General features: G+C 57.1%; 115 protein-coding genes and 2 pseudogenes (2 of these 117 running past the window's edge). 55 read left to right on the top strand and 62 right to left on the bottom strand.

Annotated features, from left to right (window positions below):
- Positions 1-360: the end of a SpoIIE family protein phosphatase gene (locus AC2FJF_RS07010; RefSeq protein ID WP_496724165.1), read on the top strand. It extends 1,107 nt beyond the left edge of the window; the window shows 360 of its 1,467 coding nt (coding positions 1,108-1,467); the start codon falls outside the window, past its left edge; its stop codon occupies positions 358-360.
- 637 nt (positions 361-997) lie between these two features.
- A pseudogene (locus tag AC2FJF_RS07005) lies at positions 998-1,110 on the top strand (IS5/IS1182 family transposase); the annotation flags it as partial.
- Between the two features lie 27 nt (positions 1,111-1,137).
- On the opposite strand, the gene AC2FJF_RS07000 reads toward AC2FJF_RS07005, so the two are convergent.
- The 11 genes from AC2FJF_RS07000 to AC2FJF_RS06950 form a co-directional block, all read right to left on the bottom strand.
- Positions 1,138-1,623 carry a prepilin peptidase gene (locus tag AC2FJF_RS07000; protein ID WP_496724163.1) on the bottom strand — a complete coding sequence of 162 codons (486 nt, stop codon included), beginning with the start codon at positions 1,621-1,623 and terminating at the stop codon, positions 1,138-1,140.
- A complete protein-coding gene (locus AC2FJF_RS06995; protein ID WP_496724161.1) occupies positions 1,613-2,425 on the bottom strand; it encodes a helix-turn-helix transcriptional regulator in 813 nt (270 codons plus the stop codon). Before AC2FJF_RS06995 ends, AC2FJF_RS07000 begins: the two co-directional genes overlap by 11 nt.
- A gap of 267 nt (positions 2,426-2,692) precedes the next feature.
- Complete coding sequence (locus tag AC2FJF_RS06990; protein WP_496724159.1) at positions 2,693-3,694, bottom strand: type II secretion system F family protein; 1,002 nt, start codon at positions 3,692-3,694, stop codon at positions 2,693-2,695.
- A gap of 10 nt (positions 3,695-3,704) precedes the next feature.
- Positions 3,705-4,676 (bottom strand): type II secretion system F family protein, encoded by a 972-nt coding sequence (locus AC2FJF_RS06985; RefSeq protein ID WP_496724157.1) that lies wholly within the window; start codon positions 4,674-4,676, stop codon positions 3,705-3,707.
- Between the two features lie 3 nt (positions 4,677-4,679).
- Positions 4,680-6,068, bottom strand: coding sequence for a TadA family conjugal transfer-associated ATPase (locus AC2FJF_RS06980; RefSeq protein ID WP_496724155.1), 1,389 nt, complete (start codon positions 6,066-6,068; stop codon positions 4,680-4,682).
- 14 nt (positions 6,069-6,082) lie between these two features.
- Positions 6,083-7,291, bottom strand: coding sequence for a CpaE/TadZ family protein (locus tag AC2FJF_RS06975; protein ID WP_496724153.1), 1,209 nt, complete (start codon positions 7,289-7,291; stop codon positions 6,083-6,085).
- 24 nt (positions 7,292-7,315) lie between these two features.
- Positions 7,316-8,011 carry a TadE/TadG family type IV pilus assembly protein gene (locus tag AC2FJF_RS06970; protein WP_496724152.1) on the bottom strand — a complete coding sequence of 232 codons (696 nt, stop codon included), beginning with the start codon at positions 8,009-8,011 and terminating at the stop codon, positions 7,316-7,318.
- A complete protein-coding gene (locus AC2FJF_RS06965) occupies positions 8,008-8,514 on the bottom strand; it encodes a TadE/TadG family type IV pilus assembly protein (protein WP_496724150.1) in 507 nt (168 codons plus the stop codon). Before AC2FJF_RS06965 ends, AC2FJF_RS06970 begins: the two co-directional genes overlap by 4 nt.
- Before the next feature lie 5 nt (positions 8,515-8,519).
- On the bottom strand, positions 8,520-10,103 hold the full coding sequence (locus AC2FJF_RS06960) for a pilus assembly protein TadG-related protein (RefSeq protein WP_496724148.1): 1,584 nt from the start codon (positions 10,101-10,103) through the stop codon (positions 8,520-8,522).
- An 8-nt stretch (positions 10,104-10,111) separates the two neighbouring features.
- Complete coding sequence (gene cpaB, locus AC2FJF_RS06955; RefSeq protein ID WP_496724146.1) at positions 10,112-10,927, bottom strand: Flp pilus assembly protein CpaB; 816 nt, start codon at positions 10,925-10,927, stop codon at positions 10,112-10,114.
- A gap of 142 nt (positions 10,928-11,069) precedes the next feature.
- The gene (locus AC2FJF_RS06950; RefSeq protein ID WP_170558866.1) at positions 11,070-11,240 is read right to left on the bottom strand and encodes a Flp family type IVb pilin; all 171 of its coding nucleotides are present in this window, start codon (positions 11,238-11,240) and stop codon (positions 11,070-11,072) included.
- A 345-nt stretch (positions 11,241-11,585) separates the two neighbouring features.
- On the opposite strand from AC2FJF_RS06950, the pseudogene AC2FJF_RS06945 reads away from it, so the two are divergent.
- Positions 11,586-12,507, top strand: a pseudogene (locus AC2FJF_RS06945) (IS5 family transposase); the annotation flags it as partial.
- Between the two features lie 378 nt (positions 12,508-12,885).
- Here the strand turns inward: AC2FJF_RS06945 and AC2FJF_RS06940 are convergent.
- The 8 genes from AC2FJF_RS06940 to AC2FJF_RS06905 all read right to left on the bottom strand — a co-directional run bounded on the left by AC2FJF_RS06940 (position 12,886) and on the right by AC2FJF_RS06905 (position 19,756).
- Positions 12,886-13,554: a helix-turn-helix domain-containing protein gene (locus AC2FJF_RS06940; RefSeq protein ID WP_496724144.1), complete on the bottom strand. Its 669-nt coding sequence runs from the start codon at positions 13,552-13,554 to the stop codon at positions 12,886-12,888.
- On the bottom strand, positions 13,554-13,757 hold the full coding sequence (locus AC2FJF_RS06935; RefSeq protein ID WP_496724142.1) for a helix-turn-helix transcriptional regulator: 204 nt from the start codon (positions 13,755-13,757) through the stop codon (positions 13,554-13,556). Before AC2FJF_RS06935 ends, AC2FJF_RS06940 begins: the two co-directional genes overlap by 1 nt.
- An 84-nt stretch (positions 13,758-13,841) precedes the next feature.
- Positions 13,842-14,570 carry a hypothetical protein gene (locus AC2FJF_RS06930; RefSeq protein ID WP_496724140.1) on the bottom strand — a complete coding sequence of 243 codons (729 nt, stop codon included), beginning with the start codon at positions 14,568-14,570 and terminating at the stop codon, positions 13,842-13,844.
- On the bottom strand, positions 14,563-15,660 hold the full coding sequence (locus AC2FJF_RS06925; RefSeq protein ID WP_496724138.1) for a tyrosine-type recombinase/integrase: 1,098 nt from the start codon (positions 15,658-15,660) through the stop codon (positions 14,563-14,565). The genes AC2FJF_RS06930 and AC2FJF_RS06925 overlap by 8 nt, the downstream gene beginning before the upstream one ends.
- Positions 15,661-15,963: 303 nt before the next feature.
- Positions 15,964-17,100, bottom strand: a complete 1,137-nt coding sequence (gene nagA, locus AC2FJF_RS06920) for an N-acetylglucosamine-6-phosphate deacetylase (RefSeq protein WP_496724136.1) — start codon at positions 17,098-17,100, stop codon at positions 15,964-15,966.
- Complete coding sequence (locus tag AC2FJF_RS06915; protein WP_496724134.1) at positions 17,097-18,125, bottom strand: SIS domain-containing protein; 1,029 nt, start codon at positions 18,123-18,125, stop codon at positions 17,097-17,099. Before AC2FJF_RS06915 ends, nagA begins: the two co-directional genes overlap by 4 nt.
- Before the next feature lie 19 nt (positions 18,126-18,144).
- Entirely contained in the window at positions 18,145-18,894 is a 750-nt protein-coding gene (locus AC2FJF_RS06910) for a GntR family transcriptional regulator (RefSeq protein ID WP_496724132.1), read from the bottom strand.
- Entirely contained in the window at positions 18,881-19,756 is an 876-nt protein-coding gene (locus tag AC2FJF_RS06905; protein ID WP_496724130.1) for a glucosamine kinase nucleotide-binding domain-containing protein, read from the bottom strand. The genes AC2FJF_RS06910 and AC2FJF_RS06905 overlap by 14 nt, the downstream gene beginning before the upstream one ends.
- 169 nt (positions 19,757-19,925) lie before the next feature.
- Here AC2FJF_RS06905 and AC2FJF_RS06900 point away from each other — a divergent pair, with 169 nt between their 5' ends.
- The 7 genes from AC2FJF_RS06900 to AC2FJF_RS06870 all read left to right on the top strand — a co-directional run bounded on the left by AC2FJF_RS06900 (position 19,926) and on the right by AC2FJF_RS06870 (position 28,056).
- On the top strand, positions 19,926-20,813 hold the full coding sequence (locus AC2FJF_RS06900; protein ID WP_496724128.1) for an N-acetylmuramic acid 6-phosphate etherase: 888 nt from the start codon (positions 19,926-19,928) through the stop codon (positions 20,811-20,813).
- A 25-nt stretch (positions 20,814-20,838) separates the two neighbouring features.
- Positions 20,839-22,092, top strand: a complete 1,254-nt coding sequence (locus AC2FJF_RS06895; protein WP_496724127.1) for an ABC transporter substrate-binding protein — start codon at positions 20,839-20,841, stop codon at positions 22,090-22,092.
- Between the two features lie 72 nt (positions 22,093-22,164).
- Positions 22,165-23,079, top strand: coding sequence for a carbohydrate ABC transporter permease (locus tag AC2FJF_RS06890; RefSeq protein WP_170558883.1), 915 nt, complete (start codon positions 22,165-22,167; stop codon positions 23,077-23,079).
- Between the two features lie 10 nt (positions 23,080-23,089).
- Entirely contained in the window at positions 23,090-23,929 is an 840-nt protein-coding gene (locus AC2FJF_RS06885; RefSeq protein ID WP_058275926.1) for a carbohydrate ABC transporter permease, read from the top strand.
- Positions 23,926-24,960, top strand: a complete 1,035-nt coding sequence (locus AC2FJF_RS06880; RefSeq protein ID WP_496724124.1) for a Gfo/Idh/MocA family protein — start codon at positions 23,926-23,928, stop codon at positions 24,958-24,960. Before AC2FJF_RS06885 ends, AC2FJF_RS06880 begins: the two co-directional genes overlap by 4 nt.
- Positions 24,957-25,952 carry an ABC transporter ATP-binding protein gene (locus AC2FJF_RS06875; protein WP_496724122.1) on the top strand — a complete coding sequence of 332 codons (996 nt, stop codon included), beginning with the start codon at positions 24,957-24,959 and terminating at the stop codon, positions 25,950-25,952. The genes AC2FJF_RS06880 and AC2FJF_RS06875 overlap by 4 nt, the downstream gene beginning before the upstream one ends.
- A gap of 214 nt (positions 25,953-26,166) precedes the next feature.
- Entirely contained in the window at positions 26,167-28,056 is a 1,890-nt protein-coding gene (locus tag AC2FJF_RS06870; protein ID WP_496724120.1) for a PhoX family protein, read from the top strand.
- Between the two features lie 52 nt (positions 28,057-28,108).
- On the opposite strand, the gene AC2FJF_RS06865 is transcribed toward AC2FJF_RS06870, so the two are convergent.
- Positions 28,109-28,675: a tetratricopeptide repeat protein gene (locus AC2FJF_RS06865; RefSeq protein WP_496724118.1), complete on the bottom strand. Its 567-nt coding sequence runs from the start codon at positions 28,673-28,675 to the stop codon at positions 28,109-28,111.
- A 30-nt stretch (positions 28,676-28,705) separates the two neighbouring features.
- Positions 28,706-29,194, bottom strand: coding sequence for an Lrp/AsnC family transcriptional regulator (locus tag AC2FJF_RS06860; protein WP_496724116.1), 489 nt, complete (start codon positions 29,192-29,194; stop codon positions 28,706-28,708).
- A gap of 102 nt (positions 29,195-29,296) precedes the next feature.
- On the opposite strand from AC2FJF_RS06860, the gene putA reads away from it, so the two are divergent.
- Positions 29,297-32,698: a bifunctional proline dehydrogenase/L-glutamate gamma-semialdehyde dehydrogenase PutA gene (putA, locus tag AC2FJF_RS06855; RefSeq protein ID WP_496724114.1), complete on the top strand. Its 3,402-nt coding sequence runs from the start codon at positions 29,297-29,299 to the stop codon at positions 32,696-32,698.
- Positions 32,699-32,740: 42 nt separating this feature from the next.
- The gene (locus tag AC2FJF_RS06850) at positions 32,741-33,484 is read left to right on the top strand and encodes a rhomboid family intramembrane serine protease (RefSeq protein WP_496724112.1); all 744 of its coding nucleotides are present in this window, start codon (positions 32,741-32,743) and stop codon (positions 33,482-33,484) included.
- An 8-nt stretch (positions 33,485-33,492) separates the two neighbouring features.
- On the opposite strand, the gene AC2FJF_RS06845 is transcribed toward AC2FJF_RS06850, so the two are convergent.
- Positions 33,493-34,314, bottom strand: coding sequence for an IclR family transcriptional regulator (locus AC2FJF_RS06845; protein WP_496724110.1), 822 nt, complete (start codon positions 34,312-34,314; stop codon positions 33,493-33,495).
- Positions 34,315-34,504: 190 nt separating this feature from the next.
- Here AC2FJF_RS06845 and bhcA point away from each other — a divergent pair, with 190 nt between their 5' ends.
- From bhcA to bhcD, 4 genes are read left to right on the top strand one after another with little or no spacing between them, the layout of a single operon-like run.
- Positions 34,505-35,695: an L-aspartate--glyoxylate aminotransferase BhcA gene (gene bhcA / locus AC2FJF_RS06840; RefSeq protein ID WP_496724108.1), complete on the top strand. Its 1,191-nt coding sequence runs from the start codon at positions 34,505-34,507 to the stop codon at positions 35,693-35,695.
- 11 nt (positions 35,696-35,706) lie between these two features.
- Positions 35,707-36,678: a beta-hydroxyaspartate dehydratase BhcB gene (bhcB, locus tag AC2FJF_RS06835; RefSeq protein ID WP_108859333.1), complete on the top strand. Its 972-nt coding sequence runs from the start codon at positions 35,707-35,709 to the stop codon at positions 36,676-36,678.
- Between the two features lie 11 nt (positions 36,679-36,689).
- The gene (gene bhcC, locus AC2FJF_RS06830; protein ID WP_496724105.1) at positions 36,690-37,853 is read left to right on the top strand and encodes a 3-hydroxy-D-aspartate aldolase BhcC; all 1,164 of its coding nucleotides are present in this window, start codon (positions 36,690-36,692) and stop codon (positions 37,851-37,853) included.
- An 11-nt stretch (positions 37,854-37,864) separates the two neighbouring features.
- On the top strand, positions 37,865-38,848 hold the full coding sequence (gene bhcD / locus AC2FJF_RS06825; protein WP_496724103.1) for an iminosuccinate reductase BhcD: 984 nt from the start codon (positions 37,865-37,867) through the stop codon (positions 38,846-38,848).
- Between the two features lie 55 nt (positions 38,849-38,903).
- On the opposite strand, the gene AC2FJF_RS06820 is transcribed toward bhcD, so the two are convergent.
- On the bottom strand, positions 38,904-39,689 hold the full coding sequence (locus tag AC2FJF_RS06820) for an inositol monophosphatase family protein (RefSeq protein WP_496724101.1): 786 nt from the start codon (positions 39,687-39,689) through the stop codon (positions 38,904-38,906).
- A 96-nt stretch (positions 39,690-39,785) separates the two neighbouring features.
- Complete coding sequence (locus tag AC2FJF_RS06815; RefSeq protein ID WP_496724580.1) at positions 39,786-40,691, bottom strand: LysR family transcriptional regulator; 906 nt, start codon at positions 40,689-40,691, stop codon at positions 39,786-39,788.
- A 94-nt stretch (positions 40,692-40,785) separates the two neighbouring features.
- Between AC2FJF_RS06815 and metF the strand changes: the two genes are divergently transcribed.
- Both metF and AC2FJF_RS06805 read left to right on the top strand, forming a co-directional pair.
- Positions 40,786-41,652 (top strand): methylenetetrahydrofolate reductase [NAD(P)H], encoded by an 867-nt coding sequence (metF, locus tag AC2FJF_RS06810; RefSeq protein WP_496724099.1) that lies wholly within the window; start codon positions 40,786-40,788, stop codon positions 41,650-41,652.
- Positions 41,653-41,822: 170 nt separating this feature from the next.
- Positions 41,823-42,473, top strand: coding sequence for a J domain-containing protein (locus tag AC2FJF_RS06805; RefSeq protein ID WP_496724097.1), 651 nt, complete (start codon positions 41,823-41,825; stop codon positions 42,471-42,473).
- Between the two features lie 50 nt (positions 42,474-42,523).
- Here AC2FJF_RS06805 and AC2FJF_RS06800 read toward each other — a convergent pair whose 3' ends face one another.
- Positions 42,524-43,042 (bottom strand): YHS domain-containing (seleno)protein, encoded by a 519-nt coding sequence (locus tag AC2FJF_RS06800; protein ID WP_496724095.1) that lies wholly within the window; start codon positions 43,040-43,042, stop codon positions 42,524-42,526.
- Positions 43,043-43,292: 250 nt separating this feature from the next.
- Between AC2FJF_RS06800 and yghU the strand changes: the two genes are divergently transcribed.
- Positions 43,293-44,171: a glutathione-dependent disulfide-bond oxidoreductase gene (yghU, locus tag AC2FJF_RS06795; protein WP_496724093.1), complete on the top strand. Its 879-nt coding sequence runs from the start codon at positions 43,293-43,295 to the stop codon at positions 44,169-44,171.
- A gap of 43 nt (positions 44,172-44,214) precedes the next feature.
- On the opposite strand, the gene AC2FJF_RS06790 is transcribed toward yghU, so the two are convergent.
- The gene (locus tag AC2FJF_RS06790; RefSeq protein ID WP_496724091.1) at positions 44,215-45,003 is read right to left on the bottom strand and encodes an SseB family protein; all 789 of its coding nucleotides are present in this window, start codon (positions 45,001-45,003) and stop codon (positions 44,215-44,217) included.
- Positions 44,996-45,583, bottom strand: a complete 588-nt coding sequence (locus AC2FJF_RS06785; protein ID WP_496724089.1) for a uracil-DNA glycosylase family protein — start codon at positions 45,581-45,583, stop codon at positions 44,996-44,998. Before AC2FJF_RS06785 ends, AC2FJF_RS06790 begins: the two co-directional genes overlap by 8 nt.
- A gap of 230 nt (positions 45,584-45,813) precedes the next feature.
- Between AC2FJF_RS06785 and AC2FJF_RS06780 the strand changes: the two genes are divergently transcribed.
- The 4 genes from AC2FJF_RS06780 to AC2FJF_RS06765 are packed head-to-tail and all read left to right on the top strand — an operon-like array spanning position 45,814 to position 50,375.
- Positions 45,814-46,473 carry an ABC transporter ATP-binding protein gene (locus AC2FJF_RS06780; protein ID WP_282151737.1) on the top strand — a complete coding sequence of 220 codons (660 nt, stop codon included), beginning with the start codon at positions 45,814-45,816 and terminating at the stop codon, positions 46,471-46,473.
- The gene (locus AC2FJF_RS06775) at positions 46,451-48,025 is read left to right on the top strand and encodes a KpsE/RkpR family capsule polysaccharide export protein (protein ID WP_496724087.1); all 1,575 of its coding nucleotides are present in this window, start codon (positions 46,451-46,453) and stop codon (positions 48,023-48,025) included. Before AC2FJF_RS06780 ends, AC2FJF_RS06775 begins: the two co-directional genes overlap by 23 nt.
- Positions 48,026-48,030: 5 nt before the next feature.
- A complete protein-coding gene (kdsA, locus tag AC2FJF_RS06770) occupies positions 48,031-48,864 on the top strand; it encodes a 3-deoxy-8-phosphooctulonate synthase (RefSeq protein WP_496724085.1) in 834 nt (277 codons plus the stop codon).
- Positions 48,865-48,878: 14 nt separating this feature from the next.
- Complete coding sequence (locus AC2FJF_RS06765; protein WP_496724083.1) at positions 48,879-50,375, top strand: phosphomannomutase/phosphoglucomutase; 1,497 nt, start codon at positions 48,879-48,881, stop codon at positions 50,373-50,375.
- Positions 50,376-50,431: 56 nt separating this feature from the next.
- On the opposite strand, the gene AC2FJF_RS06760 is transcribed toward AC2FJF_RS06765, so the two are convergent.
- Entirely contained in the window at positions 50,432-52,381 is a 1,950-nt protein-coding gene (locus AC2FJF_RS06760) for an AsmA family protein (protein ID WP_496724081.1), read from the bottom strand.
- Between the two features lie 93 nt (positions 52,382-52,474).
- On the opposite strand from AC2FJF_RS06760, the gene rimO reads away from it, so the two are divergent.
- Positions 52,475-53,869, top strand: coding sequence for a 30S ribosomal protein S12 methylthiotransferase RimO (gene rimO, locus AC2FJF_RS06755; RefSeq protein ID WP_496724079.1), 1,395 nt, complete (start codon positions 52,475-52,477; stop codon positions 53,867-53,869).
- A 603-nt stretch (positions 53,870-54,472) separates the two neighbouring features.
- Here the strand turns inward: rimO and AC2FJF_RS06750 are convergent.
- Positions 54,473-54,661 (bottom strand): hypothetical protein, encoded by a 189-nt coding sequence (locus tag AC2FJF_RS06750; RefSeq protein WP_058275732.1) that lies wholly within the window; start codon positions 54,659-54,661, stop codon positions 54,473-54,475.
- Positions 54,662-54,875: 214 nt separating this feature from the next.
- Between AC2FJF_RS06750 and AC2FJF_RS06745 the strand changes: the two genes are divergently transcribed.
- Complete coding sequence (locus AC2FJF_RS06745; RefSeq protein WP_496724077.1) at positions 54,876-55,118, top strand: CDGSH iron-sulfur domain-containing protein; 243 nt, start codon at positions 54,876-54,878, stop codon at positions 55,116-55,118.
- Here AC2FJF_RS06745 and AC2FJF_RS06740 read toward each other — a convergent pair whose 3' ends face one another.
- The 4 genes from AC2FJF_RS06740 to AC2FJF_RS06725 all read right to left on the bottom strand — a co-directional run bounded on the left by AC2FJF_RS06740 (position 55,119) and on the right by AC2FJF_RS06725 (position 56,851).
- On the bottom strand, positions 55,119-55,379 hold the full coding sequence (locus AC2FJF_RS06740) for a DUF6455 family protein (protein WP_496724075.1): 261 nt from the start codon (positions 55,377-55,379) through the stop codon (positions 55,119-55,121).
- Between the two features lie 55 nt (positions 55,380-55,434).
- Positions 55,435-55,710, bottom strand: a complete 276-nt coding sequence (locus AC2FJF_RS06735; RefSeq protein ID WP_496724073.1) for a DUF6455 family protein — start codon at positions 55,708-55,710, stop codon at positions 55,435-55,437.
- Positions 55,711-55,778: 68 nt separating this feature from the next.
- Positions 55,779-56,147, bottom strand: coding sequence for a YigZ family protein (locus tag AC2FJF_RS06730; RefSeq protein WP_496724071.1), 369 nt, complete (start codon positions 56,145-56,147; stop codon positions 55,779-55,781).
- Complete coding sequence (locus AC2FJF_RS06725) at positions 56,144-56,851, bottom strand: M48 family metallopeptidase (RefSeq protein WP_496724069.1); 708 nt, start codon at positions 56,849-56,851, stop codon at positions 56,144-56,146. The genes AC2FJF_RS06730 and AC2FJF_RS06725 overlap by 4 nt, the downstream gene beginning before the upstream one ends.
- A 122-nt stretch (positions 56,852-56,973) precedes the next feature.
- Here AC2FJF_RS06725 and AC2FJF_RS06720 point away from each other — a divergent pair, with 122 nt between their 5' ends.
- Positions 56,974-57,222, top strand: coding sequence for a DUF8831 family protein (locus AC2FJF_RS06720; protein ID WP_108859312.1), 249 nt, complete (start codon positions 56,974-56,976; stop codon positions 57,220-57,222).
- Here the strand turns inward: AC2FJF_RS06720 and AC2FJF_RS06715 are convergent.
- Positions 57,210-57,485, bottom strand: coding sequence for a DUF167 domain-containing protein (locus tag AC2FJF_RS06715; protein WP_496724578.1), 276 nt, complete (start codon positions 57,483-57,485; stop codon positions 57,210-57,212). The genes AC2FJF_RS06720 and AC2FJF_RS06715 overlap by 13 nt on opposite strands.
- Positions 57,486-57,623: 138 nt before the next feature.
- On the opposite strand from AC2FJF_RS06715, the gene AC2FJF_RS06710 reads away from it, so the two are divergent.
- The gene (locus AC2FJF_RS06710; RefSeq protein WP_496724067.1) at positions 57,624-58,202 is read left to right on the top strand and encodes a nitroreductase family protein; all 579 of its coding nucleotides are present in this window, start codon (positions 57,624-57,626) and stop codon (positions 58,200-58,202) included.
- Complete coding sequence (locus tag AC2FJF_RS06705) at positions 58,199-58,897, top strand: EI24 domain-containing protein (protein WP_496724065.1); 699 nt, start codon at positions 58,199-58,201, stop codon at positions 58,895-58,897. The genes AC2FJF_RS06710 and AC2FJF_RS06705 overlap by 4 nt, the downstream gene beginning before the upstream one ends.
- Positions 58,898-58,900: 3 nt before the next feature.
- Here AC2FJF_RS06705 and AC2FJF_RS06700 read toward each other — a convergent pair whose 3' ends face one another.
- A complete protein-coding gene (locus tag AC2FJF_RS06700; RefSeq protein WP_496724063.1) occupies positions 58,901-59,176 on the bottom strand; it encodes a DUF1467 family protein in 276 nt (91 codons plus the stop codon).
- A 21-nt stretch (positions 59,177-59,197) separates the two neighbouring features.
- Complete coding sequence (gene mce / locus AC2FJF_RS06695) at positions 59,198-59,602, bottom strand: methylmalonyl-CoA epimerase (RefSeq protein WP_058275955.1); 405 nt, start codon at positions 59,600-59,602, stop codon at positions 59,198-59,200.
- 134 nt (positions 59,603-59,736) lie between these two features.
- On the opposite strand from mce, the gene AC2FJF_RS06690 reads away from it, so the two are divergent.
- The gene (locus tag AC2FJF_RS06690) at positions 59,737-60,453 is read left to right on the top strand and encodes a response regulator (protein ID WP_496724060.1); all 717 of its coding nucleotides are present in this window, start codon (positions 59,737-59,739) and stop codon (positions 60,451-60,453) included.
- A gap of 247 nt (positions 60,454-60,700) precedes the next feature.
- Here AC2FJF_RS06690 and aspS read toward each other — a convergent pair whose 3' ends face one another.
- From aspS to AC2FJF_RS06670, 4 genes are all read right to left on the bottom strand, one after another.
- Positions 60,701-62,476, bottom strand: coding sequence for an aspartate--tRNA ligase (aspS, locus tag AC2FJF_RS06685; RefSeq protein WP_496724058.1), 1,776 nt, complete (start codon positions 62,474-62,476; stop codon positions 60,701-60,703).
- Between the two features lie 78 nt (positions 62,477-62,554).
- A complete protein-coding gene (locus AC2FJF_RS06680) occupies positions 62,555-63,226 on the bottom strand; it encodes a CPBP family intramembrane glutamic endopeptidase (RefSeq protein ID WP_496724056.1) in 672 nt (223 codons plus the stop codon).
- Positions 63,223-63,870: an aminotransferase class IV family protein gene (locus AC2FJF_RS06675; protein ID WP_496724054.1), complete on the bottom strand. Its 648-nt coding sequence runs from the start codon at positions 63,868-63,870 to the stop codon at positions 63,223-63,225. Before AC2FJF_RS06675 ends, AC2FJF_RS06680 begins: the two co-directional genes overlap by 4 nt.
- A complete protein-coding gene (locus AC2FJF_RS06670) occupies positions 63,825-64,952 on the bottom strand; it encodes an aminodeoxychorismate synthase component I (protein WP_496724576.1) in 1,128 nt (375 codons plus the stop codon). Before AC2FJF_RS06670 ends, AC2FJF_RS06675 begins: the two co-directional genes overlap by 46 nt.
- 176 nt (positions 64,953-65,128) lie before the next feature.
- On the opposite strand from AC2FJF_RS06670, the gene carB reads away from it, so the two are divergent.
- The 3 genes from carB to AC2FJF_RS06655 all read left to right on the top strand — a co-directional run bounded on the left by carB (position 65,129) and on the right by AC2FJF_RS06655 (position 70,363).
- Complete coding sequence (gene carB / locus AC2FJF_RS06665) at positions 65,129-68,473, top strand: carbamoyl-phosphate synthase large subunit (protein ID WP_496724052.1); 3,345 nt, start codon at positions 65,129-65,131, stop codon at positions 68,471-68,473.
- 254 nt (positions 68,474-68,727) lie between these two features.
- Complete coding sequence (locus AC2FJF_RS06660) at positions 68,728-69,138, top strand: VOC family protein (protein ID WP_496724050.1); 411 nt, start codon at positions 68,728-68,730, stop codon at positions 69,136-69,138.
- Between the two features lie 94 nt (positions 69,139-69,232).
- Positions 69,233-70,363, top strand: coding sequence for a hypothetical protein (locus tag AC2FJF_RS06655; protein ID WP_496724048.1), 1,131 nt, complete (start codon positions 69,233-69,235; stop codon positions 70,361-70,363).
- Positions 70,364-70,405: 42 nt separating this feature from the next.
- Here the strand turns inward: AC2FJF_RS06655 and AC2FJF_RS06650 are convergent, their stop codons facing one another.
- Genes AC2FJF_RS06650 through AC2FJF_RS06640 form a run of 3 tightly spaced genes read right to left on the bottom strand, consistent with a single transcriptional unit; the run spans position 70,406 to position 74,966 of the window.
- Entirely contained in the window at positions 70,406-73,453 is a 3,048-nt protein-coding gene (locus AC2FJF_RS06650; protein WP_496724046.1) for an efflux RND transporter permease subunit, read from the bottom strand.
- An 11-nt stretch (positions 73,454-73,464) separates the two neighbouring features.
- A complete protein-coding gene (locus AC2FJF_RS06645; protein ID WP_496724044.1) occupies positions 73,465-74,502 on the bottom strand; it encodes an efflux RND transporter periplasmic adaptor subunit in 1,038 nt (345 codons plus the stop codon).
- Positions 74,499-74,966, bottom strand: coding sequence for a MarR family winged helix-turn-helix transcriptional regulator (locus tag AC2FJF_RS06640; protein WP_282151756.1), 468 nt, complete (start codon positions 74,964-74,966; stop codon positions 74,499-74,501). Before AC2FJF_RS06640 ends, AC2FJF_RS06645 begins: the two co-directional genes overlap by 4 nt.
- A gap of 168 nt (positions 74,967-75,134) precedes the next feature.
- Here AC2FJF_RS06640 and AC2FJF_RS06635 point away from each other — a divergent pair, with 168 nt between their 5' ends.
- A complete protein-coding gene (locus AC2FJF_RS06635) occupies positions 75,135-76,259 on the top strand; it encodes a beta-ketoacyl-ACP synthase III (protein ID WP_496724041.1) in 1,125 nt (374 codons plus the stop codon).
- Positions 76,260-76,267: 8 nt separating this feature from the next.
- On the opposite strand, the gene AC2FJF_RS06630 is transcribed toward AC2FJF_RS06635, so the two are convergent.
- Both AC2FJF_RS06630 and AC2FJF_RS06625 read right to left on the bottom strand, forming a co-directional pair.
- Positions 76,268-77,272: a hypothetical protein gene (locus tag AC2FJF_RS06630; RefSeq protein WP_496724039.1), complete on the bottom strand. Its 1,005-nt coding sequence runs from the start codon at positions 77,270-77,272 to the stop codon at positions 76,268-76,270.
- A 63-nt stretch (positions 77,273-77,335) separates the two neighbouring features.
- A complete protein-coding gene (locus tag AC2FJF_RS06625) occupies positions 77,336-77,797 on the bottom strand; it encodes a hypothetical protein (protein WP_058275729.1) in 462 nt (153 codons plus the stop codon).
- A 354-nt stretch (positions 77,798-78,151) separates the two neighbouring features.
- Between AC2FJF_RS06625 and AC2FJF_RS06620 the strand changes: the two genes are divergently transcribed.
- Positions 78,152-78,730, top strand: coding sequence for a thymidine kinase (locus tag AC2FJF_RS06620; protein ID WP_496724037.1), 579 nt, complete (start codon positions 78,152-78,154; stop codon positions 78,728-78,730).
- Here AC2FJF_RS06620 and AC2FJF_RS06615 read toward each other — a convergent pair.
- The 5 genes from AC2FJF_RS06615 to AC2FJF_RS06595 all read right to left on the bottom strand — a co-directional run bounded on the left by AC2FJF_RS06615 (position 78,727) and on the right by AC2FJF_RS06595 (position 81,922).
- Positions 78,727-79,677, bottom strand: coding sequence for a 2-hydroxyacid dehydrogenase (locus tag AC2FJF_RS06615; RefSeq protein ID WP_496724035.1), 951 nt, complete (start codon positions 79,675-79,677; stop codon positions 78,727-78,729). The two genes, AC2FJF_RS06620 and AC2FJF_RS06615, sit on opposite strands and share 4 nt — an antisense overlap.
- On the bottom strand, positions 79,677-80,015 hold the full coding sequence (locus AC2FJF_RS06610) for a tRNA-binding protein (protein WP_058275547.1): 339 nt from the start codon (positions 80,013-80,015) through the stop codon (positions 79,677-79,679). Before AC2FJF_RS06610 ends, AC2FJF_RS06615 begins: the two co-directional genes overlap by 1 nt.
- On the bottom strand, positions 80,008-80,823 hold the full coding sequence (gene proC, locus AC2FJF_RS06605) for a pyrroline-5-carboxylate reductase (RefSeq protein WP_496724033.1): 816 nt from the start codon (positions 80,821-80,823) through the stop codon (positions 80,008-80,010). Before proC ends, AC2FJF_RS06610 begins: the two co-directional genes overlap by 8 nt.
- A 36-nt stretch (positions 80,824-80,859) precedes the next feature.
- Positions 80,860-81,360, bottom strand: a complete 501-nt coding sequence (locus AC2FJF_RS06600; RefSeq protein ID WP_496724030.1) for a type III secretion system chaperone family protein — start codon at positions 81,358-81,360, stop codon at positions 80,860-80,862.
- A 313-nt stretch (positions 81,361-81,673) separates the two neighbouring features.
- Positions 81,674-81,922: an accessory factor UbiK family protein gene (locus AC2FJF_RS06595; RefSeq protein WP_050604795.1), complete on the bottom strand. Its 249-nt coding sequence runs from the start codon at positions 81,920-81,922 to the stop codon at positions 81,674-81,676.
- A gap of 97 nt (positions 81,923-82,019) precedes the next feature.
- Between AC2FJF_RS06595 and lgt the strand changes: the two genes are divergently transcribed.
- The 3 genes from lgt to pgeF are packed head-to-tail and all read left to right on the top strand — an operon-like array spanning position 82,020 to position 84,726.
- Entirely contained in the window at positions 82,020-82,907 is an 888-nt protein-coding gene (gene lgt / locus AC2FJF_RS06590) for a prolipoprotein diacylglyceryl transferase (RefSeq protein ID WP_496724028.1), read from the top strand.
- A complete protein-coding gene (locus AC2FJF_RS06585) occupies positions 82,904-83,971 on the top strand; it encodes a class I SAM-dependent methyltransferase (RefSeq protein WP_496724026.1) in 1,068 nt (355 codons plus the stop codon). The genes lgt and AC2FJF_RS06585 overlap by 4 nt, the downstream gene beginning before the upstream one ends.
- Entirely contained in the window at positions 83,968-84,726 is a 759-nt protein-coding gene (gene pgeF / locus AC2FJF_RS06580; RefSeq protein WP_496724024.1) for a peptidoglycan editing factor PgeF, read from the top strand. The genes AC2FJF_RS06585 and pgeF overlap by 4 nt, the downstream gene beginning before the upstream one ends.
- A gap of 220 nt (positions 84,727-84,946) precedes the next feature.
- Here the strand turns inward: pgeF and AC2FJF_RS06575 are convergent, their stop codons facing one another.
- Positions 84,947-85,174, bottom strand: a complete 228-nt coding sequence (locus AC2FJF_RS06575; RefSeq protein WP_496724022.1) for a hypothetical protein — start codon at positions 85,172-85,174, stop codon at positions 84,947-84,949.
- Between the two features lie 282 nt (positions 85,175-85,456).
- Between AC2FJF_RS06575 and AC2FJF_RS06570 the strand changes: the two genes are divergently transcribed.
- Positions 85,457-86,239 (top strand): Hint domain-containing protein, encoded by a 783-nt coding sequence (locus tag AC2FJF_RS06570; protein ID WP_496724020.1) that lies wholly within the window; start codon positions 85,457-85,459, stop codon positions 86,237-86,239.
- A 116-nt stretch (positions 86,240-86,355) separates the two neighbouring features.
- Here AC2FJF_RS06570 and AC2FJF_RS06565 read toward each other — a convergent pair whose 3' ends face one another.
- Positions 86,356-86,856 (bottom strand): Lrp/AsnC family transcriptional regulator, encoded by a 501-nt coding sequence (locus AC2FJF_RS06565; protein ID WP_108859290.1) that lies wholly within the window; start codon positions 86,854-86,856, stop codon positions 86,356-86,358.
- Positions 86,857-87,082: 226 nt separating this feature from the next.
- On the opposite strand from AC2FJF_RS06565, the gene trxB reads away from it, so the two are divergent.
- From trxB to AC2FJF_RS06540, 5 genes are all read left to right on the top strand, one after another.
- Positions 87,083-88,024, top strand: coding sequence for a thioredoxin-disulfide reductase (gene trxB, locus AC2FJF_RS06560; RefSeq protein ID WP_282118987.1), 942 nt, complete (start codon positions 87,083-87,085; stop codon positions 88,022-88,024).
- Between the two features lie 4 nt (positions 88,025-88,028).
- Entirely contained in the window at positions 88,029-88,505 is a 477-nt protein-coding gene (locus AC2FJF_RS06555) for an RES family NAD+ phosphorylase (RefSeq protein WP_496724017.1), read from the top strand.
- Positions 88,506-88,556: 51 nt separating this feature from the next.
- Positions 88,557-90,227 carry an adenylate/guanylate cyclase domain-containing protein gene (locus AC2FJF_RS06550; RefSeq protein ID WP_496724015.1) on the top strand — a complete coding sequence of 557 codons (1,671 nt, stop codon included), beginning with the start codon at positions 88,557-88,559 and terminating at the stop codon, positions 90,225-90,227.
- A 206-nt stretch (positions 90,228-90,433) separates the two neighbouring features.
- Complete coding sequence (locus AC2FJF_RS06545; RefSeq protein ID WP_496724013.1) at positions 90,434-92,152, top strand: bifunctional sulfate adenylyltransferase/adenylylsulfate kinase; 1,719 nt, start codon at positions 90,434-90,436, stop codon at positions 92,150-92,152.
- A 111-nt stretch (positions 92,153-92,263) separates the two neighbouring features.
- The gene (locus tag AC2FJF_RS06540; RefSeq protein ID WP_496724011.1) at positions 92,264-93,121 is read left to right on the top strand and encodes a hypothetical protein; all 858 of its coding nucleotides are present in this window, start codon (positions 92,264-92,266) and stop codon (positions 93,119-93,121) included.
- Here the strand turns inward: AC2FJF_RS06540 and AC2FJF_RS06535 are convergent.
- The 4 genes from AC2FJF_RS06535 to AC2FJF_RS06520 all read right to left on the bottom strand — a co-directional run bounded on the left by AC2FJF_RS06535 (position 93,118) and on the right by AC2FJF_RS06520 (position 95,629).
- A complete protein-coding gene (locus AC2FJF_RS06535) occupies positions 93,118-93,987 on the bottom strand; it encodes a hypothetical protein (protein WP_496724009.1) in 870 nt (289 codons plus the stop codon). The genes AC2FJF_RS06540 and AC2FJF_RS06535 overlap by 4 nt on opposite strands.
- On the bottom strand, positions 93,987-94,871 hold the full coding sequence (locus AC2FJF_RS06530; protein WP_496724007.1) for a PhzF family phenazine biosynthesis protein: 885 nt from the start codon (positions 94,869-94,871) through the stop codon (positions 93,987-93,989). Before AC2FJF_RS06530 ends, AC2FJF_RS06535 begins: the two co-directional genes overlap by 1 nt.
- Before the next feature lie 114 nt (positions 94,872-94,985).
- A complete protein-coding gene (locus AC2FJF_RS06525; RefSeq protein WP_170466716.1) occupies positions 94,986-95,210 on the bottom strand; it encodes a DUF1150 family protein in 225 nt (74 codons plus the stop codon).
- Between the two features lie 5 nt (positions 95,211-95,215).
- Positions 95,216-95,629, bottom strand: a complete 414-nt coding sequence (locus AC2FJF_RS06520) for an Hsp20 family protein (RefSeq protein ID WP_058280036.1) — start codon at positions 95,627-95,629, stop codon at positions 95,216-95,218.
- 164 nt (positions 95,630-95,793) lie between these two features.
- Between AC2FJF_RS06520 and AC2FJF_RS06515 the strand changes: the two genes are divergently transcribed.
- The 4 genes from AC2FJF_RS06515 (at position 95,794) to AC2FJF_RS06500 (ending at position 98,403) form a co-directional block, all read left to right on the top strand.
- Positions 95,794-96,018, top strand: a complete 225-nt coding sequence (locus tag AC2FJF_RS06515) for a YdcH family protein (protein WP_058275529.1) — start codon at positions 95,794-95,796, stop codon at positions 96,016-96,018.
- Positions 96,019-96,095: 77 nt separating this feature from the next.
- Positions 96,096-96,581, top strand: a complete 486-nt coding sequence (purE, locus tag AC2FJF_RS06510; RefSeq protein WP_170558990.1) for a 5-(carboxyamino)imidazole ribonucleotide mutase — start codon at positions 96,096-96,098, stop codon at positions 96,579-96,581.
- The gene (locus tag AC2FJF_RS06505) at positions 96,578-97,336 is read left to right on the top strand and encodes an NAD(P)-binding domain-containing protein (RefSeq protein WP_496724004.1); all 759 of its coding nucleotides are present in this window, start codon (positions 96,578-96,580) and stop codon (positions 97,334-97,336) included. The genes purE and AC2FJF_RS06505 overlap by 4 nt, the downstream gene beginning before the upstream one ends.
- The gene (locus AC2FJF_RS06500) at positions 97,336-98,403 is read left to right on the top strand and encodes a 5-(carboxyamino)imidazole ribonucleotide synthase (RefSeq protein ID WP_496724002.1); all 1,068 of its coding nucleotides are present in this window, start codon (positions 97,336-97,338) and stop codon (positions 98,401-98,403) included. Before AC2FJF_RS06505 ends, AC2FJF_RS06500 begins: the two co-directional genes overlap by 1 nt.
- A 1-nt stretch (position 98,404) precedes the next feature.
- Here the strand turns inward: AC2FJF_RS06500 and AC2FJF_RS06495 are convergent, their stop codons facing one another.
- From AC2FJF_RS06495 to AC2FJF_RS06470, 6 genes are all read right to left on the bottom strand, one after another.
- A complete protein-coding gene (locus AC2FJF_RS06495) occupies positions 98,405-99,556 on the bottom strand; it encodes an alpha-D-ribose 1-methylphosphonate 5-triphosphate diphosphatase (RefSeq protein WP_496724000.1) in 1,152 nt (383 codons plus the stop codon).
- Positions 99,553-100,326 (bottom strand): alpha/beta fold hydrolase, encoded by a 774-nt coding sequence (locus AC2FJF_RS06490; RefSeq protein ID WP_496723998.1) that lies wholly within the window; start codon positions 100,324-100,326, stop codon positions 99,553-99,555. Before AC2FJF_RS06490 ends, AC2FJF_RS06495 begins: the two co-directional genes overlap by 4 nt.
- A gap of 38 nt (positions 100,327-100,364) precedes the next feature.
- Positions 100,365-101,207 (bottom strand): DMT family transporter, encoded by an 843-nt coding sequence (locus tag AC2FJF_RS06485; RefSeq protein ID WP_496723996.1) that lies wholly within the window; start codon positions 101,205-101,207, stop codon positions 100,365-100,367.
- A gap of 187 nt (positions 101,208-101,394) precedes the next feature.
- On the bottom strand, positions 101,395-103,038 hold the full coding sequence (groL, locus tag AC2FJF_RS06480) for a chaperonin GroEL (protein WP_496723994.1): 1,644 nt from the start codon (positions 103,036-103,038) through the stop codon (positions 101,395-101,397).
- Positions 103,039-103,092: 54 nt separating this feature from the next.
- On the bottom strand, positions 103,093-103,380 hold the full coding sequence (locus tag AC2FJF_RS06475) for a co-chaperone GroES (RefSeq protein ID WP_496723992.1): 288 nt from the start codon (positions 103,378-103,380) through the stop codon (positions 103,093-103,095).
- A 151-nt stretch (positions 103,381-103,531) separates the two neighbouring features.
- Positions 103,532-104,206: a DUF2161 domain-containing phosphodiesterase gene (locus AC2FJF_RS06470; RefSeq protein ID WP_496723990.1), complete on the bottom strand. Its 675-nt coding sequence runs from the start codon at positions 104,204-104,206 to the stop codon at positions 103,532-103,534.
- 115 nt (positions 104,207-104,321) lie between these two features.
- Here AC2FJF_RS06470 and AC2FJF_RS06465 point away from each other — a divergent pair, with 115 nt between their 5' ends.
- The 8 genes from AC2FJF_RS06465 to AC2FJF_RS06430 all read left to right on the top strand — a co-directional run.
- Entirely contained in the window at positions 104,322-105,302 is a 981-nt protein-coding gene (locus tag AC2FJF_RS06465) for a TraB/GumN family protein (protein WP_496723988.1), read from the top strand.
- A gap of 106 nt (positions 105,303-105,408) precedes the next feature.
- Positions 105,409-106,329, top strand: a complete 921-nt coding sequence (locus AC2FJF_RS06460; protein WP_496723986.1) for a manganese-dependent inorganic pyrophosphatase — start codon at positions 105,409-105,411, stop codon at positions 106,327-106,329.
- Between the two features lie 134 nt (positions 106,330-106,463).
- On the top strand, positions 106,464-107,534 hold the full coding sequence (locus AC2FJF_RS06455; RefSeq protein ID WP_496723984.1) for a DUF389 domain-containing protein: 1,071 nt from the start codon (positions 106,464-106,466) through the stop codon (positions 107,532-107,534).
- Positions 107,535-107,643: 109 nt separating this feature from the next.
- Entirely contained in the window at positions 107,644-108,519 is an 876-nt protein-coding gene (locus AC2FJF_RS06450) for a TIGR01459 family HAD-type hydrolase (protein ID WP_496723982.1), read from the top strand.
- A gap of 100 nt (positions 108,520-108,619) precedes the next feature.
- Complete coding sequence (locus AC2FJF_RS06445) at positions 108,620-109,063, top strand: MaoC family dehydratase (protein ID WP_058275996.1); 444 nt, start codon at positions 108,620-108,622, stop codon at positions 109,061-109,063.
- 116 nt (positions 109,064-109,179) lie between these two features.
- Entirely contained in the window at positions 109,180-110,112 is a 933-nt protein-coding gene (locus AC2FJF_RS06440) for a bifunctional riboflavin kinase/FAD synthetase (protein WP_496723980.1), read from the top strand.
- Positions 110,109-110,582: a YcgN family cysteine cluster protein gene (locus AC2FJF_RS06435; RefSeq protein ID WP_496723978.1), complete on the top strand. Its 474-nt coding sequence runs from the start codon at positions 110,109-110,111 to the stop codon at positions 110,580-110,582. Before AC2FJF_RS06440 ends, AC2FJF_RS06435 begins: the two co-directional genes overlap by 4 nt.
- A protein-coding gene (locus AC2FJF_RS06430) for a threonine aldolase family protein (RefSeq protein ID WP_496723976.1) crosses the window boundary here: on the top strand, positions 110,582-111,136 show its 5' portion. 480 nt of this gene lie beyond the right edge of the window; only the first 555 of its 1,035 coding nucleotides appear in the window; the start codon lies at positions 110,582-110,584; its stop codon lies off the right edge, out of view. The genes AC2FJF_RS06435 and AC2FJF_RS06430 overlap by 1 nt, the downstream gene beginning before the upstream one ends.

Here is a 111,136-nt window from a genome sequence, read left to right as displayed (position 1 = left end):
GCGCACATGTCTCTTTTGGTCAAATCCAAAACCGGCATTGACCGAATCCGAGGTGATAAGCTGAGCATTGGGTATGCTGATACTCCAATTGGTCCAAAATACTTGGAGCACGAAGTTCAAATGGATCAAATCACAGATTTTTTTATTTCAACTGACGGGTTGATTGACCAATTAGGTGGAGAAAAACGTTTAGCTTTTGGTTTTCAGAGAATTGTATCTGTATTTGAACAGGAAGAGTGGTCGTGTTCGGAAGATCTATTGTCGGCTATTCACAGCGCTTTTCAAGACTATAGTACGAATGAAGAACGTTTGGATGACTTAACCATGATCGCTTTTCGCACTGCCCGAAATACAGACTAAGGTGTGTTTGTGAGGTGCAACGCCCTCTGCTTATCCGTAAACGTTGATGCCTCTCCTGTACTATCTAAGGCTTTGTTAGGCGTTACTAAAACTGAGGTGACGTCGATTTTTCCTCGCTGAACAGACGCTACAGTGGACTGACCGTTCTACAGGGCGCTTCGGTGACATAGGTGCGGCCGCGGGATCGTCGAGATCGTCATACTGAACCTGATTGGCCGCTTTTTGAGTTTCCCATGAATGACTTTGCGACTGCAAAGAACGGCAGTGCCCGTCCCGCGTGTTACTGTGGCATGTCTGGTTTGGGCTGCCTGCGGTATTTGATTCCGAACAGGCGAAAGGCGGAAATGTTCGCACAGCAGACACTTGTCGCGATTTAGCGAACGACGGCTTAGAGCCCAAACTGGACACTGGTTCGCTACGCAGCATTGATCAATTTGGACGGCAACCGGACATTCTCTGCAGGCGCAAATTGGAGAGCCTTCCTATCGCTAAGCGATCATTCGGCTCCAACACGGTGCTGTTTGTCGGATCAACACAACATCTTTCTGGCCTAAGCGCTGTCGCCAACAACCTGAAAACCGCTAAAATGAATTTTCCTCACAATTCATAAAGCGATGTGGTGCTCACCACACCACCCCAGATCATGTTTGGCCGGTTCAAAGATTGGAGACGCGTTGCCATCTGCTACGACAGTAACCTAATGGCCTTCCGATCTGCCCTAGCACTCCAGCAACCGTTATTTATTGGCTATTCGGCCTAAAACTATCTTGGATAGTACTACCCCAAACCCATCGCAACCAAGGGCAATAATACACCCGACATGGCTATCGATACACCCATCGGATAGCTGGCTTTTGGTCGCAATGCGAGCCAGCGGCATTCCGGAAATCCAATTATCGAGCGGCTTGTGATCACAAACAGCATGCCCACGGCCATGGACAGGGTGAAAGTGTAAAAGAACAGCAAAAGAAAGTAGCTGGGCACAAACAATGTCAGCGCGGCGATTGCCTTTACGTCCCCTCCACCCCACAGGCGTAGCGTGAAACCAAGAAAACCAACGACAAAAACGCCAACGCCGAAGACCGCGCGGTACACCGTCTCGTGCAACGATAGAAACACGGGCGCGGAGAGGACAAAAGCGGCGAGCATCATCAGCACCAGCTTATTGGATATCCTGAGGTTCTTCAGGTCATTCCATGCCATTGCGGCCAAAAGCGGAGTAATGACGATCAAAGGGGCGAGCTGCGCGACTTCAGGCGACATTTTCGCTACCTGCAGTCGGCGATTGGCGCTTGACCACCGGGGTCAGCAAATCATGAATCAATTCGGGTTGAGATGACGTTTCTGTTTTCACGTAGATATTGCGAAGATGTGTACGCAGTGTCGAAATTGAAATCGACAACTCGGACAACAAGGCATTGTTGTTTAATCCCCGCGCCAATAACAGGCAAACCCGATATTCCGAGCGACTCAGCCGACAAGGGTTGTCCAAAGACAAAATGCTTTTTGGTTCTTTCTTGATAAGTTTTCGGCGCGTGTTTTTCAGCTTCGCTTCGGAAAACCGACCAAGAGATCTTTTCTTCCAGCAATCCGACAGAACATGGCCCAGAACGCTCAGAATATCTACCACGGCCGAAGAGATGGGGTGGCTGAAATGCAATTCCAGAAAGTCGGCGACACCATTTTGCCTTTCCAGCAAAATGGAAACGGACTCGTAAAATCTGCGGAACGCATAGAACTCTGACAGATGTTCATATTCGGAAAGGTCATCGAGGTCGCCGAACCAAGCCGACCCCAGTTTGGCCAGGCTCATGTTGTTGCCGCAGATGGCAGGCGCGATGCAGAAGTCGAAACCGCTGAAACTGTCCAGCGTCTTGTGATTGGCGTCGTAGCTCACCACTTTTGCCGAATTCTGATTGCCTTGCAGGTCGACCCGGCTGATTGCAACCACTTCCGCGTCAATTGCGCGAGCCGTTTCACGCAGTGCGTTTAGCAGTGGAACTTTCCCCTGAGAGGCCTGGCAAAGGACCGCCACGACCTTAAGAAGTTCTGAAGTCGGTGCCATTGCATCTGGCGCGAAACGATGCGCCGAAAACATACCATTCATACCGTTTAATACTGACCGAAACCCGATCAACCCTTTCGACAAACGCCCCCACCCGTCGATTGTGTCTCGATTTTTTTTGCGTGGCCGGACTCCACTTAACTGCATATAAGCTTAGTCATATTTCCCTAAAGCGGGCAAAAAGGTTCGCAACAAGTATTCTGTTTGTTCTCCTTTTGGAAACGCGGCCTGTTTGAACACGTTATTGATGTGGAACCGGGCACAAATTCACGCCCCAAAGCCCCGGAAGTATCGAATCATCGAAGGTGCGGCGGTGATGATGATCAGCGTCGGCAGCATCAGCGCAGCCAGAACGGCGGACATCTTTACCGGTAACTGATTTGCCAGCTCTTGCGCCCTAGTTTCGCGGGAATCCCGCATTTCAGATGCATAGGTGGTTAGGGCTTCAGACATACTGGTTCCGTAGCGCATGGATTGCTGGACAACTGTGGCAAATGACTGGATTTCATCAACCCCTGTACGCCGCGCCATGTCAGACAGCGCGGTTGCGCGGGGACGCCCAGCCTGAATCTCGTGTTGTGTGTTCAGAAACTCAAAGGCCAGATCAGGGGAGGCCAGCGCCAGTTCGTTTCCGACCCGGGTCATAGCTGCATCAAAGCCTAAACCGGCGTGAAGCGAAATCTGCAACAGGTCGAGGGCATTTGGAAACGCGTCGCGGATACGTTGCTGACGCTCCTTACGGCGACGCTTCAGCCAGGCTGCGGGTAGAAAATATCCAACGGCCGTCAGCAAACCGATAAGCTGTATGGCGTTGGCTTTGCTGATGGATTCAAAAATGTCCGTAATCGCGCTGGGAACTGGAATGCCAGGAGTTCTTGAGGCAACAATGAGCAGACCCACAATCATCGGCACGAAAATCCCAAACCAAACCCGCGTCAGCGTATAGATCCGCAGGGCATTCCGGCCGGTCAACCCGGCCTGAATAAGCTGATCCTCAATCTTGCGCCGCTCAGACTCTTTGCTGGGTAGCGCTGCTCTAAAAAGGCCTTTTGGTGTAGCAATGGTTTCCCGCAACAGTCCACGGTCGTTGCGGGCCCCATATCTTTGGGCGCGCAGTTTGGCGATGCGGACGGCCGCAGGATGGCGGCGGCTTAACGCCGAGGTTACAGCAACGAACACCAGCAAAACGCCGAGGCCAAAGATGGTCAGCAGAATTGTTTCGGCTGGCAGACCGAAACGAAGCGACATGATTTCCAGCATATGTTCCATGAAACTGCCCTCAGATACGGAAATTGACGAGTTTGTGCAGGATGATGACGTTCGAGACCATCAGAACGACAACCAGCACTGCAAGTTTGATGAATGCGGGATCGTCACTGATATCGGTGTAATATCCCGGTGCGTTGATCGACATTACCCCCATGATCACCAGCGGAATGATCGACAAAAGAAACCCGGACAGGCGCCCTTCTGCGGAAATGGCCTTGATCCGCGCACGCAATGCAATGCGCCGTCTGACCACGGTAGCCAGAACGGACACGATCCGCTCCAGATCGCCACCAGTGCCGTGTTGGATTGCCATGCTTGCCGCCAGGTACTGTGCATCTTCCGAACCGACCCGGTCAGCAAAGTCCTGAACCGCGTCGGGCAATTCGTCGCCAAAACTGATCTGGTCGAAAATGATGCCGAACTCGGACCCGATAGGGTCTTGCATCTCGTCCGCAACGGCTTTGATCGAGGTGTTGACCGGGTGGCCAATTTTCAGGCCACGCGCCATCAACTCTAGCGCATCGGGCAACTGGCTGGTCAAAGCTTTTTGGCGTTCAGCCTGCCGCGATTTCACCACCAAAGCCGGCATGACCACACCCAGGACGAGTGCGATCGGGGCCGTCTGCCAAGGCGGCAGAAACATCATACCGGCGGTTGCGATCGCCAAGGTACCAAACAGGCAAAGCAGCACAAAATTCTTCGCTGAAACATGCAGCCCCGCCTGAACTAGCGTATCCGGCAAGTTCCCAAAAAAAGGGATCTTCGCAAAAAACCCTGTCTGGGTCTCGGGAAGCAGCAAGGCGAGCCGATCTTCATCGGTAACGCCTTGCCGGACCATGCGCATTCGGCGGTTGCGGGCCTCGGAGTGGTTTTCACCGCGACGGGCAAAGTGGAACAAACCGGTAATCAGCATGAAAATTCCGACGAAGACGCAAGCGAGCGTCAGATAGTTAAGAAGTTCGGCTGTGTTAATACTGGTCATGCCTCAGCCTCCTGATACTCTGAAGGTCTCGGGTTCGAGATCGACGCCAGCGGCTGTGAGCATGTCATAGCATTTCGGGCGAATCCCAGTGGGAACAAACTTACCAAGCACCTCGCCGCTTTCCGCGCGGCCTTTCTTCTGGAACACGAAGATGTCTTGCATGGTGATGATCTCACCTTCCATCCCGGTTATTTCCGAAATGCTGGTGACGCGGCGCGACCCATCCGCCAACCGCGACAGATGCACAATAAAGTGTAGCCCCGACGCGATCTGGGATCGAATGGCTGCGGCGGGAAATTCGATACCCGTCATCGTGACCATCTGCTCCAGACGGCCCAATGAATCGCGCGCCGAATTTGCATGTACAGTCGTCATCGAGCCATCATGACCCGTATTCATGGCTTGAAGCATGTCGAAGGTCTCCGCTCCGCGAACCTCACCGACAATGATCCTGTCGGGGCGCATACGCAGCGCGTTTCGCACCAGATCACGCTGAATTACCTGGCCGTCGCCGGACGGGGATGGCGGGCGTGTTTCCAGTCGCACAACATGCTCCTGCTGGAGTTGCAGTTCGGCTGCGTCTTCAATGGTGACGACACGCTCGCCATGGTCGATATACGAAGACAGGGCGTTCAACATCGTTGTCTTACCCGACCCCGTCCCGCCTGCAATCAGGACATTCAGGCGCGCAAATACCAGCGATTGCAAGAACCGAGCGGCGGCATCGTTCAGAGCGCCATTTGCAACCAGCTTTTTCATTGTCAGTTTCGACTGGGCGAATTTTCGAATTGAAACACTGGGGCCGTCAATCGAACACGGGCGGATGATTGCGTTTACACGGCTGCCATCTTCCAGCCGGGCATCCACCCAAGGCTGGCGCTCATCCACGCGTCGGCCGATCTTGCTGACGATCTTGTCGATAACACGCAACAGGTGCTTTTCATCCCGGAACCGCACCGGCACGCGTTCCAGCAGGCCAGAGCGTTCGACATAGACCGTCTGATAACCGTTAACCAGAATGTCATTGATAGTTGGATCAGCCAGCAATGGCTCCAACGGGCCAAAACCCAGAATTTCGTCCAGAAGTTCTTCGACGATGCGGTTGAAGTCTTCGGTATTCAGTGGCTTGCCCGCTTGGGATAAAGCGCTGCCGACAACCCCGGCGACTTCGCGCCGCAGCACGTCTTTTTCAACCTTTTCGATCACTGCAAGGTTCAAGCGTTCCAGTAAAGCCTCGTGCAAAGTGCTTTTGAGCTCAAGCCAATCTGCCAGTTCTGTATCTTCGGCGGCAGTGTCTGGCTGAATGTCCTGGGCCTGCGGTTCGGCACGTTGATTCAGCTGGATAACTTCGGCCTCATTGGTTCGTCCGGCGCGCGTAAACTTTTCAAACATCCCTTAGACTCCAATTAGGCTGCGTTGTTTCTCAGGTCGGCTTTTCCGACCATCGTTTCATTTATGATTTTTCGACCCACCGAGCGGATCGCCTTGGACAGGGCACAACTGCCTGAGGCCTGCGACAGCAACTGACCCCGATCCAGCGCCTGCTTTGCGTGTCGCGCGTCGCTGGGAAGCCAGAACCGCAATTCGCGTTCCAGCACCTTTTGGGCTTCAACATGTTGGCTTGACCGGAATGTCGGTTTCGTTTCTTGGCTGATGACGATCTCAACCGGAGGTTCGAGCCGCTCTTTTGTGAAGAATTCGATCAAACGGCAGGACTGGCGCACCGAAGAAACCGAGCTGTCGCCCACCATGAGCATCCGGTCCGACGCGGTAACAACCGCACCCAGCCAATCGACCAGTACGCGTGGAAGATCAATGACGACAAAGTCGAATTCCAGACGCAGGTTCTCGATCAGCGCGCTGATCTGTTCGCGTGTCAGAACATCCAGAGGAATTAATTCTTCGGGAGCGCTCAGGACTTCCAAGCCGGATGCATGTTGCACCAGAGATTGTTGAAGGAACGTCCGGTCCGGCATGACCCCGTTCTGAGCCATTCTCAGAAGCCCCGAGGAAGGCTGCAAGTCCAAGGACGTTGCCACGGTGCCAAATTGCAAATCCAGATCGACGACAGCGACCTTGTTTTGTGTCTTTTTCCGAAAGATACCGGAATATCCCTGCAACTGGTCGGCCAGATTAATAGACAGCGTTGACGCACCGATGCCACCGCGGGCCGGACATACGCTGATGATCTGTCCCAATCGCTGCGGTTGCGGCGCATAAATGGTGGGCAACAAAGATTTGTCGACCGTCAGACGTTGGATCTGCTCAGCCAGTTCGTCCTGCCCGATGGGATAGGGCAAAATCTCATCGACACCCGAATTGTTCATCGCGCGCACCTCGGTCAATGAGATGTCACGGTCGCTAAGTGCCAGCAGGGTGCCGCGGGGACCGGCGTTACGACGAAGATCGCTGACAGTCTCCAGATCCAATTCACCTGAAAAGCTGAACACCAGCAGGTCATTTTCACTCATCAGATCACAGGCGCGGCCGTTTACCGAAGACAATGTTCCGGAGTGCGTCTCGAGCGAAAGATCGTCGAGCCGGTCGACGGCCTGGGCGACTGAATTCTTAATCGCCTCATTATCAGAGATAAGGGCTAATGATTTTTGAGTCATTTTGCAGCTCCCATGGTTAGAAATTCAACCGTTGACTCCGCTGGCGAGGTCTTCGCCAGGAAGGGTTGCGCTAAAGTCGGAAAATATCTTGAAGCCCGTTGTCGCGGTGGTCAGCGCATCGGTTTGCGGCGTGGAACCGCCCAAAACCAGCGCTGCGATCGAACCCAACGGAGAGACAAACCGGAACGGAAGCTCTTCGATTGTCACTGTGACCATCGGTACATAGGGGCCACCCAGGAAATTCATTTCCGGGTCGAAGTTGTAAGTGAACGTGATGTTGCTTTCGTCAAAAGTTGCGGTGGGATCGTTGGGAACGGCAAACTGAAGCATGTTCCAGATGTCGGTCACGGTGGTCTGGGCAGCTGCATTCGCGGGGGCCGCACCGGTGCATATGGTGGTGGCCGGTTCGACACAGACGCCAGCAGCGAAACTGCAATTGGTTCCGAACCGCGGGCCGGTGATATCGGTATAGGTGCCTCGGCTGTTGGTTGTCGGAACACCGCCACATGCGGGTGGCATCACTGCAGCCATCCGAGCGGCGACCTGTGCTGTTTTTTCAGCAGCCACATAGTGGAAGGCCAATCTGCCGAAATCTATCAAGCCCAGGAAAATCAAAAGGAACAACGGCAGGACAAAGGCAAGCTCAGTGACCGTCGACCCATCTTCCTGACGGCCAAGTCGCGACATTTCGCGGGTTATCTTTTGAATGCGGCGGATCATGGTCCAAACACCCGGCTGCGATCTGTGATCGTGGTTTGGATCTGCGCCGTTGCCGAGCCTCCAACCAATTGGAACACGGGCGTAAATGGCAGATTTGAAATTGTCAGTGACGCGGTCAGTACGGCAACCGGTGTGGGCGAAACGCGGTATTCACCTGCGTTGCCAACGCATTCGAGGGACAGAGAGTCTAGACCAACAGCAATGTCAGTGGTCGAAAGCGACGTCAGTGTATTTGATACAGCGGTTTGAAAATCGCCGATAGCAGCGCTTGGCGAGGCAGTGCACAGGTCCGACGGGGCGATCCGGCCAACATAACGGGCAGTGTCCCGAACCCCCGTGATCGCATTTTGATAGGACCAGAAAATCCGCCCCCCTTCGACGATCAGGGCAAATGTCACCAACAGGATCGGTAAAAGGATCGCGAATTCGACCAACGCCGCGCCGAACTGGTCATTGCGGAACCGGTTGAGGGTCTTTCTGATATGACGGGATGCACCAAACATGATCATTACTCGTACAGCTGAACCAGATCGTGAACGATGCCGCCGACTCCGGCGCCGCCAATGCCGTCCGAAACGGTCTGAATGACTTCACCATAGATGACCGCGTTGGCACCGGTGCTGCCGGATTCAGAGGGGCGGATCAGAAACATCTCGATAAAACTGGTGACCGGAATGGTGCCCGATCCGCCGTTAAGCTCGTCCGCAAAAGTTGCGCAATCGATACCGGCGACGGTGATGACACGGCGCGTAGGATCTGCACGACCGGCTGACGCGGGTTGGCACGAAGGCATGCTGCTTTCAGCTTTACCACCAGCGGTCAGGATAGCTTCCAGAGCGGCCTGGTTGGTGACTTCAGCATTGTAGATGTCGTAGCGGGTGCCACCAGTCGGGAACCATGGCGGAATACCGGTTGGGAGAGGGCCGCTGAAATCTGCGCCATAGTTGATGGTCAGATATTCGGTAAGGCCAGCAGTGAATACGCCATTGCCAATACGAGGCGTCGGGCAAGTGCCACTGGCAAAACAATCGTCAAGCGGCAAACCAACGGTCGCGGCCGGATCAAGGGCACCGTTTGAATCATAGCTAGGCGCCGGTTGGCTGGTACAGTTGTTTCCATTGCCCGAAGTGATCCAACCGTCCAAGACATGCGGAGAAGAGGCAAAATTGTCGACGTCGTAGCGCGAACCGTTACTGAACTGTTTGGCGCTGGATTCAAACCGGTCGAAGCGTGTGTTAAAGCCCGCGATCATGTTACCCACGCTCAGACCCGGTCTGGTTTCAACGCCTCTTTGGCTGAAGCACATGGAAACAGCGCGCGACGCGGCCAGAGCACAAGAATCTTCCTGACCGTTTGGTGCAGGTTCGCAGGCACCAGACGCGTCGATGGCCAGATTCTGATTAGAAGACAGAAAACCAAAGTTTCCGGGACCCCAATGGCCATTGCCGCCCTGACTTACCATCCTAATCAATTGGCCCTCGGTCAGATCGAGGCTAGGTTGCGGCAGGCAGATGAACATGGGGGTGATGTCGCAGGCCATCAGGGTGAACCCTGCCACAGCCTCGGCATTGACGCTGGAGAAGGGCTGCGCATTGCCCAACAAAGCCGCCGCTGCCGCTGCGAGCGGAGTACCAACCTCGTGCGTATCGACAGTCACCCGAACGAATGCAGCATTCGGTCCGCTGACCGGATCGGTCGAATCCAGCAGTTGCGCGGGTTGAGCTGGATCAGTCGCAGTGGTCGGCGGGTTTTCATAAAACCGCAACTGGTAATCCGTTGCACCGGACAACAGCTGATCCTTGTTCCGAACGCCAAAGCTTTGACGGTCGCGGATCATGTTTGCAGCCGCATTTGTGGCGCGGGTGATTGAATCCGGGCGACCATCAAGCTCCCCCGCAGCCGCAAGGGCAACATTGTCCGCAAAGCTCTGCAATTCCGACTGTGTGGTGGTCACCCGACCAATGTCGAATGCAAGGGCGGCCATACCGACCATGACCGACAGGGCCACCGCAACAAAGACCAGGATCGCGCCGTCTTCGGAGCTGCGGAATGGACGTATGAATTGAGCGAGGGACACGGTCGAAACCTTCATTGGTCGATTCAGTTGATGATGGATTCTGTCACTTCGGTGCCGCGGCGGACCCGAATAATCGTTTTGCGAACCGGTTCTTTGATGTCCCGCGCGACGGCTGGTTCATCAATCAGAAGATCGTTCAGTCGAGTCATGGCCAGCGTCTTGTCCTCGGTGTCATCAATGGACCGCAAGGTCAGGCTCAGCCGACCGGCACGTTGCGCCAGAGCAAGGCGCTGAACTTGATCCGGGGTAACGGCGACGGTGACCGTGCGAGCAACAACGGGTTGGTCGGTCTGTTCATCAGATTCCTGATCAACACCGATGACCCTGATATTTTGCAAAATGGTGACGGCGTGCATGTCTCTTTTTTCGCCAGTGGTCATTACCACATCGACCCGATCACCCGGGGTAACAAAACCCCCAACGGCGGTTTCAGCGTCAACCTCAATGGCCATGGCGCGATGATCTGCGCCCAGCGTCTGAACGATGGTGACCTTTTCACCAAAGTCGGAAACCTTGCTGTTCAGGATCAGTTCACCCTGAGTAATTGCGCGACGAGCGCGACGGGACGGCATGCTAGCCGCCGCAATCAGGTCGTCATAATCTGTAAAGACTCCCACGGGTACAGCACCGCGGGGCCAGTCAATGGTCGTCAGCGCGCCTGGCTCGATTTCTTCGCCAAACGAAATATCGCGCGACGCAACGACCACGCTCACCATCTCGCTCTCGGCCTCGACATTTGCGGACTGAGTATCGAATTGAATGTAATCCCGAGCGACGTAAACCGACCCTCCGGCTACGACCAGGCCCGTCAATGCTGTGAAAATGGCAGAGAGTCTCATCTGGTGCTCCTTCAGCTTTTTTTGGCGTTTATCGAATGAACCGATCTGAGCGGTTGCACTTTGCCAGCGGATCAAGAAAATATTCCGGGACGATAAGCACGCGGGGCTGAGCGCACCGCGTGCTTTGTCTTCCGTCAGGTCATTACATCAGGGTTTCAGCGTCTGTGAACTGACCGTTAACGTCGTTGCCCAACGCTGTCAGGGTAGCAACTGCAATCGCCGTGACGATTGTCAGGGCAACGCCATATTCCACAATGGTCGCGCCGTTTTCGTCACGTGCCATGGTCTTCATCATTACATAAAGCTTCAACATCTTACTCTCCTAGTTAACTCACTAGCTACTCATGGATGCCGCCCAAATTCGCGGCGTTCTAACCCCCTCCATACCGACGGAGCCTTCCACAAGCTTAGGTCCCGCCATCAGGGCACCGCATCCTCCAAACCACGGAGAAATACACGCCAGGATTGTAAAATTTGGCAGCTTGGTCGATTCTTTGTCGCAAATTTGACTGATTCCTTACCGGAATCCGAATGGCCAGGTTCCTGATTCTTTCCCAACTGACAGGCCGCCAATTCCGGTGCCAAGCTGCTTTGCTGCACAAATGGACTGAAGGATTCACTTCATGAATCCAGAACGATAGCTGAGAGGTACGACCAGTTGGGCCCGGACGAAGCACAAGACCGGGAAAAGCCTTCGTACAATACCGCATTGAAAGAACGAGGATCGCTCTCGATCTGGTTTGATCCTGAGATGTATTGGACATCGCCAACTTCAGGCAAGCGCGGCCGTCACCAGAGTTTCAGCGACTCCGCAATCCAAGCGTGTCTGACCCTGAAGGTTTTGTCGAGATGACGATGAGGCAAACCACGGGCTTCGTGGGCGGTCTCCTGCGGCTGGGTGGCTTGGACAGTGCCGTGCCTGATTTCAGTACCCTGTGCCGCTGTAAAAAAGAACGCTGAACGTGAGCCTTCCGTATCGTGGTGGGAAGCGGCCCGCTGCATCTGCCGATCGACATTACCGGCATCAAATCCGAGGACGAAGGAGAATAGAATGCCCGCAAACATGGTAGCCCCAAGCGGTCCATTTGGCGTAGAATACGCATAGGCATCGACGAGGAAACGCTGGAAGTGTGCGTCGTTGAAGTTACCACAGGCAACGTCGGAGACCCGCCAATGCTGCCGAGTTGCTTGATCATATCCCTCCAGGTCACAACATTGGGGCAGTGACCGCAGACGAGGCATGCGACACGCGCAAATGCCACGACGCGCTTGCCGCCCGCAATGGCCACGCCATCATCCCGCCACGCAAGAACGCCAAGGCATGGAATCCCGCAATTGCCGGTGCCATTGCCCGAAATGAGACGATCAATGCATCTCGATACCTTGGCCGCGCTATCTGGCAACGGTGGAGCGAGTATCACCGCCTAAGCCGCGTTGAGAGAGAGGTGCACTGTAAGAAACTGATGGGCCAATCGCTGATGGCGCGAGACATTGATCGGCAGGTAGCGGAAATCCAATTCCGCGTCGCCGTCCTCAACCGTTACACCGCCCTTTGCATACCTGCCACAGAGCTCGTGGGAAAAGTCCGCAGGGTAAAGGGGGTCTGTCGACCTCAACCGATTTGTGCTACAAAGCCGTCTGCAATTGGTGTGCCCTTCCGACGGCTATTAAGTTGTGATACAAGCTTGTTTTTTCCATTGAAAGCTAGCGGAAGCATGCATTCGCGTACGTGGAGTAAGCGGTCGGAAAGTCCGCGGCGCGAACGTTCAGCGATAGTTTAATGTCTGTTCTGCTCCCCTTTTCGGAGCTCTATGAACGGTGCAGAAAAAGTCTGTTTACAGCCCTAAGTGCACAATTCGCCGTACCCCCCCTTAAAAGTTTCACGCGAACAAATCTGACTACCCCCACCGGTCCCTAGCTTTTAGCCCTAAGACTTTTGATGCCCCCCAAGGAGACCTTCATCGAGTTGGCGACGGTGCATTACCAATGCTCTGTCCTTTGCTGAGAACGACTTCGCCAAAGCACCGAACATACCGATCTGCTTCTTCAGATTTTGGAAAACGTGCCGGCAAAGCAATAGAACCATCCTTTCTCAGCAATTGCGCCAACGCCTCAAAATTGAAGGCGGTCTTGGCAGCTACGAACGCTTCCCATTCACGAAGAGCAGATGCGTCACTTTCGTCGAACCAATGATATGCACCACGACCTGTCGCACTGAGCTTGATTTCTATGTTCTTTCCTATGTTCTTATTGTGCGCGACAATGTTGTCGCCTTTCCAGTACAGGTCTGTCGCCCTTTGGCGTATATCAATGTCAGGTTCAGTGTCGCGTTCGGCATCACGTGGCACGCTGATCTGAAATGTGCGACGAACACCGCGCCGACGAACACGCGTGATCCAACCGCACCCTTCGAGTTCCCGAAGATAACGCTGAATGCTGCGCTCATGAACGCCAAACGCGCTGGCGAGCGTTGTATTTCTGGCCCAGAAGCAACCATTCGCTTTTGACACAAACTGATCGCAGACGAACATTGCAAAGTGCTTGGTTCGTGGTGCCAGATAAGCTGAACTTTGAATTCGCCTCTTCCAATGGTAACGAAGTTTCGTAAATGGAGCCGTTCGAGCCATTAGCCCTCTCCCTCGACACCTTCGCTTCGCGAAGTCATCCACGCGTCGAGATCAGAGCGCTTGTAGCGGATGGATCGTAAACCGATCCGAATAAACCTCGGTCCCGCAACGCTACCGATACCCATGCGCAGTTTTGCGAGATAGCTTTGGCTTATTCCGGTGTATCGAGCAGCTTCTTGTGTTGTCAGATAGTGCGCCTGCATCGCCTTGCTCCTTTGAGTATGTCTAGGAACAAAAAAGGCGTAGGTGGCGCTTTCGTCATGGGTCGTCAGAAAGAAAGAACCCTTCTAACGACCCACATGTTTTTTCCAGCCTCTAAATGCCGACGTTGGAAGCTCTTCAATACCAAACACCTCGAACATATCGCACAGGAATCGATAGAACGGACCCGCTTCATTCATCGCTTTAGGAACTCGGATTGTGTCTGGGTGACGCTCACAAAGCCCGACACAAGCCGAGACTAAGCGCCAAGCTTCAATTGCCTTCTTCCCGGCCGGCTCGCCCTGAGCAGCAGCAGTTTCAGCATCTTTAATCAATTCAATATAGTAGCGAAGTCTTTTGAAGAACTCTACTTTGGCCATCATTGCCTTCCAATGTGGTGTTTCTTCAATTGCATCGTTAAACCAGACGTTACGAATATCAGCCACTTTGTTTTGATTTCGCAAACCACTCCTGTTTAATGCGCCGATGCGAAACGCATCACTGACGGGCGCAGGAAGCCGATCTAAGATTTCTCCTGCTTCGTTTAAGCGTGTTTTGAGCCTAGCGAGGTCTTCCAGCACCTCTTTAGATGACCAGAACTCGTCTAGTTCATGAGCTTGGTCGAAATTTAGGTAATGGGCCATCCAGCCATAGCTTTCGTCATCAAAGCGTTCGTACTTGTCAAAGTGCTTTCTCAGGAGGCGAATTAACTCCATATTGAATTCGCTGGGCCCACTATCAAACTCCTCTGGATCTGGCATATCCAATTCAGGTAAGTCGGAATCGACAGGCCAAATCCAATCCCGCTTAGACATTACAATCCACCGCGTTCCACCTTGTTCTGCGGGCCAATTCCCGACACACAGTATCCATCGCTGGTGTGAGGGCTTTCAGCGACGGCTTCACGTAGCGCTGACCGGTGATTGATAGCGGCGTGTGATTGAGAAGGCGTCCTACAATCTCTTCCAATATTCCAGCCTCCATGGCGACCGTCGCGAATGTCCGACGATGGGATTGAATGGACCATTGCATACGCTGGGGCCCCTTCAAATGGCCACTCGGTGACTTCGGAGAGGGGAAGACCCATTGGCGATGAAGGCCCCGTAAAGGAGCAAGTATCTCGTGATGCACGTGCGATATGGGGAGATCAAAACTGCGCCCGTTCTTGGTCATCGGCAAATGTATGTGATCTTCCTGCACGTTCTTCCATTCGAGCGTCAGTGCCTCGGTTTTGCGAAAGCCTGTGAACAAGAGTAATTCGTAGAATACCCTGTGGATCGGGTTGTAGAGCTCATCAACGGCCTCGCGCCATGCGTTCAAATCTTCAATTGTCGAGCCATTTGGTTGTTCCGCATACCACTCTATGGCCATCGTTGGACTTTCCGGCAGATCATGTACCCGCCGCGCATGGTTCCAGACTGTCCGAAAGTACTTCAAAGTGTGATTTGCGGAGGACGGTGTCGCGGCCATTGACCCATGGCGCTGAACCACCATGGATTTTGTGATCTCATCCAGCGGCAGGCGTAGCCAATCTTTCAAATGAAGCTCGAACTGCTGTCGCAACCCGGACCGGTGGGCCTCAGACCGAAGCTTTGGACGTGCCAGATAAGTCTCCATAGCTGTCTCAAGAGTGGGAGCTCCAATCTGCAGCTGCCTGCCTGCTCCCCTGCCCCAGTCCAACGCAAAACCCAATGCAGTTTGTCGTGCGACGTCCGCAGAGATCAGTGGGTACCGCCCGATCAAAACCCGCCGGGTTTGCCCTCCAACATCTTTCTGGAAGTACCAGGTTTTGGACTGCTTGCCGACGAACAGAACGAGCCCTTTGACCTCGTTATCCCAGTGCTTGGCAGTGCCCTTTTTTGTCTGTGGAACCTTGCGGGCGAAGGTCTCTGTGAGTTTTGGCATTTTGTCAGTTTTTTGTCGGAAATGAATTGAAACTCAGGGAAATTCAAGGAAGGAGCAGAAATCAAATAAATAAATAGTATGAATAGCTTGGCAACTGCCAGGAATGCCTGGGAAACATATAACATCTGCTTGGAAGGCTGAGGTAGTAGCCAGTATACGACGCCCGCTCAGCGCTGGTCGGTTTAAGCGATGCGTCAGATGTCGTCAAGCGCAGTTCGAAGCCAGATTTCAAATTCGTCGACAAAAATTGACGGGCGATAATCTGCATCCAGAAGACAGTCGTTTTGGCAGTTAAAGACAAACTCAAGATTGCGCGGGCAGCCATTCGCAACGGCTGAAATCGGCAGATATCCGGATCACCGAACCGTATTCAAAGACCGTTGGCGGAGCCAACCCGATCAGCGTAGCCGGATAGGAAGTGGCCGCCGCCAATGCGTCCTGCAACGGCACGCCGACTTGCTTGACCAGCACACCAACGGCGGTCGTCAGGTCCAGGTCCGCGCCGGCCAGCGTTCCGTCCGCCAGTGTCAACCTGCTGTCGGTTCGCGTGATTTTGCGGCCTTCAAGGGTGAATTCCGTTTGATCAGTACCCGCCACAGCCATCGCATCGCTGACCAGAAAGATTTGACCTGGCGCAGTTTTCGCAGCCCAGGCTGCGCGCATCGCGGCGGGGTGCACATGGACACCGTCGGCAATTAGCCCTGCAGACAGCGTTCCGCTGGCCAGCGCTGCGCCGACGAGGCCGGGTTCACGATTGCCCAACTGGCTCATCGCATTGAACAGATGGGTTACGCAACGCGCACCGGCGGCGGTATAGCTCTGGCAGGTCGCAAAATTTGCATCGCTGTGCCCGAGCGAGACAAGGATGCCAGCGTCGCTCATGGCGCGGACCTGCTGCTCGGAAACACCCTCCGGCGCGACAGTTACCTTGAGGCAAGGAAGTGCATTAGCCGCTTCTATCAGCGTGTCCAGATCCGATCGTTCCATCGGCCGTATCAAATTACCGTCGTGCGCCCCTTTCCGCGCGACCGACAAATGCGGTCCTTCCAAATGCAATCCGGTAACGCCCGGCACCTGTGCACGTACCGCGTCGATCGTCGCATCTATTGCTGCACGGGTTTTGGCGGGTTCGTCGGTGATCAGCGTAGGCAGTAGCGAAACCACACCCAATCGGCGATGGGCACCGGCAATTCTGCGGATCGTTTCGACCGACGGATCATCGTTGAACATAACACCATCACCGCCATTGACCTGCAGATCCACGTAACCGGGGCTGAGTATGTCGCCGTTCAGATCGACAACGTCCTTTTCCTGGGCGACCTCGGCGTCGGGCAAAACTTCCCCCGAACACCCCTCGCGAAAAACAAGCGCGTGGTCGTGTAACAACCGGCTGCCGTCAAAGATTGGCCCGTTTCGAAAGATCACCTTGCGCTCTGTCATACCGTCTCGGTCACTTTCTTAAGGTGCCGCGGTGCGTCCGGGTCGATTCCCCGCGCACTGGCGACGGCCTCTACCATGCTGTAAAAAGACGTAATCGCCGTTATCGGGTCCGTGATCCAATGATCCGTTCGAACCACAGATAGCGCCTGCGCGCGTGATACTTTGTTGGTCGTTGCAAAGACCGCAGCCCCTTTTTCCGCCAAGGCATCAGCTGCATCGGCAGTCGCCTGTTCGGCTGCATCATTGGCCGCGAAGCAAATTACAGGAAATCCTTCTTCGACAATCGAAACCGGACCATGCAGCACTTCGGCCGCTGAATAGCTTTCGGCGTGAATTTGGCAGGTCTCTTTGATCTTCAATGCAGCTTCGTCAGAGATCGCACAAGAAGGACCGCGGCCAAGTGTAAACAACGAGCGCCCGGTGATTGTTTCGGCTGCAGCCGACCAATCACAATGTGCCGCCCGCGCCAGATATTCGGGCAAGGATTGGATCGCCCCGATCAATTCAGCATCCTCTTTGACCTCGGCCAGCAGCCATAGACCGGACACCAACGAAGTCACAAATGTCTTGGTTGCTGCGACGCTCAGCTCTGGTCCCGCGTGCAGTGGTAGAACCGCATCCGCCACTTCGGCCAGGCGCGATTCCGAGTTGTTGGTCACCGCAATTGTCAGTGCGCCAGAGTTTCGCAAAGACCCTGTGAGGCCAACGATATCCGGGCTTTGGCCGGATTGTGAGATGGACAGGCAGACAGATCCTTTTGCGCTAAGGTCCACCCCGTAAATTGAACTGACGGACGGCCCTACTGAGGCAACCGGCAACCCCAAAAGCAGTTCGCTGGCGTATTTCAAATAGCTGCAGGCATGGTCGGATGATCCCCGCGCGACCGAGATCAAAAACCGCGGATCCGTATCCCTTACTCTTTGCGCAGCTGCTCGGATATTGTCTGCCCCCGTGCTGAGCAATCTGTCGACGGCATCAGGGATTTCCAGGATTTCCTGACGCATTTTCGAGTTCTTTTCGGACATTTGATCCCGGTCCTTCCGGCTATAGGCGCAATTCAGCGACAAAGTCATAAGCGTCGCCGCGATAGAGCGACCGCGTCATCTCTGCGACCCGCCCGTTTTTCAAAAATGAGATACGCTCGATGTTCAGCCCCGCCGCACCTTCGGGCACCTCCAGCAGGTCTGCCTCTCGCGCAGCAAGATTGAGAGCTGATATCTTTTGCACAGCGCGCACCGGGCGGCGCCCCAGACCTTCAAGAACTTCGTACAGAGACGTGGTGACTTCGATTGGGTTCGGCAGGATATCCAACGGCAGCGCAGCACGTTCCAGCGCCAACGGACGCCCGTCCGCCTCGCGCAAGCGGTAAATACGAGATATCTGCTCACCCTCTGACAGATTCAGCGCAGTGACCTCTTCCGGGGTTGGCGCAAATACTCCGCGCTCCAACCACTTTGAGGTCGTCTCCATTCCTCGGCTCGACATATCTTCGGTGAACGAGGTCAGGTGTTTCAGCGATTGTTCAACCCTTTGAACACGTTCCCGAATGAAGGACCCAGACCCTTGGCGCTGCTCGATCACACCTTCCTGCACCAGCTCCTGAATCGCCTTGCGCACGGTCACGCGGGATAGTTCTGTGATTTCAACCAGTTCCCGCTCCGATGGCAGCGATGAGTTCGGCGCAAGGACGCCCGTATCGATCCCCTCTTGCAACCTGCGCCGCAATTGCACGTAGCGGGGGCCATTTTCAGGGGTCAGCCAAAGATCAGAGCGCAGGAATTCAGCAATACTCATGCGAGACCTCCTTCGCCAAAGCCAACGCCCCGGTCAACGGCTCGCCCGATGGAGGGCGTATCTCTGACTGCAAGGCAGCAGGCAGATAGTCCGCATAATGCGGAGAGATGCCGCCGGTCAGGCAGATCGCGACTTCTGGCTGCCATCCGAGACGTGCCGCCAAATCGGCAATGTAAGTAGCACCGGCCTGCATAATTTTTTTGGCGACCTCGTCTCCGGACACTGCTGCAGTGGTAACCATCGGGGCCAACGCGCCGAACTCTGTCGGCGTCGCCCGTCCGGCAAACTCGACTATTCCGGCGGCACCGCGAAGTTCGTTCAGCAACTGCTGTGTCAGATCGCTAGAGGCCTGAACGCCATCCACGGAATTCAATGCTTCTGCCAATGCAAAACGACCAACCCATTGCGCGGACGCTTCATCCCCCAATATCGGCCCCCAGCCCCCTGCAAACCGCATCACCCGATCCTTCTGCGAAGCAACAAACGACCCCGTACCACAATGCGCGATCAGTCCATCCTGAGACCCAAGCGCACCGCGAAGCGCGGCGGGTCGGTCATCTGAAACGCGCGCCCGCGTTAGGCCCAGCGCGCTCTGCACGCGACTGGCAATATGGTCATCTGTGACGCCAGCCAATCCGACAAAGGCGGGCAACTGGGTCAGGTCCTGAACATCCACAGCAAGCGTTTGCGCAATCTGCGTAATCCCCGATTTCATCTGCTGGACGGACGCATCGAAATCTGTCGAGACATTGGCAGCCCCGGTCTCAACAGAATGGACAATACCAGCGACTTCACATGCAACCCTGCATCGGGTTCCGCCACCATCTATGGCCAGTACAGCGTTGCTCAGAGACTCAGTCATGACAATACCATTATAATACCTATTTGAATTTAGGAAGGCCAAAATAGGCCGATTTCTGCAGCTTTTCTCTGTTTTGATACAGAATACGTTGATTTTCACTGAAAAAATAAAATTATGGACAAGTGGTATTGAATAGGTATTGTATTGAGAACCGCAAAGGGGGATTCTTTTGACGCTGCCGCCGACCGAACAACTGCATCCAGACGCCAACAAGCTGGACCCACAAGACCCTGTCGCCTCTGCTCGGGCGCTGGTTGAGGGTCAGATTGAAGCCGCGACCTCAGCGCGTGGCGCATTGGACGCAATCGCGCGGGGCGGCAACGCCATGGCGCAGACTATCCGCGCCGGCGGCGTGCTGCACTATGTGGCCGCAGGCTCGTCCGGATTGATGGCCGCTGCCGACGCGCAAGAGCTGGGCGGCACCTTTTCAATCCCAGCGAACCAGCTCCGTATACATATGGCAGGCGGCCTGCCGACCGGTGTCGAAATGCCCGGAGGCGCAGAAGACGAAGCCGACGGATTAGCAGACGCGCTTTCGACATTGCAACCGACGGATACAATCATCGCAGTGTCCGCAAGCGGATCGACGCCATACACCCTGACCGCCAGCAATATCGCACAGTCATTTGGCGCAACCGTTATCGGAATTGCCAATAACGCAGACAGCCCTTTGCTGGAAAGCGCAGATATCCCAATTCTTTTGGCGACGCCGCCGGAATTGATCTCGGGTTCGACGCGTATGGGTGCCGGAACAGCTCAAAAAATCGCTCTGAACATGCTGTCGTCACTTATGGCACTGCAACTTGGCCATGTTCACGGCGGCATGATGGTCAACCTGCGCGCCGACAACGACAAGTTGCGCGCGCGGGCGACGGGGATCGTCGCGCGGATCGCCAATGTTGATACGGAAAAAGCAAAACTCGCGCTGGACGCCGCGAACGGAGACGTGAAGCCGGCGGTGCTAATCGCTGCACGTGGCATATCACCCAAGGATGCCTCTGCTGTTCTTAACGCAAGCAACGGGGTTCTGAAATCCGCACTGGAACAAGATAAATAACTGCTAACCAACTGGGAGAACACGAATGAAACGCAATAGCCTGAAACTGGCCTTACTGGGCACGACCCTGATGGCTTCAAGCGCCTATGCCGAGGACGTCACGCTGATCATCGAAAGCTGGCGCAATGACGACCTGACCTTGTGGCAGGAGCAGATCATCCCGGCCTTCGAAGCCAAACACCCTGGGATCAAACTGCAGTTCACCCCGTCAGCTCCGGCGGAATACAACGCTGTGCTGAACTCGAAACTGGATGCAGGTTCGGCCGGTGATCTTATCACGTGCCGTCCGTTTGATGCGTCGCTGGCACTTTATGAGGCCGGGCACCTGACCGATCTGTCCTCGGTCGACGCTATGAGCAACTTCTCGGACGTGGCAAAATCGGCATGGCAGACGGATGACGGCTCGGCCAGTTTCTGCGTTCCGATGGCGTCGGTGATCCACGGCTTCATCTACAACAAAGATGCGTTTGCCGAGCTTGGCATTGAAGTGCCGACCACCGAAGACCAGTTCTTTGCTGCCCTCGACAAGATCAAGGAAGACGGCACTTACATCCCAATGGCGATGGGCACTAACGATCAGTGGGAAGCCGCCACAATGGGCTACAACAACATCGGCCCGAACTATTGGAAAGGTGAAGAAGGTCGCCAGGCTCTGATCGCAGGCGAACAGAAACTGACGGACGAAGCCTGGACCGCCCCCTACGCAACGTTGGCACGTTGGGGACAGTATCTTGGTGACGGGTACGAGGCGCAGACCTATCCCGACAGCCAGAACATCTTCACTCTGGGCCGGGCCGCTATCTACCCTGCCGGATCGTGGGAAATCGCTGGCTTCAACACACAAGCCGACTTTGAAATGGGCGCATTCAAGCCGCCAGTCCAAAACGCAGGCGACACCTGCTATATCTCTGACCACACGGATATCGGCATCGGCATGAACGCCGCCACCGAACACCCCGAAGCGGCCGAAACATTCCTCGCGTGGGTCGCAAGCCCCGAGTTTGCCGAAATCTTTGGCAACGCCGTTCCGGGCTTCTTCCCGCTGTCCAACACACCAGTCGAACTGCAGGACCCGCTGGCCAAAGAGTTCGTCGGTTGGCGTGATGAGTGTGAATCGACCATCCGTTCGACATACCAGATCCTGTCGCGCGGCACGCCGAACCTGGAGAACGAGACCTGGGGCGCGTCGGTTGCTGCAATCAAAGGCGCAAACAGCCCTGAGGAATTGGGCGCAGACCTGCAAAAAGGCCTGTCCTCCTGGTACGCTCCGCACCAGTAAGCGCTGATCTGACACATACCCGGGCGGCGGTAATCGCCCGGGTATCCCCGACACCCCATTGAAAGCAGTCCCATGAACCGCCCCCGCTTCCGCTGGCATATCCTTGTGTTTCTTGCACCGGCCGTTCTTGTCTACACGGCGGTCATGATCTTCCCGCTGTTCAACACATTGCGACTGGCGCTTTACTCCGAAGTCGATCAGAGCCGCGTCTTCGTTGGATTGCAGAACTTTCAAACCCTATTCTTTGATCCGATCTGGTCGGAACAGTTTTGGAATGCATTAGGCAACAACTTCTGGTTCTTCCTGATCCACATGCTGGTTCAAAACCCAATTGGGATTGCTCTGGCCGCCTTACTCAGCCACCCGCGCCTGCGATTTGCCGCGCTGTACCGGTCGGCAATCTTCATTCCCACGATCCTGAGCTTTGTGATTGTCGGGTTTGCCTGGAAACTGATCCTCTCACCGATCTGGGGCATCGCGCCATCGATGCTGGATGCCGTCGGGCTCAAGTCGCTGTTTGCGCCCTGGTTGGGAAAAGAAGAATACGCGCTGACCACGCTGGCCTTGATCTCGGTTTGGCAGTTCGTCGGCATCCCGATGATGCTGATCTATGCTGCGCTACTGACCATCCCGGAAGAAATCCTTGAGGCGGGCGAGATCGATGGGATCACCGGAACTTCGGCTTTCTGGAAGATCAAACTACCGCTGATCCTGCCCTCGATCGGCATCATCTCGATCCTGACTTTCGTGGGGAATTTCAACGCATTCGACCTGATCTATGCATCACAAGGCGCGCTGGCGGGGCCTGATTTCTCGACCGATATCCTTGGTACGTTTATGTACCGCACATTCTTCGGCTTCCAGTTGCAACTAGGCGACCCACATATGGGGTCGGCAATCGCCGGGGCAATGTTTGCCATCATCCTTGTGGGCGTTTGCATTTATCTTTTCGGCATCCAGACCCGGATGCGCCGGTATCAACTCTGAGGGCATCACGATGAACAAAGCACGTCATAACCCCCTCAACATGGTCGCGATGCACGGCGCGCTGATCCTGTACACTCTGATCGCCCTGTTTCCGGTCTTTGTGATCCTGATCAACAGCTTCAAATCCCGTCGGGCGATCTTTCGCGAGCCATTGGCCCTGCCCAACGCAGATAGTTTTTCGATGATCGGCTATGAGACGGTGATGAAGCAGGGGGATTTCTTCCTCTATTTCCAGAACTCGATGATTGTCACCGTGGCATCGCTGTCCTTCATCCTGTTGTTCGGCGCGATGGCCGCCTATGCGTTGTCGGAATACCAGTTCAAGGGCAACCTGATCATGGGGCTGTATCTGGCGCTGGGGATCATGATCCCAATCCGCATCGGCACCGTGGCAATCCTTGAGATGATGGTGGCGACCGGGCTGGTGAACTCGCTCTGGGCGCTGATCCTTGTATACACGGCCCAGGGATTACCATTGGCCGTATTCATCCTGTCCGAATTCATGCGACAAGTCAGCGATGACCTGAAGAATGCCGGGCGTATCGACGGACTATCTGAATACACGATATTCTTCCGCCTTGTTCTGCCTCTGGTCAGGCCCGCGATGGCGACCGTGGCCGTGTTCAACATGATCCCGATCTGGAACGACCTTTGGTTCCCGCTGATCCTCGCTCCGGCTGAAGAGACCAAGACATTAACGCTGGGCAGCCAAGTGTTCATCGGACAGTTCGTGACGGACTGGAACGCGGTCCTTTCGGCCCTGTCGATGGCAATCCTGCCGGTGCTTGTCCTGTATGTCATCTTCTCGCGCCAGCTGATCCGCGGCATCACATCCGGAGCAGTTAAATGACCCGCGTACTGATTGCAGGCCTTGGTAATATGGGTTTGAGCCACGCGCTGGCGCACCATCACCATCCCGACGCGCAGATCGTTGGTTTGGTGAACCGGTCCGGCCGTGTGGATCACCCGGATCTCATCGATTACCCGGCTTATTCCGATTTCGACTTGGCACTGGCCGAAACCAAACCCGATCTGGTCGTGGTCGCCACTTACTCTGATAGCCACGCGGATTTCGCCTGCGCGGCGATGGAGGCTGGCGCACATGTGTTTGTTGAAAAACCGCTGGCCACTAATGTCGCCGACGCCCGGCGTGTGGTCGAAACAGCAACCCGGCTGAATCGTAAGCTGGTGGTTGGATATATCCTGCGCCATCACCCCTCTTGGATGCGGCTGATCGATGAGGCGCGCAATCTTGGCGGGCCCTATGTGTTCCGGTTGAACCTGAACCAGCAGTCGTCGGGCGCGGAATGGGAAACGCATAAGGCACTGATGCAGACCACTTCGCCCATTGTCGATTGCGGCGTGCACTATGTCGACGTGATGTGCCAGATCACTGACGCGCAGCCCGTCCGGGTGCATGGTATGGGCCTGCGCCTGTCGGATGAAATCGCACCGGACATGTACAATTACGGCCAGTTTCAGGTGGTCTTCGACGACAGCTCTGTCGGCTGGTACGAGGCCGGATGGGGCCCGATGATGTCGGAAACCGCGTTCTTCGTGAAAGATATCGTGTCGCCCAACGGGTCGGTCTCAATCACCGATGGCAACAAGGGTGCGTCTGCCGACATCGACGGCCATACCAAAGTCGGCGGCCTGCTGGTCCATACACCGCAAGGCGACCACACGATCGAGATGCCGGACGAACCCGGCCATCAAGACCTTTGTGATGCTGAGCAGGCTTATATGCTGCGCGCCATCGCCGAAGATATCGACCTGACCCGTCATATGAATGACGCCGTCCAATCGCTCGCCATTTGTCTGGCTGCGGATAAAAGTATCCGAACCGGCCAGCCCGTTTCCCTTGAGGAGCCCGCATCATGACCGCCCTGACGCTGAACAATGTGAACAAGTCCTTTGGCAACGTGCATGTCCTGAAAGACATCACCCTGGAGGTCGAAGAAGGCGAATTCGTCGTCTTTGTCGGCCCGTCGGGCTGTGGCAAGTCCACCCTGTTGCGCGTGATTGCGGGGCTAGAGGATGCATCGTCAGGTGAGATCAACATTGGCGGGCAGCAGGTCAATCTGGTGCCGCCATCCAAGCGCGGGATCGCGATGGTGTTCCAAAGCTATGCGCTCTACCCTCACCTCAGCGTTCGGGGCAATATGACCCTTGCACTGAAGCAGGAAAAGCAGCCCAAATCGGAAATCGAAGGCCGTGTCGCCAAAGCCAGCCGGATGCTGAACCTTGAACCCTATTTGGACCGTTACCCGTCCGAGTTGTCAGGTGGCCAGCGTCAGCGCGTCGCCATCGGGCGCGCCATTGTGCGTGAACCTAAACTGTTCCTGTTTGATGAGCCGCTGTCCAATCTGGACGCCGCCCTGCGAATGAACACTCGGATCGAGATCGCCAATCTGCACCGTGCTTTGGATGCATCGATGATCTACGTCACCCATGATCAAACCGAAGCGATGACGCTGGCCGACAAGATCGTTGTTTTGCGCGATGGTCGGGTCGAGCAGATCGGTAGCCCGATGGAACTGTACAACAACCCCGCAAATCAATTCGTCGCCGGATTCCTGGGCTCACCTTCCATGAACTTCCTGCCTGAAGCGTTAGTTCAAGAAAGCGGTCAGAACACGATCGGAATTCGCCCCGAGGACCTGTTCCTGTCAGATGACGGCCCGCTTGCCGCTCGTGTCAGCCATGTGGAAAAGTTGGGCGGGGACACCAATGTGATAGCCAAAGTTCAGGACCACGACGTCACAGCCCGTTTGTTTGGCCAACATACCATCACCGAAGGCCAAGAGTTGCGATTCGGATATGCATCCGAGAAGGCCTATCGCTTTGACGAAGCAGGGCAGCGGCTAGCTTAATCCGACATATCGCTGGCATCACGCAACCTGATCGTCACGAGTGCATTTTACCAATATAGCAAGCGCGGCTGGCAGAAAGCATCGATATGCTTTCGCCAGCCGATTGCTTTTTCTTGAGGGCCAAATGAAGTCATTAATAATGTTGTTAAGAACATGTCACAAAGTCGCCCTACATGCCTTTCATCGACTACTCTAAGACAGCCAGGAGCCATTCATGAAAGACGTTGATACCACCACCCTGTCCGCCGACGATTGGGACGAGCTGCATTTCCCCCGCCCCGAGGAAAACGATTTTGATCACGTCGTCGAAAACGCCATCTCGCGCCGTGGGTTTCTGGCTGGCGTAGTGGCCTTTGGCTCGGGTGCCGCCGCAATGGGCACGGGCCTGCTGGGCTCAACTGCCGCACACGCTGTTACGGCCTCGCGCTTTGCCTTCACGCCGATCGCTGCCCAGACTGACGGCACCGTTCACGTGCCGGAAGGCTATGAGTGGAAGGTTATGACCCGCTGGGGCGACCCGCTGTTTTCCGATGCCGACGGCTATGACATCACTGATGGTGGCCCGATTGAGAAATCGGATCGCATCTTCGGCGAAAACACCGACGGGATGGAGACCTTCTCGTTCCAGGGTCACGAGCTGATCGCGATCAACCACGAATATCCGAACCGCAAGATCAACATGCCCGCCGCGCAGGAAGGTGTTCCGGCCAGCGCCGAGGACGTTTTGAAACTGCAGAACATTCAGGGCGTGACCGTGATGGAAATCACCGAAAGCCCCGATGGCTGGTCAGTTGTCAAAGACAGCCCATTCAACCGCCGTATCCACCACAATACGCCAATGAAGATCGTAGGCCCCGCCGCTGGTCACGACCTGCTGAAAACTGAAGCTGATCCGACCGGAACTACGTCGCTAGGTACGATGAACAACTGTGGTGCGGGTAAAACTCCGTGGGGTACCTACCTGACCTGCGAAGAAAACTTTAACGGCTACTTTGGGTCCAGCGATGAAAACGCCAGCTACGACCAGACGGTCACGGACGGCTTCAAACGCTATGGCATCAAGGCCGAAAGCTGGAACGGGTACGAACTGTTCGATCCGCGTTTCGATACATCAAAAAACCCGAACGAGCCGCACCGTGCGGGCTGGATCGTTGAAATCGACCCAACCAACCCGGACAGCACGCCGGTCAAGCACACCGGTCTGGGCCGTTTCAAGCACGAGAATGCCGAGGTCACTCTGGCCGCAGATGGTCGTGTTGTTGTCTACATGGGCGACGATGAGCGGGGCGAGTACCTGTACAAGTTTGTGTCGAACGGCACCTACCAACCGGGAGGTGAAACCGAGGGCCTGCTGAACGACGGCACGCTCTACGTCGCCAAGTTCAACGACGACATGAAGGGCGAATGGCTGGCTCTGACACCGGAAACCACCGGGATGGACGAAGCCGATATCGCAGTCTTTACCCGTATGGCCGCGTCCAAGGCCGGCGGCACGACCATGGACCGCCCTGAATGGGTCGCATCCAGCCCTGTTGCGGTAGAAGCGTATTGCTGTCTGACCAACAACAAGAACCGCGGCGTGAAGGCTAACGCCGGTGGAGATGACACCTCGGTCAACGCCCCCAACCCGCGCGAGGCCAACAAGTACGGTCAGATCGTGCGCTGGCGCCCCGCAAATGACGACCACGCCGCCGAAGGGTTCGATTGGGACCTGTACGTCATGGCGGGCAATCCGACGGTTCACTCGGACGATCGCGCCGGTTCGGCAAACGTGAATGAAGGCAACCTGTTCAACTCGCCCGATGGCATGGTGATAGACTCGACCGGGTTGATCTGGATCCAGACGGACGGCAATGACGACAATGAAGGAGACTTCGCAGGCAACGGCAACAACCAGATGCTGGTTGGGGACCCGATCACCGGCGAGATCGCGCGTTTCATGACCGGCCCGAACGGCTGTGAGGTCACCGGTCTGGCCTGGTCCAGCGATCTGCGCACCATGTTCGTTGGCATTCAGCACCCCGGCAGCAACTGGCCGGACGGCGGAACACCACGCTCGTCGGTTATCGCGATCAAGCGCACCGATAACGGTCTGGTCGGATAATCCCCACAAAGCCTAAACGCCCCCGACCTTGCGGTTTCGGGGGCGTTTTGTTTCAAATGTCCTCACCCGGTATGGCAAGTGGCCCACCCGGTGCCATGAGATGGCGCTCTGAAAGCCACGGGTTCAGCTCCAACGCCTGAGACAACGCTTCTCGCGCCTCGTCCATGCGCTGTAGTCCCATCAGGGTCAGCGCACGGCCACTGATCGCGGCGACGTGGTTGGGAGACAGCTCGATTGCCTTGTCCAAGTCAGGCAGCGCGGATTGAAAATCCTGACGCAGGTAGTGGGCGAATGCGCGTTGGTTGTACCCTTCGGCGTAGGACGGGCAGTACGCGACAAGCTTGTCAAAATCTTCAATCGCGCCCAGCAGGTCCCACGCATTTCGACGTGTCATGCCACGGTCCAGAACGGCCTGAGCACTTTCGTCCGGGGCATCGGTCCAGAACTCCCATAACTGACCGGACAGTGCACGAGCGGACTGTTCGGTTTCAGCGCTCTGTATCTGTTCCAGAACCGCCGATACATCCGCGGAATGGTCTGGCGCGACAGGGCAGTCCTGAGCATTAGCCACAAAAACGGTCGCAGCATAGAAAATTGAGGCGTAAGCAATGCGTTTCATACGCCAATGGTGACGCGCGCAGGGCGTTCGTCAACCCATCGTGTCCAAGGCTCCAGACATCCCGGTCTCTTTCACAGCCTCCATCGCGACAAAGGTCGAGGTACTGGCGACATGTGGCAATGAGGAGATCTTTTCAGCCAGAACCGCGCGGTATTCCGACATCGACCCGGTGCGAATTTTCAGAAGATAGTCAAAATTCGACGCAATCATATGGGCTTGTTCGATCTCAGGCACTTTACGAACGGCCGCGTTGAAATCGGCTAAAGCTCTCTCGCGCGTGTCAGTCAATCGGACTTCGACAAAGGCTACGTGGTCCAAACCAAGGCGAATGGGGTCCAGCAAGGCACGGTACCCGGTAATGATGCCATCAGCCTCAAGTCTCTTCACACGTGCTTGAGTTGGGGATTTCGAAAGCCCGATACGCCGCGCGAGATCGGCGATGGGGATCCGGCCGTCCTCGGCCAGAATCGCCAGAATTGATCTGTCGAACCTATCCAGCCCCGGAAAGTCTTTTTGCATCGCTCAAACCCCTGAAATCAGGCCAATCGCCTAGCCGTAGATAAAACTAAGGCAATCGTCCCGGAAAATCGACACTATATTACTCAAAAGACCGGAGGACACATGTCACACAGCCTGCGCGCACGCATTGATGCCAAAACCTATGCCGATCCGTCGGAAATTCTTGACGCGTTGATCGCAAATGCTGATCTGAGCGAAGCCGACCGCACCGCGATCTGCGCGGCTGCGGCGCAATTGGTGCGTGACATCCGATCCAGCACCTCACCCGGTATGATGGAAGTGTTCCTGGCCGAATACGGCCTGTCCACCGACGAAGGCATCGCGCTGATGTGTCTGGCCGAGGCGCTGCTGCGCGTACCCGATGCCGACACCATCGACGCGCTGATCGAGGACAAGATCGCCCCATCGGATTGGGGCAAGCATCTGGGTCGGTCTTCTTCGTCGCTGGTCAACGCGTCCACGTGGGCCCTGATGTTGACGGGCAAGGTTCTGGACGAAGACAGGACCTCTCCGGTCGGTGTCTTGCGCGGTGCGATAAAACGTCTGGGCGAACCCGTGATCCGCACGGCAGTCGGGCGCGCAATGAAGGAAATGGGCCGCCAGTTTGTGCTGGGCGAGACGATCAAATCCGCCATGGATCGCGCCAGCGGTATGGAGGCAAAAGGCTACACCTATTCCTACGACATGCTGGGCGAAGCGGCACGAACCGAGGCCGATGCCGCCCGCTATCACCTGTCCTACTCACGGGCGATTGCTGCAATCGCCGAAGCCTGTATTCACGACGATATCCGGGCCAATCCGGGGATGTCTGTTAAGCTGTCGGCGCTCCATCCACGCTACGAGTTGGCGCAAGAAGCAGAAGTCATGGAAGAACTGGTGCCCCGTTTGCGGGCTTTGGCCCTTTTGGCTAAGGCGGCAGGCATGGGCCTGAATGTGGACGCCGAAGAAGCAGACCGCCTTTCCTTGTCTCTGCAGGTGATCGAGGCGGTGATGGCCGAACCGGCCCTGGATCGTTGGGACGGCCTGGGTATCGTCGTTCAGGCTTATGGCCCGCGCGCCGGGATCGTGCTGGACACACTGTATGACATGGCCGGGCGTCACGAACGAAAGCTGATGGTTCGTTTGGTCAAAGGGGCCTACTGGGATACCGAGGTCAAAAGAGCTCAGGTTGAAGGCATCGATGGCTTTCCCGTGTTCACCCGCAAGGCGGCCACGGACATTTCTTACATCTCGAATGCGCGCAAACTGCTGGGTATGACCGATCGAATTTACCCGCAATTTGCCACCCACAACGCCCATACGGTCAGTGCGATCCTTCACATGGCCGATGACCAGCCATTCGAGTTCCAGCGCCTGCATGGAATGGGCGAAACCCTGCACCAGCTTGTCAAAGACCAAAACAACACACGGTGCCGGATCTATGCGCCGGTCGGGGCGCATCGGGACCTGCTGGCCTATCTGGTGCGGCGTCTGCTGGAGAACGGTGCAAACTCGTCATTCGTTAACCAAATCGTGGACGAGAACGTTCCGCCGGAAGAGGTCGCCGCTGATCCGTTCCTGACCATTGTGGATCAGGCACGACCGCTGCCAACCGGACCGAACCTGTTCCAACCGGAACGCGTCAATTCGAAGGGTTTCGACCTTCACCACACCCCGACATTGGACAAGATCGACGCCGCGCGGGATGCTTTCCGGGCGCACCATTGGTATGCCCAGCCGCTGTTGTCCGGCGATGCAAGCCCGGAACAGGACCAACCGGTAACCAATCCGGCCCAACCACAGGATCGCCCCGGAGCAATCGCTCCCGCCAGCGTCGAGGATGTCGAGCTTGCCCTGAATTCCGCGGCACCGTGGCAGGCACCACCAGAAGAACGGTCGCGTATCTTGAATACTGCTGCCGATCTATATGAGGCTCATTTTGGCGAGCTTTTCGCCTTGCTCGCGCGCGAGGCAGGTAAGTCCCTGCCCGATGCCGTTGCCGAACTGCGTGAGGCGGTCGATTTTCTGCGCTACTACGCTGCGAACATTCCCGATGCGGAACCGGCTGGTATTTTCACCTGCATCAGCCCGTGGAACTTCCCGCTCGCTATCTTCACAGGCCAGATTTCAGCAGCCTTGGCCACAGGCAACGCAGTTCTGGCCAAGCCCGCACCGCAAACGCCACTGATCTCGCATCGGGCCGTTCAATTGCTGCACGAGGCCGGAGTTCCCCGCGACGTGCTGCAATTATTGCCCGGCGGCCCGTCCGTTGGTGCGGCGTTGACCTCTGATCCGCGTGTATCCGGCGTGGCGTTTACCGGATCGACGGCGACCGCGTTGAAAATACGCGCAGCCATGGCCGACAACCTGCGCCCCGGTACGCCTCTGATCGCCGAGACCGGCGGGTTGAACGCGATGATCGTGGACAGTACCGCCCTACCTGAACAGGCCGTTCAGTCCATCATCGAAAGCGCGTTTCAATCTGCCGGGCAGCGGTGTTCTGCCTTGCGGTGTCTCTATGTCCAGGAAGATATCGCCGACGATTTGCTGACAATGCTAACCGGTGCAATGCAGGTTCTACAGGTCGGAGATCCATGGTTGATCTCAACCGATTGCGGACCGGTTATTGACGAGACGGCGCGCCAGGGCATTGCAGATCACGTTGCCAATGCCCGCGCCGCAGGCCGCGTTTTAAAGGACACGCCGATACCGGTGGAAGGGACATTCATCGCCCCAACACTTATTGAGATACCCGGCATTTCCGCACTGAAGCGTGAGATTTTTGGCCCTGTCCTGCATGTCGTTCGCTTCAAGGCATCTAAGATTGATCAGGTGATCGCCGACATTAACGCAACCGGGTACGGACTGACATTTGGTTTGCACACACGCATTGACGACCGGGTGCAACACATCACCGAAGCGGTGCATGCGGGCAATATCTACGTCAACCGCAACCAAATCGGCGCCATTGTGGGGTCTCAGCCATTTGGCGGTGAGGGGCTTTCGGGCACAGGCCCCAAGGCGGGTGGGCCGAACTACATGACGCGGTTCTGCGCCCCGGACCGGCAGCAGTCCGACGAACAATGGGAACACCCAATGAGCGAGCTTCCCGATGTTCAGGGTACGCCCGCGTCGGTGCAGACCCAATCCCTGCCCGGCCCGACAGGCGAATCCAACCGGTTGAGCGAATTCGCACGCCCGCCATTGCTGTGCATGGGACCCGGAACCGAGGCCGCGCGCGCGCAAGCCGACGCCGTTCAGGCGCTGGGTGGTACGGCCATTCAGGCCATCGGTTCGTTAGACTTGCATCGGCTGGAGAACGTGACCGGGATATCGGGCGTTCTTTGGTGGGGCGATGACGACACAGCGCGTGAGATCGAACGTCACCTCGCCCGTCGGGACGGCCCGATCCTGCCGCTGATCCCCGGCCTTCCGGACCGCGCACGCGTTCTGGCCGAGCGTCACCTGTGCGTTGATACAACAGCCGCGGGCGGCAATGCCGCATTGCTTGGGGGTGCGGCGTAAGCATGCCTTGACGCTGGGCCGGGAAAAGCCCAGCGTCGCCTCATGTTTCCAATCCGCGACCATAACCCTTCGGGGCGAACACCCTATGTCGTCTATCTGCTGATGGCGGCCAATATCCTGATATTTCTCAGCTATGTGGGCATCATGAACGATGCTCGGCTGATCAATCAGCTGTACTACGACTATGCGATTATCCCGGCGCGGATCACTGACGGTTTTGCGTTTGAGACACTGGTGACCTCGATGTTCCTGCACGGAGGTTGGATGCATCTGGCCGGAAACATGCTGTTCCTGTGGATTTTCGGCGACAACCTCGAAGATGAAATGGGCCACCTGCCCTTTCTGTTGTTCTATACTGCAGCCGGGATCGGCGCGGGTCTGATCCATGTCTTCACGGCCCCGGGCTCGGTCGTGCCGACCATTGGGGCATCCGGTGCGATTGCGGGGGTTATGGGCGGTTACCTGCTGCTGTTCCCCAAGGCCCGCGTGGATATCCTGCTGATCCTCATTGTCTATTTCCGCATATTCACGATACCTGCCTTTGTCATGCTGGGGGTCTGGTTGGCTATGCAGTTCTTTGGCAGTCTGGCCAGCAACCCGGATGAAGGCGGGGTGGCCTATTGGGCGCATACGGGTGGGTTTTTCGTGGGTCTGATTTTGTGCATCCCAATCTGGCTGCGGCGCGGTGGCACTGATTTTTGGGGCCGCACGCACGGCCATCCGCCGCATCCTGAACACAAGTACAAGCTAACTCAGTCCCGTATTCCCCACGTACCACGCAAGTAGCAGGGACATCAGGGTTTCGGTATCTGGCCGCCGCTTAGGTGGGTGATTTCCCGCGCTGCGGCCAGAACCAATTCACCCAGTGCATGCGCACGATCCGCTCCGAACCGAGCGGTCGGACCCGATACCGAGATCCCTGCGCATGGCTCCCCCCGGTCATTGAAAATCGCCGAGCCGATACAGGACATGCCCTGATATCTTTCTTCTCGGTCATGCGACCAGCCGCGTGCGCGGGTATTGGCAAGATCCTGTTGTAGTCCGTCGCCCGGTATCTGCGTGTTCGCGGTGAATTCCACCGGATCAATCGCCGCTAGCGTTTTGGCCAACCCCATTTCGGTCATTGCTGCAAGGATCGCCTTGCCGGTGCCCGAGGCATACATCGGCGTTCGCGCCCCGGGCGGGAAAAAGGCGCGGATGGGATTCGGAGTTTCGACCTGACCGACAAAGACCACCTCGGACCCATCCGGCACCGCCAGGTTGGCGGTCTCACCGCTGTCCTGCATAAGACGTCTCAGAATTGGCCGCCCGATTTCAAGCACACTGTTGCGGCGCAGGAACGAGGCGCCGGTCCGGTACGCCTCGATCCCGATCATCCATTCCTGACGTTCGTCGTCAAAGGCCACAAAGCCGTGTTTCTGCAAGGTCACCAGAATGCGGTGCGTCGTGGCCGTCGGCACATCGATCTCGCGTGCCAGATCGCTGAGCGCTGCGCGTTCCAACCGAGCCACCGTGGTCAAAACGCCCAGCGCCCGATCCAGCGATTGCATGGTCCCGGCCGAGCTTTCCTTGAACAGGGATTTGGGCCTGCCACGCGGTCTTTTCTGATTGTCCATCGCCCTACTCCATTGCTCTACGCCAGATTATTTCTAAATCGTTCATTTTTGAGATCCAAAAATGAAAAACGAAAAACTGCATAAATACAGCGCGTTAAATATTTAATCGCAAAAATGAAAATATTTTTCAAGAAAATTGCACATCGTGAGGTTTTCCCGGACACTTACATCCAAAGCGGAGGAATAACAGATGTCCAACCAAAACCCGGTTTTCATACCCGGCCCAACCAACATCCCAGACCGGTTGCGTCTTGCCATGCAGGTTCAAACGCAGGATCACCGCGCACCGGATTTTGTCGAAACCTTTGCACCCGTTCTTGAGGACACGAAAAAGGTGTTCGGTACTACGACCGGCCAGATCGTGACCTTCCCAGCCAGCGGCACCGGTGGATGGGAAGCGGCCGTTACCAACACACTCAGCCCCGGCGACAAGGTTCTGGTCGCGCGCTACGGCGTGTTCAGCCATCGCTGGATAGACCTGTGCGAGCGTCACGGGCTGGACGTTCAGATCGTCGAATGTCCTTGGGGCACCGGCGCACCCGCTGATCAGTTTCAGGCCGCTTTGGCCGATGACAGCGCGCATGAAATCCGCGCTGTTCTGGTGACCCACAACGAAACAGCCACCGGGGTGCGTTCGGACATCGCAGCGGTTCGCCAAGCGATGGATTCGGAAAACCATCCCGCGATGCTGTTTGTCGACTGCGTCAGCTCTCTGGCTTCGATGCCGTTCGACTTTGACGCTTGGGGCGTCGATATCGCCGTGTCGGGGTCGCAAAAGGGATTCATGCTGGCGACCGGCATGGCAATTCTGTGCGTCAGCCCCAAGGCACAGGACGCGATGAAAAGCGCCAAGCTGCCGCGCACTTTCTTTGACTTCGACGATATGATGGCAGCCAATGCATCGGGCGGGTTTCCCTATACGCCGCCGCTGCAATTGATCTACGGCATGCGCGAAAGCCTCAAGATGCTGTTTGAAGAAGGGCTTGAGAATGTTTATGCCCGGCATTTCCGACTGGCCGAAGGTGTGCGCCGCGCCGTCGACGCCTGGGGGCTGAAACTTGTCGCGCAATCGCCCGATCTGTATTCTGACACTGTCAGCGCGATCTACGTGCCAGACGGGTATGATAGCAACACACTCACTGACCACGCGTTCAACGCTTATGGCGTGTCCTTTGGTATTGGACTGGGTCAACTGAATGGTAAGGCGTTCCGCATCGGCCATCTGGGCAGCCTGACGGATGTGATGGTTCTGTCCGGCCTCAGCACAATCGAGATGGCGATGGCCGATCTGAACTATCCGATCACTTTGGGCAGCGGGGTCGCGGCGGCGCAGGATTATTATCGCACCGGCCCATCTGACCGCGCCCAGGCCGCAGCCTGAGGAGGATGGCAATGCTGGATCACATCCCCGCAGCGGACCTGACGATCGACGATATGCGCGCTGCGCATGAACGGATCAAACCCTTCATCCGGCGCACCCCGATCATGGTGTCGGACTACTTGAACGATCTGACCGGAGCGCAGCTGTTCTTCAAATGCGAGAACTTCCAAGAGGCCGGCGCGTTCAAAGTACGCGGTGCGAGCAACGCCGTGTTTGGCCTGAGTGATGATATGGCGACCAAGGGTGTTTGCACACACTCCAGTGGCAACCACGCTTTGTCCCTGTCTTATGCCGCCGGACGGCGGGGTATTCCCTGTAACGTGGTGATGCCGCGTACCGCGCCGCAAGCCAAGAAAGACGCCGTGCGCCGTTATGGCGGGACGATCACGGAGTGCGAGCCGTCAACCTCATCCCGCGAGGCGACCTTTGCCGAAGTTCAGGCCAGAACGGGCGGAGAGTTCGTGCACCCTTATAACGACCCGCGGGTCATTGCGGGTCAGGCCACTTGCTCGGCCGAAATGTTGGAACAGACAGACGGAGTGGATGCGGTCATCGCCCCGATCGGAGGCGGGGGCATGGTCTCGGGCACGTGCCTGACGGTTTCGAACCTGGCACCTGACACCGCAATCTATGCCGCCGAGCCAGAACAGGCGGACGACGCATACCGGTCCTTCAAAGCAGGTCACATCATCGCCGATGATGCGCCAAAAACCATCGCCGACGGGCTACTCGTGCCGCTGAAAGAGAACACGTGGCACTTCGTGTCCCGAAATGTGACCGACATTTTCACCGCCTCTGACGACGAGATCATCGAAGCGATGAAGCTGACGTGGAAATACCTGCGCGTCGTGATGGAGCCGTCATCGGCCGTGCCTCTGGCAACCATACTCAAGAACCCGGACGTATTCCGCGGCAAGCGCGTCGGTGTGATCATCACCGGCGGCAACGTGGATCTGGACAAACTGCCCTGGCTGAAAGGGTAAGGAGGAACGACATGAACAAACCTGTGAACATCAAAGAACTGGAAGTCGGGTTCGACATCCCCGCTGCCATCGGCATGGATGAAAGCGAAATCCAGACCCCTTGCCTGATCCTGGATCTCGATGCGCTGGAGCGGAACATCAAGAAAATGGGCGATTACGCCAAGGCTCACGGTATGCGCCACCGCGTGCACGGCAAGATGCACAAATCCGTCGACGTCGCCAAGCTACAGGAACAGCTCGGCGGTGCAGTTGGCGTCTGTTGTCAAAAGGTATCCGAGGCTGAGGTATTCGCGCGGGGCGGCATCAAGGACATTCTCGTGTCGAACCAGGTCCGTGATCTGGCCAAGATCGACCGGTTGGCGCAATTGCCAAAACTGGGCGCGCGCACTATCGTTTGCGTGGATGACATCGACAATGTCGCCGACCTGTCCAAAGCCGCCGTTGATCACGGCACGGAACTTGAAGTCTTTGTCGAAATTGACTGCGGCGCAGGTCGGTGTGGTGTGACCTCGACCCAGGCGGTTGTCGATATCGCAAAAGCAGTCAACGCAGCGCCAAACCTGAAATTTACCGGCATTCAGGCCTATCAGGGCGCAATGCAGCACCTCGACACCTATGAGGCGCGCAAAGAGAAGCTCGATACAGCCATCGCCATGGTCAAAGACGCGGTTGACGGTTTGAAAGCCGAAGGCATCGACTGCGAGCTGGTTTCGGGTGGTGGCACAGGATCGTACTACTTCGAGAGCAACTCGGGCGTTTACAACGAATTGCAGTGCGGATCTTACGCCTTCATGGATGCGGATTATGGGCGCATTCTGGACGAGAACGGCAAGCGGATCGATCAGGGCGAATGGGAAAACGCGCTGTTCATTCTGACCAGCGTTATGAGCCATGCCAAGACTGACAAGGCCATCTGCGACGCCGGCCTCAAGGCGCAATCGGTCGATAGCGGCCTGCCCTTCATCTTTGGGCGCGACGATGTGGAATACCTCAAGTGCTCGGACGAGCACGGTGTCATCGGCGACCCCGACGGCGTTTTGAAGGTGAACGACAAGCTTCGGCTTGTGCCCGGACATTGTGATCCCACCTGCAACGTCCACGATTGGTATGTCGGCGTGCGCGACGGCAAGGTTGAGGCGCTGTGGCCCGTGTCGGCCCGCGGAAAGGCTTATTGATGAGGGATGCTATGACCACGCAAGATGGCCTGCTGATTGTGGGCGAAGACCTGTGCGAACAGCTGGTGGGCCGCCAACAGGCCTTTGACGCGGTCCAATCCGTGTTTGGTGCGATGGCCAACGGCGGGGCACGGAACTTTCCTGTCATTCGCGAGGCACTGGGGTATGCCGATGCACTGTATGGGTTCAAATCCGGTTTTGATCGGGATGGACAGGTTTTGGGCGTTAAGTCTGGCGGCTATTGGCCGGGCAATGCCGAACAAGGATTGACCAATCACCAATCCACGGTGTTTCTGTTCGATCCCGACACGGGGCGGCTTTCGGCATTGGTGGGTGGCAACTACCTAACGGCCGTGCGAACAGCAGCTTCATCAGCGGTTTCCATCGCACATCTTGCCCGAAAAGACGCCAAAGTGCTGGGCATGGTTGGCGCCGGACATCAGTCGGCCTTCCAGCTACGCGCCGCCGCTGAACAGCGGGACTTTGAAAAAGTTGTCGCCTGGAATCCGCACCCCGACATGCTGCCCCGTTTGGCGGCTGTCGCCGAGGAAATCGGACTGGAATTCGAAGCCGTCAGTCAACAAGAGCTGGGTGCCCAATCGGATGTCATCATCACCATCACCTCGGCATTCGAGCCGCTATTGATGAAAGACTGGATCAAACCCGGCACGCATCTGGCCTGTATGGGCACAGACACGAAAGGCAAGATGGAGGTCGACCCGGCGCTGGTCGCCTCGGCCACCGTTTTCACCGACGAGGTCGCCCAATCCGCGACGATCGGCGAGGCGCAGCACGCTATAGGAAGCGGTACTTTGACCGAAACACAAATCACCCCAATTGGTGCAGTCATCAACGGCGATCATCCCGGGCGGACCAGTGCTGACGAGATCACCCTGTTCGACGGAACTGGCGTGGGTCTGCAGGACCTCGCTGTTGCATCCGTCGCCGCGCGGTTGGCGGACGAAGCAGGTCTGGCGCAACGCGCGACCCTCTAAAAACAAAAAAGCGCGCCTCAATCGGGGCGCGCTTGCGGAATTGCTATGTGACCGGTCAGCCCCGTATCACCTTGGAAAACTGGTCGAAAATCGGCTCGTTCGAACAGATCACTTCACCGTCTTCCAATACGTTGCCTTCAGGGTTTAGCGCCTGAACAAATCCGCCCGCTTCTTGGACGATGATGATTCCGGCGGCCACATCCCAGGAATTCAGGCGACGCTCCCAAAAGCCTTCGTAACGCCCCGCTGCCACATAAGCCATGTCCAGCGCGGCGGCACCCCAGCGGCGCACGCCAGCACAAGCGGGCATCAGACGCGCCAGATCCTGCAGGGTCGCAGGCAGGTCCGAACGGCCACCAAAAGGCAGGCCGGTCGAGAAAATCGACTCGATCATCCGATGACGGCCCGAGACTCGGATGCGCATGTCATTCATCCACGCACCCTCGCCTTTTTCGGCAAAGAACATCTCATCCTTAGCGGCGTCATAGATAACACCAGCGACGATCTTGCCCTTATGTTCCAGCGCGATTGAGATCGCCCAGTGCGGCAGACCGTGCAGAAAATTCGTGGTGCCGTCCAGCGGGTCGACGATCCAGCGGCGGGTCGGGTCTTCGCCGTCAATGGCGCCACCCTCTTCGGCCAGCCAGCCGTAGGTCGGACGTGCGCCCAGCAGTTCCTCTTTCAGGATCGCCTCGGCAGCAATGTCAGCTTTGGACACAAAGTCGCCAGCGCCTTTCATCGACACCTGAAGGTTCTCGACTTCACGGAAATCCTTGACCAAAGAACGCCCCGCCTTACGCGCGGCTTTGATCATGATGTTTAGGTTTGCGCTGCCAACCATTGTCCAAAGGCTCCTGTCCGGTCAAACCGCGCGTATACTGATGCAAAGCGCCCTTGCCAAGAGGAATGATGCGCATAGCAGACCCGCGTTTTTTGCCTATTGCTCTTGCAGCTTGCGCGCCTCGGTCCCGGCCAGCTTGATCAACTCTTGAACAAAGGGTTTTTCCAGATCCTCGCTGCGCACTGCCGCGTAAAGCCTGCGGGTGATGCCGTCCTTGGTCAGGGGGCGGGTGACGTAGTCGGAATTGTACTTCACTTCGCGCACAACCCAGTCAGGCAGCACCGAAATACCGCGGTTCGACGCGACGAGCAAAAGGATCACTGCAGTCAATTCGACCTGCCGGATTGCTGCCGGCTCGACCCGCGCGGGTATCAGCAACTGGCTGAACACATCGAGCCGGGTGCGCTCGACCGGATAGGTAATCAGGGTTTGCCCACGGAAATCCTCGGCTTCGATGAACTCTTTCTGCGCCAGCGGGTGGGATGAGGCAGCAACAAAAACAGCGTCATAGTCAAACAGTTCAATGAACTCGATGCCGGGCAGGTCTTCTGGATCGGACGAAACGACCAAATCGACTTCTTCTTTTTGCAGCGCAGGCAGGGCGTCAAATGCCAAACCCGGGCGGATATCGACGTCCACGTCACCCCAGGATTTCCGGAAAGATTCAAGCACCGGGAATAGCCATTCGAAACACGCGTGGCATTCGATCGCGATATGCATCCGGCCCGTATGCCCATCCCGAAGTGACGTGAATTCCTGTTGTGTGGCCTGGACTTGCGGCAATATTTGTTCGGCCAACCGCAGCAGCCGCAGCCCTGCCGCCGACAGTTTCATCGGCTTGGACCGGCGCAGGAACAGTTCAACCCCCGCCTGATCCTCTAGCCCCTTGATCTGATGGCTTAGCGCGGATTGGGTGATGTTCAGTTGATCCGCCGCACGGGCAAGCCCACCGCATTCGTGGATCGCCTTGATCGTACGCAGGTGGCGGAATTCAATGTGCATTACAGTGATACTCATGTTGTTCTTGAATAATATGAGTTTGTCTCACATTGCCCAAACTGGCACAAGGTCCTTGTACCAATCAAATGAGGCCGTGATGACCAAGCCAGAAATTTCATTCGAGTTCTTTCCGCCCAAGACGCTCGAAGCCTCGTTTCGTCTTTGGGACACGGTTCAGACTCTGGCCCCGTTAGAGCCGCGATTTGTCTCGGTCACCTATGGTGCGGGTGGCACAACGCGGGAACTGACCCGCGATGCGGTGGCGACCCTGCACAAATCCTCGGGGCTGCCTGTTGCTGCGCATTTGACATGTGTTGATGCCTCGCGGCAGGAAACGCTGGAAATCGCGGATACTTTCGCGCGGGCGGGCGTACAGGATATCGTAGCCCTGCGCGGTGATCCGCCAAGCGGTCAGGATCGTTTTGAGCCACACCCCGAAGGTTTTGCAAATTCGGTTGAACTGATTTCGGCCCTGGCTGAGACCGAGATGTTCAACATTCGAGTCGGCGCCTACCCCGACATTCACCCCGAGGCACAAAATGCCCGCACCGATATTGAGTGGCTCAAGGCCAAACTGGATGCAGGCGCAGATGAGGCCCTGACCCAGTTCTTTTTTGAGGCCGAGACGTTTTTCCGGTTCCGGGACGCCTGCGAAAAAGCCGGCATCGACAAGCCTATCGTGCCCGGCATCCTGCCGATCGAGAACTGGAAAGGTGCACGCAATTTCGCCAAACGATGCGGCACGCGCATTCCCCAATGGGTCGAACAGGCGTTTGAAAAGGCCGTGCGCGACGATCGTGAGGATTTGCTGGCTACAGCATTGTGCACCGAGCTGTGCTCGGACCTGATCGACGGGGGCGTGGACAAACTGCATTTCTACACGCTGAACCGGCCGGAATTGACGCGTGATGTGTGTTTTGCCCTTGGCATAACGCCGAAAACTGATCTGCAAAACGTGGCCTGAATGGGGCTCGGGAAAAGGGCGCCTTCACCGGCAGGAATAAAACTGAGAACAATTGCTGCGCACTGCCGCAATTGTTCCTGCAGGCACTTCAATTTTATGTGAAATTTGACAAGTTCGCAGTCCTGTTCAAACTGGGACAGTAACATTTTTTGTAATGAGTATTTTGGGTTATGGAACCTGCTGACAAGATCAATGCCCGCACAGAGGCACTGTATGCGCTAGGGTTAAATCAAAGCGCTACCTCTGATGAAATCAGAAACGCCTGGCGAAACATTGCGTTTCATGGGCACCCTGACCAAGCCGAAGGCGATAGTTCTGGATTTACACGCGCCAAAGAAGCCTATGACCTTCTGCGCAAGGAAGGGCTGGCAGGAAAGGGTATTGGGTCCGGAAAACCCCGACGTCCGAAACTGCGCCGTCGTATTCTTACACTGGAAACCGCCGACATCAACGCATGCCGCGCCCTACTGAACACAGCGTTGCCCGACCGATCGGACGAGGTCGAAACGCCGGAGCCTGAGCTGATGTGCAAATCGGACCATGTGCCCGATGCAGTCGGGTTCTTTGGGCGCCATTTGACATTCTTTGTCTCAACGCCGGTCTATGAAGGTGCAAACCGCGTGGCATTGCCCACGTCGGTTTTGGCGAGCTCACGCCAGACGGAAACCGAGGTACTGAATTTCCAGTCCAACGACTCTGGCGGCGGCGAGGTTGTTGTGCCCGAAGCGATTACTGCGCGTACGTTCCCCGGGGCCAAAAGCGTTCGCATTCGGTTCGATGCCGATCAGCAGATGCGGGACGAATTCTCGTTTGCGCATTGACGAAAAAGCCCGGCTGAAATGAGCCGGGCTTTGACTTGGTGAGTGGCCACTTAGTTTGTAACCGGGCCTTCCGAGGTGAATTTCGGGATCACGCTGGAGGATGCGCCATCGGGTTCGATCCCCGGCCAGTTGCCTTCGGCGAGGTTGATATTGCCTGGCACGTCTTCTTCCCAGAAACCGACGACCACATCGGTGATGTTCAGGTAAAGCTTGTCATCGACGATGCGCCACAGATTCGGGTTCGCAGGGACTTTGCCGCCCTTCGACACACCGTATGCGCAATGTCCGTCATATTGCGGTGCGTAGAAGGCTGGGTTCTCCTGAAATTTGTCGCGGTTCTCTTCAGACGAGAATGCCCAGGTGGCACCATTGTATTCCGCGGTGATATCTGCACGGCCGCGTACAGGTGCGGGCTGAGATTGACCAATCGCAACCTGATCCAGACCGCGGTAGGCGACGACATCGTAGCCGGATACGGCGAACCCGGTGCCATCGATATACTGGTCACCAGCAAAGGCCGGAGCGGCAAGGGTCAGTGCCGCAGCTACAGTCAGGGCAAAACGTTTCATGGTGGTAAGTCCTTTTGTCCTCGGGGTTGTTGATTTGCCCGAACTTGCGGGTCTGAACATACAATAGGTGATTCAGATCGCTTGCGAAGTCCCCCTCGCGTCGCTGTGACGTTGAATGAGAATTCGTGAGATGTCGGGTGAGGATTGTTACAAAAACGCTGCGCTCTGGGGGGTTGGACTCGGTGCTTTGCAACATTAGCTGTTGTGATGGACGGACAATTCACCTGCACTTTGCGAAGAAAGGCAAGAAATGAGCGAGCAACCGACCTATACGCCCCCAAAGGTCTGGACATGGGACAGCCAGAATGGCGGCCAATTTGCCAACATCAATCGCCCAATCGCTGGCGCCACCCACGACAAGGATCTGCCGATTGGACGGCACCCCCTGCAGCTTTATTCGCTGGCCACCCCCAATGGCGTCAAAGTGACCGTAATGCTGGAGGAACTGCTGGCGCTGGGTCACGAAGGTGCCGAATACAACGCATGGCTGGTCAATATCGGCGAAGGCGATCAGTTCAGCTCGGGCTTTGTCGGGGCCAACCCAAACTCGAAAATCCCCGCTCTTTGGGATCGCTCGGGCGACAAGCCGACACGCGTGTTCGAAAGCGCTTCGATCCTGTTTCACCTAGCCGAAAAGTTTGGTGCGTTTTTGCCCGCGTCCGGACCGGAGCGTGCGGAAGTCATGAACTGGGTCTTCTGGCAGATGGGCAGCGCGCCCTATCTGGGCGGTGGATTTGGCCATTTCTACGCCTATGCGCCTGAAAAGTTCCAATACCCAATTGACCGCTTTACGATGGAGACCAAGCGCCAGCTGGACGTTCTGGATCGTGAACTGGCCGACAAGACGTATATCGCGGGCGAGGATTACACCATCGCGGACATGGCGATCTGGCCCTGGTATGGCCAGCTGGTTCTGGGCCGCCTGTACAGCGCCGCAGAATTCCTGGACGTGGAATCCTACAAGAACGTCATGCGGTGGGCCAAGGCCATCGACGCACGCCCTGCCGTTCAGCGGGGCCGCATGGTCAACCGCCCGTTCGGTGAGCCTCATACCCAGCTGCACGAACGCCACGAGGCCAGCGATTTCGAAACCCGCACCCAGGACAAGCTGGAAGCAGCTGCGGAATAATCACAAAAAGCCCCGCAGATCAGTCGTACGCGGGGCCTTTTTCCTATTTCAGAATTGGCGGCTTATCCGGGTTGCTGCCGGGTATCATCTGCGTGACAACGCGGGCCTCTGGCTGTGGCAGGTCGAACCGCAAACCGACCCGCGCCAATGAGGCAGCTGCCTGATCGTGTGCACCGAAGAACCCGACATCCATTGCCCCTGCCTCAATCCCGGAAAACGTCAACGCCTCGGACGCGGCCTTGGCCAGTGCCGGCTCGGCCCCTTCGACCGCACCAATGAACCCAAGCAGGTGACCGGAACCCCCGCCTTCGGATTTCGTTCCGACCAGATATGCGGCCTCTGCCAGCCCAACAGCCGTGGCAAGTTTCGCGTCCAGTGCGGTTAACAAATCGTCGGGCAGACCCGCAGGGGGCAAGAACTCTGCCAACCGTTGCTGAACCTCTTCTGGCCCATGCTGCAAGGTTTCCGCCAGCCATCCCAGCGCCTCGGACGGGATCAGCGTAGAGGACGGCGCAACTTCGAGATTGAGGCCCAGCCCGATCCCCTGCCCCGCCAGCATGGAGGACAATACCCGGCCCGACAACGCCACGTAAGGAACAGGACGTTCGGCAAATCGCGCCAACCGGTCCTCTCGGTCAAAGGCCAGCACAAAGCGCCCATCGGCGACGTCGAACAACTCGGGTGCGATGTTTTCGCCCTTCGCCTCTTCCTTCAGCATCAGAAATAGCTCGCTGTCGGCAAGCCGCTCGAAGAACCGCAATCGCGCTGCATCATCGTTTGGGGCCGCAGTCATTGCGGCGTGGGCAGTGTCCAGGGCCGTGGTTTCAGTCATTCAGAACCTCTTGCACCCGTGCACGCAGAACCGGCAGAAGGTCGGTCTGAAACCACGGGTTTTTCTTCATCCATGCCGTATTCCGCCACGAGGGATGAGGCAAGGCAAAGACGCGCGGCGCATGGTCCCGCCAGTTGCGAACCGTTTCCGTCACCGAGCTGCGCACATGCAGGTGGTATTTATGAGCGTGCCCACCCACCAAGATAGTCAGGGGTATATCCCCCAGCGTTTGCATGACTTTGTTGTGCCAGGTTTTGCCGCACACTGGGGGCGGCGGCAAATCCGCCTTGCGCGCGTCATAGCCTGGAAAACAAAAGGCCATTGGCACGATTGAAACCCGTGACCGGTCGTAGAACACGGTTTCATCTACCCCAAGCCAATCGCGCAAGCGATCTCCGGACGGATCGGTAAACGGCCGGCCCGATTCATGCACCCGCGCGCCAGGGGCCTGACCGGCAATCAAAATCGGCGTCCCGGGCCGAAACCAGACCACTGGGCGCGGCTGATGCGCGGTCTGTGTCGCGGCAAATCTATCCGCGCAGATTCGGCAGGCTGAGATTTCTTTCTGTAGCGAATTCATCAGATGGCAAGGTTTCCTGCATCAAATTGGTTGACGGTCACCCTGAAAGATAGTCAACGCAATGCGTGGGTCCAACTGATGGAAAAGTCACAATACCAACAGCACACGTGCCGGTGCATTGATCATTGCCACCAAAACTCGACATAATATGGCCCACATAAAACGTAGGATAGCAACCCGATTACCGACACATCCGGTACGATTAACAAGGTGCAAGCAGCAGGCCTTCAATGCTTGAGTTTGAGAATGTCAGTAAGTCCTTCTGGACCGGGACACGTCGCAAGGTGATCCTGGACAGTGTCTCGTTTCGGGTCCAACTGGGCCGTTCGATTGGCATTCTTGCACCTAACGGAACCGGCAAGACCACCTTGATCAACATGATGGCAGGTCTGGAAAAGCCCGATGAAGGCGTGATTCGAAAGTCCTGCCGGGTATCTTTTCCTATGGGTTTCACCGGAGGTGTCGCAAACAAACTGTCCGCTCTGGAAAACGCGCGCTACGTCGCCAACATCTACGGGATGGACCCCGATTATGTCGAAGCCTACTGCAAATGGCTATGCGGATTGGGGGAGTATTTCGACCAACCCCTGGCCACTTACTCCAGCGGTATGAAGGGGCGCTTTACGTTTGCTTTGATGTTAGCTCTGGATTTCGACATGTACCTGATTGACGAAGGCATGCCGGCGTCGACTGATGTCGAATTCAACAGGAAGGCCGGCGACATCCTTCGGGAAAAACTACGCACGACAACATTGGTGATCGTGTCACACAGTCCCGCCGTGCTGGAGAAATTTGCGCAAGAGGCTGCCGTTTTGATGGATGGCCAGCTTTATATGTTCGACACCTTGGAAGAGGCAAAGCAGTTATATGACTACCAAACCCAAGGCTAGCATCTACAACTGGCGCCGCAAACGCCGCAATGCGGGAACGGAAGAAGACCGCGCTGACGCCATTTCGCGCATTCGCAACGCGACGCGGCCACCCGCTGCCGCCAATTTCTCAGAGTCCAATACCGAGATTGACGCCATCAAAAACGAGGGGCTGACCGGGCGCCAATTGCGGATGGCACGCAGACTGGCGCAGAAGAACGGGCTGGAGGCGACTTCGGACTATGATGCGGTGCGTTTGCTGCGCCAAAATGGCATCGATCCGTTTCATCGCGCCAATTTGCTGGGGATGGCGGGTGAAACCGCACAGACCGAGGATCAAGCCAAGGACAAGGTCACGATTCATTTGCCGCAAACGGTCAGCGAAGGTGGAAGGACCCTGCCCGGGCCCGAGATGTCCCCTACGCAACGGCGCGAGTTTGAAATTGGCGAAATACAGAAAGACATCGCCCGCCGCCGCCGTCGCAAACTGCTTGCCCTGTTTGCCCGCCTGGCGGTTTTTGTCTTCCTGCCCACCTTTATTGTCGGGTTCTATTTCTACCGCGTGGCGACACCGATGTATGCCAGCGACTCGGCCTTCTCGATCCTTCAGGCGGACGGCGGCGGGGCATCGTTTGGCGGGTTTTTGGCGGGCACACAATACGCCACCGCGCAGGATTCCGTGGCCACACAGGAATTTTTGGAGTCCAAGGATGCCTTGCTGAGGCTTGAGCGTGACATGGGCTTTGAGGAAATTTTCAAGCAGGAGTGGATCGACCCTATTCAACGGCTTTCGCCGGACGCCACTCTGGAAGAGGCCTACAAGCTCTTCCGACGCATGATCACCATCGGGTACGACCCGAGCGACGGCATTATCCGGATGGAAGTCGCGGCCCCTGATCCGCAGATTTCGGTGGCCATCTCTGACCGTCTTCTGTCCTACGCCGAAGAAACCATAAACGGGCTTACAGAACTCAAGCGCGAAGACCAGATGCGCGATGCGCTGGATGGTTTTGAAATGGCCCAGCAGGAACGCAGAAAAGCGCAGGAAGATCTGATCGAACTTCAGATTCAAGGCGCGTTGCTGGACCCTCAGAACGTTATCGCCAGTTTGCGTGGCCGCATAGACGCCATGGAAACGCAGATTCAGGACAAAGAACTACAATTGGCTGCCTTGCTGGACAATCGTCGTCCGAACCAGGCCAAGGTGGATGGTGCCCGTGCGGACATCGCGCGATTTGAGGCTGTGTTGGCAGAACTCAACGCGGAAATGCTGGATGTGTCAGCAGGCGAAAACTCGCTTGCCCGGCTCAGTGTACGAATTCAAATGGCGCAGGCCGATCTTGTTGCCAGGGATATGATACTGCAGACGGCTATGCAGCAAATGGAAACCACACGGACAGAAGCAAACCGCAAAGTGCGCTATCTGACGGTGTCCGTAAGGCCGGTGCCAAGTCAGGAACCCACCTATCCGCGCAAGTTCGAAAATACGATTTTGGCTTTTCTGTTGTTTGCTGGTATCTACCTGTTGATCTCGCTTACCGCGTCGGTCCTTCGTGAACAGGTATCCTCGTAAGACACATGAAACATGTAAAAATCTCCGACCTCACGGTCGGCAATGATCTGCCTCTGACGGTCATTGCCGGCCCCTGTCAGCTTGAAAGCGCGGATCATGCGCAGATGATCGCAGGCAAAATGAAAGAAGCCTGTGATGCCGCCGGTGCGCAGTACGTTTTTAAGGCCTCGTATGACAAGGCGAACCGCACCTCAATTTCAGGTGTCCGTGGACCCGGAATTGCCAAAGGTCTGGACATTCTGGATGATGTGAAAAATCAAATTGGGGTGCCTGTCCTGACTGACGTACATACGCCAGAGCAATGCGCAGACGCGGCCAATGTTTGTGATGTTTTGCAGATTCCCGCGTTATTGTGTCGTCAAACCGACCTGGTGTTGGCCGCAGCCCAAACAGGCGCGGCGATCAATGTCAAAAAAGGGCAATTTCTGGCACCATGGGATATGGCGAACATTGTCGCCAAGATCGAGAGTGTTGGTAACTCGAATATTCTGCTGACAGAACGTGGCACCTCGTTTGGGTACAACACCTTGGTGACAGATATGCGCTCGCTCCCGCAGATGGCGGCGACAGGCTATCCGGTTGTGATGGACGCAACCCACTCGGTTCAGCAGCCTGCAGGGCTTGGAGGTTCGACCGGCGGTCAGCGTGAATTTGCTCCGGTGATGGCGCGCGCAGCCGCCGCCATCGGCGTAGGTGCTGTGTTTATTGAAACACACGAAGACCCGGACAAGTCTCCGTCAGACGGGCCTAACATGATCTATCTGGATCAAATGCCTCAATTGATTGACACATTGATGCGCTTTGATGCATTGGCCAAGGCCAATCCTATACAGATTTGAGTAAGAGCAATAGCATGACCAAACCCATCCCAGAGGTGACCCCGAACACCTGGAGTTTTCTGCGCGATCCGATGATCAAGCCAACCGGCTTTCGCGAATATGACGCGCGCTGGAAATACCCGGAAGAGATCAACCTGCCCGGCATGACCGCGCTTGGCTTGGGTCTGGGCACACAGATGCGCAAGCGTGGGATCGAACCGGTGATCGCGGTGGGTAATGACTATCGCGACTACTCACTGGCGATCAAAAACGCGCTGATCCTGGGCCTGATGCAGGCGGGTATTCAGGTTAAAGATATTGGCCCTGCGCTTAGCCCGATGGCCTATTTCGCGCAATTCCATCTGGATGTGCCCGCCGTAGCCATGGTCACAGCCAGCCACAATCCGAACGGCTGGACAGGGGTGAAGATGGGCTTTGACCGCCCACTGACCCACGGCCCCGATGAGATGTCGGAATTGCGTGACATCGTCCTGAACGGTGAAAGCACCCCGCATGAAGGCGGAACATACGAATTTGTTGATGGTGTAAAAGAAGCCTACATCGACGATCTGGTCGGTGATTTCAAAATGTCCCGTCCCCTGAAAGTCGTATGCGCAACTGGAAACGGAACGGCTTCGGCCTTTGCGCCTGAGATTTTCCAGCGCATTGGCGTCGAAATGGTGCCCAGCCACACCCAATTGGACTATACTTTCCCCCACTATAACCCCAACCCCGAGGCTATGGAGATGTTGCACGACATGTCCGCCTCTGTGAAAGCCAGCGGCGCCGATTTGGCTTTGGGTTTTGACGGCGACGGCGATCGCTGCGGTGTTGTGGATGATGAGGGAGAAGAGATCTTCGCCGATAAGGTCGGTGTGATCATGGCGCGCGATCTGGCGAAACTTTATCCGAACTCGACCTTTGTGGCAGATGTGAAATCCACTGGTCTGTTTGCCAGCGACCCTGAATTGCAGGCCCTTGGTGTTAAAGCGGATTATTGGAAAACCGGCCACAGCCACATGAAGCGTCGGGTCAAAGAGATCAACGCGCTGGCCGGCTTTGAGAAGTCTGGTCACTACTTTCTGGCTGAACCTATCGGGCGCGGCTACGACTGCGGGATGCGGGTTGCCGTTGAAATCTGCAAGCTGATGGATCGCAATCCGGATCAAAGCATGTCGGACCTGCGCAAGGCGCTGCCTAAAACCTGGTCGACGCCGACCATGTCGCCCTATGCAGCCGACACCGAGAAGTATGACATTCTTCAGCGGTTGGTCGACAAGCTGGTTGCCAAGGCAGATGCCGGAGGTACCTTTGCCGGTCGCGCGATCAAAGAGGTTGTCACCGTCAATGGCGCTCGTGTCATTCTGGACAATGGCAGTTGGGGTCTGGTTCGCGCATCCTCAAACACTCCGAACCTTGTCGTGGTCTGCGAAAGCAGCCAGAGCGAGGACGAAATGCGCGCAATCTTTGCCGATATCGACGCGGTCATTCGCACGGAACCCGGTGTGGGCGACTACGATCAAACCATCTAAGCGCTACTGCGTTTCGGGGCACCTTCTGCCCCGAAACCCTTGCGTATTGGCGCTGATTAGTTACCGCCAAACAGCTTCAGCAGCCCCTTGTTCACTTCGTCTTCGAGTTTGTTCTTGATCGCGTCTTCGATCTGATCGCTGTCCGTGATCGTCGTATTCAGCTCGTCTCCGACTTTGTCCAAGACTTTCTGCTTGGCCTCATCTTCAAGCTCTTTGGCCTTTCCTTCAGCAACAGCCTCGATAACTTTGGTCAGATCTGGCTTAATCGACGGGTTGCTCCACGGTCCGACGATTTTCACTGGCACTGCAATGCCGTTGCCCGAATTCGCGCGCAGCGCAACAGGCGTGAAAAGATAGTCGATATCGCGGTTGCCGATTCCGACCCGACCGGAACCGTCGGCCCGGAAGTTATCCAGGGACATCAACAGGTCGTTGTTCCACAACACCCCTTGATCCATGGTGAAGCTGGCGGACAGGCTGTTGAATACGGTTGTGCCGCCCTCGCCCCCGCTGCGGCCCATCAGGCGGTCCAGATCAAACCCCGAGATCACGCCCTTGCCCACGTCCACACGACCCTTGCCGCTGAGTGAGCGCACGATCTGATCCTCGGACTGTCCAACTCCCAGAAACTCAAACGACCCTGATCCGGTGCCGGACAACCGCTCGATCCCGCCAAGAGCGGACAGAGCTTGCTGTACGTCCATGCCATTCGCGGTCAGGTTACCGCCGACCGACAAACCGTTCCGGTTGTTGGCAACCACTTGCCCGTTCAGATGCCCTGAAAACAATGTGGCAGGATTCATCTGAAGAACCGCCCTGGATCGATCAAGGTTAAGCGTCAGATCGCTGGGTCCCAGCGTCAGGCCCGGTACGGCAATGGAATTGGCTTTGAGGCGGATTTTGCCATTCGCCAAGGCCAGCGCAGACGCATCAATCGGGGTGGTCGACCACCCTTGGTCAGGCGACGGCGCCGACCCTCCGACAGCGCCACCAGGCGTATCATTGAATTGAGTAAGATCCAGGTCACCGCCTTCCAGCCGTGCGGTAATCTGCGGCGGGTCCGAGATAACGATATCTGCCTCGCCGGTCAGGCGATTATTATCCAGCAACGCCACCAAATTGCGCAGTGAAATCCGACCATCGCTGGTATAGGTCATTTGCCCGGCCACGTCAGCCTCGCGCCCAAGACCCAATGGCACCCCAACACCGGCCTGACCAAAAGCAGCCAGCATACGTTCCGTGTTCGTCGTTTTGGCCAGCATTCTGCCATCCATTTCACCAGCCAGATTGACCCGCCCTACAAAGCCGAACTCTCCGCCGGGCGCGGTCATGGTCAAATCCAGCGGCGTTACCGCGCCGGACGCGTAAGCTGGCAGATCTTGAATCTTGAGGTCGACATCGACCGCCCCCCCGGGCACTGCCATCTGAGCCTGAACCTGCAGAGGCGCCGAAACGTCCGGCCAACTGGCCGCCAGATCGACATTGGTAAAATTGAACTTAGTTGCGCCGTTTTCGATATAGACCAAACGTGCATTCGTCAGCTTCAAGTGATCCAGCGTCACCTCGCCCTGCTGCCCTTGCGGTGCCGCGCCACTTGCAGCGCTTGCCGAGGCTGTGTTTTCGGGTGCCGAAAGTTCCCAATTCCCTCGCCCATCCGAAAGTTCCAACCGCAGAACCGGATTATCGGCGATCACCCGTTTGATGCGCAGGTCCCCGGAGATCAGCGCAGCAGCATCAACCCCCACGGCCAGGCTTTCGGCGCTCAGCATTGGTTCAGGACCGGCCCATTGTGCATTTCCAAAAGTCACCGGACCGGTTTCCAGCCCCAGCACGGGCCAGAAAGACAGGTTCACATCACCCGTAAGCTTCAGATCACGCCCGGTTTGGGTGCGGACCTGCTCGGCCAATATGGTGGCCAGCTTGTCGCCGGGCATCAGCAGCAAGGCCCCGATGACCAAGCCAAAAACCGCCACCAACAGGAAAACTATGCGCAACAGCCGCTTCATATTCTGCTCTCCGCCTTTTTCATGCGTTAAAAAGATCATCCAAAGCCTGCGCCGCATTTGCAAGGGGAAGCGTTCCCCACTATATGCCGCGCAATGACAACGAACCCGCCAAACCTCCGCCCCGACCTGGCGCCTGCCGCCCGGATGCCCGAGACGCCACGTTCGAACCAGCCAACAATTGGCATGGTATCCTTGGGCTGCCCCAAGGCCCTGGTCGATAGTGAGCGCATTCTGACGCGCCTGCGTGCCGAAGGATACGGCATCTCGCCCGACTATTCAGGCGCGGATGCCGTGATCGTGAATACCTGCGGGTTTCTCGACAGTGCCAAGGCCGAGTCGCTGGACGCGATCGGCGAGGCGCTGGTCGAGAATGGCAAGGTCATCGTGACCGGCTGTCTGGGCGCGGAACCGGATTACATCCGCGAACATCACCCGCGCATCATGGCTGTTACCGGCCCGCATCAATACGAGCAGGTACTGGATGCGGTGCATTCGGCAGTGCCGCCCGATCCTGATCCGTTTGTGGACCTGCTGCCTGCTGCAAGCGTACAGTTGACCCCCCGCCATTACAGCTATCTCAAGATTTCCGAGGGCTGTAACCACAAATGCAAGTTCTGCATCATCCCTGACATGCGCGGCAAGCTCGCCAGCCGCCCGGCCCACGCGGTGCTGCGCGAAGCCGAAAAGCTGGTCGACAATGGCGTGCGTGAATTGCTGGTGATCTCGCAGGACACATCCGCCTATGGGTTGGACCGGAAGTATGACGTAAACCCGTGGAAGGACCGCGAGGTGCGCAGCCACATCACCGATCTGGCGCGTGAGCTGGGGCAATTGGATGCATGGGTTCGGCTCCACTATGTCTACCCCTACCCGCATGTGCGCGAGTTGATCCCCCTGATGGCCGACGCCGGATGCAACATCCTGCCCTATCTGGATATTCCGTTCCAGCATGCCCATCCAGACGTTCTGAAACGCATGGCGCGCCCGGCAGCGGCAGCCAAGACTTTGGATGAGATCGCCGCATGGCGCGCAACCTGCCCGGACATCACGCTACGGTCGACCTTTATCGTCGGTTATCCGGGCGAGACCGAGGCCGAGTTCCAGACCCTTCTGGATTGGATGGACGAGGCGCAACTGGATCGTGTTGGCTGCTTCCAATACGAAAACGTCGATGGCGCGCGATCAAACGACCTGCCGGATCACGTTCCAGCCGAGGTCAAACAAGAGCGTTGGGAACGCTTCATGGAAAAAGCGCAGGCCATCTCCGAGGCTAAGCTGGCCGCCAAGGTCGGCCAGACCATCGACGTGATCGTGGACGAGGTTGATGACGAAGCCGCCACGTGCCGCACCAAGGCGGACGCGCCCGAGATCGACGGGAACCTGTTCATCGATGAAGGTTTCGATGATCTGAAGCCTGGTGACATCCTATCGGTCGAGATCGATGAGGCCGGCGAATACGATTTATGGGGCAAACGCACCTGGCCCTAATATGCCCGTTCACCCCAGATGGGCAGAGCGTGATTTAAGTTTATTGGCTTGAGCCGGGATTTTCCCGGACCATAAATGGAAACCTCAACTTGCTGGAAGGAGGGTTTTCATGTCGTACCTTCGTGCAATCTCTTTCAATTGCATGGCCGCGATACTTGCATCCCAACTTTTTACTGGCCCGGCAACTGCAGGCAGCATCACCGTTGGAACGAGCGGCCAAGCTGTTGTTGGGTCAAAATCGCAACATGTTCATAACAGCAATAACATCCGCATTCACCGGCACTATTACTCTCCGAAAGTCTACACACCAAAAGTCTACCACGCAAAACCGACCCCTAAGAACGCGCCCTACGTTCAGCAAAAGCAAAAAAAGAAATCCTATCGCTACCTTTATGCACCACGGTACGAGTCAAGGCGTCAACACTATCACCGCAAGTCGTTTGGGCACGGATTTTGACGGCTGGGGAGGCGATGATTGCCCATTTTCGGCACATTCTGATCTGACCCGCGCCGGCCTAAAGCGGGCACAAAAAAACCGCCCAACAAGGGCGGTCGGATGCGTTGAGTAAGCGGGCGGCCAAAACAAGACCGCCCGCAGAATTCTTACTGAGCGACCGGGTTACAGATGGTCTGTCCCGCTTCGGTCGTGGCCAGCTCGGTTCCAGCCGGGCAGCTCGGTGTGCCGAACTTGTCGTATTCAGGCGTGATGTAAACCGGCGTCGGCTCTTCCTGCTGCGAGCATGCAGCCAGAACCAGGGCAATTGCGCTAACGGCAGCAAATTTAAGTTTCATGTCCGTCATTCCTCTAAAAATTTTCTCATATTGCCCTATTATCTGGGGCCAGTCTCAAAATACGACCTCGTTGATATTATTGCAACAAAATCAATCACAGTTTTGTGAGAACGGCAAAACCATGCTGCTTGCATAAAGAAACATAAGCGCTCTACACGCCCCCGCGATGGCCTTATAGTTGTTTCACGACATTAGCCAAAAGCGGAGCAGCCACATGTCAGATGAGCCGAAACCTGCCCAAAAAGCCCCCTACCCGGTCGAAGTGACCGAAGGGAAAACCTATTTCTGGTGTGCTTGCGGCAAGTCAGAGCGCCAGCCCTTCTGCGATGGTTCACACAAGGGAACCCAGTTTGAACCAGTGAAGTTTACTGCCGAGACCAGCAAGAAGGTGTTCTTTTGCGGGTGCAAACAAACGGCCAATCCGCCGCTGTGCGACGGTTCGCATTCCAAGCTCTGACTAAGTCTTCAAAGCGTTCAGCGTTTCTGCATTCACGCAGAATTCAGGGGCCGAATCGGCTTTGACCTGTTGTTTCGACAACCACAATTCGCATTGGTCGCTGCACCCAGACGCACGACAGCGCGTCACGATCTCCGCATAACCATTGGTGGTCAACCGCCCCTCGGCCATCGCTTCGGTCAACGAAACATCCATACATCTGGCTACCGACCGGGTTAGCCAAAAGTGTTTCTCCACGTCGCCCAGAGTATCTCGGGTCATTGGCAAGTCTGCCTTTTGTTTGCACAAACGCGGCGATGGCGCGGCATGATTTTTCTTATCCGTCGCGCTTGCTTTCCGACAGCGAAGTGAGGCGGTCAAACAGGGACGTGTTCCTGCAGTATTCCGGGGTTTTCTGGTCTTGGGCAGATTGTGCCAGAAATTGCGCGCAATGATCGGGGTTCGAACAATCTCTGCAACGCAGGACCGCATCAGAGATCTGGTCAATCGAGACGTCACCGCCTATGGCCGCATCTTCCAGATCGACCCCGACGTGGGTTGCCATCTGGTCGACCAGTTCCGCATGTCGTTTCAGAGTATTTTTGCCAAGCATTGCGCTGTCTCCCTGTCGCACAGTTCTGGCAGGATAGCGCAGCGGCCCGAACAGGCATTTGACTCAGGTCAAGACCCGGCACCGATATGGTCCAGATAGGCGCGGGTCGCATCCTGCACCCTGCGAAACCGGACACCGCCCAGTTTTTTGCCGCCGTACCAGCGGGTGACAATGATGACGTGGCCCTCCAGTCCGGCCCTTTCGAGCATGCGCAGGATAACCATTCCGGCACCGCTTTCTCCATCGTCAGCCTTGAGAGCCCCTGTCGGCAAGATCGCCGCCCAGGTATTGTGCGTCGCCTTGGCATAGGCTTTGTCGGATTTGAGATCTTGCAGCACGGCATCCACGTCCTCGCGCATTTGCACCGCAGCTCCCGACACCGCGTATTTTGACCCACGATCTGTCAGGATTACACCCAGCCTTGTTATTTGGGTCATTGCGTCAGCCCAAGTTTTCGGGCGGTGTTCTTAACCATCTGCACACGCTGCGCATTCGGCGGATGTGACGCCAGAAAACTGTCCTCCGGGTCCGGGATGCGGTCAAAGTACTTTGCGCCGATCAACGGGTTGTATCCGGCATTGTGGGTAATAATTGTGCCCAACTGGTCAGCCTCAAGCTCGAAGGCCTTGACGTTCAATTGAACACCCACTTCCGCCCCAATTTTCTGTGTTCGCTCCAGGTCTTCGCCCTCTTCTCCAAAGAGCTTGCCCAGATTGTTGAATATTGCAGCGCTTTCTTGCGCGTTTTTCGACTGGCGGGGGATATGGCGCAGAAGGTGATGGGCCGCTTCATGCCCAAGGACAAAAGCCAGTTCATTTGGGTTTTGTGCTGACTGAATCATGGAACGGGTCATAATGATCACCGGCTGGCCTCTGTTATCCAAGGTCTGAAACGCATTCGCTTCCGCCTGTGGATTGAGATCAACAAGAACCGTGAAATCGCAATTTTTGACTTTGGCCCGCTTCAGACACTCTGCCCGGGCTTCCTTGCCGATGGAGCGGCTGACATCTCGAACCGCGGCCGCCTCTACCTGATACTCACCCAAGGTCCCCGACCATTGGGTCGCGGGCTGCAATCGCATCTCGCCAGCACTACAGGCCGCCAGAAAAAGAGGAAGAAACAAACAGATCAGACGATACATTCATAATCCTTTGAAACGGTTGGCCCGTTTTCACGACCATAGCGCGGAGCCGCGCCAATCACCACAGCCCGATTGGTAAGGTACGGGTTGCATTGCATTCGGCTGACCTGCACTCTGCTTTCATGTTTTCGATTGAGCATGAATTCGACTCGACAGTCATTACTCTGGTGGACGAAGGCCCCAAGCCTTTGCAAGAGGATGTCGTCATCAACAGCTTCGCCGAATGTGTGACGCTTGAACAATTGGACCCGCGCACGGATCAGATTCAGAGGATCACGTTGTCCCCAGAACAGGTGCGCGATCTGGCGGCGGCTTTGGACTTGCCGGAAGGCGTGTACCAAATCCGGGAAACACCGGATCAGGGTGAATAGACAAATACCTTGTCGCGCGACGTCTGCCCCCGCTTGAGGATCAGAGTGGACGGTGCCACCCCCATGGCCACGGCCAAAATGTTGCGCACCGCCTCGTTTGCCTTGCCATTTTCGGGCGGCGCGGTGACGGTGATGCGAATGTTTCCCTGATCGGTTAAAATCCCATCCTTCGCAGCTTTCGGCGTGACCCGGACCTCGATCCCTTCATCGGGTACGGCGTGCGCGCTCAGATCCGGTACATTTCGCAGCTTTGGTTTGGCCATCTTCCCTCTCTTCTTCTTGAACATCCTTGCACGAACGCTCAGGGAGTGAAATTGATCTCCTGCATCCAGCCACTTGCCCTTGAAACCCGCCAGATGTTCAACCACATACACAACCGCCTATGTAAAGGAAGTTAACATATGTCCTTGAAGAATCCGGCCGCTCTGGAGTTTCTGCAATCGCGACGGTCGCGCCCTGCGAAAACGCTGATTGAACCCGCCCCGACGCGGGACCAGCTGTTGCCCCTGCTGACCGCCGCCGCACGCAGCCCGGATCATGGCAAGCTGGAACCCTGGCGTTTTATCGTGCTTGAGAAAGGTGCCATGCCGCGCCTGGCGCAGCTGACCGAAGACTGCGGTGCTGCCCTTGGTAAAACTGCTGAGGATATCGCCAAGGCCCGCAGTCAGTTTGACATGGGCCATCTGGCGGTCGCCGTGATCGAGGTACAAAAACCCTCCGCGAAAATCCCGGTGATTGAACAAACCTATTCCGCCGGCGCAGTGTGCCTGGCTTTGCTGAACGCGGCGCTTGCTGCGGGTTGGGGCGCGAACTGGCTGTCCGGTTGGCAGACCCACAACCGGGACTTTTGCAAAAAGGCGTTCGGGCTACAAGATAATGAGCGCGTCGCGGGTCTGGTCCATATCGCGACCGAGGGCAAAGCACCGCCCGAAAGACCCCGCCCTGACGTGGATGGGTTGACGCAGTGGGTTTCGGAATGACCATTCTCAACGCCTTTTTTGCAGCGCTGGGACAGATCGGCGACCCAAAGTTCCGGGCTGTCCTGTTGCGCGGCGTTGGTCTGACGATTGTTTTGCTGATCGCCGCATGTGCTTTGGCGATCTGGCTGATAAACAGGCTGTCGGGGAACGAGATCTCTCTGCCCTTTATCGGTGCCGTGCCGTGGTTGAACGACGTGCTGAATTATTCCGGCATCTTTGTCGTCCTGATCCTGCCCGTATTTCTGATGGTCCCGGTGGCCTCGGCGATTACGTCGATGTTTCTGGAAGACGTCGCGCAAGCGGTCGAAGACAAGCATTACCCATCTTTGCCTGCTGTACCCGGCATTCCATTCAGCGAAAGCCTGCGCGACGGGCTGAGCTTCATGGGAGTTCTGATCGTTGCCAACCTGCTGGCCCTGATTCTCTATGCAATCTTTACCCCACTCGCTCCCTTCATCTTCTGGGGCATGAACGGTTTCTTGTTGGGGCGGGAATACTTTACGCTGGCGGCCATGCGCAGGTTGGGTCGCGAAGGTGCACGTAAGCTGCGCGCCAAACACGCAACGACCATCTGGATGGCAGGCATTTTGATGGCGATCCCGCTATCCGTGCCCCTGGTGAACCTTGTGATCCCAATCCTTGGGGTCGCAACGTTCACCCATATCTACCACAAGCTATCAGGGTCTATGGCTTAAAGATCAGCGCTGCGGCTCCAGCTGGTTCAGCCAGTCGAAGTCTCGCACGGAAATCATGCCGGACAGGATGATGCCTGCGATAATGGCCCAGAGCACCACCGTGATACCGGTGGTGATCCACATCTTTTTCTTCAGGTGATGCTCTTCAGGTGCGCCCGCGTGGGTGCCCGGAACGATATCACCCAGATCGCCCTGCGTCTTGATGCGGATTGGCAGCACCACCAGCAAGGTCATGAACCAGATCACAGCGAACAGAACGGCCGCACCAGTAATCGACATCTTATCCCCTCCGGGGTTAGGTTACACCTGTTCCAGTTCGACCAGGCAGCCGTTAAAATCTTTGGGGTGCAGGAACAGCACCGGTTTACCATGCGCACCGATCTTGGGCTCACCCGAACCCAGCACGCGCGCGCCGGTTTCTTTCAGGTGATCGCGGGCAGCGATGATATCCTCGACCTCATAGCAGACATGGTGGATGCCGCCAGCGGGGTTCTTTTCCAGAAACCCGTTGATCGGGCTGTCATCGCCCATCGGATAAAGCAGTTCGATCTTGGTATTGGGCAGTTCGATGAACACAACTGTGACGCCGTGATCCGGCTCATCCTGCGGCGCGCCGACTTTCGCGCCCAGCGCGTTGCGATACTGCTCCGAGGCGGCCTCAAGATCGGGTACGGCAATGGCTACGTGGTTCAGGCGACCAATCATGGAACTCTCCTCTGTTCTGCGTTGCAGCGGTTATGGGGGCTGATTGAACAAAGAACAAGTGCGCCAAATTGCCGTTAACGCCCTGTTAGCCAGAAGTTCCTAGCGTGACGTATCTGCTGATTAGGAGTTCCGCCATGGACGATTCGAGCCCCTTCGCCTCTCCCGCGCAGCCGACGGCCACGCGGCCCCTGCTGGGACAAACTATTCTGGTTGTGGAAGACAGCCGCTATGCCTGCGACGCCATCCGCTTGATGTGCCTGCACAGCGGCGCGCGCATCAGGCGGGCGGATTGCCTGCAATCGGCACGGCGTCACCTGCAGATCTACCGCCCGTCTGTCATCATCGTGGACATGGGTCTGCCGGACGGGTCCGGCGCGGATCTGATCGCTGATCTGTCTGAGGCTGCGCCCCGCATTGGGGCCATTCTTGGCATGTCCGGGGATGACCACATGAAACGCACCGCAATGCGGGCCGGTGCCGACGGGTTTTTAGCGAAACCCCTCAAATCGCTGGCCTATTTTCAGACGTCCATCCTGGAACGTTTGCCCGAAGATCGCCGACCCAGCAGCCTGCATGCCGTCCGGGATGAGATCATTAACGCCGATCCGTTGGCCTATCAGGATGACATGGCGCATATCGCCGACATTCTGGCCGGTCCGAATGATCAGCGCACGCTGGATTACGCGGCACAGTTTCTGCGCGGGGTTGCCCGCGATGCCGAGGATACGGTTTTGGCCGAAGCGGCCCAGCGGCTTGCCGAGTCGCGGGCAGACGGAACCCCAGTAACGGCCGTGGCCGCTCAGGTCGCCGGGATTGTGCAGACCCGTTTGGAACAGCGTGAGGCGATTTGAGATGATGACCGCTTACTTCATAACCGCAACGATCTTGTGCCTTTGGGTCTACTGGCAAACCCGCGCCACCGCCCGCGATATTCGCTCTAGCCGGAAGTCATTTAGGGACCCATGGGAATAGGTCGCCAACAAACGGGCTATGCAGACCTGCGACCAAGCGATGAATACCGGTCCATAGCCATGACCTTTGTACAAGCACAAGCCATGAAAAAACCCGCTGCAGGGTCAGCAGCGGGTTTTGCTATTCTCAGTCCTGAGGGATGATCCGCAGGCCCAGCTCCATCATCTGATCCGAGGTCGGATCGGATGGTGCGTCCATCATTAGATCCTCGGCACGCTGGTTCATAGGGAACATCATGACCTCGCGGATGTTGGCTTCATCGGCCAGCAACATCACGATACGGTCGATACCAGCGGCGCAGCCACCGTGCGGCGGGGCACCATAATGGAAGGCGTTGAACAGCGCGCCAAAGCGGCTTTTCACTTCTTCTTCGCCGTATCCAGCCAGTTCAAAGGCTTTCAACATGATTTCCGGCTTGTGGTTCCGGATCGCGCCCGACACCAGCTCGTACCCGTTACAGGCCAGGTCGTACTGATAGCCACGCACGTCCAAGGGGTTCCCCAGCAGCGCTTCCATCCCGCCTTGCGGCATCGAGAACGGGTTGTGCTCAAAGTCGATCGCACCGGTTTCTTCGTCCTGCTCGTAGATCGGGAAGTCCACGATCCAAGCAAAAGCAAAGCGGTCTTTCTCGGTCAGGTTCAGTTCCTCACCGATCACGTCGCGAGCCTTACCAGCGACCTTTTCAAAGGCTTTCGGCTTACCACCCAGGAAGAAGGCAGCATCGCCAACGCCCAGACCCAGCTGCTGACGGATCGCCTCGGTGCGCTCGGGGCCGATGTTTTTGGCCAGCGGTCCTGCGGCCTCCATCCCTTCGCCTTGATCGCGCCAGAAGATGTAGCCCATGCCGGGCAGACCCTCTTTCTGAGCAAAGGCGTTCATGCGGTCGCAGAACTTGCGGCTACCACCGGTCGGCGCGGGGATGGCGCGGATTTCGGTGCCTTCCTGCTCCAACAGCTTCGCGAAAATCGCGAAGCCAGACCCGCGGAAGTGGTCAGAGACCACTTGCATTTTAATAGGGTTGCGCAGGTCCGGCTTGTCGGAACCGTACCACAATGCAGCATCCTTGTAGGAGATCTGCGGCCACTCCTGATCGACCTTGCGGCCACCGCCGAACTCTTCGAACACACCGGTCAGAACCGGCTGGATCGTGTCGAACACGTCTTGCTGTTCGACAAACGACATCTCAAGGTCAAGCTGATAGAAATCGGTGGGCGAACGGTCGGCACGCGGATCTTCGTCACGGAAGCACGGTGCGATCTGGAAATACTTGTCAAAGCCCGACACCATGATCAGCTGTTTGAACTGCTGCGGGGCCTGCGGCAGCGCGTAAAACTTGCCCGGATGCAAACGCGACGGCACAAGGAAGTCGCGCGCGCCTTCAGGCGAAGATGCGGTGATGATCGGCGTCTGATACTCGCGGAAGCCCTGATCCCACATACGTTTGCGCATGGAAGAAACAACATCCGAGCGCAGGGTCATGTTCTGCTGCATAGCTTCGCGACGCAGGTCCAGGTAACGGTAGCGCAGACGCGTTTCTTCGGGGTATTCCTGATCTCCGAACACCATCAGCGGCAGTTCGTCAGCCGCGCCCAGAACCTCAAGCTCCCGCACGTAAACTTCAATCTCACCGGTCGGCAGTTTCGAGTTCACCAGCTCCGGGTCACGTGCTTTGACGGTGCCGTCGATGCGGATACACCATTCCGAACGTACTTTCTCAAGCTCGGCAAAAGCTGCACTGTCGCCATCACACAGAACCTGTGTCACACCGAAATGATCGCGCAGATCGATGAACAGCACGCCGCCGTGATCTCGTACCCGATGCACCCAACCGGACAGGCGGACGGTTTCACCGACATTGGCGGCGGTCAGTGCGGCGCAGGTGTGGCTGCGGTAGGCGTGCATGGATTTATCCCTTCGGGCGTAGAATTCGTCGCGCCGGTACACCCTGTCAGGCTTGGAAAGTCAAGGCAGGTCGCGCCGTCAAAACGGCCTTTGCACGTTGCCGGAATAGAAATAGATGCCCAGACCCGCCGCAAAGATAACATTACCCGCAATAGCGTGCAGCAGGACCGCGTAGAAAAACGACCCGCGTTGGCGGTAGGCCCAAGTGAACAACAGCCCTCCGCCAAAGGTCATGATGGCGACAATCCAGCTCCAGTACATCAGGTGGGCCAGCGAAAACAAGGACGCGTTCAGTAGGTAAGCCGCCTTCCCGTTTGGCAGGATCGCCTGGTAGCGGCGGAAGAACAGCGACCGGAACAAAAGCTCTTGCGGAAGGGCCGAAGCAATCGGGTAAGCCAGCCAGATCACTGCCAGGAATTCGGGCCGGTAGAGAAGCATGCGAAATGCAACATCCGGTCGCTTCGCCATGACGACCGCCGAGCAAAACGCCGCCATGGCAACAGTGAAGAGAGCGAGCTCGCGCCACGTCCAATTGCGCCAGTTGTACCGAAGTTCGGCCCAGGCAAAACCCGGCGTGTAATGGAGCAGGATGATACCGATGGCCGTGAAGGTGAACAGCGACGGAAACATCCAATTCGGAGGAAAAAAGACCGCGATCAGAACTGGTACTGCGACAAAGAACAGGCCGAACTCCAGCCGTAGCCGCAGGTGATGCGTCCCGTCATGCGCCCAATCGCTTTGTTTGCTCACAATACCGCCAATTCCGCCCGGATCAGGCCACGTAAGGAATTCCCTACGAAAACTTTTTCCGCGTTTTTCAGATCGGTCAAGGACAAGACGCTTTCGGTAACCTGTTTATTATCAATCAGTTCTTCTCGCAGAATCCCCGGAAGCAAACCACAGGTCAGCTTTGGCGTCAGACGACGGCCGTCCGGCATATGCAGGAACAGGTTGGTGATGGTCCCTTCGCACAGTTCTTCACGTTCATTCAGAAACAGAAATTCGTCTATTCCGTCCGGCAGCGATGCGCGAGCCGTATCATAAACAGAGCGTTGTGTCGTCTTGTGCTGCAACCAAACATCCGACGCGGAAAGCCGCATTTTGGTGACCGCGACCCGCCATAATGGTGGGTTATCGGCCAGTACTCCGGTTGTCACATCGTGTGTTCCATCAACTGCCAGCGTAAGCCGGCAACGCAGAGGTGATTGCCCTACGACAGCGTCCAGTGTCTGGATGGCGGCGCACACATCGAAAGGAATGCCCATGGCCGCAGCTGACCGAGCCATACGGGCCAGATGCCGATCTCGGCGAACGAACCCTTGCCCGGGTCGAAAGGCCAGTGTTTCGATCAGGCGGAAGTCAGGGTCAGCTGGTGGGCAAAGCGAGCTTTCCATAGCGCTTCCTCATATTCCGATGGGGCCGTGCTGTCCCAGATCACTCCACCGCCGACATTGAGGGTGGCCGCGCCATTCTCGACCATCAGGGTCCGGATGGCCACGTTGAATTCGGAACGCCCGTCCGGCGCAGCCCACCCGATTGCACCGCAATAAACATCGCGAGGCCAGGGTTCGAGATCGGACAAAATCTCCATGGCTCGAATTTTGGGGGCACCGGTAATGGAGCCGCAGGGAAACAAAGCCGTCAGGATATCGGACAGCTCGGCGCCCATGTGCAGCTGCGCCTGCACCAGCGAGATCATCTGATGCACGGTCGCATAGGTTTCGACCTTGAACAGTTCGGGCACCTTGACGGATCCGGGCATCGCGACGCGGCTGATATCGTTGCGCAACAGATCGACGATCATCAGGTTTTCAGCCCGGTTCTTTTCGTCGACCGCCAGGAACGCGCGACGCCGGGCGTCTTCAGCCATATCCTCGCTGCGGGGTTGGGTCCCCTTCATTGGGCGGGTTTCGATCCCGCGGTCCGCGTTCGTGCGAAAGAACAGCTCAGGAGACCGGCTGAGCAGATCGGGCAACCCATCCTGCTGGATCAACGCGCCATGACCTACGGGCTGTCCGGCCGTGAGCGCGGCATAAAGCGCGGCGCTATCGCCCTCTACAGTCATATCAATCGGGAATGTCAGGTTGGCCTGATAAATATCCCCTGCCCCAATGGCGTCATGCACGTGTTGAAACGCCTGCGTGTACCGCGCCTCGTCCCAGCGCGGCTCAAACTGGGTCACGCCACCGGATGCAACCGGCAATTCCCGCTGAATGGGGCGATCATAAACGCCGAAGCATAGTAAAGGCAGCCGGCGGCCTTCTGGCAAACGCTCAGACAGGCGCGGTTCCAGCACGTACCCTAGCTCATAGCTGGCATAGCCAGCCAACCAAGCCCCTTGCGCGCGCGCCTCGTCCAGCGCCTCCAACGCTTGGGGCACGTCCTCCGCATTGTCCGCGCGGATCATTTCGGCTGGCCGGTCAAAACTGGTTCCTGATCCGGCTGGCCCCTGATCAAAACGAATACGCAATTGCATCCTCATTTGTCGTGCTGCGCGGTATAGAGAATACGCCGCCAAGGGAAAGGGGGGAAAGCGGCAATTTCGCCCCTGTTTCCGATCCCCCTTGCACCTTTTCGCGCGGTCCCTATAACGCAGGACAATTTGGGCGCTTGGGGGTGCCCTGAATCGCGGACAATCGAAGGAACGTGGCCATGCCGAGAAGAACCGACATTCAGTCGATCATGATCATCGGGGCGGGCCCCATTGTTATTGGTCAGGCTTGCGAGTTCGACTATTCCGGCGCTCAGGCCTGCAAGGCACTACGGGAAGAAGGGTACCGGGTCATCCTGGTGAACTCAAACCCCGCCACGATCATGACCGACCCCGAATTGGCCGACGCGACTTATATCGAGCCGATCACGCCCGAGGTTGTCGCCAAGATCATCGAGAAAGAGCGCCCCGACGCCCTGCTGCCCACTATGGGTGGTCAGACTGGCCTGAACACCTCACTCGCGCTGGAAGAGATGGGTGTGTTGGACAAATTTGGTGTCGAGATGATCGGCGCTAAACGCGACGCCATCGAAATGGCTGAAGACCGCGCCCTGTTCCGCGAGGCGATGGACCGGCTGGGTATCGAAAACCCAAAGGCCGAGATCGTGACGGCCCCCAAGGACGAAAGCGGCAAGAAAGACCTGGACGCCGGTGTGGCACTGGCCCTTGAAACCCTTGAAAATGTGGGCTTACCCGCCATCATCCGCCCCGCCTTTACGCTGGGCGGCACCGGCGGCGGCGTGGCGTATAACCGCGAGGATTATATTCATATTTGCCGCACGGGCATGGATGCCTCGCCCGTTGGCCAAATCCTGATCGATGAAAGCCTGCTGGGCTGGAAAGAATACGAGATGGAGGTGGTGCGCGACACTGCGGACAACGCCATCATCGTCTGCTCCATCGAAAACGTCGACCCCATGGGTGTGCACACCGGCGACTCGATCACCGTTGCCCCAGCCCTGACGCTGACCGACAAAGAATACCAGGTCATGCGCAATCACTCGATTGCCGTGCTGCGCGAGATCGGCGTCGAGACCGGCGGATCGAACGTACAATGGGCGATCAACCCGGTCGACGGACGGATGGTCGTGATCGAGATGAACCCGCGCGTATCGCGTTCTTCGGCGCTGGCGTCAAAGGCAACCGGTTTCCCGATTGCCAAGATCGCCGCCAAGCTGGCCGTCGGTTATACGCTGGATGAGCTGGACAACGACATCACCAAAGTCACCCCGGCCAGCTTTGAGCCGACCATCGACTATGTTGTCACCAAGATTCCGAAATTCGCGTTCGAGAAATTCCCCGGCTCCGAGCCCTACCTGACCACCGCCATGAAATCGGTGGGTGAGGCCATGTCTATCGGCCGTACCATCCACGAATCGATGCAAAAGGCGCTGGCTTCGATGGAATCGGGTCTGACCGGGTTTGATGAGGTGGAAATCCCCGGCCTGAATGTCGGTGTCTGGGACGAAGCCGACGACAAGGCCGCCGTCATCAAAGCAATCAGCCAGCAGACGCCCGACCGTCTGCGCACCATCGCGCAAGCAATGCGCCACGGGCTGACCGACGATGAGATCTTTGGCGTCACCAAGTTCGACCCTTGGTTCCTTGCCCGTATCCGCGAGATAATCGAAGCCGAACGCCAAGTGCGCAAAGACGGCCTGCCCGTGACCGAGGAAGGCATCCGTAAGCTCAAGATGCTGGGCTTTACTGACGCGCGTTTGGGAAATCTGACTGGTCGTGACGAAGACAACGTCCGCCGGGCGCGCCGCAATCTGGGCGTTACAGCCGTGTTCAAACGCATCGACACCTGCGCCGCCGAGTTCGAGGCGCAGACGCCCTATATGTACTCGACCTACGAAGCCCCCATGATGGGTGACGTAGAATGCGAGGCGCGTCCGTCTGACCGCAAGAAAGTCGTCATCCTTGGCGGTGGCCCGAACCGGATTGGTCAAGGCATCGAGTTCGACTATTGCTGCTGCCACGCCTGTTTCGCGCTGACCGACGCTGGTTATGAAACCATCATGATCAACTGCAACCCCGAGACCGTGTCGACCGACTACGACACCTCGGATCGTCTTTATTTTGAACCTCTGACTTTCGAACACGTCATGGAAATCCTGACGAAGGAACAGGAAAACGGGACGCTGCACGGCGTGATTGTTCAGTACGGCGGTCAGACGCCCCTGAAACTGGCCAACGCGCTGGAAGCCGAAGGCATTCCGATCCTGGGCACCACTCCGGATGCCATCGATCTGGCCGAAGACCGTGAACGCTTTCAGGCGCTGGTTAGTGATCTGGGTCTGAAACAGCCCAGAAACGGCATCGCTTCAACCGACGCGCAAGCGCTGGATATTGCTGAAGAGATCGGTTTTCCGCTGGTAATCCGCCCCTCTTACGTTCTAGGCGGCCGCGCGATGGAAATCGTGCGCGATATGGACCAACTGAGGCGCTACATCAACGAGGCCGTGGTCGTCTCGGGCGACAGCCCTGTGCTGCTGGACAGCTACTTGGCCGGTGCGGTCGAGCTGGACGTGGATGCGCTGTGCGATGGTACCGACGTGCATGTTGCGGGCATCATGCAGCATATCGAAGAGGCGGGCGTACATTCCGGCGACTCGGCCTGTTCGCTGCCGCCCTACTCTCTGTCGGCAGAGATTATCGATCAGATCAAGGGCCAGACGTTCAAGCTGGCCAAGGCACTGAACGTTGTCGGCCTGATGAATGTGCAGTTCGCGATCAAGGACGATGAAATCTACCTGATCGAAGTGAACCCACGCGCCTCGCGGACCGTACCGTTTGTGGCCAAGGCGACCGACAGTGCGATTGCTTCGATTGCAGCACGCGTCATGGCCGGTGAGAAACTATCGAACTTCCCTATGCGCCCCGCATACAAGGATGGTCAGGATACCAAGATTGCCGACCAGATGACGCTGGCCGATCCGGACATGCCGTGGTTCTCGGTGAAAGAGGCTGTTTTGCCTTTTGCCCGCTTCCCCGGCGTTGACACCATTCTGGGCCCGGAAATGCGTTCCACTGGCGAGGTCATGGGCTGGGACCGCGACTTCCCGCGCGCCTTCCTCAAGGCGCAGATGGGCGCAGGCATGGTTCTGCCCTCTTCGGGTCGTGCGTTTATCTCGATCAAGGACGCCGATAAAGGTGCCGCTATGCTTGAAGCCGCTCAAGTTCTGACGGAACAGGGCTTTTCGCTTGTCGCGACCCGTGGCACACAAAGCTGGTTGGCCGAGCAAGGCGTTGCCTGTGAGATCGTCAACAAGGTCTATGAGGGTCGCCCGGACGTGGTCGATATGTTGAAAGACGGTCAAGTTCAGCTGCTGATGAACACCACCGAAGGGGCGCAGGCGGTTGAGGACAGCAAGGCCATCCGGTCCATCGCACTGTATGACAAGATCCCATACTACACGACAGCTGCCGCAAGCCACGCCGCCGCGCTGGCGATTAAGGCGCAGACCGAAGGCGATGTCGAGGTTAGATCGCTGCAGGGCTGATCGGCCTTAACCTGCTTACACGACCGAACGTTTCGCGCGCCCGTTGACCTTGTGTCCCCGGGCGCGCATCTTTTCTATGATTGAGCAGAAGGAAAAAAACAAATGCGCAGGTTTATCGTTTTCGCCGCAATGATGACGCTTGCAGCGTGTGATGTGCCCTTTGTCCCGCTGATCTAAAACAGCTTTCAGTGCCGTTTTTCTGTAACCCTCCGATATAAAGGCCGTGTGATACCGTCCCTAAATCGGGGGAAGCCGTGCGCCTTTACGTCACTTATGGAACAAATGACCTGTCGCGGGCCATTAAGTTCTATGACGCGATCTTTTCTGTCTTGGAACTGCCACGCCTTCCGGGATGGACCAAAGATCGTGCGGGTTGGGGAACCGAACCAGACGATGGGACCGGGTTCTGGATAAACACACCCTTTGACGGGAACCCTGCCGATGTGGGCAACGGGACGATGATCGCGTTTCCCACCCAAAGCGCCGCAACGGTCCGACAGTTTCACACTGCAGGGCTGGAGCATGGTGGCACAGACACTGGTGCCCCGGGTACAAGAGACTATTACGCACCTGATTTCTATGTCACTTATCTGCGTGACCCTGACGGGAACAAACTGTCCTGTTTTTATTATCACTATGACCCGGCGAGGGATCCGGGCGACTGAACCCGGCGCTAGAAATACCGATGAGCTGGCTATCTAAGCGCATGTAAGTTGGCGGCAACAATTCGAAATTGCCAGCAAGTTTAAGGCAACGACATTGACACAAGAGCACTATCCGATTTTTGCCTCCAGCAGCCTTACGGAACTCGGGCTACGCCGCGAAATGAAACCGGGCCATGTTGGCCCAGACTATACCGAGCACGTGTACGACTATGACACGTTCTGGTACGATGCATTTTGGGACCGGGGCAGCCTGGTGGTTTTCTGCCCAAAACTGTTCGGCCTGTACCACGTGATCCGAGAAGGCCAGTTTTATCTGGATGAAGACAAAGTCGGGAAACCCCGCCTGAAGTCCGATGAGTTCTATGATGTATTGTTCATCCGGGCATCAAAGAAGCCACAAACCCTAAGGTTTGAATGGGCCGGTTCAAGCGTCGAGTCGCCCGTGAATTCGGTCGAACAGGATTCTGCCCCTCACACTGGGAAAAACGTGGCCGTAACCTTGTCGCGTGACAACGACCTGACCTGGATTGAAGATTTTGCTCGTTACCATTGTCAGATGCATGGGCTGGAGCAGATGCTGTTCTTCGACAATGCCTCAACCTGGTATGGGCTGGACGACATCCGCGAAGCGCTGAGGCGAGGTGGGATCCATAACCCAACGGTGCTGTCCGCGCCTTTCAGGTACGGCGTTGTTTCGCAAGACAGAAAGGGCAAAAACCGTCACAATACGATGTTTCTGCAGACTTCGCTGCTGAACATCGCGCGCTTGCGTTTTCTTTCGGGCGCTCGCGCGGTTCTTCAATGTGATGTTGATGAACTGGTCTGGTGCAAAAGCGGTTCAATTTTTGACCTCACCCAAAAACGGCCAACCGGGTTTGTCCGCCTGGGTGTGGAATGGCGGTATCCGGATGCAGGCTGCACCGAAAATTTTCGACATTCCGATCACATCCGCAAAAAGGCGGACGACAAACTGTGCAGAGCCAAATACTGCATCGCGCCCTCTGGTCCTCTTTGGTTTACGTCATGGCACGTCCACACAATCGGGCTGTTGAAGTCACGAGGCAGTCTGATCACCCCAAAATCCAATGGCATCTGGCATTGCAAGGCAATCACGTCGAGCGCTTGGCGAAGTTATGATACTAATGCCCGATCCAACTATGACATTGCCCCTGAAACGCAGGCGGCCTTAGACCGAGTCAATTGGTCGAAAAACCCGGCTGGATAGGACACTAGCCGGGTTTGAGAAATTCGACAAAAATCTGAGCTGTTACGCAGCGGCTTCTTTAATCTCACGCTTTTCATCTCGCGCGAAGAAGATCATGTAGAAGACGGGTGCCGCGACCATCGTCAGAATTGTCGCGAAAGCCAGACCACCCATAATCGTCACCGCCATGGATTTGAAGAACGCATCCGTCAGCAACGGCGCCATGCCCAGAATAGTGGTGATTGCGGCCAGCATCACGGGGCGCAGACGCGAGACCGAAGCCTCGATGATCGACTCGCGCAGGCCCTTGCCGGTTTCGCGGACAAGATCGATCTCCTCGACCAGTACGATGCCGTTTTTGATCAGCATCCCTGACAGGCTGAGCAGACCCAGCAGTGCCGTGAATGTGAACGGCAGACCCGTGCCCAGCAGTCCAATGACCACACCATTCACGGACATCGGCACCAGCAACCAGATGATAATCGGCTGACGGACAGCGTTGAAAATCAGCACCGAAATCAGCACCATGATCAGCAGGCTGACCGGTAACTGACGGCCCAAACTTTCGTTGGCGTCACCCGCGTTTTCGAACTCGCCACCCCACTCCATGCGATAACCAGCAGGCAGCTCCATCTCTTCGATTGCAGCGCGTACTTCCGAGTGGACCTGAGCCGCCGTCAGGCCCGCAGGGATTTCGGCCCCGACCGTGATGGTCAGCACCCTGTCGCGGCGGTGAACCAACGTATTGAGCGATTGGTATTCAAACCCGTCGACCATCTGTTCGATTGGAACAAATCTGTTTGACTGATCCGAATAAACGACCTGGTCAACGATCGAGTAATCTCCGTCCGCAGGGCGGCGAATAATGATCGGGATCAGGCGGTCGCGTTCACGGAACACACCCGCCCTGACACCATCGGTCGAGAATTGCAGCGTTCCGGCGATATCTTCACGGGTCACCCCAGCCGTCTGCGCCCGTTCGGTTGCGTAGATAGGCTGAACAGCCAGCTCTTTTTCACGCCAGTCGTGGTGAACATGCAGGGCATTCTCAGAGGCCGCGCGCATCCGCAGGATCGCTTCATCCGCAAGCTGCCGCAGAACCGCCGGATCACTGCCCGAGAACCGCGCCTGGATCGGATCACCGCCGCCGGGACCAAAGATCAGACGTTTGGTGCGGAACTCACCTTCGGGGAATTGCGCCGAGCCAAACGCCTCAAGATCCGCCTGCAATGCAGGGATGTCATCTAGAGTTTCGGTGCGGATGATCATGTGACCATAACTGGGGTTCGGTTTCTCTGCCGAGTAGGTCAGCAAGAACCGGGTTGCGCCCTGCCCCACAAATGTGGTGACGGCGACCACGTCTTCGCGGTTGTCCAGCCATTCCTCAAATACGGCCATGTCCTCAGCCGTCCGCGCGATAGGCGTACCTTGCGGCAGCTTGTAGTGCACGAAGAACAGCGGCGTATTCGAATCCGGGAAGAACTGTTGCTTTACCAGACCGAACCCGACGAAACAGGCAAAAGTGACGCTAACCAGCCCGGCAACGACCAGCCAGCGGAACCGCAGCGCCCAACGCAAAATCGCGCCGTAGACACGGAACATGATCCCGCCATAGGCATCCACGGCCCCTTCCTCGCCCTGTTTGAAGAAATAGTGACCAAGCAAGGGGGTCACCGTCAGTGCCAGTACCCAGCTCAGCAAAAGCGAAACACCTATCACCGCAAACAGAGAGAACAAGAACTCGCCCGTCGCATCGGGGCTAAGACCGATCCCAGCAAAAGCCATGATCCCGATTACCGTCGCGCCCAACAACGGGATTTGCGTCTTGGACGCAGCCTCATCCGCCGCATCGCGCGAGTTCTTGCCGCGCAACATGGCGATCTGCATACCCTCGGCAACAACGATGGCGTTATCCACCAACATACCCATCGCGATGATCAGCGCACCCAGTGATATCCGCTCCATCTCGATCGAGAACATCGACATGAACAGAAGCGTTCCCACCACGGTCAACAAAAGGGTCGAGCCAACGACAATAGCCGCGCGCCACCCCATGAAAACCGCCAGCACAATGACCACGATGGTAACGGACATGGCGAGGTTCACAAGAAAGTCGTTTGAGGCCTGTTCCACCACCACGTGCTGTTGGTAGATCGGCAGGATTTCGACGCCAAAGGGGATCTGAGGGTCAAGTTCCGCAAACTTCGCATCGGCGCGCTTGCCGACCTCAACAATGTTTTCGGAGGATAGGCCAGCGATCCCCAGCGTAAAAGCCTCGGTCCCGTTAAAGCGGATCATAATGTCCGGGTCGGTCTGGCGACCTCGGAAAACGTCAGACATGTCAAACAGGTTGATCACCTGCCCCTGCGAACCGACAGACAGACCGGCGATGGCGGAAACTGAGTCCGACCCTTCGGCGGTCAGGATCGTTGTACGGTCATTCTCTGAACGCAGCGAACCCGACGCGTTCACAGAGTCTGCGTTGGCAATAGCTTCATTGATGGACTGCAGCGGCACATTCTGGTTCACCGAGATGGCCAGATCGGGTTCTACAAAGATAGCCTCTTGCGGCAGGCCCATCACTTCTACGTCTGCGACGCCTTCGACGGTCAGCAATTCGCGCCGCAAGAAGGTGGACAGCTCGTGTTTTTCAGCGTCCGAAAACCCATCAGCCGTTACCGCATAGAACAGCCCGAACACGTCGCCGAACCTGTCATTGACCAGCGGCGCCTGCACTCCGGACGGCAGGCTGCGGGCCGTATCACGCACCTTGGCGCGCAGCTTGGTCCAGATTTCGGGCAATTCGGTTCCGTCATATGTCGATTGGATCTCAACTTCGATCAGCGAAAGCCCGGGCTGATTCACGGATGTGATCGTATCAACCTCACCCATTTGCTGGATGGCGGATTCCAGTGGCTCGGATACCTCCAGCGCCACCTGTTCAGCCGTTGCACCGGGATACTGGGTCACGATGACCGCGTTTTTAATGGTGAAGGCCGGATCTTCCAGACGTCCCAACGACAGAAACCCCCAGACGCCACCAAACAGGGCGATCAGGATTATCAGCCACGTATAGATCGGGCGATCAATGGATGCGCGCGCAATGTTCATTGATCCGCCCTTCAGTTTGCAAAGCCGACAAAGCGGCGAACGGCTTGGCCATCTGTCAAGGTGCTGCCACCCGCGACGACGATCTCGTCACCATCGTTCAACCCTGTCAGAACACGGACTTCGCCGGTCTGCGTGGGTTCGATGGTAACCGGCACTAGCTGGACGGCGCCTTCATCGGCCCCAACCGGTGAAAACACCATGACGCCCAGACCGCCCTCTGCGCCCGAAATGATGGCCGTTGCAGGCACAACGATACCTGTCCGGGCATCCTGGACCTTCACATTCACGGTCACCGACGAACCCGGCAAAATCTGCAATCCTTCGGGAGGGGTAAGACCAAACTGGATACGGAACGTCTGACCGACGCTTGAAGTTTCCGCGTCAAATTCTCGGATCTGCAGAGGGAAGACCTCGTCGCTGGTTGGAAACTTCGCCGTAATCGTAATGTCATCTTCTTGACCCGAGCGTTGGAACAGGATTTCCGGCACATCCACTTCGATCCGCAATTCGGACATATCGTGGATACGCACGATGGGTGCCCCTGCGTTTACAGTGGTAAAAGACTCGACCGTTCGACGAGATACCAACGCGTCAAACGGCGCGGTCAGTGTTGCATGTTCCAGATCGTATTCGGCATCGCGGACGGCGATATCCGCCAGTTGCGCTTCGGTTTCCGCGTCGTCCACCGCCACCTGGCTGGCTGTGGTTCCGCGCAAACGAGAAAGACGGGCCACGGTACGATCCGCCTGATCCTTTTGCAGGACAGCGCGGTCATAGCGGCGCTGGAATGGTTCCTGATCCAGTTGCGCGATCAGCTCGCCCTTGGGTATCACAAACCCCTCGGTCACCGGCATTTCGACGATTTGCCCGGAAACCTGAAAGGCCAGATCGACGGTTTGCCGCGCAGCGACGCGACCAAAAAACTGGCGCGAGAAGCCGGGCGATGTCTCTTGGACCATCATTAGTTTTACGGGCTTGGCGCTATCCTGCGCCAAAACGGAGGTGGCGAACACGGTCAGAGCGACGCTCAGTACAGTGAAGAGTTTCATTTCTTCAATCCCTCAGGAATTCCTGTTTTCATTATGTTTTCCCGGATCTTCCGGGCCAGTCGTGCAAATTCGGCAGTTTCGTCAGCATCCAGCCCAGAAGCTCTGCGGAACAGGTCTCCCGCCTCGGACATCAGAACCTGTCGCATCTCAAGCCCCTTGTCGGTCAGAACCAACAACCAAGCCCGACGGTCTTCCGGATCGCGCTGGCGGGTCAGGTACCCTGCCTCTTCCAGCGCGTCAGCGGTTGACGTGATGGTGGACGGCACCGTCAGCATGTCTGCAGCCAAAACGCCCATGCGTTTGGGTCGCTCAAGCTTGACCATCATATGGCATTCCTGATGGCTCAGCCCGACCTCTAGTGCGTCAAGGCTTTCTTCCAGTTTCCAGTAGAGCGCATAGACTCCCATCATCGCCTGCACTTCGGGGCTGAGGCAGCGGACCAGCGCACTGTCGTCATGGGTCATCGGTGAATCCGTTTGTAACTTTGGCCTCGCATATACTTCGAAATATGAACTATTCAAGAAGCGAAGCGGATTTCAGCCGAAACTTTGACATTCCCTTGGGTCAACGTCTCTTGATCTAACCCTTGTATGCCTGCATTTTGGGCGAATCCGAAACATTCAGGTCTTATCATGTACACGCCCGCGATCACCGGCTCAGGTGTTTTCACCCCCGAAAACGTCATCACCAACGCCGAACTTGTCACGGCCTTCAACGCCTATGCCGACAAGATGAACGCCCAAAACGCAGACGCAATCGCGGCGGGTGAGATTGAGCCGATGCAGCATTCGTCGGAAGAGTTCATCTTCAAGGCCTCGGGTATCGAGAAACGCTACGTGATGGACAAGGACGGTGTTCTGGACCCTGACGTGATGCATCCCTTGTTGCGTCAACGTGGCGATGACGAACCGGGCATCATGACCGAGATGGCCGTGGATGCGTGTAAAAAGGCGCTGGAACAGGCCGGGCGCAGCGCTGAGGACGTTGATCTGGTGATCTGCGCCGCCTCGAACCACGAACGCGCCTATCCTGCGGTTGCTATCGAGATACAGCAGGCCCTTGGGATCAACGGGTTCGGGTTTGATATGAATGTCGCCTGTTCTTCGGCCACTTTCGGGATTCAGGCCGCCGCGGACATGGTCCGCTCCGGCTCGGTCCGCGCCGCATTGGTGGTAAACCCCGAGATTTGTTCAGGGCATCTGGAATGGCGCGACCGCGATTGTCATTTCATCTTTGGCGACGTGGCCACCGCCACTTTGATCGAGCGGGTCGAAGACGCGAAGGGTCCGCATTTCGAAATTCTGTCAACACGCTGCGCGACCGAATTCTCGAACAATATCCGCAACAACAACGGCTTCCTGCGTCGTTCACGCCCTGACGGGGTGGTCGACCGCCGTGACATGCAGTTCATGCAGAACGGACGCAAAGTCTTCAAAGAAGTGCTGCCAATGGTCAGCAAGCACATCTCGGATCACATGGAATCTGAGGGTGTGGAGAATACAGACCTCAAACGTCTGTGGTTGCATCAGGCCAACAAGACCATGAATGACTTCATCGGCAAGAAGGTTCTGGGACGCGAACCCGAGGCTGGCGAACAGCCCAACATCCTGCAGGACTATGCAAACACGTCCTCGGCCGGTTCCATCATCGCGTTTTCCAAGTATTCAGATGATCTGACTGATGGTGACGTAGGGCTGATCTGTTCCTTCGGCGCCGGTTATTCGGTGGGTTCGGTGATAGTGAAGCGACACGGTTGATGCCGGGATCACACGGGGCGAACACCAAGCCAAGGACCGTCGCGGCTCTTTCGGGTTACCTCTAACCAACGGTCTGACCCTGACTTGCACCACTGGTTCAAGACTGGGTCTAGTGGCCGCGTAAACCTCGCTACAACCTGATCACTGTCCAACCTGACCTGCGCTAAGTCGGTTTCGGGCAATACGGCTCTTAGCGCATCGCCAAGCTCATTCAGGCCGTCCCGTGCCGAGATATCAGCAGTTGGAAACTGAGTCGAAATGTGAAAGTTGGAAATAGCCAATTCTTCTTCTTTTGGCATTCCCTGCAAACCGGCAACAATCAGATTGCGCCCTAAATCCTGACAGGCCAGCTCACAGCCTCTGTTCGAATTGCGCGGTCGCGGCCACTTCCAAAGATCGAATCTCAAATGAATCTGGAGTTGCCCCTCCGTTGGCAAAACGTAACGGCTTGGGCATGTTTTTATGTCCGCAACGCTTGTTGAACCGTCGATCAGCCAAACACCATCATCGGTTACATCCGTTGTCACCTCGGCCAACTCTTTCAGCCTGAACTTTTCGTCCAAGACCGGACGCACCAAAATCGCATTCGGAAAAGCCTGCGTACAGACCTTTAAAATTACCCGAGACGTTTCGAGCGTGATCCGGTCCAAGTAAGCTCGAAGGTAGGTTGTTTGTCCGGACAGGTCAGTGTTTCTGTCTGCATCAGGGCTGGTTTCCGTGGGTACAACACCCTGAACAGTGACACCAAAATAGTGGCAGAACTGCCTCAGCGAAATCGTTCCGTCTAAGGTCGGGCCAACATCAGCTGACAAAATCGGCTCGGCGCTGATGGGGTCGGCACCGGGTTTTTCAGCAATCTGAACGCTCAGCCGACCGCCTCGGTAGCGAACATAAACATCCTGTTCGTCATGGGTTTGGCCATAGAACTGGCTCGGACATGACCCGCCGCCGTTCAGCAAGGCAAGGTCAAGATTCAGAGGTTTAGGAAGCTTGGGCGTATGGAAGTCAAACATAGTTTATCGCGTGATCCCCATGCGAGGGGTAATTGACCGTAGCAAAAACAAAGCAAACCGCCGTCAGCTCACGCTTTCCTCTTCCAGGTGCAGCTTCATGTCCAGCAGGACCTGTTGCAGCTGGCTGGTTTCCCTCAGAAGGCGCTTGGCTTCGTTCACCGTGATGATGCCGTCCTCGATCGCCGATTGATATTCGGTCATCAGCATCGCAAACCGCTGGCTCAGCGCGATGACGTCGGAATTCACTCCGCCAGTACGGGGGCTGTCGTCATTGCGCCCGTCATAGGACAGGGTGATATTTTTCAGATCGGCCAGCGCCGAGGTGACGTGGGGGAAGTTTGCCACTGCTTCAAGCCGCGCCACCGCATCGACCGGCATGAACCGATCAGTATGTTCGACATTGTCAGAATAATAACGGCCCAACGTGGCTTTGGATTTGCCTGTAATCTCACACGCGGATTCGATTCCCACGTCTTTAACCAGCGCTTCAGTGTGTTTTTTCAGGTAGGCCCCGATATCTGCCATGTTTTTACCTTTACTGCCTGCACGCCCCACTAAATCTGCCATTGCGGGGGAAAGGGAAAAGAAAATTCCCATACTCGATTCATAATTGAAATGTCATATGTTGGCTATCCCTCAGATATGCGGGGGTTTTGTGAGTGAGTGGAGGCATTTAATGCCAGTAATGAGTGATTGCGGGTCGGTATTCTTGTCCTGCTACGGTTAGGCCGCATGTTGGCCGACGGCGTCGCTGTTGTTGAGGCGGGGGAATCCATCCCCAATGGGCTTACGCTCGACCTCTGCAACAATAACGGCGACGTCGCTTATTAAAGCTCTTGATGGCTTGCCCGATCAAAGCAGGCGTTTTAGACCCGACCCATGGCAAAACTATACTTTAATTATTCGACGATGAACGCGGGAAAATCGACCGTGTTACTGCAAGCCTCGCACAATTACCGTGAGAGGGGGATGGACACCTATTTGATGACCGCGGCCCTTGATGGCCGGGCCGGTGTTGGCAGGATTGCGTCGCGGATCGGCATATCGGCTGATGCGGACACGTTCGCCGCTGGAACCGACGTGTTCGCGATGATTGAACAGCGCCTGAAAAAAGGGAACGTCACCTGCGTTTTTGTCGATGAGGCGCAATTTCTGACCGAAGAGCAAGTCTGGCAATTGGCCCGTGCAGTGGATGACCTGCGGGTGCCTGTGCTTGCCTATGGCTTGCGCGTGGATTTTCAGGGCTGCCTGTTTCCCGGCTCCGCTGCCTTGCTGGCATTGGCAGACGAGATGCGCGAAGTGCGGACCATTTGCGAATGCGGCCGCAAGGCGACGATGGTCATCCGTCAAGACGAAAACGGCAACGCCATCACCGAGGGCGCGCAGGTGCAGATCGGCGGCAATGAAACTTATATTTCGCTGTGCCGCAAACACTGGCGCGAGGCCGTCGGGCGCTAGACCGGGTTCGGCAAAGATCGCCCCGCGACGAAAGCAGTAACGTTGTCCAGCGCTATATGCCCCATATCGGTGCGCACCTCTTCGGTCGCGGTGCCAAGATGGGGCAGTATCGTCACATTCTCCATATCGCGCAGGGCCTGCGGAACGGTGGGTTCGAACTCATACACATCAAGGCCGGCGCCTGCGATCTGACCGGATTGCAGGGCAGCGATCAGGGAGGATTCGTCCACAACTTCTCCGCGCGCGATGTTGATCAAGATGCCCGAAGGTTTCATCGCCTCCAGCACCGGCGCATTGATCAGGTGGCGCGTTTGCGCACCGCCTGGAACGGCGAGCACCAGGAAATCGACCGCAGCCGCAAGTTCTTTCAGGTCTGGTATGTTTTCTGCGGGAAACTCCACCTCTTTCGGGGTGCGCGACTGGTACGCCACGTCCATCCCAAAACCGAAATGACAACGCCACGAAATGGCCTGACCAATTCGGCCCATCCCGACGATCCCAACGCGTTTTCCGGTCACATGATGCCCCAGCATTTGCGTCGGATGCCAGCCTTGCCATTTGCCCGAACGAACCAGCCGTTCCCCCTCGCCCGCGCGGCGCGCGGTCGACAACAGCAACGTCATCGCGATGTCAGCAGTGGCATCGGTAACCGCACCGGGGGTGTTAGTGACCTGAACCCCTGCGGCCTGCGCGGCAGCGACGTCGATATGGTTGTACCCCACACCGAAATTGGCCAGCAGTTTGCAGCGCGGTTGCGGCACTTCCGCGAAAATTGTGGCCGAAAACTGATCGCCCAGGGTGGGCACGACCACATCAAATTCGGCCAATGCGTGCCGCATTTCGTCGGGCGACATTGGCAACGTGCTGCTGCGGATCTCGACGTCGAACTCGGCGCGAGCGCGCGCCTCGACGGCGGCCGTCATGGGGCGTGCGATCAAAAGTTTCATCAGTGCATCCGCCCGCCGGTTGGAACCTCGCCATCCGGACCGATCAGAACGATCTCGCCCTTGTCGTCGGGCAGGCCCAGCACCAGAACCTCGGACATGAACTTGCCGATCTGGCGCGGTGGGAAATTGACAACGGCCATCACCTGCTTGCCAACCAACGTCGTCGGATCGTAATGCGCCGTTATCTGGGCCGAGGTTCTGCGCTCGCCAATTTCGTCACCAAAGTCGATCCACATCTTGATCGCGGGCTTACGGGCCTCTGGGTAAGGCTCGGCGCGTACAACCTTACCGACCCGAATGTCGACCTTCAGAAAATCATCGAATGAAATCTCACTCACGGGACAGCTCCTTGGATCGGTCAGTTGCAGCCTTGACGGCGCGGTGCAACAGGTCGGGGAAACCTTCTTCTTCATGCATCAGCACTTCAAGCGCAGCTTGCGTCGTACCGTTGGGCGACGTCACGTTGACGCGCAATTGCGAGGGGTCTTCCTCTGCCGCCATGGCTAAAGCCCCTGCCCCGGCAACGGTCGATTTGGCCAGTTTCATCGCCAGATCAGGCGGCAAGCCCTGCGCCTGTCCGGCTGCTGCCAGCGTTTCGATCAGGTGGAAGACATAAGCAGGCCCCGAACCGCTCAGCCCGGTCACCGCGTCCATCTGCGCCTCGTCCTCAAGGCGAACTGTGTCACCAATTGCGGATAGTAGGTTTTCCGTTAGGGCTATATCGGCGTCTGAGGCGTTTGCATTGCCGATCAATGCTGTGATCCCCTGCCGGATCGCCGCCGGTGTATTTGGCATCGCCCGCACAATTGGGGTGCCTTCACCCAACAAAGCTTCAAAGGTGGCGATTGATGTGCCCGCTGCGACTGACACAAACAGGCTGCCGCCTCCGCCCAGCGCTTTGATCGCTGGCAGTGCCTCGCCCATCATCTGTGGCTTGACGGCCACCAATACGACCGCCGGGGCCTCGGGTAATGGAGTGTTGATATTGACGCCCTGCGCCTTCAGCCAATCCGAAGGATACGGGTCGATCACCCAGACGGCTGACGTAGGAAGGCCATGCTCCAACCAACCGGCGAGCATGGCCGAACCCATCTTGCCGCATCCCAGAAGAACCAGCCCCTGCTCGGCGACGCGTGACATGTCCATGATTGCCCCTCTCCATATCCGGTTTGGGGCAAATCTTTACGCGCGACCGTAGGCCTCTGCAATGGCGACCTGCATTGCATCCTCGGGATCGCGGTTGCCCCAGGTGACCAGTTGGATCGCGGGGTAATAGCGCTCGGCGCTCAGAACCGCGGCGGTGATCATTGTGTCGATCTGTTCCGGGCTGGCCATCTGGCCACCCGCCAGAACCAAACCGTACCGGTAGACCATCAGCTTTTGATTGGCCCAATACGTAAATGCACCGGCCCAGCACTGATCATTCATCTTATTGAGCAGCTCATAAAGCTCGTTCTCGCGCTCGGATGGAGGTTCCATTTCGAAAGAACACACCATGCGGAGCGTTTCGTCATAGTTGGACCAGGCCAAGGTGATCGAATAGGTGCGCCACTGTCCTTCGACAGCCATGGCAATCTGATCATCCCCGATCCGGTCGAAATCCCAGTCGTGGTGTTCGGCAAGATGTTCAACAATGTCGATTGGATGAAGGTCTTCTTCGAGAAACTGTTCGGAAAGGGCCATAATGCCACCTCACTAATCTCTAGCCTTTTAGGGGCTGGCAGCGCCCCAACGCTAGTTGCTTGCTCTACAAGCCGGGCTTCCCCAGTCTGCCTGTACTAGATATGGTGCGCCGCTGGCAGGGTTCTGGCAACCCTATTTGTTGGGGATAACATCAATAAGTTGTGGACAGTCGGCAACGGCGATCAAAATATTGGCGCCACCGCCAGCTTTGTCTTGATTAAATTTGGTAAGGCGTCAAAATACACAACACCGCACAATCCCAGCGTGGATTGCGCGGCGGTTTTCTTTTTTCAAAATCTCGAGTGTGCGGAACTTATTTGTCCAGCTTGGCTTCAAGCGCGGCAATACGTGCCTCAAGCGCTGCGTTCTCTTCGCGCGCCTTCTGGGCCATGGCGCGCACAGCATCAAATTCTTCGCGCGTGACGAAATCACGATCGGCTAACCAGCGGTCGATCATCGACTTCATGGCATTCTCGGCCTCTTCCCGCGCGCCTTGCGCGACGCCCATGGCGTTGGTCATCAGTTGGGAAACGTCATCAAGAATCTTATTACGGGTTTGCATGGCTTTACTCCGGTATCGCGGTTGGTCTCTATATGGGTAAAGAATGGCCCGGGCTCAAGGTTGACTTGCCCCGCTAACCCCGGGCAATGAGACGCACATGCAGGCTGTTCTGAATTTCCCCGACCTTTCGCCCGAAGTTTTCTCGATCTCGCTGTTCGGGATGGAGTTCGCACTTAGATGGTACGCGCTGGCCTATATCGCCGGTATTCTGATCGCATGGCGATTGGGTACTGTGGCGCTGAAGCGCCCGGCACTTTGGCCTGCAGATACTCCACCGATGAAACCGCAGCAGTTGGAGGATCTGATCACGTGGATCATCCTCGGCGTGATTCTCGGCGGGCGTCTGGGGTTCGTTCTGTTTTACCAACCGGCTTACTACCTATCGCACCCGTTGGAGATATTGATGATCTGGCAGGGCGGTATGGCCTTCCATGGTGGTTTGCTGGGGGTCGTCGTTGCGTCCTATCTCTATGCGCGGCGTTACCAGGTCCCGGTTTTGTCTTTGGCCGATCTGATCGCACACGCTGTGCCGCCCGGACTGCTGTTGGGGCGGTTGGCGAACTTCACTAATGCCGAGCTTTGGGGGCGACCCAGCGACGTTCCATGGGCAGTGATCTTTCCAGGTGGCGCCGCGCAGGACTGCCCTGGTGTTGTGGCCGGGATGTGTGCCCGACACCCCTCGCAGCTTTATGAAGCTGCACTGGAAGGTTTGTTGCTGGGCGCACTTCTACTGTGGATGGCCTATCGGCGTGGGGCGTTTCACAAGCCCGGTCTGGTGATGGGTGTATTTCTGGCAGGTTATGGCGCCTCGCGTTTCATTGTTGAGTTCTTTCGTCAGCCTGACGCACAGTTCGTCTCGGCAGGGAATCCGCTGGGGCTGGCGTGGCACGTGGGCGGCTATGGCCTGACCATGGGGCAAATGCTATCGCTGCCAATGATCGCGCTTGGCCTTTGGTTTGCACTGCGCGCGAGACGCACTCAATGAACCTTAAGGATCACCTACTGGCGCAAATTGCGCTGAATGGCCCGATGAGCGTGGCCGATTTCATGACTGAATGCCTGCTGAACCCTAAGTTTGGATACTACACCACCCGCGATCCGCTGGGGGCGCAGGGGGATTTCATCACTGCACCGGAAATCAGCCAGATGTTCGGAGAGTTGATCGGGCTTGCTCTGGCGCAAAGCTGGATGGATCAAGGCAAGCCGGACAGGTTCATTCTAGCAGAGCTGGGACCGGGTCGCGGCACACTGATGGCAGATATCCTGCGCGCAACCAGCAGCATATCTGGATTTCACGAGGCCGCAGAAATTGTTTTGTTCGAGGCCTCCCCTGCCCTGCGGGACAGGCAGGCGCAATTGCTGAGCTGTCACAACCCGCGCTGGATCGATACGCTCATCGACCTGCCCGAAGCCCCCCTGTTTCTGGTGGCGAACGAGTTTTTTGATGCCCTGCCAGTCCGCCAATTCATACGTGAAGGTGATGGCTGGCGCGAACGTCTAATCGGTGCGCAGGGCGAATCGCTTACGTATGGGCTGGGGCTGAACACGGCTCAGATCGGTCTGGCGGATCGCATGACCGACACCCAAGATAGCGATTTGGTTGAACTTTGCGCGGCCGCAATTCCGATCCTGACCGTGATCGCTGGGCGGATCGCCACTTATGGCGGGGCGGGTCTGATCGTGGATTACGGTTACTGGCATTCGCTGGGCGACACGTTTCAAGCTTTGCAATCACATGAACGTGTTGATCCCCTGCAAGCTCCGGGTCGGGCGGATCTGACCGCGCATGTAGATTTTGAGCCCCTTGCTATTGCCGCACGCGCCGCCGGGTGCGCCCATACAAAGCTGACACCTCAGGGCATGTTTCTGGAACGGCTGGGCATCACGGCCCGCGCACAGGCGCTGGCTGCGCCACTCGGCGGGTCTGAGCTTGAGGCGCTCATTGCTGCACATCGCCGGTTGACGCATCCCGAGGAAATGGGAAATCTGTTCAAAGTACTGGGCCTCTACCCTTCTTATGCTGCACCTCCACCGGGACTGGAACCATGACATTGGAAATTCTGACCTCGGACGTCCTATCGCCTGTCCGCCACGGGTTTTTCAGCCGTCGGGGCGGAGCGTCTTCCGGAATATTCGCGGGTTTAAACTGCGGCTATGGCTCGTCTGACCAAACCGAAGCGGTGGCAGTGAACCGTCAGCGCGTGGCCGCGGCGATGGAGGTCAACCCGGACGCATTGGTCGGGGTGCATCAAGTGCATTCCCCAACCGTTCTGACGGTGGACGCTCCGATAAATGGCGACAAACCCAAAGCGGATGCGGTTGTCACCGCAACCCCGGGATTGGCGCTGACGATTCTGACAGCGGATTGCCAACCGGTCCTGTTTGCCGATTCTGACGCGAATGTGATCGGGGCTGCGCATGCCGGGTGGCGCGGTGCTTTGGACGGTGTATTGGAGGCAACCCTGGACGCGATGGAGGCATTGGGCGCGCAGCGGGAAAACACCGTCGCTGTCATTGGTCCTACGATTTCTCAAAACGCGTATGAGGTCGGTCCAGATTTCCTGGATGAATTCGCAGCGGATTCGCCCGAAAACCTTAGGTTCTTCGCGAATGGCAATGGGGATCGACTGCAGTTCGACCTGCCCGCCTTCGGTCTGCACAGATTGCGGCAAGCCGGGGTGGGTCAGGCGGAATGGACGCGGCACTGCACCTATTCAGACCCGGACAGATTTTATTCCTTCCGCCGCTCGACCCACGCGAAAGAAGCCGATTATGGCCGTTTGATCTCCGCCATTAAATTGTAGAGCGCGCCCAAAATGTGGCGAAATCGCCGCTTTTTCGCCACATTTGTTGTGTCTGTTTGAGTCGAGACATTTTGACTTTTATTGTCCGCACTCAGGTGTTTATCAAACGATTATCCCGCGGTGCGAGGCATTCCAAAGAAGAGGATCTGCCGACCTTCGACTTTACTGTTTAAATCCTGAGTCAGCCTTATCGGTGCCGCATTGACGCGCCACACTGATCCTACACAGGAACCCGGGGTAGCTGCCCCGGTACGACTAGGAATAATAACATGAAGGTTAAATCTCGTTTTCTCAGTGCCGTTGTTGCGGCCACGCGAGAAAAGGCACCGGAAATGCCGTGGAAACGGGTTTCCAGTTCTTCGGTCAGGGTCGCGCGCCGCTTGGCACGCCAACGCTGATCAAAAGCCCAAGGAACCATGCTGCCGGTTCCAAGGGTCAAGACGCACATCGGAGGGGTGCTCCGGGCCGGTGTGTGACCAACCGCTGAAATTTCCAGCGGCCTGGTTCAGGGGTGTGTGTGCGCAGGTAACTTCCGCCTGTGTTTTAGTGAGTTTGTCTGGGGGGTCAGTGTGTTGACCAAAGGAAAGCGAAAGTTCATCGCGTTGCGACGCCGCAAAGGCGTGCGCCCTGAGGTCGCTATCTCATTAAAGACAAAGAAAACGCCGGTCAGGTTGCCCTGTACGGAGGGCTTTATCCGTCTGAACGGTATTTTAGGAGGGACGGAATAAGAATGACAATTCCACATTCCTTGACGCGCGCAGCCAGAAACGCGGTCAAAACTTCGGCCATGCTGCGCGAAATTCCGAAGACAAACGCAAGACCAAAGGCGCAGTTGCGGCGCTATGAGGTCAGTACCTTGATGCCGAACGGAGATGTTTCGCAAACGCGCCACATCGCCCCGGCATTGCCCATGTTCGAAGACGCCTTTTGTGCCTTTACACGCGGATCCCTGGTGGAAACCGAAAACGGCCCATTGGCGATCGAAGATCTGCTGCCGGGCGACTTGGTTCTGACACAGGATGGCGCGCTGCAGACCGTGTTGTGGAAGGGGTCGGTGACCCTGATTCCCGGACGCGAGGATTCGCGTGGCCGAACACGCCCGCTAACTCGGATCATGGCCGATACATTTGGAATGCAAAAGCCGCTGTCCGGCGTAATCGCGGGACCCGCAGCACGTCTGCTGGGCACACCTGCGCATCTGCGCCATTTACACGACGGGGGCGAAATTCTGACCCCTGTCCATGAATTCCAGGACGGTATGAGCGTGATCGAAACATTGCCGCCGACCCCGATTGAGCTGTTTCACATCTGCCTGAAACGTCATTCGGTCATCAAGGTCGATGGCCTGCAATTCGAATCATACCATCCGGGAGTCAATGCCGCACGCCAGGTTAGCCAATCGCTCAGATCGATCTACTTGAACTTGTTTGCGCATATCGAATCGCTGAGCGATTTTGGTCCACTGGTTCTACCACGCGCAGGAGACGGTGAGATAAATGCGCTTTCTGCGTGACAACGAAAACTAACTGCAATGTGGGGGCATTATGCAGCTGATAATTAGTTGGTTTCTATCATTAACGGTCGCAGCTTTTCTGCCGCCGTCAAAACCGCATCAAAAGCGAATGATGTTCACGCCGTCCGGTTCATTCGTTCTTCCAGAACGTCGAAGGGAACGCCGGGTTCGTCTTTGGCGCCGCGAATAACCAGCGATGTTTTTACGCTGGCTACATTGGGCGTAGTCAACAGCTCGCCCGTCAGGAACTGCTGAAAACTGCTCAGGTCGGGGGCGACGCATTTCAGGATAAAGTCCACCTCGCCGTTCAACATGTGGCATTCCCGGACCAGCGGCCATTCGCGGCAGCGTTCCTCGAACGCGTTCAGTTCGGATTCGGCCTGGCTTTCCAGCCCCACCATGGCAAAGACCTGAACCTCGAACCCCAACTCGCGTGAGTTCACATCGGCATGGTAGCCGCGGATAAGCCCGGAATCCTCAAGCGTACGCACGCGCCGCAGGCAAGGCGGCGCAGAAATACCTACGCGTTTTGCCAGCTCTACATTAGTCATGCGACCGTCTGCCTGCAATTCTGCCAAAATCTTGCGGTCAATCTCATCCAGCCGTATCGCGACCATGAAATGCTCCTAATTTTTCGGTTGTTATATCAGCACCCGACCAATGCGCAATTATCTTTCGCACCTGCGCAATATTCTATATTTTCAATGTTCTTTTTTTGGGCACCTTGCCGCAAATGCATGGCTGCCTGTCAAAAGGTTGGGGGTTTAAGCCCTGCGCGACGCTCGCTATATCCATCCGTCAGGGGCCACGCGCCCCAATCAGGCAGATCGAGTTGGGGGTACTATGGCCGAAACACGACACACCAGGGTTCTGATCATCGGATCGGGACCGGCCGGTTACACGGCCGGCGTTTATGCAAGCCGCGCGATGCTAGAGCCGATTCTGGTTCAGGGCATCGAGCCGGGTGGCCAGCTGACCACAACGACCGAGGTCGAAAACTGGCCCGGCGATACCGAGGTTCAAGGCCCCGACCTGATGGTGCGTATGCAGGACCATGCCAAGGCGATGGGCTGTGAAATCATCGGTGACATCATCAACGATCTGGACCTCAGCAAACGCCCGTTCACCGCAACCGGCGACAGCGGCACTGTTTACACAGCAGATGCCGTCATTCTGGCCACCGGCGCGCGCGCCAAGTGGCTGGGGCTGCCGTCGGAAGAGAAATTTAAGGGCTTTGGCGTTTCGGCTTGCGCGACCTGCGACGGGTTCTTCTATCGCGGGCAGGAAATCGTGGTGATCGGCGGCGGCAACACTGCTGTCGAAGAGGCGCTGTTCCTGACCAATTTTGCCAGCAAGGTCACTTTGATCCATCGTCGTGATGAGCTGCGCGCGGAAAAGATCCTGCAGGACCGGCTGCTGAAGCATGAAAAAATCGAACCCCTGTGGTTCCACGAGTTAGAAGAAGTGACCGGCACCGATGCCCCGCTGGGCGTCGAAGGTGTGCGGGTCAAAAACGTGAAGACCGGCGAGATTACCGAGATCCCCTGCAAAGGCGTTTTTGTCGCGATCGGACACGCACCTGCCAATGAACTGGTCAAGGACTCACTGGAAAGCCATATGGGCGGCTATGTCGTGACCAAGCCAGGTTCGACCGAGACCTCGGTGCCGGGTGTTTTTGCCGCCGGGGATCTGACGGACCACATCTACCGGCAGGCTGTGACCAGCGCCGGCATGGGATGCATGGCCGCACTGGACGCCGAGCGTTTCCTGGCCGAACAGGATTGATCTGATGCTGGAATTCTCTGGCCCGGCCTGGAGAATTCTCTTTCTGACGCAATTGAACGCCCCTTTGGCCCCTGCAAGGGCGCCGGAGGGGCGTTTTCATTACTCGGGGCAGACGGCGCTTTACGCATCGCTCAGCGCAGAAGGTCCCGGAGTTGCCATTCGGCGATATGTCTCGGCGGGCGATCCGCCACGGGTCTTACAACGGGCAACCGTGACAGGCGCAAAACTGGTCGACTTACGTGGACAGCGCGAGGCATCGGTCGTTTGGCAGGACATTCACGCCAAGCAGGGCACCTCGCCGACATGGAGGTTCTCGGACCGCGCGCGTGACGCAGGCGCTGACGGGTTGCTATACAGCTCGCGCTCGCGCCCCGAACTCAACCACATTGTCCTGTTCGACCCGTCGCCTTCGCTGATCCGTGTGAATACGCCGCCAACGGATTGGACACCGCCCTATCCGCAACCTGCGCTTGACCGCTAAGCTGCGGCGTATCAGACTCGGCCTCAGGCGAGACCAATGCAGGTGATCTGATTGAAAACTGTTCTGTGGCAAGGCGGGTGGGCAACCCGGCTGAGGATCGGCAGCGGCCTGGTTCTGTTCGCCTTTGCGTTCTTTCACTTCATCAACATCGGCCTTGGTCTATTTCACACAGACTACTTGCATGGCATGCAGGATGCCCGGCATGTAATCACACGCCACGATGTCGGCAGCATAATTCTCTATGCTGCTCTTTTGATTCACGCGGGGTTAGCCCTGTACTCGATCAGCCAGCGCCGGACTTTGCGCATGCCGTTCAGCACGGGGTTGCAGATGGTTCTGGGGTTGTTGATCCCATTGCAGCTGATCTCGCATATCGTGCAAACGCGCTATGCGAACACGGTCTACGATGTGAACGATGAAATGGGCTATATCATCGTTCTGATGTGGCCCAGCTTCGCGGTCTGGATGCAAAGCCTGTTGTTGCTGGTGGTATGGGTACACGGCTGTATCGGACTGCACATGTGGCTGCGGCTGACCCGCTGGTGGCCCAAGCTGGTGCCATATCTGATTGGCCTGGCTGTGTTTGTTCCCACATTTGCCCTTGCCGGGGTGTTGACGGAGGGGCGCCGGATCTGGGCTGATTTTGCAGACCCGTTTTTGCGCGAACAATATATCGAGCATTACAACTGGCCAACTCCCGAAGACTTCCAGCAGCTGTTCAGTGTCAAGGACAATGCGCTGACGGCGTTCTGGGTGGCCCTTGGCGCGTCCCTGACGGTTTTTGCGATCCGCAAGCTGTGGCGCCGCCGACATTCCGTGCGCGTAAAGTACGCTCAAGGCCCTGAGGTCGTTGCCGAAAAAGGAATGACCCTGCTTGAAATTTCCCAGGCCAACGGCATTCCACACACGGCGCTATGCGGTGGCAAAGGGCGCTGCACCACCTGCCGCGTGATTGTCGAGGAGGGCGGGGATCAACTGCCCGAACCCGGTGAGGTCGAAGCCCGAAGTCTTGCTGCGGTCAGTGCCCCGGCGGGCGCCCGGCTGGCATGCCAAATCCGCCCGATGGCTCCGATCACGGCGTTTCGAATGTTCCGCCCGGATGGCGCCCGACACCGGGCACATGCAAGCCAGGGTCAGGAACGGCAATTGGCGGTCCTGTTTCTGGACATGCGCGGCTTTACCTCGCGCACAGCTGGCCAACTGCCCTATGACATCGTTTTCCTGCTGAACCGATTTTTCGACGCCATCGTCCCCGCGATCACGGCCGAGGGCGGAGTGGTCGACAAATACATGGGCGACGGCCTGTTGGCCGTGTTCGAAACCAACGACGCCCAAAGCTCTGCTCGGGCCGGGATGAAAGCGGCCATTGATATCAGCCTTGCCTTGCAGCGTTTCAACCAGCAGCTGGAATCCGAGGGCAGCCCCCGGATCCGCATCGGAATGGGCCTTCATCTGGGGGACCTTGTTCTGGGTGAAATCGGTGCTGCGGGCCACGCCGCCCGTACAATCATCGGCGACACCGTAAATGTGGCCAGCCGGTTAGAGGCCGAAACCAAAACCCTGGGCTGCGAACTTCTGGTCTCGCAAGAGTTATTGCTGGTGGCAGGATATGACGGCGATATGCGGCAGGTTCGCCCATTCGAGCTGCGTGGCGTGACGCGACCGATTCCCGCCCTGCCCGTCCCCAAAGCCGTGGATCTGAACGCCAATGTCACTGCATAAGAACACTCGCCCTGAATTGGGTGGAATTGTTGCCCACATCGGGAACCAGCTTCGCAGATTGCCACGCAAACCGGAATTTCCTTCCATTGCGTGGAAAAACCGCGCATATCGTCCTTTGTTTCACCAAGGTATATGGACTTCACCCAAAAGCCGGGGCAAACGCCCCGTAATCAACGGCAAAGCAGCACTTTTACAAGAGTATTCCCATGACGATGTTAAGTAACCTGGCCCCAATCCCCGAATTGTTCGTGTCCTACGATTCAGCACAGAAACTGAAGGTGGAAGCCGCCGATCTGACCAGCTGGGACCTGAGCCCGCGCCAAATCTGCGATCTGGAATTGCTGATGAACGGCGGGTTCAACCCTCTCAAAGGCTTCCTGAGCCAGGCGGACTACGACAATGTCGTTGAGAACATGCGGCTGGCCGATGGTACCCTTTGGCCGATGCCCATTACTCTGGACGTAGACGAGGCGTTTGCCGACAAAGTCGAATTGGGCCAGGACATCGCGCTGCGCGATCAGGAAGGCGTCATTCTCGGCACCATGACCGTCACCGACCGTTGGACACCGGACAAAGCCCGCGAGGCCGAGAAAGTCTTTGGTGCCGATGACGAGGCGCACCCGGCGGTGAATTACCTGCACAACGTGGCGGGTAAAGTGTATCTGGGCGGACCCGTGGTCGGCATTCAGCAGCCCGTCCACTATGACTTTCGCGCGCGCCGCGACACTCCGAACGAGTTGCGCGCCTATTTCCGCAAAGTCGGCTGGCGGCGTATCGTGGCGTTCCAGACCCGCAACCCTCTGCACCGCGCGCACCAGGAACTGACCTTTCGCGCCGCGAAAGAGGCGCAGGCCAACCTCCTGATCCATCCGGTCGTGGGCATGACCAAACCTGGCGACGTCGATCACTTCACCCGCGTGCGCTGCTATGAGGCAGTGCTGGACAAATACCCGGCCTCGACCACATCGATGTCGTTGTTGAACCTGGCAATGCGCATGGCCGGCCCGCGCGAAGCTGTCTGGCACGGGCTAATCCGTGCAAACCACGGCTGCACGCATTTCATCGTGGGTCGCGACCATGCGGGCCCGGGCAAGAACAGTCAGGGCGAAGATTTCTATGGCCCCTACGATGCGCAGGATCTGTTCCGCAAGTACCAGGATGAGATCGGCGTCGAAATGGTCGACTTCAAGCACATGGTTTTTGTGCAGGAACGCGCGCAATACGAGCCGAACGATGAGATTTTGGATAAGGACAATGTCACTATCCTGAATATATCGGGCACCGAGTTACGCCGTCGTCTGGCCGAAGGTCTGGAGATCCCGGAATGGTTCAGCTTTCCCGAGGTTGTCGCCGAATTGCGCAAGACCCGCCCACCGCGCAGCCAGCAGGGCTTTACTGTGTTCTTCACCGGCTTTTCGGGCTCGGGCAAATCCACCATCGCCAACGCGCTTATGGTCAAACTGATGGAGATGGGCGGCCGCCCGGTTACTTTGCTGGATGGTGACATCGTTCGGAAAAACCTGTCGTCCGAACTGGGCTTTTCGAAGGAACACCGCGACCTGAACATCCGTCGCATCGGCTATGTGGCCAGCGAGATCACCAAGAACGGCGGCATCGCAATCTGCGCGCCAATTGCGCCCTATGCCACGACCCGCCGTGCGGTCCGGGAAGAGATCGAGCAATTCGGCGCCTTCTGCGAGGTTCACGTGGCCACCACCATTGAGGAATGCGAACGCCGCGACCGCAAGGGACTGTACAAGCTGGCCCGCGAAGGCAAGATCAAAGAGTTCACTGGAATCTCGGACCCGTATGACGTTCCTGCAGACCCAGAACTGAGCGTCGAGACCGAAAATGTCGAGGTCGACAACTGCGCCCATCAGGTTCTCCTGAAACTGGAAAGTATGGGGCTGATTGCAGCATCCTAATTGCTACAACAAACAAGCAAAGCGGCCAGCAGTGGCCGCTTTTTGTGTTGGATTGACAAGCGCACGCTGCCTTGGTGCAAATGCAGACCCTAACCAAAACGCAAAGTGCCCATGACCCGCGACCTGCCTGCAATTGCCAGTTTCTGGTTCGGTTCAGACCTGAGCTGGCTCGAGGCGCTGTGCATTCAATCCTATCTGGATAACGGTCACCGGTTTATCCTGTATACCGTGCATGATATCGAAGGCGTGCCTAGCGGCACCGAGATACGGCCCGCTTCTGATATCCTTTGGCCAGCGCCGTTTGATTTTCGACCGGAAGACCGGTTGGGGGTCGCAGTGTTTTCCGACATTTTCCGGCTGCGGTTGATGCAGAAAACCCCGTTCATCTGGGTCGATCTGGATGCCTACTGCGTCAAGCCATTCGACTTTTCCTCGTCTTACGTTTTCGGGTCGTCGCAATCAGGCATCATTCCCAATGGCGTTCTGCGCTTGCCGGAAGGCTCAGAGACACTGGCGCTATGGATTGATTTCGTGATCTCTGCCAACCCGACCCAGCCCTGGCGTGGCGGTCGGCTATTTCGACACAATCGCAGGCGCATCCGAAACGGAGAAACCTGGGGCATCGAGGCACTTCCCTGGGGCAGCTCAGGCCCCAAGGCGTTGGAGCATTTTCTACGCCAGACCGGCGAGGACAGCCACGCGATGCAGCCGGATGTGTTCTATCCTTTGGACAAGGAACAGCTATGGAAACTGCACGATACGCGCATTTCCACGGCCGAGATCGAACGGGATAAGGTGCATTCAGTCCACATTTACGGACATCAGAAAAAATTTATGGCCGCCAAAACCGCCGGGCTGCCGGTCAGCGGATCATATCTGCAGCGCCTTTGCCTTCGACATGGGATCAACGCGCTGGCGAACCCGATCTTGCCGGTGGGGTGGCTGACCCCGCAGCCATCAGAAGACTAGGCCGCTTTTATCTGTTCGCGCAGGGTCCGCACCGCACGGCCTTCAAAGTCACCGAACTCTGCCGCCTTGCTTTGCGCAGCTTTCAGATGCTGCAGGCGTTCGGCATAGTCGTCAGCGGACAGGCTGTTGATTGCGCGCTGAATGTCGGCCTCAGACTCACAGAGGATTATACCGGCTGTGTCCATGAAGTCCCCGATATTCGGGCACCCCCAATAGACCGGGACCGTTGAACACAGGACCGCATCCGTAAGCTTTTCCGAAAAATAGTTCTTCTCGCGCACATTCTCGATCACAACGGAATAGCGATACGGAGCCAGCCCGTCGGATTTGCGATCAAACGGCGTGTATCCCAGCCCCATGATATCAACGTCAGCGCCCGTTTCCCGCACCCAGTCAATCACCGAATGGCGAAGTTGGTGCCCTTCCAGATCGCGCTTGGCTGAGGCGATGAGCGAGCAGGATTTCGTTTTCTCTACGTTGAGGTCTCGCCAATCCGGCACCATGGTCACGCCGTAGGGCAGAAACACAGCGTTCGGAAGGTTCTGCAGCAGCACGTCATGAAACGTCATCACCCGAAAGAACCGCCACCATGTGTAGCGGAGCATCTTGTCGTGCTTGGCGTGAATGGCCGACGGCTCGCCCATCATCAGCGAAATCCGGGCGCGGGTCCCTCGGCGCAGGCGCAGGTGAACGGTTGAATTGGGGTACATGATCAGGTGATCGGTACGCTCAAGATCGCCAACCGTTTTGCCCATCAGGCGGTCGGGGCACCCTTCGGACCAGATCAGATCGGACAATGGAACCGAAGCCAGTTTCGGACCCAACCGATGCCCATAAGGAAGGATGGCGATCGCAGGTTCAGTCATTACAGTTGCCCGGGCAAATTGACCTGACCACGCATCAGAATATAGCCACGGCCCGCCACCTTGATACCGGTCATCGCATCGGCAGGTCCAACGCGTGTAACGGTCGCTTGGCCGGGGCGGCCCAAGTCGTGGCCCTGTTCTGCTGCAAACGTGTCCTTAGGCATCAGGCCATATTTCCAGAGATAAGCTGCCATCGCCCCGGTTGCGGAGCCGGTGAACGGATCCTCGGGCGGGCTGGGCGGCAACATCAAAAGGCGTGAGAACGTGTCGCCCGCCTCGCTCGCGCCCTCCAGCGTCACAATAAATGGCTCGGCCATGTCCGATCCGGAATACCCTCCGGCCTCTATCACCTTGCGCAGCGGTTCTTGTGCCAGCTTTGCGGCACGTAGCGCTTCGAGGTCGCGCAGCACAGTGACGCAAAACGGCAACCCTGTGGATACCATCTGAGGTGGCGAGATGATCGCGCTTTCCGGTAGGCTGATGGCAGCGGCAACCAGGTCGGCAGGAACGATCGCACCGAATTGCGGGGCAACCTGCGTCATTTCAATCTCATCACCGTTGAGTTGGATTGAAACGATCCCTGCCCCGGTGTCCAGTGTCAGCGCATCCCCCTGAAACAGCCCACGCGACCGCATCGCCGCCACAGTGGCTATTGTGGGATGCCCCGCAAAAGGGATCTCACGGCTGGCTAGAAAATAGCGCACTCGGACGTCGGCCACGTCAGACGGCCCGGTAAAGGTACATTCGACCAAGGACGTTTCGCGCACGTAAGCGGTACAGACATCTTCGGGCAGGACGGCCCCACCATGCACCACGGCGCATCCATTGCCGCCAAAGGCACGGTCGCTGAATGCGTCCACCCAGTCGAAATCAAACCAGCTCATGTATGGTGCCTCCGCCCTGCTATGGTGCCTCCGCCCTGCGAACCTGTATTGGTTCGCATATCTCACCCGTGGGGCGGCGGATGTCACGGGAAAATCACCTTCTGCGGGGCCGTTTCAGTGAACGGCCACCGGCGAGAAGTCATGTTCGCGCGCCAGAACAAAGGCTAGCTTGCGGTCTGCAACCAGCGCCAGTTGCTGGCCATCGGAGTCGTGAACAGCGTAAAGCTGATCCAGATCACCGGCCTGTTCGCGCACTTCGCGCGGCAGGTCAGCTACATCGACAGCTTTCACATAAACGATCCGATCGCCTTCGGTGTTGATTTCAATCGGTGTATTCATTGCTCTTACCCCTTCCGTATGTTGATTGTCTGAACCACGGTTTCCGGCACGGCGCGGGTCAGGTCCACATGCAGCAGACCGTTTTCCATGATCGCCTCGCCAACCTCGACTCCGTCCGCCAGCACGAACATGCGCTGAAATTGACGCGCCGCGATGCCGCGATGCAGAAAGATGCGCCCCTCGCTATCGTCGCGTTGACGGCCCCGGATCACCAGCTGGCGATCCTCGATGGTAATCGACAGGTCCTGTTCCGCAAAACCGGCCACAGCCAGGGTGATGCGATAGGAAAAATCCGAGGTCTGCTCGATGTTATAGGGCGGGTATCCTTCGTTTCCGGCCTTTGCAGACCGTTCTAGAAGGCGTTCCAATTGCTCGAACCCCAAAAGATGCGGGTATGAGCCAAGAGTAAGTTTCGACACGTATTTTCGTCCTTTATTGCCAAAGCGACGTGTGGTGCGGTCCCGTTTTGGCAACCGCGTATGATAGAATATGGGAATATGCAGGGATGTCCACAAGGTCTGGCCGGATAAACCCTGACACACTATCTTGTGTGGAAAGCACCACAACAACAACCGAGTCGTCCATGAACGCGCCCACTGACATTTCAATGAAAACAGATGAAGTTCTTCGGGTCGAGCTGGAGGTATTTCGCCGCCAGCACCGCGATCTGGACGAAGCGATCGAGGCGCTGCAAGCGACGGGGACGTCGGATCAGTTAACGATCAAGCGGCTGAAAAAGCAGAAACTGCGCCTTAAGGACATCATTCGCCTGATCGAGGACCGTCTGACCCCGGATATCATCGCCTGAAGGCCCTGTACCGCATTGCCAGATAGGCCGATTTGGCTATAGTGCGCGCTCTTTCGACAGGCAAGGGCGACAAGTGGATGAGCGATGTGAAAGTGGGGATCATCATGGGCAGCCAGTCGGACTGGCCCACGATGAAAGAAGCCGCAGACATTCTGGATGAACTGGGCATTGCGTATGAAAAACGCATCGTTTCGGCGCACCGCACCCCTGATCGCCTGTGGGACTATGGTAAAACCGCCGTTCAGCGTGGCCTGGATGTGATTATCGCCGGTGCGGGCGGTGCTGCGCATCTGCCGGGGATGATGGCCTCAAAGACGCGCGTACCGGTGATCGGCGTGCCTGTGCAGACCCGTGCCCTGTCCGGCGTCGATTCGCTATACTCCATCGTGCAGATGCCCAAAGGCTTTCCGGTGGCGACGATGGCTATCGGCTCCGCCGGTGGGGCCAATGCCGGGTTGATGGCGGCTGGCATCCTCGCCTTGCAGGACGCAGCACTGGCTGATCGGCTGGATGCCTGGCGCGAAGCTTTGTCTGCTTCTATCCCCGAGGAACCCCAAGGATGAGCCGTATCGGCTTTATCGGAACCGGACATATCGCAGCCCCCATTGCGCGTTTTCTTACGGACAAAGGGCACAGCATTGCCGTTACAGAGCGAAACGCCAAAGTCTCAGCTGAGTTGGAGGCTGAACTGGACGTAACGGTCACGAACCCACAAGCGGTTATCGACGCATCGGATATCGTTTTTCTTTGCCTGCGCCCTCAGATCGCCCCGGAAGTTCTGGATAACCTGAGTTTTCGCTCGGGTCAGCAAATCGTATCTGTGATGGCAGCTGTATCGGCGGACCAGCTTGCATCCCTGTGCGCTCCGGCGACTGACTTCGTTCAAACAATCCCTTTGGGGTTTTTGCGGCAAGGCGGATGCCCGCTTGCAGCGTTTGGCAACGATGCCTTGCTGGCCGAACTGTTCGAACCCGAAAACCCAGTTGTAAAAGTCGAAACCGAGGCGGCGTTGAACGCACATTTTGCGATCTGCGCGATGGTGCCGGGGATTCTGGACGTTATGGCGACAGGTGCCGAGTGGTTGACCGAGCAGACAGGCGACGCGGATGCCTCGGAGTTCTACACAACACAGCTGCTGTCTGGATTTCTGCAGACGATGCAAACCGGGCAAGCCGGGCGTCTGGCCGAGGAACGGGACGCGCTGGCGACGGATGGAACACTCAGCCTGCAGATGACGCAGGCATTGCATGCGGGCAAAGCACATGATGCGCTGCGCTCGGCCCTGCAGGCGATTGGAAAAAGGTTGGAGACTGATTGATGACGGACATGCTTGCTCCGGGGGCGCGGATTGGAATTCTGGGCGGTGGCCAATTAGGCCGGATGTTGTCCGTCGCGGCGGCCCGGTTGGGCTTTGTAACCCACATCTTTGAGCCGGGAGCCAACCCACCCGCCGGTCAGGTGGCGGATCATGTGACGACTGCAGCTTATGATGACGCTGCGGCACTGAAGGCCTTTGCCGAGTCCGTCGATGTCATCACCTATGAATTCGAAAATATCCCGACCGAAGCGCTGGACCTGTTGGAAGCACATTGCCCTATCCATCCGGGGCGCGAGGCGCTGCGTGTCAGTCAAGATCGACTGACCGAAAAGACTTTCCTTGCCGGGTTGGGTTTGAAGACAGCGCCGTTCGCCGACATCACCAATCTGGACAGCCTAAAGGCAGCGATTGACCAGATTGGCACGCCAGCCATCCTGAAAACACGTCGTTTCGGCTATGACGGCAAGGGACAGGCGCGGTTGCGCGGCCCTGAGGATGCCGAGGCCGCACTGGCCGATATGGCAGGCGCGCCCGCAATCCTCGAAGGGTTCGTCAATTTCAGCCACGAGGTATCGGTCATCGCCGCCCGCGGTATCGACGGGCAAGTCGCCTGTTTCGACCCAGGTGAAAACGTGCACCGCGATGGCATCCTGCACACCACCACGGTACCCGCCCGCCTCGCCCCGGCGCAGCGAACCGATGCCGTGCTGTTGGCCGCGAATATCCTGAACGCGCTGGATTACGTCGGTGTCATGGGTGTCGAACTGTTCGTGACACCGCAGGGTTTGATCGTGAATGAAGTTGCGCCAAGGGTGCATAACTCGGGCCACTGGACGCAGAACGGCTGCGCGGTGGATCAGTTTGAGCAGCATATTCGCGCCGTAGCCGGTTGGCCGTTGGGCGACGGTCAACGCCATTCAGACGTGGTTATGGAGAACCTGATAGGCGACGATATGGACCGCGTGCCGGAATTGGCGCGGGAACGCGACGTTGCGCTTCATCTCTATGGCAAGGCTGAAGTCAAACCGGGCCGCAAGATGGCGCATTTCAACCGCATCACGCGGTAACTCAGCCCACGAACCGTGCGGCGATATCACCGGACATGAAACTAACCCGCCCGCCAGCCAGCGTAGCAGCGACGTGGTGGGACCGAGCATCAAGTATCACTAGGTCTGCGCGTTGACCCGGGGCAAGAGTGCCCCGGTCCTGCAACCCAAGAACCCGTGCCGGACCGGACGAGACCAACGCCCAGGCTCCGGCCAGATCCAACAGACCGGATTTGGCCAGCATCAAAGCCGCTCGCCTGGGACTGGGATAATGGTAATCCGAGGCCAGCGCATCACACAGCCCCATGGTGATCAGATCCAGCGCACTAACGTTGCCCTTGTGCGATCCGCCGCGCACCACGTTGGGTGATCCGAGAATAACGTGGTCCCCAGCAGCCCGAGCGGCCTCAGCCGCCTCTAGCGTTTCGGGAAACTCGGCAATCTGAGCACCTCGCTCCCGCCAATCGGCGCGAGTTTCAGCCGTTGCGTCGTCATGGCTGCCCATACGGACACCCTGCTCGGACAATGCCGCACAGAGCGCGTCCAAGGCTGCGGAAACCTCATCGCCTCGGGCATGCATGGACAGCAACATCTCAAAATGTGCTTCAGGATTACGCCCGGCCTTAAGCGCCTGCCCCGTCAGGCGCGGCGGCTTGCGCCCCTCGGCCAGCCTGTCATGTGGCAGGTGATCGTTGAACACCACGTATGGCACACGCCACGCGGCAATACGTTCAGGCAGGCTCGGATATTCCTCGAGCATGTGGGTTTCGAACCGTAGCTGAGGCAGCAAATCGGTGACGACGCGATCTTTGACCGACGCAATAGCATCGAACACTTGGCCAGCGAATTCAGGGCCGCGTACGCCGCCCTCCCAACTTAGAAACTGGGCCAGGACCGCCGTCGTGATCCCGTTGGCGGCCAGTTCGGCCTCGACCGACAGGATGCCCTCGTCCATCTGCTTCATCGCCCCTCGTCGCGGTGCGATGTGACGCTCGAACCCGTCGCCGTGCAGGTCGATGATGCCGGGCATCACCAGATATCCAGACAGGTCGATTGTCCGTCCCGCCCGGTCCCGTTGCACGGCCCCGTCAGAAATGGACAGATCGGCACGAGTCATGCCCTGATCCGGCAACAGAACCTCTGCGCCGGACAAAGTCAGAGAAAGTGCGGTCATTCAGAGCGCTCCGAGTCCGGTTCCGAGCAATCCTGCCCAATGCAGATTTCATCGATGATTTCCATCACCCCATCCAGCCATGTGATCTGCGGATCAAACTGACCGAACTCGATGAAATGCAGCGCTTGCGCCATCACGCGTGGATTGTTCATCATGAACGTGTGAGTCACCGGTAGGACGATATGATCCGCCATCCCTTCGACCTTGGTCGTTTCAACCGAAACTTTCCCGTCATCCGAGCCATCGATCATCGAAGAAAACAGTGGGTTCAACGAATTCTCCCCGGCGATCACACCAAGTTCGAAATCCACGGGGGGCAGTCGTCGTGGGATACCTTCGGGGCCCGTGCCCAGCGCCAGACCGGCCGGGCCATTCAACATCCCGAACACCTCATACGCGCTAAGTTCGTCCACCAGCTGGCTGCCCTGATTGGGCGGGCCGAGCATGACTACGCGACCCAGGTTTTCCGGATGATTGTCCTGCAGCCAATAGCGCAACAGAATACCGCCCATCGAATGCGCGACAACATTGACTTTGTCGTCGCTGCATTCCGCAAATGCACCCGGCAGCGTCTGTGCAGCCAGATCGGGAATTGGCAGGTCGGTAGAGGAATACCCCGGGCGCACGACGGTATAATCATGCGTTTTGAACAACTGTTCCATGACGGTAAAAGACGCTTCGGTCCGTGCCAACCCATGCAGCAGGACCACGCATTTTGCCTGCACAATGGCAGGCACAAAGAACAGAAAGAGGGCAAGCAAATAACGCATAGCCGCCAGATAAGGCCTAACGTCCAGCGAATAAACCCCTACCGCGGCGTCCTGCGCAGAACGGCCAGTGCAATTCCGCCCAATACCAGCCCGGCCCCCATGATCAGGCGCAGGCTGGCGGCCTCGCCCAGCAGGAGGACACCGCCAATAATGGCTATAATCGGAACGCTGAGTTGCACGACGGCCGCCGTTGTGGGCGTCAATTCCCGCAGAACCTGATACCACAGCGCATACCCCATCCCTGATGTGACCGCACCGGCCAACGCGGCCAGCAAGTATCCGTTAGCAGTCATGTGCCACGCCCCTCCTGTCGCCAATAAAGCCAGCGTTGTCACTGGCAATGCCACGACGAAATTTGCAGCAGTGCCGGATAAGGCATCCGGTTCGGACTTGCCAACCAGCGAATAGATCGCCCAGCCGATCCCGGCAGCAATCATCAGAGCTGCTCCGACCGGGTTGACCTGTATCGATCCGGACGGCCAAAGCACGTAGCCCAACCCCAGCAACGCGATTGCGGCGCCCGCGATCTGCCGACCAGTGGGCAGCGTGCCTTTCACTGATGTCACAGTGAACATCGTCACCTGCACCACCCCGAACAGGATCAGCGCGCCAAGACCCGCGTCCAGCGTCAGATAGGCGACAGAGAATCCGATCATGTACAGGGACAACGACCCCGCCCCGGCAACCCTGCGCCGGTCAAACAGGGGCAATTGACCAGCCCTCAGAAGAACCAACCCGGCCAGCACCACTGCACCGGCCAAAACCCGCACCACGGCAAAGGCAGCGGGATCGCTGGCGCCACTATCAATCGCTAGCCGATTAAGTATCGAGTTGGACGCAAAGGCGCACATCGTCAGGCACGTGAGTAGGAACAGTTTCATATCAACCGCATAGCCGGTTTCGGCGCGTTTTGCACACTCACATTCCTGCGGGATGGTCCGCAAAACGAAACGGGGCCGCCCGAAGGCGACCCCGTCCCTAGATACTAAGGCTTCCCTCTCGGCAGCTTGGCCTTACAGCCAAGCGCCTGTCGGGACCGTCAGAATTCGCCGAGGCGAATTCGACGTCTTACATCATGCCGCCCATGCCGCCCATGTCGGGCATGCCGCCGCCAGCAGGCGCGCCGTCTTTGGCAGGCTTGTCAGCAACCATTGCTTCGGTGGTGACCAGCAGGCCAGCAACCGATGCTGCATCTTCCAGCGCAGTGCGGACAACTTTGGCCGGATCGATAACGCCGAACGAGAACATGTCGCCATACTCTTCGGTCTGAGCGTTGAAACCAAAGGCCGCTTCCGAAGATTCGCGAACTTTGCCTGCAACAACTGCGCCGTCGACGCCCGCGTTCTCAGCAATCTGGCGCAGCGGCGCTTCGATGGCTTTACGCACGATATTGATGCCTGCGTCCTGATCAGCGTTTGCGCCTTTCAGAGTGTCCAGTGCTTTACCTGCCTGAACCAGCGAAACGCCACCGCCCACAACAACGCCTTCCTGAACGGCTGCGCGCGTTGCGTTCAGAGCATCGTCAACACGATCCTTACGCTCTTTCACTTCAACTTCGGTCATGCCACCTACGCGGATAACAGCAACACCGCCTGCCAGTTTGGCAACGCGCTCTTGCAGCTTCTCACGGTCGTAGTCCGACGAAGTTTCTTCGATCTGAGTGCGGATCTGAGCAACACGTGCTTCGATCTCGGCTTTCTCGCCAGCACCGTCAACGATGGTGGTTTCGTCTTTGGTGATTTCGATTTTCTTGGCGGTGCCCAGCATATCCATGGTGACGGACTCGAGCTTCATGCCCAGATCTTCACTGATGACCTGACCGCCGGTCAGGATTGCGATGTCCTGCAGCATGGCTTTGCGGCGATCGCCGAAGCCAGGTGCTTTGACAGCAGCAATTTTCAGGCCGCCGCGCAGTTTGTTGACAACCAGAGTTGCCAGCGCTTCGCCTTCAACGTCTTCAGCAATGATCAACAGCGGCTTTTGCGACTGGATCACCTGCTCGAGCAGCGGAACCATCGGCTGCAGCGAGGACAGTTTCTTTTCGTGCAGCAGGATCATGCAGTCGTCGAGATCTGCGATCATCTTGTCAGCATTGGTGACGAAGTAAGGCGACAGGTAGCCACGGTCGAACTGCATACCTTCGACAACATCGGTCTCGGTTTCCAGACCTTTGTTTTCTTCGACGGTGATAACGCCTTCGTTGCCAACCTTCTGCATCGCGTCTGCGATTTGCTGACCGATTTCGGCTTCGCCGTTGGCCGAGATGGTGCCAACCTGAGCGACTTCTGCCGAGTCTTTGACTTCACGCGCCATCTCTTTGATGCCTTCAACGACTTTGGCAGTTGCCAGGTCGATGCCGCGCTTCAGGTCCATCGGGTTCAGGCCCGCTGCAACCTGCTTAAGACCTTCGCGAACGATTGCCTGTGCCAGAACGGTTGCGGTGGTGGTGCCGTCGCCGGCTTCGTCATTGGTGCGGCTGGCGACTTCTTTCACCATCTGCGCGCCCATGTTTTCGAACTTGTCTTCCAGTTCGATTTCCTTGGCAACCGATACACCGTCTTTGGTGATGCGCGGTGCGCCGAAGGATTTGTCCAGAACCACGTTGCGGCCTTTGGGGCCCAGGGTCACTTTGACAGCATCGGCCAGGATGTTCACACCTGACAGCATGCGGTTGCGGGCATCGGTGTCGAACTTGACGTCCTTAGCAGCCATGTTGTTTCTCCTTGAGAAAAATGTTGGAAATGAAGATCAGAGAAGCGCGAGCGCTTACTCGATGATCCCCATGATGTCGCTTTCTTTCATCATCAGCAGCTCTTCGCCGCCGACGTTGACCTCGGTGCCCGACCACTTGCCGAACAGGATCTTGTCGCCAGCTTTTACAGCCATTGCGATCAGTTCGCCGCTGTCCTTGCGCGCGCCTTCACCGGTCGAAACGACTTCGCCTTCGCTAGGCTTTTCTTTTGCACTTTCGGGAATGATCAACCCGCCTGCGGTTTTTTCATCGCTTTCGGTACGACGAACCAGCACGCGGTCATGAAGCGGTTTCAATGCCATCTTTGCAGCTCCTTGGGCTCAAAGTTTATTATCCTCCCCTCGCCGGCTGGCGAGGCGTTAGCACTCAAAGGCAGAGAGTGATAACGACGCATAGCTAGGGGGTCGCAAACCCCAAGTCAACAAGCTGTGATGGATTTTTTAGTTGCGAGGCTCAGCTGGTCTCTTCCCAGCTATAGGCCCAGTGTTTCAACCCTTCGGCCCCTGTAGTCGACAGTGCATAGACCCCCTTATCAACCTTGTCGAACCACCCGTAGTGATTGTCCCGCATCAGGCGCGTGGCCTGGGCGACGCCGGTGGATTGGGCAACTTCCGCCCCCTTTGTCGCTCCGCATTCGGCCAGATGGGCTGCACATTTCAGCGCGTCCTGACGATAGGCCGTCACGATCCCGTGCCGGGTGGCTCCACCTGCGTTGGGGTCACCTTCAAGCCGGTCAAATTCACGCAGCAGGCGAGCCGCCTTTACTTTGTTTTTTCGCGGTGCATACGGGCCAGGGTCACATTGCACCTCGACCGCGCCGTCAGCACGTACAGTGATCAGACCAAGACCAAGCCTGCGGCACAGCGCCAAATTGTCCTTTAACGCACGCCGCGCGGTTCGCCCCTTGGGTTTGCACACACCGATATAGACCTGGTCAGTCACCCTTAACCGCGTGATTGCCTGATGAAACAGCGCCAATGAGAACCGCAGCTTCAGCTCAACGATCACCGGCTCATCACCATCCCGAATGGCGACGATGTCGGCTGCGCCGACTTCGCCTTTGACGGTGTAGCCCTGACGCTCGAACAGCGCCTTGATCGGCGGGTATAGATCCTGCTCACGGTCCATTCCGCCATGCTATGCAAATTTGCCGCGAACGCCAGCCGTCACCTGCATCCGGCTTGAATACATTGCCGCGCAAAGGCAATGTCGCGATCACACTAAAGTTTCCGAGATGATCCTTATGCGCTTGTTTGCACCGCTGCTTTTCCTATTCCTGCCCGCCACCGTACAGGCCGCATGCGAAGGGACTGATCTGAGGCCGGGACTGAGCCCCGCGGTAAAGTCCGAACTGCAACAGACAGTGGCCGAGATCCCGTTTGCCGAAGGCAATCACTGGATCGCATCCAAGGGTGACACGATCCTGCACCTTGTTGGTACGTTGCATGCCAATGACGCACGCATGGACGCAGTGGTCGAACGGCTAACGCCGACCCTCGGCGATGCGGACGCGTTTTATTTCGAGGTCACTCGGGAAGAAATGGACGCGTTCGAAAAAGACCTGGCCAAGGACATAAGCCCGGTGATGATCACCTCGGGACCCAGTCTGATTGATCTGATGTCCGAGGAAGACTGGTCCGCCCTGTCGATCGGGCTGTCCGAACGCGGTATCCCCGGCTGGATGGCAGCCAAAATGCGGCCCTGGTTTCTGAGCATGATGCTGGGCGTCCCCCCGTGTATGATGCAGGACCCCAGTGCGAACCACGGGATGGACGCCCGTCTGGACCAGCTGGCTGACGAGTTGGGTATCCCCAAACGCTCGCTAGAACAGATTGCCGATCTTATGAGTATGTTCGACAGCCACCCCATCGAAAAGCAGGTTCAGTCCCTTGTGCGGATGGCCGGTGCCATGGGCGGTAGCGAGGATCAACTGGCGACGATGGCCAACGCCTACCTGGAAGAGAAACATGTCGAAATCATCCAGCTCGCCCGTCTTCAGGGATTGGAAGACTCGGGCCTGTCGCCCGAAGTATTCGACGAGGAATGGAATGATTTCGAGCAAAAACTCCTGGTCGAGCGCAACAGCAACTGGATGCAGAAAATTCTGAACATTCAGGACCAAAACGTCGTGATCGCGGTCGGTGCCGGGCATCTTGGGGGCGACTACGGGCTGCTGAACCAATTACAACAGGCCGGGTACACCCTGACCCGCGCCCCGTTCTGACCAACCTCGATTTCAGACCAACCGTCGCAGCGTAAACACTGTCGGGTGACAACCCCGGCGGACCGCCCTATAAGGCGCGCAAAATGATCACCCTCAGGACGCTGACATGACAACGCTCGTATTTGGACATAAATCCCCCGACACCGACTCCACAGGCTCACCTATCCTGTGGTCATGGTACCTGAACGAAATCAAAGGCGAACAGGCCGAGCCAGTTCTGCTGGGCGAACCCAACACCGAAGCGGCATTCCTGCTGCAGCGCTGGGACCTGCCCAAGCCGCGCATCATCGAAGACGTGGCCGAGGGCACGCCGGTTGTCATCGTGGACACCAACAACCCGGCCGAGCTGCCAGCCAGCGTAAACAGCGCGGACATCCGGGCAATCATCGACCACCACAAGCTGGTCGGTGGCCTGGAAACCAAAGGCCCGATCGACATCACCGTACGCCCGCTGGCTTGCACCGCGACCATCATGATGGACCTGATCGGTGACGACGCCGCCAAGATGCCCGACGCCATCAAAGCCGCCGCATTGACCTGCATCCTGTCAGATACGCTGGAATTCCGCTCTCCCACCACCACCGCACATGACCGCGCAGTGGCCGAGAATCTGGCCGCTGATCTGGGTCTGGACGTCGCGACCTATGCCGCGGAAATGTTCGCAGCCAAATCGGATGTCTCGTCCTTCTCGGACGCCGAACTGATCCGCATGGACAGCAAGGAATATGAGGTCGACGGTACCAAGTTCCGCGTTTCGGTTCTGGAAACCACCGCACCCGGCGTCGTTCTGGACCGCAAGGCCAGCCTGGCGGGTTCGATGGCTGACGTAGCCAAGGAAGACGGCGTTGATCAGGTTCTGCTGTTCGTGGTCGATATCCTGAACGAAGAGGCCACTCTGCTGGTACCCAACGATCTGGTCAAAGGTGTCGCCGAAAAGAGCTTTGGCGCAAGCGTGGACGGCGATGCCGTAGTCCTGCCCGGCATCATGAGCCGCAAAAAACAGATCATCCCGAACCTCAAGGTTTGACGCGGACAAACATCCCAACCGAAAGGCGCCCCACCCGGGCGCCTTTTTTCTTTGCTACTAATGTTTTGCGCGAATGGCATCCGTTGGTAGTCTGACATCAATAGCCAGACAGCGAATTGGGTCAGACGACGTTCATGAGTTCCCGCAAGTTCAGCACCACACGCGACATCCTGAGATTTGAAGGCAAGGACAAATCTGCCTATTGGCGACGGTTTGCCATGCTTCTGACCTTATCCGTGGTGATCGCCACGATGGGCATGCTGCGAGATTCCGGTGCGGTCGTCATTGCCGCAATGCTTGTTGCGCCATTGATGACCCCGATCCTTGGGGTTGCGGCGGCGATGGTGATGGGATGGCTGGGTCGCGCGTTCAAACTGGCTTTGATTGTCTGCGGTGCCGCGGTAATCAGCGTCTTGCTGGCGTGGCTTCTTGTCTATGTCGCAGACGTCCCGCGCGGCATTCTGATCCCCGATCAGGTTCTCGCCAGAACGGATCCGGGCACCGAGGATCTGATCGTTGCCCTCGCCGCCGGAGTGGCCGCAGCTTACGTTCAAATCAACCGGTCCGAGGCCAGCCTGCTTCCCGGTGCAGCCATCGGCGTGTCCTTGGTGCCACCTCTGTCTGCATCGGGTGTTTTGCTGTATTTCGACGAGCCCGCCGAGGCCTATGAAGCCGGCCTGCTGTTTGCCACCAACCTTGGAGCAATCATTCTGTCGGCCTGCGCGGTTTACATCGTATATGCGGCGCGCGCGGTGGTGTTTAGCAAGGGTCGGCGCAAGCTGAACTTCACCGCAAGCGTGGTGGTGACACTGGCATTCCTGGCCTTCGTTGTCCTTCAACTGGGAAAGTCGACCTACAACCGTTACCTCGAAACCCGGACCGAGGCGCAGTTGGCGCAAACGATCCGGGACTGGGCCGATCCGGTGTCGGTCGAGATCATCCGCGTGGACGTGAATGCCAAACGTAAACACGCCGATATTTGGCTGATCGTGGACCTTCCGATTGAAGCGGCTTACAAAGTATCCTCGATCGCCGGTTTGCTGCCCGAGGCCCTGCGTGACACGCCTTTGGTCGACGTACTTCAGAAAGAACTGGGGCCGGGTTTTCTGGTCGTAGTGCGTTTCCAGAACAGGATCGGCGCACAGATCATATTGGGCACCGAAAACGTCCAACAAGCACCCGATGTCGAAGAAATCGTCGAATGACGCGATCAGACACACCGTGTTCGACCAGCAATTGATATTGCGGGATGGCCAAGAGGTGAAAGCTTTGCCATAGCTGTCACAACTCAGAATTTCAGGTCCCGAGGCTCCCATGACCCAGATCATCCACACGCTTTCCGAGATTTCAGGCCGCTACAAGTCACTGTTCGTTGACCTGTGGGGATGCGTTCACAACGGCATCACTGCCTATCCCGATGCGGTCGCGGCTTTGCAAAACTACCGGGCGCAAGGCGGGATCGTTGTGCTGGTCACCAACTCACCCAAACCGCGTGCTGGCGTGGCTGAGCAGCTTGGGCAGTTCAATGTCCCCGCAGATGCCTATGACACCATTGCCACCAGCGGGGACTCGGCCCGGTCCGCTATGTTCCGTGGGGCGGTTGGTGAAAAAGTCTATTTCATGGGGGAATGGGAACGCGACGCGGGATTCTTTGAGCCGCTGAAAATACTACACCATCCGATCCACATCGAACGTGTCCCGCTGGATGAGGCCGAAGGGATCGTCTGCTGCGGGCCGTTCGACCCAATGGCGGATCCGGCGGTCAATCGCGCCGATTTCCTCTATGCCAAGCAGAAAGGCATGAAGCTGCTCTGCGCCAACCCCGACATCGTTGTCGACCGGGGCGAGATACGCGAATGGTGCGCGGGTGCGTTGGCGAAGCTGTATACCGAGATGGGAGGCGAGAGCCTGTATTTCGGAAAACCCCACCCGCCGATCTATGATCTTGCGCGGCGCAGGCTGCAGGAATTGGGTCATGACATCCCTGATGGCGACATTCTTGTGATCGGCGACGGCCCGCATACGGACATTCTGGGTGGTATGGGCGAAGGGATTGATTCTCTGTTCATCTCGGGTGGTTTGGCCGCAGCGGAAACAAAAACTGAGCATCATCCGCACCATGAATCCCTAAGTGATTATATTGCAAAGGAAAACATTAATCCTACCTACACAATCGGTCGATTGAGGTAGTCAGAAAAGACTTGATTTTCTGCAGTTGCGAAGTAATAAAGTTGCCAAACGGGGGCGACTTGAGTTGTTTTGTTGCCCATTGAACTCGAGTGAGGGCGACATGTTGGATAATCTTCCACGCGGCACGATCTGTATTGAAGACATCGAGATGGGCATGACCCGCCACCTGCGCAAAGTGGTGACGGACGAAGATATCGAGATGTTCGCGCAGGTTTCAACGGATCGGAATCCGGTACACCTGGACGACGACTATGCCCGCGACACGATCTTCGAAGGTCGCATCGCCCACGGCATGTTGACGGCGGGTCTGATCTCGGCGGTGATCGGCGAGCAGCTGCCGGGCCACGGCACGGTCTATATGGGGCAGTCGCTCAAATTCCTGGCGCCCGTACGCCCTGGCGACATGGTCTATGCCGAGGTCAAAGTGATCGACATCGATTTTGCCAAACGCCGCGTGAAGCTGGATTGCCACTGTGCCGTCGATGGCAAGAAGGTGTTGGTGGGCGAAGCGATGGTTCTGGCCCCGTCGCGCAAATTCGATTGAAGTCTCGATACCTGTATCCTTTTGAAGGGCGCTGGAAACGGTGCCCTTTTTTGTTGCGCAGCATTTGGACCAATCAGGTGCTTGAACCCGGTCTCCAGTCCCGCTAGGCAAGCTGCATGCAGATCATCCGTGATTTCCAGTTTGTCGAGCCAGAAGACCGCGGTGCCAGTGTGGCAATCGGGAACTTTGATGGCGTGCATGTTGGCCATCAGTCGGTGATCGAACTGGCACAACGCGTGGCCCCGGATGCTCCGCTTGGCGTTCTGACGTTCGAGCCTCACCCTCGCGAGTATTTTGCACCCGATGCCCCGCCATTTCGTCTGATGCGCGGAAACGCACGTGCGCACCGGTTGGAGAAACTGGGTGTCCAAAAGCTGTACGAATTGCCGTTCAATGCGGCGCTTGCCGGTCTGACGCCTGAAGAATTTGCTCGCAATGTCATCTGCGAGGGGCTTGGTCTATCGCACGTGGTGGTCGGCGCGGATTTCTGTTTCGGCAAAGGTCGAAGCGGGACCGCCGAAGACATGGTCCGGTTCGGGCAAGAGATGGGATTCGATGTCACCATTGCACCCTTGATGGAACGATCTGATGACGTCGTATCCTCAACCGGGATCCGCACCGCACTTTCTGATGGCCGCCCGCGCGACGCCGCAGCGATGCTAGGCCATTGGCACCGGGTCGAGGGCGAGGTGATCGGCGGTGAACAACGCGGGCGCGAGCTTGGGTTCCCTACCGCGAATATGTCCATCGAAGGGTTGCACCCACCAAAGTTTGGCGTCTATGCGGTGCTGGTCGATGTGCTCGATGGCCCCCATCAGGGCAGCTATCTCGGAGCATCTTCGGTTGGCGTGCGCCCCATGTTCAACGGAGAAGTCGCGAATATAGAGACTTTCCTGTTCGATTTCTCTGGCGACCTGTATGGCTCGACCCTGTCCGTCGGGTTGGTCGATTATCTGCGCCCCGAGATGACCTTTGACGGGCTGGATGTCCTGATCGCGCAAATGGATGCCGATTGCGACAAGGCGCGCACCCTGCTGGCCGCGCTATGACCGCCGACCCGATTGATCGCAAAGGTCTTACCCCCCGGTTCTGGGAACGCAAACCGCTGACCAAGATGAACCAGCGCGAATGGGAAGCCTTGTGCGACGGCTGCGGCAAGTGCTGCCTGAACAAACTTGAGGATGAGGACACCGGCGAGGTTGCCCTGACCTGCGTCGCCTGCCGTCTGCTGGACGATGAGACCTGCCGCTGCACGCAATACGATATCCGCCATCAATTCGTGCCGGAATGCATCGTGATGAAGCCCAACAACATCGACGATCACGCCTATTGGCTGCCCGAAACCTGCGCCTATCGGCTGCTGTGGGAGGGGAAACCGCTTTACGACTGGCATCCCCTGATATCAGGTACACCGGACAGCGTGCACGCCGCCGGCATGTCAGTTCAGGGGCGCACGGTGTCCGAATTCGAAACCCCCTTGGAAGAGTGGGAAGACTATATCATTGAGGAACCCAGCTGATGTATTTCGCCTCTGACAATTCCGGTCCGGTTCACCCACAGGTCATGGCCGCATTGAACGAAGCCAATCAAGGCTATCAAATGGCCTATGGCGCGGACACCCTGATGAACGAAGTGCGCGATCGTATTCGCGGAATCTTCGAAGCGCCAGGGGCCGCAGTTTATCTGGTGGCCACCGGGACAGCCGCGAATTCGCTGGCTCTGGCGACGCTCTCAAACCCATGGGAAACCGTGTTCTGTTCACCTGTCGCGCATATCCATGAGGATGAATGCAACGCGCCCGAGTTCTATAGCGGCGCAAAGCTTACACTCGTGCCGGGCGGCGACAAGATGGAGCCCGCAGCGCTACGCCGCTCGATTTTGGCCGAAGAAACACGTGGCGTGCATGGGCCCCAGCGTGGGCCCGTGTCGATAACTCAGGTGACAGAGCGTGGCTCGGTTTACTCACTGGCCGAGTTGGAGGAGCTGTGCAGTATCGCCAAAGAATACGACCTGCCAGTTCATCTGGATGGTGCCCGATTCACAAACGCGCTTGTCACGCTCAATTGCTCTCCT

The organism is Ruegeria sp. CDSB013, from assembly GCF_059611165.1.
Note: the sequence above shows the minus strand (reverse complement) of the source record. Positions and strands in the feature narration are given on the sequence as shown.

What these genes read in the sequence shown, in the direction of transcription:
- AC2FJF_RS07000 (WP_496724163.1), bottom strand. Translation starts at nt 1,623, where the DNA reads ATGTCGCCTGAAGTCGCGCAGCTCGCCCCTTTGATCGTCATTACTCCG.
- AC2FJF_RS06995 (WP_496724161.1), bottom strand. Translation starts at nt 2,425, where the DNA reads ATGGCACCGACTTCAGAACTTCTTAAGGTCGTGGCGGTCCTTTGCCAG.
- AC2FJF_RS06990 (WP_496724159.1), bottom strand. Translation starts at nt 3,694, where the DNA reads ATGGAACATATGCTGGAAATCATGTCGCTTCGTTTCGGTCTGCCAGCC.
- AC2FJF_RS06985 (WP_496724157.1), bottom strand. Translation starts at nt 4,676, where the DNA reads ATGACCAGTATTAACACAGCCGAACTTCTTAACTATCTGACGCTCGCT.
- AC2FJF_RS06980 (WP_496724155.1), bottom strand. Translation starts at nt 6,068, where the DNA reads ATGTTTGAAAAGTTTACGCGCGCCGGACGAACCAATGAGGCCGAAGTT.
- AC2FJF_RS06975 (WP_496724153.1), bottom strand. Translation starts at nt 7,291, where the DNA reads ATGACTCAAAAATCATTAGCCCTTATCTCTGATAATGAGGCGATTAAG.
- AC2FJF_RS06970 (WP_496724152.1), bottom strand. Translation starts at nt 8,011, where the DNA reads ATGATCCGCCGCATTCAAAAGATAACCCGCGAAATGTCGCGACTTGGC.
- AC2FJF_RS06965 (WP_496724150.1), bottom strand. Translation starts at nt 8,514, where the DNA reads ATGTTTGGTGCATCCCGTCATATCAGAAAGACCCTCAACCGGTTCCGC.
- AC2FJF_RS06960 (WP_496724148.1), bottom strand. Translation starts at nt 10,103, where the DNA reads ATGAAGGTTTCGACCGTGTCCCTCGCTCAATTCATACGTCCATTCCGC.
- cpaB (WP_496724146.1), bottom strand. Translation starts at nt 10,927, where the DNA reads ATGAGACTCTCTGCCATTTTCACAGCATTGACGGGCCTGGTCGTAGCC.
- AC2FJF_RS06950 (WP_170558866.1), bottom strand. Translation starts at nt 11,240, where the DNA reads ATGTTGAAGCTTTATGTAATGATGAAGACCATGGCACGTGACGAAAAC.
- AC2FJF_RS06940 (WP_496724144.1), bottom strand. Translation starts at nt 13,554, where the DNA reads ATGGCTCGAACGGCTCCATTTACGAAACTTCGTTACCATTGGAAGAGG.
- AC2FJF_RS06935 (WP_496724142.1), bottom strand. Translation starts at nt 13,757, where the DNA reads ATGCAGGCGCACTATCTGACAACACAAGAAGCTGCTCGATACACCGGA.
- AC2FJF_RS06930 (WP_496724140.1), bottom strand. Translation starts at nt 14,570, where the DNA reads ATGTCTAAGCGGGATTGGATTTGGCCTGTCGATTCCGACTTACCTGAA.
- AC2FJF_RS06925 (WP_496724138.1), bottom strand. Translation starts at nt 15,660, where the DNA reads ATGCCAAAACTCACAGAGACCTTCGCCCGCAAGGTTCCACAGACAAAA.
- nagA (WP_496724136.1), bottom strand. Translation starts at nt 17,100, where the DNA reads ATGACAGAGCGCAAGGTGATCTTTCGAAACGGGCCAATCTTTGACGGC.
- AC2FJF_RS06915 (WP_496724134.1), bottom strand. Translation starts at nt 18,125, where the DNA reads ATGTCCGAAAAGAACTCGAAAATGCGTCAGGAAATCCTGGAAATCCCT.
- AC2FJF_RS06910 (WP_496724132.1), bottom strand. Translation starts at nt 18,894, where the DNA reads ATGAGTATTGCTGAATTCCTGCGCTCTGATCTTTGGCTGACCCCTGAA.
- AC2FJF_RS06905 (WP_496724130.1), bottom strand. Translation starts at nt 19,756, where the DNA reads ATGACTGAGTCTCTGAGCAACGCTGTACTGGCCATAGATGGTGGCGGA.
- AC2FJF_RS06895 (WP_496724127.1), top strand. Translation starts at nt 20,839, where the DNA reads ATGAAACGCAATAGCCTGAAACTGGCCTTACTGGGCACGACCCTGATG.
- AC2FJF_RS06890 (WP_170558883.1), top strand. Translation starts at nt 22,165, where the DNA reads ATGAACCGCCCCCGCTTCCGCTGGCATATCCTTGTGTTTCTTGCACCG.
- AC2FJF_RS06885 (WP_058275926.1), top strand. Translation starts at nt 23,090, where the DNA reads ATGAACAAAGCACGTCATAACCCCCTCAACATGGTCGCGATGCACGGC.
- AC2FJF_RS06880 (WP_496724124.1), top strand. Translation starts at nt 23,926, where the DNA reads ATGACCCGCGTACTGATTGCAGGCCTTGGTAATATGGGTTTGAGCCAC.
- AC2FJF_RS06875 (WP_496724122.1), top strand. Translation starts at nt 24,957, where the DNA reads ATGACCGCCCTGACGCTGAACAATGTGAACAAGTCCTTTGGCAACGTG.
- AC2FJF_RS06870 (WP_496724120.1), top strand. Translation starts at nt 26,167, where the DNA reads ATGAAAGACGTTGATACCACCACCCTGTCCGCCGACGATTGGGACGAG.
- AC2FJF_RS06865 (WP_496724118.1), bottom strand. Translation starts at nt 28,675, where the DNA reads ATGAAACGCATTGCTTACGCCTCAATTTTCTATGCTGCGACCGTTTTT.
- AC2FJF_RS06860 (WP_496724116.1), bottom strand. Translation starts at nt 29,194, where the DNA reads ATGCAAAAAGACTTTCCGGGGCTGGATAGGTTCGACAGATCAATTCTG.
- putA (WP_496724114.1), top strand. Translation starts at nt 29,297, where the DNA reads ATGTCACACAGCCTGCGCGCACGCATTGATGCCAAAACCTATGCCGAT.
- AC2FJF_RS06850 (WP_496724112.1), top strand. Translation starts at nt 32,741, where the DNA reads ATGTTTCCAATCCGCGACCATAACCCTTCGGGGCGAACACCCTATGTC.
- AC2FJF_RS06845 (WP_496724110.1), bottom strand. Translation starts at nt 34,314, where the DNA reads ATGGACAATCAGAAAAGACCGCGTGGCAGGCCCAAATCCCTGTTCAAG.
- bhcA (WP_496724108.1), top strand. Translation starts at nt 34,505, where the DNA reads ATGTCCAACCAAAACCCGGTTTTCATACCCGGCCCAACCAACATCCCA.
- bhcB (WP_108859333.1), top strand. Translation starts at nt 35,707, where the DNA reads ATGCTGGATCACATCCCCGCAGCGGACCTGACGATCGACGATATGCGC.
- bhcC (WP_496724105.1), top strand. Translation starts at nt 36,690, where the DNA reads ATGAACAAACCTGTGAACATCAAAGAACTGGAAGTCGGGTTCGACATC.
- bhcD (WP_496724103.1), top strand. Translation starts at nt 37,865, where the DNA reads ATGACCACGCAAGATGGCCTGCTGATTGTGGGCGAAGACCTGTGCGAA.
- AC2FJF_RS06820 (WP_496724101.1), bottom strand. Translation starts at nt 39,689, where the DNA reads ATGGTTGGCAGCGCAAACCTAAACATCATGATCAAAGCCGCGCGTAAG.
- AC2FJF_RS06815 (WP_496724580.1), bottom strand. Translation starts at nt 40,691, where the DNA reads ATGCACATTGAATTCCGCCACCTGCGTACGATCAAGGCGATCCACGAA.
- metF (WP_496724099.1), top strand. Translation starts at nt 40,786, where the DNA reads ATGACCAAGCCAGAAATTTCATTCGAGTTCTTTCCGCCCAAGACGCTC.
- AC2FJF_RS06805 (WP_496724097.1), top strand. Translation starts at nt 41,823, where the DNA reads ATGGAACCTGCTGACAAGATCAATGCCCGCACAGAGGCACTGTATGCG.
- AC2FJF_RS06800 (WP_496724095.1), bottom strand. Translation starts at nt 43,042, where the DNA reads ATGAAACGTTTTGCCCTGACTGTAGCTGCGGCACTGACCCTTGCCGCT.
- yghU (WP_496724093.1), top strand. Translation starts at nt 43,293, where the DNA reads ATGAGCGAGCAACCGACCTATACGCCCCCAAAGGTCTGGACATGGGAC.
- AC2FJF_RS06790 (WP_496724091.1), bottom strand. Translation starts at nt 45,003, where the DNA reads ATGACTGAAACCACGGCCCTGGACACTGCCCACGCCGCAATGACTGCG.
- AC2FJF_RS06785 (WP_496724089.1), bottom strand. Translation starts at nt 45,583, where the DNA reads ATGAATTCGCTACAGAAAGAAATCTCAGCCTGCCGAATCTGCGCGGAT.
- AC2FJF_RS06780 (WP_282151737.1), top strand. Translation starts at nt 45,814, where the DNA reads ATGCTTGAGTTTGAGAATGTCAGTAAGTCCTTCTGGACCGGGACACGT.
- AC2FJF_RS06775 (WP_496724087.1), top strand. Translation starts at nt 46,451, where the DNA reads ATGACTACCAAACCCAAGGCTAGCATCTACAACTGGCGCCGCAAACGC.
- kdsA (WP_496724085.1), top strand. Translation starts at nt 48,031, where the DNA reads ATGAAACATGTAAAAATCTCCGACCTCACGGTCGGCAATGATCTGCCT.
- AC2FJF_RS06765 (WP_496724083.1), top strand. Translation starts at nt 48,879, where the DNA reads ATGACCAAACCCATCCCAGAGGTGACCCCGAACACCTGGAGTTTTCTG.
- AC2FJF_RS06760 (WP_496724081.1), bottom strand. Translation starts at nt 52,381, where the DNA reads ATGAAGCGGCTGTTGCGCATAGTTTTCCTGTTGGTGGCGGTTTTTGGC.
- rimO (WP_496724079.1), top strand. Translation starts at nt 52,475, where the DNA reads ATGACAACGAACCCGCCAAACCTCCGCCCCGACCTGGCGCCTGCCGCC.
- AC2FJF_RS06750 (WP_058275732.1), bottom strand. Translation starts at nt 54,661, where the DNA reads ATGAAACTTAAATTTGCTGCCGTTAGCGCAATTGCCCTGGTTCTGGCT.
- AC2FJF_RS06745 (WP_496724077.1), top strand. Translation starts at nt 54,876, where the DNA reads ATGTCAGATGAGCCGAAACCTGCCCAAAAAGCCCCCTACCCGGTCGAA.
- AC2FJF_RS06740 (WP_496724075.1), bottom strand. Translation starts at nt 55,379, where the DNA reads ATGACCCGAGATACTCTGGGCGACGTGGAGAAACACTTTTGGCTAACC.
- AC2FJF_RS06735 (WP_496724073.1), bottom strand. Translation starts at nt 55,710, where the DNA reads ATGCTTGGCAAAAATACTCTGAAACGACATGCGGAACTGGTCGACCAG.
- AC2FJF_RS06730 (WP_496724071.1), bottom strand. Translation starts at nt 56,147, where the DNA reads ATGACCCAAATAACAAGGCTGGGTGTAATCCTGACAGATCGTGGGTCA.
- AC2FJF_RS06725 (WP_496724069.1), bottom strand. Translation starts at nt 56,851, where the DNA reads ATGTATCGTCTGATCTGTTTGTTTCTTCCTCTTTTTCTGGCGGCCTGT.
- AC2FJF_RS06720 (WP_108859312.1), top strand. Translation starts at nt 56,974, where the DNA reads ATGTTTTCGATTGAGCATGAATTCGACTCGACAGTCATTACTCTGGTG.
- AC2FJF_RS06715 (WP_496724578.1), bottom strand. Translation starts at nt 57,485, where the DNA reads ATGGCCAAACCAAAGCTGCGAAATGTACCGGATCTGAGCGCGCACGCC.
- AC2FJF_RS06710 (WP_496724067.1), top strand. Translation starts at nt 57,624, where the DNA reads ATGTCCTTGAAGAATCCGGCCGCTCTGGAGTTTCTGCAATCGCGACGG.
- AC2FJF_RS06705 (WP_496724065.1), top strand. Translation starts at nt 58,199, where the DNA reads ATGACCATTCTCAACGCCTTTTTTGCAGCGCTGGGACAGATCGGCGAC.
- AC2FJF_RS06700 (WP_496724063.1), bottom strand. Translation starts at nt 59,176, where the DNA reads ATGTCGATTACTGGTGCGGCCGTTCTGTTCGCTGTGATCTGGTTCATG.
- mce (WP_058275955.1), bottom strand. Translation starts at nt 59,602, where the DNA reads ATGATTGGTCGCCTGAACCACGTAGCCATTGCCGTACCCGATCTTGAG.
- AC2FJF_RS06690 (WP_496724060.1), top strand. Translation starts at nt 59,737, where the DNA reads ATGGACGATTCGAGCCCCTTCGCCTCTCCCGCGCAGCCGACGGCCACG.
- aspS (WP_496724058.1), bottom strand. Translation starts at nt 62,476, where the DNA reads ATGCACGCCTACCGCAGCCACACCTGCGCCGCACTGACCGCCGCCAAT.
- AC2FJF_RS06675 (WP_496724054.1), bottom strand. Translation starts at nt 63,870, where the DNA reads ATGGAAAGCTCGCTTTGCCCACCAGCTGACCCTGACTTCCGCCTGATC.
- AC2FJF_RS06670 (WP_496724576.1), bottom strand. Translation starts at nt 64,952, where the DNA reads ATGCAATTGCGTATTCGTTTTGATCAGGGGCCAGCCGGATCAGGAACC.
- carB (WP_496724052.1), top strand. Translation starts at nt 65,129, where the DNA reads ATGCCGAGAAGAACCGACATTCAGTCGATCATGATCATCGGGGCGGGC.
- AC2FJF_RS06650 (WP_496724046.1), bottom strand. Translation starts at nt 73,453, where the DNA reads ATGAACATTGCGCGCGCATCCATTGATCGCCCGATCTATACGTGGCTG.
- AC2FJF_RS06645 (WP_496724044.1), bottom strand. Translation starts at nt 74,502, where the DNA reads ATGAAACTCTTCACTGTACTGAGCGTCGCTCTGACCGTGTTCGCCACC.
- AC2FJF_RS06640 (WP_282151756.1), bottom strand. Translation starts at nt 74,966, where the DNA reads ATGACCCATGACGACAGTGCGCTGGTCCGCTGCCTCAGCCCCGAAGTG.
- AC2FJF_RS06635 (WP_496724041.1), top strand. Translation starts at nt 75,135, where the DNA reads ATGTACACGCCCGCGATCACCGGCTCAGGTGTTTTCACCCCCGAAAAC.
- AC2FJF_RS06630 (WP_496724039.1), bottom strand. Translation starts at nt 77,272, where the DNA reads ATGTTTGACTTCCATACGCCCAAGCTTCCTAAACCTCTGAATCTTGAC.
- AC2FJF_RS06625 (WP_058275729.1), bottom strand. Translation starts at nt 77,797, where the DNA reads ATGGCAGATATCGGGGCCTACCTGAAAAAACACACTGAAGCGCTGGTT.
- AC2FJF_RS06620 (WP_496724037.1), top strand. Translation starts at nt 78,152, where the DNA reads ATGGCAAAACTATACTTTAATTATTCGACGATGAACGCGGGAAAATCG.
- AC2FJF_RS06615 (WP_496724035.1), bottom strand. Translation starts at nt 79,677, where the DNA reads ATGAAACTTTTGATCGCACGCCCCATGACGGCCGCCGTCGAGGCGCGC.
- proC (WP_496724033.1), bottom strand. Translation starts at nt 80,823, where the DNA reads ATGGACATGTCACGCGTCGCCGAGCAGGGGCTGGTTCTTCTGGGATGC.
- AC2FJF_RS06600 (WP_496724030.1), bottom strand. Translation starts at nt 81,360, where the DNA reads ATGGCCCTTTCCGAACAGTTTCTCGAAGAAGACCTTCATCCAATCGAC.
- AC2FJF_RS06595 (WP_050604795.1), bottom strand. Translation starts at nt 81,922, where the DNA reads ATGCAAACCCGTAATAAGATTCTTGATGACGTTTCCCAACTGATGACC.
- lgt (WP_496724028.1), top strand. Translation starts at nt 82,020, where the DNA reads ATGCAGGCTGTTCTGAATTTCCCCGACCTTTCGCCCGAAGTTTTCTCG.
- AC2FJF_RS06585 (WP_496724026.1), top strand. Translation starts at nt 82,904, where the DNA reads ATGAACCTTAAGGATCACCTACTGGCGCAAATTGCGCTGAATGGCCCG.
- pgeF (WP_496724024.1), top strand. Translation starts at nt 83,968, where the DNA reads ATGACATTGGAAATTCTGACCTCGGACGTCCTATCGCCTGTCCGCCAC.
- AC2FJF_RS06575 (WP_496724022.1), bottom strand. Translation starts at nt 85,174, where the DNA reads ATGTGCGTCTTGACCCTTGGAACCGGCAGCATGGTTCCTTGGGCTTTT.
- AC2FJF_RS06570 (WP_496724020.1), top strand. Translation starts at nt 85,457, where the DNA reads ATGACAATTCCACATTCCTTGACGCGCGCAGCCAGAAACGCGGTCAAA.
- AC2FJF_RS06565 (WP_108859290.1), bottom strand. Translation starts at nt 86,856, where the DNA reads ATGGTCGCGATACGGCTGGATGAGATTGACCGCAAGATTTTGGCAGAA.
- trxB (WP_282118987.1), top strand. Translation starts at nt 87,083, where the DNA reads ATGGCCGAAACACGACACACCAGGGTTCTGATCATCGGATCGGGACCG.
- AC2FJF_RS06555 (WP_496724017.1), top strand. Translation starts at nt 88,029, where the DNA reads ATGCTGGAATTCTCTGGCCCGGCCTGGAGAATTCTCTTTCTGACGCAA.
- AC2FJF_RS06545 (WP_496724013.1), top strand. Translation starts at nt 90,434, where the DNA reads ATGACGATGTTAAGTAACCTGGCCCCAATCCCCGAATTGTTCGTGTCC.
- AC2FJF_RS06540 (WP_496724011.1), top strand. Translation starts at nt 92,264, where the DNA reads ATGACCCGCGACCTGCCTGCAATTGCCAGTTTCTGGTTCGGTTCAGAC.
- AC2FJF_RS06535 (WP_496724009.1), bottom strand. Translation starts at nt 93,987, where the DNA reads ATGACTGAACCTGCGATCGCCATCCTTCCTTATGGGCATCGGTTGGGT.
- AC2FJF_RS06530 (WP_496724007.1), bottom strand. Translation starts at nt 94,871, where the DNA reads ATGAGCTGGTTTGATTTCGACTGGGTGGACGCATTCAGCGACCGTGCC.
- AC2FJF_RS06525 (WP_170466716.1), bottom strand. Translation starts at nt 95,210, where the DNA reads ATGAATACACCGATTGAAATCAACACCGAAGGCGATCGGATCGTTTAT.
- AC2FJF_RS06515 (WP_058275529.1), top strand. Translation starts at nt 95,794, where the DNA reads ATGAACGCGCCCACTGACATTTCAATGAAAACAGATGAAGTTCTTCGG.
- purE (WP_170558990.1), top strand. Translation starts at nt 96,096, where the DNA reads ATGAGCGATGTGAAAGTGGGGATCATCATGGGCAGCCAGTCGGACTGG.
- AC2FJF_RS06505 (WP_496724004.1), top strand. Translation starts at nt 96,578, where the DNA reads ATGAGCCGTATCGGCTTTATCGGAACCGGACATATCGCAGCCCCCATT.
- AC2FJF_RS06500 (WP_496724002.1), top strand. Translation starts at nt 97,336, where the DNA reads ATGACGGACATGCTTGCTCCGGGGGCGCGGATTGGAATTCTGGGCGGT.
- AC2FJF_RS06495 (WP_496724000.1), bottom strand. Translation starts at nt 99,556, where the DNA reads ATGACCGCACTTTCTCTGACTTTGTCCGGCGCAGAGGTTCTGTTGCCG.
- AC2FJF_RS06490 (WP_496723998.1), bottom strand. Translation starts at nt 100,326, where the DNA reads ATGCGTTATTTGCTTGCCCTCTTTCTGTTCTTTGTGCCTGCCATTGTG.
- AC2FJF_RS06485 (WP_496723996.1), bottom strand. Translation starts at nt 101,207, where the DNA reads ATGAAACTGTTCCTACTCACGTGCCTGACGATGTGCGCCTTTGCGTCC.
- groL (WP_496723994.1), bottom strand. Translation starts at nt 103,038, where the DNA reads ATGGCTGCTAAGGACGTCAAGTTCGACACCGATGCCCGCAACCGCATG.
- AC2FJF_RS06475 (WP_496723992.1), bottom strand. Translation starts at nt 103,380, where the DNA reads ATGGCATTGAAACCGCTTCATGACCGCGTGCTGGTTCGTCGTACCGAA.
- AC2FJF_RS06470 (WP_496723990.1), bottom strand. Translation starts at nt 104,206, where the DNA reads ATGGACCGTGAGCAGGATCTATACCCGCCGATCAAGGCGCTGTTCGAG.
- AC2FJF_RS06465 (WP_496723988.1), top strand. Translation starts at nt 104,322, where the DNA reads ATGCGCTTGTTTGCACCGCTGCTTTTCCTATTCCTGCCCGCCACCGTA.
- AC2FJF_RS06460 (WP_496723986.1), top strand. Translation starts at nt 105,409, where the DNA reads ATGACAACGCTCGTATTTGGACATAAATCCCCCGACACCGACTCCACA.
- AC2FJF_RS06455 (WP_496723984.1), top strand. Translation starts at nt 106,464, where the DNA reads ATGAGTTCCCGCAAGTTCAGCACCACACGCGACATCCTGAGATTTGAA.
- AC2FJF_RS06450 (WP_496723982.1), top strand. Translation starts at nt 107,644, where the DNA reads ATGACCCAGATCATCCACACGCTTTCCGAGATTTCAGGCCGCTACAAG.
- AC2FJF_RS06445 (WP_058275996.1), top strand. Translation starts at nt 108,620, where the DNA reads ATGTTGGATAATCTTCCACGCGGCACGATCTGTATTGAAGACATCGAG.
- AC2FJF_RS06440 (WP_496723980.1), top strand. Translation starts at nt 109,180, where the DNA reads ATGCAGATCATCCGTGATTTCCAGTTTGTCGAGCCAGAAGACCGCGGT.
- AC2FJF_RS06435 (WP_496723978.1), top strand. Translation starts at nt 110,109, where the DNA reads ATGACCGCCGACCCGATTGATCGCAAAGGTCTTACCCCCCGGTTCTGG.